Origin of the sequence: Streptomyces vulcanius (assembly GCF_042653945.1) — a bacterium.
GTDB lineage: Bacteria > Actinomycetota > Actinomycetes > Streptomycetales > Streptomycetaceae > Streptomyces > Streptomyces mangrovi.
This window is the reverse complement of sequence record NZ_JBHSFK010000003.1, coordinates 395,416-478,861: the sequence shown is the minus strand read 5'-3', so window position 1 is coordinate 478,861 and position 83,446 is coordinate 395,416. Positions and strand designations below refer to the sequence as shown.

75 protein-coding genes and 2 pseudogenes (1 of these 77 cut by a window edge) are annotated in these 83,446 nt (G+C 70.7%); 45 read left to right on the top strand and 32 right to left on the bottom strand.

Annotation, left to right across the window (positions count from 1 at the left end; all coding sequences use genetic code 11):
- From ACFPIH_RS06930 to uvrC, 12 genes and pseudogenes are all read right to left on the bottom strand, one after another.
- A pseudogene (locus ACFPIH_RS06930) lies at positions 1 to 365 on the bottom strand (glucose-6-phosphate isomerase); the annotation flags it as partial.
- A gap of 73 nt (positions 366 to 438) precedes the next feature.
- On the bottom strand, positions 439 to 1,707 hold the full coding sequence (locus ACFPIH_RS06925) for an MFS transporter (RefSeq protein WP_381182294.1): 1,269 nt from the start codon (positions 1,705 to 1,707) through the stop codon (positions 439 to 441).
- A 143-nt stretch (positions 1,708 to 1,850) separates the two neighbouring features.
- A complete protein-coding gene (locus ACFPIH_RS06920) occupies positions 1,851 to 2,186 on the bottom strand; it encodes an RNA polymerase-binding protein RbpA (protein WP_010352468.1) in 336 nt (111 codons plus the stop codon).
- A gap of 249 nt (positions 2,187 to 2,435) precedes the next feature.
- Positions 2,436 to 2,672 (bottom strand): preprotein translocase subunit SecG, encoded by a 237-nt coding sequence (gene secG, locus ACFPIH_RS06915; RefSeq protein ID WP_381182292.1) that lies wholly within the window; start codon positions 2,670 to 2,672, stop codon positions 2,436 to 2,438.
- Positions 2,673 to 2,827: 155 nt separating this feature from the next.
- Complete coding sequence (gene tpiA / locus ACFPIH_RS06910) at positions 2,828 to 3,604, bottom strand: triose-phosphate isomerase (RefSeq protein ID WP_381182290.1); 777 nt, start codon at positions 3,602 to 3,604, stop codon at positions 2,828 to 2,830.
- A gap of 5 nt (positions 3,605 to 3,609) precedes the next feature.
- Complete coding sequence (locus tag ACFPIH_RS06905) at positions 3,610 to 4,821, bottom strand: phosphoglycerate kinase (RefSeq protein ID WP_381182289.1); 1,212 nt, start codon at positions 4,819 to 4,821, stop codon at positions 3,610 to 3,612.
- A 133-nt stretch (positions 4,822 to 4,954) separates the two neighbouring features.
- Positions 4,955 to 5,965: a type I glyceraldehyde-3-phosphate dehydrogenase gene (gene gap, locus ACFPIH_RS06900; RefSeq protein ID WP_381182287.1), complete on the bottom strand. Its 1,011-nt coding sequence runs from the start codon at positions 5,963 to 5,965 to the stop codon at positions 4,955 to 4,957.
- Between the two features lie 229 nt (positions 5,966 to 6,194).
- Positions 6,195 to 9,149 carry a M14 family metallopeptidase gene (locus ACFPIH_RS06895; protein WP_381182285.1) on the bottom strand — a complete coding sequence of 985 codons (2,955 nt, stop codon included), beginning with the start codon at positions 9,147 to 9,149 and terminating at the stop codon, positions 6,195 to 6,197.
- 162 nt (positions 9,150 to 9,311) lie between these two features.
- Positions 9,312 to 10,301 (bottom strand): DNA-binding protein WhiA, encoded by a 990-nt coding sequence (whiA, locus tag ACFPIH_RS06890; protein ID WP_381182283.1) that lies wholly within the window; start codon positions 10,299 to 10,301, stop codon positions 9,312 to 9,314.
- Entirely contained in the window at positions 10,292 to 11,359 is a 1,068-nt protein-coding gene (locus tag ACFPIH_RS06885) for a gluconeogenesis factor YvcK family protein (protein ID WP_381182281.1), read from the bottom strand. The genes whiA and ACFPIH_RS06885 overlap by 10 nt, the downstream gene beginning before the upstream one ends.
- Positions 11,356 to 12,411 (bottom strand): RNase adapter RapZ, encoded by a 1,056-nt coding sequence (gene rapZ, locus ACFPIH_RS06880; RefSeq protein ID WP_381182279.1) that lies wholly within the window; start codon positions 12,409 to 12,411, stop codon positions 11,356 to 11,358. The genes ACFPIH_RS06885 and rapZ overlap by 4 nt, the downstream gene beginning before the upstream one ends.
- Positions 12,408 to 14,447: an excinuclease ABC subunit UvrC gene (gene uvrC / locus ACFPIH_RS06875; protein ID WP_381182277.1), complete on the bottom strand. Its 2,040-nt coding sequence runs from the start codon at positions 14,445 to 14,447 to the stop codon at positions 12,408 to 12,410. Before uvrC ends, rapZ begins: the two co-directional genes overlap by 4 nt.
- 284 nt (positions 14,448 to 14,731) lie before the next feature.
- Here uvrC and ACFPIH_RS06870 point away from each other — a divergent pair, with 284 nt between their 5' ends.
- Positions 14,732 to 15,700 carry a hypothetical protein gene (locus ACFPIH_RS06870; protein ID WP_381182275.1) on the top strand — a complete coding sequence of 323 codons (969 nt, stop codon included), beginning with the start codon at positions 14,732 to 14,734 and terminating at the stop codon, positions 15,698 to 15,700.
- 108 nt (positions 15,701 to 15,808) lie between these two features.
- Positions 15,809 to 16,720, top strand: a complete 912-nt coding sequence (locus ACFPIH_RS06865) for a carbohydrate kinase family protein (protein ID WP_381182273.1) — start codon at positions 15,809 to 15,811, stop codon at positions 16,718 to 16,720.
- 112 nt (positions 16,721 to 16,832) lie between these two features.
- Here ACFPIH_RS06865 and uvrA read toward each other — a convergent pair whose 3' ends face one another.
- Complete coding sequence (gene uvrA, locus ACFPIH_RS06860; protein WP_381182270.1) at positions 16,833 to 19,865, bottom strand: excinuclease ABC subunit UvrA; 3,033 nt, start codon at positions 19,863 to 19,865, stop codon at positions 16,833 to 16,835.
- Between the two features lie 236 nt (positions 19,866 to 20,101).
- Here uvrA and ACFPIH_RS06855 point away from each other — a divergent pair, with 236 nt between their 5' ends.
- The 5 genes from ACFPIH_RS06855 to ACFPIH_RS06835 all read left to right on the top strand — a co-directional run bounded on the left by ACFPIH_RS06855 (position 20,102) and on the right by ACFPIH_RS06835 (position 24,320).
- Positions 20,102 to 20,791: a maleylpyruvate isomerase family mycothiol-dependent enzyme gene (locus ACFPIH_RS06855; RefSeq protein ID WP_381182268.1), complete on the top strand. Its 690-nt coding sequence runs from the start codon at positions 20,102 to 20,104 to the stop codon at positions 20,789 to 20,791.
- A 10-nt stretch (positions 20,792 to 20,801) separates the two neighbouring features.
- On the top strand, positions 20,802 to 21,458 hold the full coding sequence (locus ACFPIH_RS06850) for an MBL fold metallo-hydrolase (RefSeq protein WP_381182266.1): 657 nt from the start codon (positions 20,802 to 20,804) through the stop codon (positions 21,456 to 21,458).
- A 326-nt stretch (positions 21,459 to 21,784) separates the two neighbouring features.
- Positions 21,785 to 22,669, top strand: a complete 885-nt coding sequence (locus tag ACFPIH_RS06845) for an ABC transporter substrate-binding protein (protein WP_381182264.1) — start codon at positions 21,785 to 21,787, stop codon at positions 22,667 to 22,669.
- Positions 22,666 to 23,571, top strand: coding sequence for an amino acid ABC transporter permease (locus tag ACFPIH_RS06840; protein ID WP_381182262.1), 906 nt, complete (start codon positions 22,666 to 22,668; stop codon positions 23,569 to 23,571). The genes ACFPIH_RS06845 and ACFPIH_RS06840 overlap by 4 nt, the downstream gene beginning before the upstream one ends.
- Positions 23,568 to 24,320, top strand: a complete 753-nt coding sequence (locus ACFPIH_RS06835) for an amino acid ABC transporter ATP-binding protein (RefSeq protein WP_381182259.1) — start codon at positions 23,568 to 23,570, stop codon at positions 24,318 to 24,320. The genes ACFPIH_RS06840 and ACFPIH_RS06835 overlap by 4 nt, the downstream gene beginning before the upstream one ends.
- A 68-nt stretch (positions 24,321 to 24,388) precedes the next feature.
- On the opposite strand, the gene aroQ is transcribed toward ACFPIH_RS06835, so the two are convergent.
- The gene (gene aroQ / locus ACFPIH_RS06830) at positions 24,389 to 24,862 is read right to left on the bottom strand and encodes a type II 3-dehydroquinate dehydratase (RefSeq protein WP_381182257.1); all 474 of its coding nucleotides are present in this window, start codon (positions 24,860 to 24,862) and stop codon (positions 24,389 to 24,391) included.
- A gap of 147 nt (positions 24,863 to 25,009) precedes the next feature.
- On the opposite strand from aroQ, the gene ACFPIH_RS06825 reads away from it, so the two are divergent.
- Positions 25,010 to 26,335, top strand: coding sequence for an MFS transporter (locus tag ACFPIH_RS06825; RefSeq protein ID WP_381182255.1), 1,326 nt, complete (start codon positions 25,010 to 25,012; stop codon positions 26,333 to 26,335).
- 256 nt (positions 26,336 to 26,591) lie between these two features.
- Here the strand turns inward: ACFPIH_RS06825 and ACFPIH_RS06820 are convergent, their stop codons facing one another.
- From ACFPIH_RS06820 to ACFPIH_RS06800, 5 genes are all read right to left on the bottom strand, one after another.
- Entirely contained in the window at positions 26,592 to 27,593 is a 1,002-nt protein-coding gene (locus ACFPIH_RS06820; RefSeq protein WP_381182253.1) for a TerC/Alx family metal homeostasis membrane protein, read from the bottom strand.
- Between the two features lie 237 nt (positions 27,594 to 27,830).
- The gene (locus tag ACFPIH_RS06815; RefSeq protein WP_381182252.1) at positions 27,831 to 29,993 is read right to left on the bottom strand and encodes a TerD family protein; all 2,163 of its coding nucleotides are present in this window, start codon (positions 29,991 to 29,993) and stop codon (positions 27,831 to 27,833) included.
- A 62-nt stretch (positions 29,994 to 30,055) separates the two neighbouring features.
- On the bottom strand, positions 30,056 to 30,634 hold the full coding sequence (locus ACFPIH_RS06810) for a TerD family protein (RefSeq protein ID WP_381182250.1): 579 nt from the start codon (positions 30,632 to 30,634) through the stop codon (positions 30,056 to 30,058).
- Between the two features lie 170 nt (positions 30,635 to 30,804).
- Complete coding sequence (uvrB, locus tag ACFPIH_RS06805; protein ID WP_381182248.1) at positions 30,805 to 32,949, bottom strand: excinuclease ABC subunit UvrB; 2,145 nt, start codon at positions 32,947 to 32,949, stop codon at positions 30,805 to 30,807.
- 81 nt (positions 32,950 to 33,030) lie between these two features.
- Positions 33,031 to 33,894, bottom strand: a complete 864-nt coding sequence (locus ACFPIH_RS06800; RefSeq protein ID WP_381182246.1) for an MHYT domain-containing protein — start codon at positions 33,892 to 33,894, stop codon at positions 33,031 to 33,033.
- Between the two features lie 268 nt (positions 33,895 to 34,162).
- On the opposite strand from ACFPIH_RS06800, the pseudogene ACFPIH_RS06795 reads away from it, so the two are divergent.
- Positions 34,163 to 34,783, top strand: a pseudogene (locus ACFPIH_RS06795) (glycerophosphodiester phosphodiesterase); the annotation flags it as partial.
- Between the two features lie 66 nt (positions 34,784 to 34,849).
- Positions 34,850 to 35,404 (top strand): methylated-DNA--[protein]-cysteine S-methyltransferase, encoded by a 555-nt coding sequence (locus tag ACFPIH_RS06790; protein WP_381182311.1) that lies wholly within the window; start codon positions 34,850 to 34,852, stop codon positions 35,402 to 35,404.
- Positions 35,405 to 35,851: 447 nt separating this feature from the next.
- Here ACFPIH_RS06790 and ACFPIH_RS06785 read toward each other — a convergent pair whose 3' ends face one another.
- The gene (locus tag ACFPIH_RS06785; RefSeq protein ID WP_381182245.1) at positions 35,852 to 36,646 is read right to left on the bottom strand and encodes a methyltransferase domain-containing protein; all 795 of its coding nucleotides are present in this window, start codon (positions 36,644 to 36,646) and stop codon (positions 35,852 to 35,854) included.
- A 262-nt stretch (positions 36,647 to 36,908) separates the two neighbouring features.
- Between ACFPIH_RS06785 and ACFPIH_RS06780 the strand changes: the two genes are divergently transcribed.
- The gene (locus ACFPIH_RS06780) at positions 36,909 to 38,036 is read left to right on the top strand and encodes a magnesium and cobalt transport protein CorA (RefSeq protein WP_381182244.1); all 1,128 of its coding nucleotides are present in this window, start codon (positions 36,909 to 36,911) and stop codon (positions 38,034 to 38,036) included.
- Positions 38,037 to 38,051: 15 nt separating this feature from the next.
- Here ACFPIH_RS06780 and ACFPIH_RS06775 read toward each other — a convergent pair whose 3' ends face one another.
- The 3 genes from ACFPIH_RS06775 to ACFPIH_RS06765 form a co-directional block, all read right to left on the bottom strand.
- Entirely contained in the window at positions 38,052 to 38,486 is a 435-nt protein-coding gene (locus ACFPIH_RS06775) for a CBS domain-containing protein (RefSeq protein ID WP_381182241.1), read from the bottom strand.
- Positions 38,487 to 38,627: 141 nt separating this feature from the next.
- On the bottom strand, positions 38,628 to 39,269 hold the full coding sequence (locus ACFPIH_RS06770) for a nucleoside/nucleotide kinase family protein (RefSeq protein ID WP_381182239.1): 642 nt from the start codon (positions 39,267 to 39,269) through the stop codon (positions 38,628 to 38,630).
- Positions 39,269 to 39,691, bottom strand: coding sequence for a winged helix-turn-helix transcriptional regulator (locus ACFPIH_RS06765; RefSeq protein WP_381182237.1), 423 nt, complete (start codon positions 39,689 to 39,691; stop codon positions 39,269 to 39,271). The genes ACFPIH_RS06770 and ACFPIH_RS06765 overlap by 1 nt, the downstream gene beginning before the upstream one ends.
- Before the next feature lie 99 nt (positions 39,692 to 39,790).
- On the opposite strand from ACFPIH_RS06765, the gene ACFPIH_RS06760 reads away from it, so the two are divergent.
- The 7 genes from ACFPIH_RS06760 to ACFPIH_RS06730 all read left to right on the top strand — a co-directional run bounded on the left by ACFPIH_RS06760 (position 39,791) and on the right by ACFPIH_RS06730 (position 48,429).
- Positions 39,791 to 40,543: an NAD(P)-dependent oxidoreductase gene (locus tag ACFPIH_RS06760; protein WP_381182235.1), complete on the top strand. Its 753-nt coding sequence runs from the start codon at positions 39,791 to 39,793 to the stop codon at positions 40,541 to 40,543.
- Between the two features lie 39 nt (positions 40,544 to 40,582).
- Complete coding sequence (locus tag ACFPIH_RS06755) at positions 40,583 to 41,353, top strand: DUF2293 domain-containing protein (protein ID WP_385876369.1); 771 nt, start codon at positions 40,583 to 40,585, stop codon at positions 41,351 to 41,353.
- Positions 41,354 to 41,644: 291 nt separating this feature from the next.
- Positions 41,645 to 42,124, top strand: coding sequence for an anthrone oxygenase family protein (locus ACFPIH_RS06750; protein ID WP_381182231.1), 480 nt, complete (start codon positions 41,645 to 41,647; stop codon positions 42,122 to 42,124).
- 93 nt (positions 42,125 to 42,217) lie between these two features.
- On the top strand, positions 42,218 to 43,708 hold the full coding sequence (locus ACFPIH_RS06745) for a glutamate synthase subunit beta (RefSeq protein WP_381182229.1): 1,491 nt from the start codon (positions 42,218 to 42,220) through the stop codon (positions 43,706 to 43,708).
- A gap of 410 nt (positions 43,709 to 44,118) precedes the next feature.
- On the top strand, positions 44,119 to 46,578 hold the full coding sequence (locus ACFPIH_RS06740) for a PEP/pyruvate-binding domain-containing protein (protein WP_381182227.1): 2,460 nt from the start codon (positions 44,119 to 44,121) through the stop codon (positions 46,576 to 46,578).
- A gap of 21 nt (positions 46,579 to 46,599) precedes the next feature.
- Positions 46,600 to 47,589: a hypothetical protein gene (locus ACFPIH_RS06735; protein WP_381182224.1), complete on the top strand. Its 990-nt coding sequence runs from the start codon at positions 46,600 to 46,602 to the stop codon at positions 47,587 to 47,589.
- 129 nt (positions 47,590 to 47,718) lie between these two features.
- The gene (locus tag ACFPIH_RS06730) at positions 47,719 to 48,429 is read left to right on the top strand and encodes a fused DSP-PTPase phosphatase/NAD kinase-like protein (RefSeq protein ID WP_381182222.1); all 711 of its coding nucleotides are present in this window, start codon (positions 47,719 to 47,721) and stop codon (positions 48,427 to 48,429) included.
- A gap of 61 nt (positions 48,430 to 48,490) precedes the next feature.
- On the opposite strand, the gene ACFPIH_RS06725 is transcribed toward ACFPIH_RS06730, so the two are convergent.
- From ACFPIH_RS06725 to ACFPIH_RS06715, 3 genes are all read right to left on the bottom strand, one after another.
- Positions 48,491 to 49,300 carry an SAM-dependent methyltransferase gene (locus tag ACFPIH_RS06725; RefSeq protein WP_381182220.1) on the bottom strand — a complete coding sequence of 270 codons (810 nt, stop codon included), beginning with the start codon at positions 49,298 to 49,300 and terminating at the stop codon, positions 48,491 to 48,493.
- 133 nt (positions 49,301 to 49,433) lie between these two features.
- Complete coding sequence (locus ACFPIH_RS06720) at positions 49,434 to 49,688, bottom strand: DUF397 domain-containing protein (protein WP_381182218.1); 255 nt, start codon at positions 49,686 to 49,688, stop codon at positions 49,434 to 49,436.
- A complete protein-coding gene (locus tag ACFPIH_RS06715) occupies positions 49,689 to 50,549 on the bottom strand; it encodes a helix-turn-helix domain-containing protein (RefSeq protein WP_381182216.1) in 861 nt (286 codons plus the stop codon).
- 278 nt (positions 50,550 to 50,827) lie between these two features.
- Here ACFPIH_RS06715 and ACFPIH_RS06710 point away from each other — a divergent pair, with 278 nt between their 5' ends.
- Positions 50,828 to 52,624: an ATP-binding protein gene (locus ACFPIH_RS06710; RefSeq protein WP_381182214.1), complete on the top strand. Its 1,797-nt coding sequence runs from the start codon at positions 50,828 to 50,830 to the stop codon at positions 52,622 to 52,624.
- Positions 52,621 to 53,061: a hypothetical protein gene (locus ACFPIH_RS06705; RefSeq protein ID WP_381182212.1), complete on the top strand. Its 441-nt coding sequence runs from the start codon at positions 52,621 to 52,623 to the stop codon at positions 53,059 to 53,061. The genes ACFPIH_RS06710 and ACFPIH_RS06705 overlap by 4 nt, the downstream gene beginning before the upstream one ends.
- 43 nt (positions 53,062 to 53,104) lie before the next feature.
- Here ACFPIH_RS06705 and ACFPIH_RS06700 read toward each other — a convergent pair whose 3' ends face one another.
- A complete protein-coding gene (locus ACFPIH_RS06700; protein WP_381182210.1) occupies positions 53,105 to 53,857 on the bottom strand; it encodes a thioesterase II family protein in 753 nt (250 codons plus the stop codon).
- 177 nt (positions 53,858 to 54,034) lie between these two features.
- On the opposite strand from ACFPIH_RS06700, the gene ACFPIH_RS06695 reads away from it, so the two are divergent.
- From ACFPIH_RS06695 to ACFPIH_RS06675, 5 genes are all read left to right on the top strand, one after another.
- A complete protein-coding gene (locus ACFPIH_RS06695; protein WP_381182208.1) occupies positions 54,035 to 54,454 on the top strand; it encodes a hypothetical protein in 420 nt (139 codons plus the stop codon).
- Positions 54,451 to 56,052 (top strand): multicopper oxidase family protein, encoded by a 1,602-nt coding sequence (locus tag ACFPIH_RS06690; RefSeq protein ID WP_381182206.1) that lies wholly within the window; start codon positions 54,451 to 54,453, stop codon positions 56,050 to 56,052. The genes ACFPIH_RS06695 and ACFPIH_RS06690 overlap by 4 nt, the downstream gene beginning before the upstream one ends.
- Before the next feature lie 215 nt (positions 56,053 to 56,267).
- The gene (locus ACFPIH_RS06685) at positions 56,268 to 57,446 is read left to right on the top strand and encodes an acyltransferase family protein (RefSeq protein WP_381182204.1); all 1,179 of its coding nucleotides are present in this window, start codon (positions 56,268 to 56,270) and stop codon (positions 57,444 to 57,446) included.
- 123 nt (positions 57,447 to 57,569) lie between these two features.
- A complete protein-coding gene (locus ACFPIH_RS06680) occupies positions 57,570 to 58,799 on the top strand; it encodes a cytochrome P450 (RefSeq protein ID WP_381182202.1) in 1,230 nt (409 codons plus the stop codon).
- Positions 58,799 to 59,041, top strand: coding sequence for a ferredoxin (locus ACFPIH_RS06675; protein ID WP_381182200.1), 243 nt, complete (start codon positions 58,799 to 58,801; stop codon positions 59,039 to 59,041). The genes ACFPIH_RS06680 and ACFPIH_RS06675 overlap by 1 nt, the downstream gene beginning before the upstream one ends.
- Before the next feature lie 939 nt (positions 59,042 to 59,980).
- On the opposite strand, the gene ACFPIH_RS06670 is transcribed toward ACFPIH_RS06675, so the two are convergent.
- A complete protein-coding gene (locus ACFPIH_RS06670; protein ID WP_381182198.1) occupies positions 59,981 to 60,475 on the bottom strand; it encodes a MarR family winged helix-turn-helix transcriptional regulator in 495 nt (164 codons plus the stop codon).
- 140 nt (positions 60,476 to 60,615) lie between these two features.
- Here ACFPIH_RS06670 and ACFPIH_RS06665 point away from each other — a divergent pair, with 140 nt between their 5' ends.
- The 8 genes from ACFPIH_RS06665 to ACFPIH_RS06630 all read left to right on the top strand — a co-directional run bounded on the left by ACFPIH_RS06665 (position 60,616) and on the right by ACFPIH_RS06630 (position 68,788).
- Complete coding sequence (locus ACFPIH_RS06665; RefSeq protein WP_381182196.1) at positions 60,616 to 62,322, top strand: MFS transporter; 1,707 nt, start codon at positions 60,616 to 60,618, stop codon at positions 62,320 to 62,322.
- A 42-nt stretch (positions 62,323 to 62,364) separates the two neighbouring features.
- On the top strand, positions 62,365 to 63,147 hold the full coding sequence (locus ACFPIH_RS06660) for an SDR family NAD(P)-dependent oxidoreductase (RefSeq protein ID WP_381182193.1): 783 nt from the start codon (positions 62,365 to 62,367) through the stop codon (positions 63,145 to 63,147).
- 266 nt (positions 63,148 to 63,413) lie between these two features.
- Positions 63,414 to 63,935, top strand: a complete 522-nt coding sequence (locus ACFPIH_RS06655; protein WP_381182191.1) for a flavin reductase family protein — start codon at positions 63,414 to 63,416, stop codon at positions 63,933 to 63,935.
- A gap of 20 nt (positions 63,936 to 63,955) precedes the next feature.
- Positions 63,956 to 64,747 carry an AfsR/SARP family transcriptional regulator gene (locus ACFPIH_RS06650; protein WP_381182189.1) on the top strand — a complete coding sequence of 264 codons (792 nt, stop codon included), beginning with the start codon at positions 63,956 to 63,958 and terminating at the stop codon, positions 64,745 to 64,747.
- Positions 64,748 to 64,770: 23 nt separating this feature from the next.
- Positions 64,771 to 65,823, top strand: a complete 1,053-nt coding sequence (locus ACFPIH_RS06645; RefSeq protein WP_381182187.1) for a methyltransferase — start codon at positions 64,771 to 64,773, stop codon at positions 65,821 to 65,823.
- A gap of 159 nt (positions 65,824 to 65,982) precedes the next feature.
- A complete protein-coding gene (locus tag ACFPIH_RS06640; RefSeq protein ID WP_381182185.1) occupies positions 65,983 to 66,621 on the top strand; it encodes a hemerythrin domain-containing protein in 639 nt (212 codons plus the stop codon).
- A gap of 216 nt (positions 66,622 to 66,837) precedes the next feature.
- Positions 66,838 to 67,947 (top strand): LLM class flavin-dependent oxidoreductase, encoded by a 1,110-nt coding sequence (locus tag ACFPIH_RS06635; protein ID WP_381182183.1) that lies wholly within the window; start codon positions 66,838 to 66,840, stop codon positions 67,945 to 67,947.
- Positions 67,948 to 68,095: 148 nt separating this feature from the next.
- Positions 68,096 to 68,788, top strand: a complete 693-nt coding sequence (locus ACFPIH_RS06630; RefSeq protein ID WP_381182181.1) for a LuxR C-terminal-related transcriptional regulator — start codon at positions 68,096 to 68,098, stop codon at positions 68,786 to 68,788.
- A 21-nt stretch (positions 68,789 to 68,809) separates the two neighbouring features.
- On the opposite strand, the gene ACFPIH_RS06625 is transcribed toward ACFPIH_RS06630, so the two are convergent.
- From ACFPIH_RS06625 to ACFPIH_RS06615, 3 genes are read right to left on the bottom strand one after another with little or no spacing between them, the layout of a single operon-like run.
- The gene (locus ACFPIH_RS06625; protein ID WP_381182179.1) at positions 68,810 to 69,595 is read right to left on the bottom strand and encodes an SDR family NAD(P)-dependent oxidoreductase; all 786 of its coding nucleotides are present in this window, start codon (positions 69,593 to 69,595) and stop codon (positions 68,810 to 68,812) included.
- Positions 69,592 to 70,887, bottom strand: a complete 1,296-nt coding sequence (locus tag ACFPIH_RS06620) for a cation:proton antiporter domain-containing protein (RefSeq protein WP_381182177.1) — start codon at positions 70,885 to 70,887, stop codon at positions 69,592 to 69,594. The genes ACFPIH_RS06625 and ACFPIH_RS06620 overlap by 4 nt, the downstream gene beginning before the upstream one ends.
- A 3-nt stretch (positions 70,888 to 70,890) precedes the next feature.
- On the bottom strand, positions 70,891 to 71,445 hold the full coding sequence (locus ACFPIH_RS06615; RefSeq protein ID WP_381182175.1) for a cupin domain-containing protein: 555 nt from the start codon (positions 71,443 to 71,445) through the stop codon (positions 70,891 to 70,893).
- A 236-nt stretch (positions 71,446 to 71,681) separates the two neighbouring features.
- On the opposite strand from ACFPIH_RS06615, the gene ACFPIH_RS06610 reads away from it, so the two are divergent.
- The 5 genes from ACFPIH_RS06610 (at position 71,682) to ACFPIH_RS06590 (ending at position 76,995) form a co-directional block, all read left to right on the top strand.
- Positions 71,682 to 73,271, top strand: coding sequence for an acyl-CoA carboxylase subunit beta (locus ACFPIH_RS06610; protein WP_381182308.1), 1,590 nt, complete (start codon positions 71,682 to 71,684; stop codon positions 73,269 to 73,271).
- A 31-nt stretch (positions 73,272 to 73,302) separates the two neighbouring features.
- Positions 73,303 to 73,722, top strand: a complete 420-nt coding sequence (locus ACFPIH_RS06605) for a cupin domain-containing protein (protein ID WP_381182173.1) — start codon at positions 73,303 to 73,305, stop codon at positions 73,720 to 73,722.
- Entirely contained in the window at positions 73,719 to 75,002 is a 1,284-nt protein-coding gene (locus ACFPIH_RS06600) for a beta-ketoacyl-[acyl-carrier-protein] synthase family protein (protein WP_381182171.1), read from the top strand. Before ACFPIH_RS06605 ends, ACFPIH_RS06600 begins: the two co-directional genes overlap by 4 nt.
- A 4-nt stretch (positions 75,003 to 75,006) precedes the next feature.
- Positions 75,007 to 76,227 (top strand): ketosynthase chain-length factor, encoded by a 1,221-nt coding sequence (locus ACFPIH_RS06595; RefSeq protein ID WP_381182169.1) that lies wholly within the window; start codon positions 75,007 to 75,009, stop codon positions 76,225 to 76,227.
- Positions 76,228 to 76,530: 303 nt separating this feature from the next.
- Positions 76,531 to 76,995, top strand: a complete 465-nt coding sequence (locus tag ACFPIH_RS06590) for an SRPBCC family protein (RefSeq protein ID WP_381182306.1) — start codon at positions 76,531 to 76,533, stop codon at positions 76,993 to 76,995.
- A 67-nt stretch (positions 76,996 to 77,062) separates the two neighbouring features.
- Here the strand turns inward: ACFPIH_RS06590 and ACFPIH_RS06585 are convergent, their stop codons facing one another.
- Positions 77,063 to 78,580 carry an FAD-binding oxidoreductase gene (locus ACFPIH_RS06585; protein ID WP_381182167.1) on the bottom strand — a complete coding sequence of 506 codons (1,518 nt, stop codon included), beginning with the start codon at positions 78,578 to 78,580 and terminating at the stop codon, positions 77,063 to 77,065.
- A gap of 267 nt (positions 78,581 to 78,847) precedes the next feature.
- On the opposite strand from ACFPIH_RS06585, the gene ACFPIH_RS06580 reads away from it, so the two are divergent.
- The 7 genes in view from ACFPIH_RS06580 to ACFPIH_RS06550 are tightly spaced (at most 58 nt apart) and all read left to right on the top strand, a layout consistent with a single transcriptional unit that may run on beyond the window.
- Positions 78,848 to 79,168, top strand: a complete 321-nt coding sequence (locus tag ACFPIH_RS06580) for a TcmI family type II polyketide cyclase (RefSeq protein ID WP_381182164.1) — start codon at positions 78,848 to 78,850, stop codon at positions 79,166 to 79,168.
- Positions 79,156 to 79,356, top strand: coding sequence for an acyl-CoA carboxylase subunit epsilon (locus tag ACFPIH_RS06575; RefSeq protein WP_381182162.1), 201 nt, complete (start codon positions 79,156 to 79,158; stop codon positions 79,354 to 79,356). The genes ACFPIH_RS06580 and ACFPIH_RS06575 overlap by 13 nt, the downstream gene beginning before the upstream one ends.
- The gene (locus ACFPIH_RS06570) at positions 79,353 to 79,691 is read left to right on the top strand and encodes an antibiotic biosynthesis monooxygenase family protein (protein ID WP_381182160.1); all 339 of its coding nucleotides are present in this window, start codon (positions 79,353 to 79,355) and stop codon (positions 79,689 to 79,691) included. Before ACFPIH_RS06575 ends, ACFPIH_RS06570 begins: the two co-directional genes overlap by 4 nt.
- Positions 79,688 to 80,023: an antibiotic biosynthesis monooxygenase family protein gene (locus ACFPIH_RS06565; RefSeq protein ID WP_381182158.1), complete on the top strand. Its 336-nt coding sequence runs from the start codon at positions 79,688 to 79,690 to the stop codon at positions 80,021 to 80,023. The genes ACFPIH_RS06570 and ACFPIH_RS06565 overlap by 4 nt, the downstream gene beginning before the upstream one ends.
- 9 nt (positions 80,024 to 80,032) lie before the next feature.
- Positions 80,033 to 81,214 (top strand): FAD-dependent monooxygenase, encoded by a 1,182-nt coding sequence (locus ACFPIH_RS06560; RefSeq protein ID WP_381182156.1) that lies wholly within the window; start codon positions 80,033 to 80,035, stop codon positions 81,212 to 81,214.
- Between the two features lies 1 nt (position 81,215).
- Positions 81,216 to 81,671, top strand: a complete 456-nt coding sequence (locus ACFPIH_RS06555; RefSeq protein ID WP_381182154.1) for a DUF1772 domain-containing protein — start codon at positions 81,216 to 81,218, stop codon at positions 81,669 to 81,671.
- Between the two features lie 58 nt (positions 81,672 to 81,729).
- Positions 81,730 to 83,446: the 5' portion of an acetyl/propionyl/methylcrotonyl-CoA carboxylase subunit alpha gene (locus ACFPIH_RS06550; protein ID WP_381182152.1), read on the top strand. 83 nt of this gene lie beyond the right edge of the window; 1,717 of the gene's 1,800 nt are visible here — the first part of the coding sequence; the start codon lies at positions 81,730 to 81,732; the stop codon falls past the right edge of the window.

Genomic DNA, 83,446 nt, shown 5'->3' with positions numbered 1-83,446 from the left:
ACCGCGGGGACCACGTTGTGCCCGTCGACCTCGACCACCGCCTCCCGCGGCGCCCGCAGCGCGGTGTGCAGCACCGCCCGGTCCTCGGTCGTGTTGATCCGCTCACCACGGAACATCGCATCCCGCAACCCGAACACATCTGTCGCCGCCGCCAGTTCACGCAGCAAACGCAACGTCTCGTCCGTGACCAGATGCTTCGAGTAGTCGATGTGCAGGTCGCCGACCTGCACCGTGTAGCCGCTGCCGCGCTCCGGGTCGGCGGCGAACAGCTCCCGCAGCTGTACCTCCCCGAGTTCCTCGCGGTGCTTGTCCAGCGCCGTCCACTCGGGCGTCTGGTTGAGCCTCGTACGGCCGTCTGCGTTCATGTCGGACTTCAGCCCTTCCTCACCTGTCCGTGCTGCCGTGCACGCCTTGCCCCGTCCCGTCCAACCTAGTTGATCAGCTCGTGGCGTGAGCGGACGTCGAATCGTCCTGTGGCGCAACAAGAGGTACGTCCGAACGGCGCGCGGGTATCAGCGCGGCGACGGCCAGGACGAAGAAGGCGGCGGTGAGCAGCGGCGGGGTGTTGAGGCCGAAGGTGCCGGCGACGGCCCCGCCCAGCAGGGCGCCCAGGGGCACTCCGGCGTAGGACAGGGTCCGGAAGGCCGAGCTGACCCGGCCGAGGAGGTCGGCGGGGCTGCGCTGTTGCATCAGGGTCGTGGTGTTGATGTTCCACACCATGCCCATGACCCCGAAGACGGCAAGGGCGGAAACCAGGACGGCCAGGCTGCGTACGGTCCCCATGACGACCAGGGCCGCGGTCTGCACCGTGCCGGCGAGGAGCAGGGCGCGGATGGTGCCGAGGCGGTGCACGAGCCGGCCGTTGACCAGTCCCCCGGCCAGGCTGCCGAGGGTGACCGCGGTGCCCGCCGCCGCGTAGCCCGCGGGGCCCGCGTGCAGCCAGCCGGTCACCAGGACGACCAGCGTGGCGATCTGGGCGCCCATGCCGATGTTGCACAGGGCCGTGGCGGCGCACAGGCCCCGCAGCGGGCGGTCCCGCCGCAGATGGCGCAGCCCTTCCGCGATCTCGCGGCGCAGCGTGCTGCCCGCCGCTCTCGGCTCCCGCTCGGGCGCGGCGGTCCGCAGCGAGGTCACCAGTGCGGCGGCCACCAGGAAGGTCGCCGCGTCGACCGCGAACGGGACGGCCGCCCCGGCGACGATCAGCAGCGGCACGGCCGGCGCTCCCACCAGACCGCCGGCGATCCGCTGCCCGGTCATCAGACGGGCGTTGGCACTGCCCAGCGCCTCGCGGTCCACCAGGGCGGCCAGCAGGGCCGTGGAGGCGTTGTCGAACAGGGTCTGGAGTGTGGTCAGGGTGAAGGCCAGCACGATCAGCAGGGTGATCGAGGCGTGGCCGAGCGCGACGGCCACCGCGAATCCCGCGACGAGGATTCCTCGTACCGCGTCCACCGCGCCCATGGCGCGCCGCTGGTCGACACGGTCGGCGACGGCACCGCCGAGCAGCCCGAAGACGATCCACGGCAGATAGCCGCAGGCGGTGACCGAGGCGATGAGCAGCGGGTCGTCGGTCAGCGAGACGGCCAGCAGCGGCAGGGCCGCCGCACGCAGGGCATCGCCGAAGCTGGACAGCACCGCGGCGCCCCACAGCCGCCCGAACCCTCCACGCCACGCGGGCGCACGCACCTGCCCCGCCTCGACCCCCGTCACGGCTCCCCCTCCCGTTCCCGGTCCGTCGCAGACACGAGGACCGTTACGAAAACCGTAGAGGGCACCACTGACAATCGGCCGGGCGACAGCGCACGAAACAGCTCCGGCCAGGCGCCTCAAGGGCCCCCGGCCGGTCTCAACTCCTAGATCTCGCCCCGCAGTTTGGCGAGCGCCTCGGCGAGGATGGCCTCGCCGTCGGCGTCGCTGCGGCGCTCCCGCACGTAGGCGAGGTGCGTCTTGTAGGGCTCGGTGCGCGGCGGAGCGGGGGGGTTGTCCCGGTCCTGTCCGGCCGGGAAGCCGCAGCGCGGGCAGTCCCAGGTGTCGGGAACCTGCGCGTCGCTGGCGAAGCTGGGCTGCGTCTCGTGCCCGTTGGAGCACCAGAAGGAGATGCGCAGACGCGGCGCGGACTCGCCCCGCTCGGCCTCGCCCATCGGCCCCGCCCCGACCCGGCTTCCTCGGATCGCGTTGCCACTTGCCACGGTCGTAACTCCCTGCGTAATGGTGCCGCAAAGCGAGTCGGCGTTTCGCTTCGCTGCGAGCGCCTCAGTCTACGTAAGGCCCAACGCGCGTCCAGTGATTGGAGTTACAGCTCCCGCACCTAGACGCAAGCCCCATGATAGGCCGCGCTCAGCTGCGCGTACCGAACATGGGGCCTTACGTACGGAATGTGCGTTCCTGTGCGACGCTGTTCAGTTGTCCGGATCGATGTGCGGATTAATTGATCCGGATCAGCTGTTCGACTTCATCAGCATGGCGAGGACGATGATGCAGGCGAACCAGAGCAGACCAACCACGATGGTGATGCGGTCGAGGTTGCGCTCGGCGACCGAGGAGCCGCCGACGGACGACTGCATTCCGCCACCGAACATGTCGGAGAGGCCGCCGCCCTTCCCCTTGTGCATCAGCACCAGCAGCATCATCAGCAGGCTGAAGACGATCAGGGCGATCGAGAACCCCAAAACCACGGCTGGACCAACTTCCTCGGATTCGGATAACGACGTCGAATAACGACGGGGGCACAGCACCAGGGCTGTGCCCCCGCAAGAGTACGACGGATCGGGCCTAAGGCCTACTCACAGGTCGACTCACTGATCACTCACTGATCGACTCACTGGTCGACTCACTGGTCGCGGAATCGCACGATCTTGACGAACTCGTCGGTGTCCAGCGAGGCACCGCCGACCAGCGCGCCGTCGATGTCGGCCTGCGCCATGATCTCGGCGACATTGCCGGCCTTGACGGAGCCGCCGTACTGGATGCGGACCTGGTCGGCCAGCTCCTGCGAGTACAGCTCGGCGAGCTTGGCGCGGATCGCGGCGCACACCTCCTGCGCGTCCCCCGCGCCGCAGACCTCGCCGGTGCCGATGGCCCACACCGGCTCGTAGGCGATCACGACCGACTCGGCCTGCTCGGCCGGCAGTCCCTTCAGACCGCCCTCGACCTGGGCGAGCGTGTGGGAGACGTGGTTGCCGGCCTGGCGGACGTGCAGTTCCTCGCCGACACACAGGATCGGGGTGAGGTCGTGCTTGTAGGCGGCCTTGACCTTGGCGTTGACGATGTCGTCGGTCTCGGCGTGGTACTGCCGGCGCTCGGAGTGGCCGATCGCCACGTACGTGCACTTCAGCTTCGCCAGCATCGGCCCGGAGACCTCGCCGGTGTAGGCGCCGCCGTCGTGCGCGGAGATGTCCTGGGCGCCGTACTTGATCTTGAGCTTGTCGCCGTCGACCAGGGTCTGCACGGAGCGCAGGTCGGTGAAGGGGGGCAGGACCGCGACCTCGACGGCCTCGTAGTCCTTGTCCGCGAGGGCGAAGGCGAGCTTCTGGACGTGGGCGATGGCCTCGAGGTGGTTGAGGTTCATCTTCCAGTTGCCCGCCATCAGCGGCGTGCGAGTGGTCATACCGGTCAGTCCTCCAGTGCGGCGAGGCCGGGGAGCGTCTTGCCCTCGAGGTATTCGAGGGAGGCGCCGCCGCCGGTCGAGATGTGGCCGAATGCGTTCTCGTCGAAGCCCAGGAGGCGGACGGCGGCGGCGGAGTCGCCACCGCCGACGACCGTGAAGGCCGGGGAGTCGAGGAGTGCCTGGGCGACCGCCTTGGTGCCCTCGGCGTAGTCGGGGTGCTCGAAGACGCCCATGGGGCCGTTCCAGAAGACCGTGGCGGCGTCGGTGAGCTTCGAGGCGTACAGCTTGCGGGACTCCGGACCGATGTCCAGGCCCATCCGGTCGGCCGGGATCGCGTCCGCGGCGACGGCGGTGGGGTTGGCCGGGGCCTTGGTCTTCAGGTCCGGGAAGGCGGCACCGACCAGCGCGTCGACGGGCAGCACCAGTTCGACGCCGGTCTTCTCCGCGCGCTCGATGTACTCGACGACCACCGGGACCTGGTCCTCCTGGAGGAGGGACGAGCCGATCTCGTAGCCCTTGGCCTTGAGGAAGGTGTACGCCATGCCGCCCCCGATGAGGATGCGGTCGGCCTTCTTGAGCAGTTCGTCGATGACGGCGAGCTTGTCGGAGACCTTGGCACCGCCGAGGGCGACCACGTAGGGCCGCTGCACGTCGTCGGTGAGCTTCTTCAGGACGCCGACCTCGGTGGCGATGAGGAAGCCGACGTAGTGCGGCAGGCGGGCCGGGAGGTCGAACACGGACGCGTGCTTGCGGTGCACCGCGCCGAAGCCGTCGCCGACGTAGACGTCCGCGAGTTCGGCGAGCCGGTCCGCGAAGGCGCCCCGCTCGACGTCGTCCTTGGAGGTCTCGCCCGCGTTGAAGCGGAGGTTCTCGACGACGGCGACCCCGCCGTCGGCCAGGCCGTCGACGGTCGCCAGGGCGGAGTCGCCGACGGTGTCGGTCGCGAAGGCCACCTCGGTGCCGAGGAGCTCGCCGAGCCGCGCCGCTGCGGGGGCGAGGGAGAACGCGGGGTCCGGGGCGCCCTTGGGACGGCCCAGGTGGGAGGCGACGACCACCTTGGCGCCCGCGTCCGCGAGGGCCTTGACGGTGGGCAGGACGGCGCGGATCCGGCCGTCGTCGGTGATGCGCGTGCCGTCGAGCGGCACGTTGAGATCGGCGCGGACGAAGACCCGCGTACCGGTCACGCCTGCGGCGAGGAGTTCGTCGATCGTCTTCATGAAAGGGGCTCCCGAGGGCTGGTGGTGCTCCGTGATCGTAGACAAGGCCGTTCCGTACGTGACTCAGGGCCCGGGCGGCGCGTCGCTGCGCCGCACGGGCCCTGCTGTCACATCGAGGTGCCTGATCCGACGATCAGAGCTGGCCGCCGACGAAGACCGTCAGGTCGACGAGGCGGTTGGAGTAGCCCCACTCGTTGTCGTACCAGCCGAGGATCTTCACCGTGTTGCCCTCCTGGACCATGGTCAGGGAGGAGTCGAAGGTGCAGGAGGCCGGGTCGCCGACGATGTCCGAGGAGACGATCTGGTCCTCGGTGTACGACAGGTAGCCCTTGAGGTCGCCGTCGTCGGAGGCCTTCTTGAACGCGGCGTTGACCTCGTCCTTGGTGACCTCGCGCTGCAGCGTCACGACCAGGTCGGTGGCCGAGCCGGTGGGAACCGGGACGCGCATCGCGATGCCGTCGAGCTTGCCCTTGAGCTGCGGCAGGACCAGGGCGGTGGCCTTCGCGGCGCCCGTCGTGGTCGGGATGATGTTCTCGGCGGCGGCGCGGGCGCGGCGCAGGTCCGAGTGCGGGAAGTCCAGGATGCGCTGGTCGTTCGTGTACGCGTGGACCGTCGTCATCAGACCCTTGACGATGCCGAAGTTCTCGTCGAGGACCTTGGCCATCGGCGCCACACAGTTGGTGGTGCAGGAGGCGTTGGAGATGACGTGGTGGTGCGCCGGGTCGTACTTGTCCTGGTTGACGCCCATCACGATGGTGATGTCCTCGTCCTTGGCCGGAGCCGAGATGAGGACCTTCTTGGCGCCGCCGGCGATGTGCTTCTCGGCGTCGGCCTTCTTGGTGAAGATGCCGGTCGACTCGATGACGATGTCGACGCCGAGCTCGCCCCACGGGATGTCGGCGGGGTTGCGCTCGGAGAGCACCTTGATGGTGCGGCCGTCGACGGTGATCGTGTCGGCGGTGTTCGACACCTCCGCCTTCAGGCGGCCCAGGATGGTGTCGTACTTCAGCAGGTGCGCGGTGGTCGCGGTGTCGCCCAGGTCGTTGACAGCCACGATCTCGATGTCAGCACCCTGCTCCAGCAGCGCGCGGAAGTAGTTACGACCGATGCGGCCAAAGCCGTTGATGCCTACGCGGATCGTCACGAACCGATCTCCTCGTTGGTACGCCGGCCATGCGGTGCCGGCGAGCTGTGTTTGGGATGTCCCCGACCACCCCCGACCCTACCTCTCCGAGGGCCCCGTGGTGACATCGAGTCGCCCCATACACGGCAGGACGGCCCGTACCCGCCAGTAGGGGTACGGACCGCCCGGGCCGAAAAGCCCTGTCACTCGGTTCGGTTACGAGTCACCACTCGCCCTTGACCGCGCCCGATCAGCTCTCAAGTGAGTCGAGCGCCTTTCCGATGAGCGTCTTGCGGTCGGCCGCCGAGGTGACGTGCTCCAGGCCGAAGCCCAGCAGCACGGTGTCGTCGGTGGTGACCGCGCCGTAGGTCTGGAAGAGCGTTCCGCTGCGCGCCCAGTCCTTCAGGACGGCCGGGCTGCCGGCGGGCGGTCCGGCGACCTTCCAGGCGCCCAGCGAGGTCTCGAAGCCCTCGGTCCCGGTGGCGGTGCCGCCGACGACCAGCGAGGCCTCGTCGGCGAGGACACCGCGGCCGCCTGCGCTCGGGTCGGTGACATAGGAGAGCGAGACCTCGATCTGCTTGCCCGCGTAGGCGCTGAGGTCGAAGTTCACCTGCTGCCAGCCGCTGGAGGCGCCGGTGAGGGCGTTCCAGGAGCCGCTGGTGCCGGTCGCCGTGCAGTCGTTCGATCCGATGGTCAGGTAGTGCTTCAGCCACGGGTGCTCGCCGATGTAGAAGCCCGCCCCGCAGTCGTCCGGCACGGTGGCGCTGGTGGCGCCGCCCGCCTCGGGGAGCGTGGTCCAGTCGTCGGCGCCGACCGTGTGGACCTCGACGATCGCGTTGTCGTAGCCGGGCTCGGTGTCCCACAGCAGCTGGGTACGGAGGGCCGGCTTGCTCGCCGCGCCGACACCGGTGAGGTCGATGGTGCGGGTGAGGCGCTTGTAGGCGTCGTCGGTGTGTACCGCGGCGGCCATGTACGAGCCCGCGTAGGGGCCGTACGGATTGACCGTCCCGGCGAACTGGCCGGCGCCCGCGCTCTTGAACTGCGGATAGGTGGCGACCGGGAGCTCTTCCGAGGTGACGCGGTAGGTGCCGGCGCGGTCCAGCGGGTTGCCGGTGGCGGCGCCGAGGGGCCCGCCGAAGCCGGCGAGCGCTCCGGAACCGGTGAAGCCGGTGGCGCCGGGGGTCGACGTACGGGAGTAGGCGCCCAGGTAGTACTGGCTGAAGTCGTTCGACGGGGTGCCGTCGGCCAGGCTGACGCTGCCGCCGGCCTGTTCGCCCGCCTCGATCAGCTTGCCGCCCTCGTTGAGGTAGGCGCGCAGTTCGAGCTGGGTCGGGTTGCCGGGGACGCTCGCGCCCGTGTAGTGGACGACGGTGTCGAAGTGGCTCAGCACGCCGAGCGCGTCGGGCGCGCCCTGGGTGGCGACGTCCCAGACGATCGCCTTGCGGCCGTTGGCCTTCAGCGCGTCGACGTAGGTCTGCGCCTGCGTGGCCGCCGTGCCCTCCTCGGCGACGACGAGGGTGTCGGCCTTGGGCCGCGCGGCGATCGTGTAGGTGAAGTGCTCGCTGGAGACCTTCTTGCCGGCCTTGGTCCTACCGGTGAACCACACCTCGACCTTGTCGCCCGGCTCGCCGTCCCGCACCTTGGCCCGGTACTCGTCGTAGTACAGGTTGTCCTCGCCGCCGTAGGTCTCGCCGCCCTTCCAGGCCTTCAGTGCCTGGTCGTGCGTACGGCCGCCGTTGACGCGGTACTTGAGCTCCTTGTCCCGGACCGCCTTCCGTGCGACGACCGAGACCCGCTGGTCCGCGCCGCGCGAGTACGACGTGGCGAACGGCGCCGGGGTGAAGTCGGCGGCGGTCCGGCCGACCGAGGACTTCGGCTGGTCCGGCGTCGCGGCGGACTCGGCGACGGAGAGCGCGAACGGGACGTTCTTGGCGAACTCGTCCTGGATCAGCTTCTCGTCGTCCGGGAAGTTGAAGACCGACTGGCAGTCGGAGGCGTTCCACTGGTCGTTCGGGTCGATGTTCGACGCGGTCTGGCAGGTCGACATCTCGGGGGTGAACATCGCGACGCCGTTGACGTTCGCCGCGTGGCCGTCCGCCTCGCCGTTGGTGGTGTACAGCTCGGAGGAGACCTGCGGGTGGTAGCCCGGGATCGCGGAGTTGTCGGGGGTGCCGGCGAGCGCCTCGTACACGACGTCGTCGGGGCTGTCGGTGGCGACCTGCCACCCGACGCCGTAGAGCAGCAGTTCGGCGGCGGAGTGGTAGTTGATGCCGTACGTGAAGTCGATGCGCTTCTCGAAGGCGTCGATCGCCTTGGTCTCCGGCTCGGAGACGGGGCCCGCGCCGCGGTAGGTCTCACTGGTGGGGTTGGGGGACGAACCCTCGTCGTCGTAGCCCCACTTGTAGGCGAAGTTGCGGTTGAGGTCGACGCCGTCGCCGGTGGAGATCGCGCCGTCGCCGTTGACGTCCCGCAGGTTCTTGCGCCACAGGCGGGTGTCGGAGTCCTGGAAGGTGTAGTCGTAGCCGTCGGGGTTGGCCGAGAGGACGAACCACAGTTCGGTGGAGTCGACGATCTTCTTGACGCGCTTGTCGGTCTTGTAGTTGTCCAGGTAGTAGTGCATCAGCCGGCGGGTCATTTCCGGCGTGATCCACTCGCGCGCGTGCTGGTTGGACATGTAGAGCACGGACGGCTTCGAGCCGTCCTTGGCCTTCTTCGCGCCCTTGGTCAGTTTGAGCGCGAGGATGTCCTGGCCGTTGACGGTCTTTCCGATCGAGACGACCTTGGTGAGGCCCGGGTTCTGCTGGCCGGCGCGGAGAATCTCCTCCTTGAGGCCGCCGCTCCCGCTGTACGGGCGGAAGACGCCCTCGGCCGCGGCGTCGAGACGCTTCTCCGCTTTGGCCGAAAGTGTGTGCTCGGTGAGCTCGACGCCCTGCTTCTCCAGCTTCTTCGCCTGGTCGCCGGTGAGGTAGACCTCGACGCTGGCGGTGCCCTGCTCGGGCGCCTGTTCGCTCAGCTCGTGGCTGTCCTGCCCGGCGGCGAGCAGCAGGGGAACCTGCTGCTTGGTGATCTCGGCGCGGTAGACGTTGACCTCGTCCGGGTCTGGCTTGGGCGAACTCCCCGTCTGCGCCTGGGCGACGGGTGCGAGTGCCGCGCCACCGAGCAGCAGTGCGCCGACAGCCAGGATCGATCCCGCTCTTCGTCTCATGAACCCCCCTAGAGTGGGTTCGCCACTTCAGCGAACTCTGCCAGGCTCATGACAGTTCATGATCCAGTCAAGGGCGCCCCAAAGACAGGAAAACGCCGGTGGTATCACCCGATCGGCCGATACCACCGGCGTTCTGACGATTCGTCAGCAGAAGACGGACGCTCAGCCGACCAGGTTGTCGGCGAGTTCCTCGGAGAGGTTGGCCTCCGTCCCCGGGATGCCGAGGTCGGCCGCGCGCTTGTCGGCCATCGCGAGGAGCCGGCGGATCCGGCCGGCCACCGCGTCCTTGGTCAGCGGCGGGTCGGCGAGCGCGCCCAGCTCCTCCAGGGAGGCCTGCTTGTGGTCCATCCGCAGCCGGCCGGCCGCCGCGAGATGCTCGGGCACCTCGTCGGCGAGGATCTCCAGGGCGCGCTGCACCCGGGCGCCGGCGGCGACGGCCGCACGCGCGGAGCGGCGCAGGTTGGCGTCGTCGAAGTTGGCGAGCCGGTTGGCCGTGGCCCGCACCTCGCGGCGCATCCGGCGCTCCTCCCAGGCCAGCACCGACTCATGGGCGCCGAGCCGGGTGAGCAGGGCGCCGATGGCGTCGCCGTCGCGTACGACGACCCGGTCGACCCCCCGCACCTCGCGGGCCTTGGCGGCGATCGACAGCCGGCGGGCGGCGCCGACCAGCGCGAGCGCGGCCTCCGGGCCCGGGCAGGTCACCTCGAGGGACGAGGAGCGGCCGGGCTCGGTCAGCGAGCCGTGCGCCAGGAAGGCCCCGCGCCAGGCCGCCTCGGCGTCGCAGGTCGCCCCGGACACCACCTGTGGGGGCAGACCCCGGATGGGCCGTCCGCGGCCGTCCACGAGCCCCGTCTGCCGGGCCAGCTGGTCACCGCCGGCGACGACCCGCACCACGTAGCGCGAGCCGCGCCGGATGCCGCCGGGGGCCATCACGATCAGCTCCGAGCTGTGGCCGAAGATCTCCAGGATGTCCCGCTTGAGCCGGCGGGCCGCCATCGCCGTGTCCAGCTCCGCCTCGATCACGATGCGCCCGCTCACCAGGTGAAGGCCGCCGGCGAACCGCAGCATGGCGGAGACCTCCGCCTTTCTGCAGCAGGTCCGGGTGACGGGGAGCCGGGAGATCTCGTCCTTCACCGCTGCCGTCATCGCCATGGGCCGATCCTTCCATGCATCCGAAAAATACGGTCGTACGCGGCGGCGAGGAGCTCCGGGTCGTGCCGGGGAGTTCCGTCGGTCCGGGCCACCGTCGCCAGCTCGACCGTGGCCCCGAACCGTTTGGCGGCGTCGCTCAGGGAGTCCCGGTCGGGCACGGCGGCCTCGTCGGCCAGCACCACGTCCAGGGCGAGTTTAGGGGCGTGTCGTCCCAAAACCTCCAAATGACGCTGCGGGGAGAAGCCGTCGGTTTCTCCCGGCTGCGGTGCGAGGTTCAGCGAGAGTACCCGGCGCGCCTTGGTCTCCATGAGGGCGTCGAGCAGTTCCGGCACGAGCAGGTGCGGGATCACCGAGGAGAACCAGGACCCGGGGCCCAGGACCACCCAGTCCGCGTCCAGGACGGCCGCCACCGCCTCGGGGACGGCGGGCGGGTCGACCGGCACGAGGTGCACCGACTGGACCTCGCCGGGGGTGAGGGCCACGGTCGCCTGGCCGCACACGGTGTCGACGTCCTCGGGCCGCTCCGGGTCGTGCCCCTTGACCAGGGCCTGGAGCTCCAGCGGTACGGCGGACATGGGCAGCACGCGCCCGTGCGCGCCCAGCAGCTTGCCGACCAGGTCCAGGGCCAGGACGTGGTCGCCGAGCTGCTCCCACAGGGCGACGATCAGCAGGTTGCCGACCGCGTGGCCGTTGATCTCGCCCTGTGACTGGAAGCGGTGCTGGATGACCCGGGCCCAGGTCTGTCCCCAGTCGTCGTCGCCGCACAGCGCGGCCAGTGCCTTGCGCAGGTCACCGGGCGGCAGCACGCCCAGTTCGTCGCGCAGCCGGCCGCTGGAGCCGCCGTCGTCGGCCACCGTGACGACGGCCGTGAGGTCGCCGGTGATCCGGCGCAGCGCGGCGAGCGAGGCGGACAGGCCCATGCCGCCGCCGAGCGCGACGACCTTGGGCTGTGCGCCGCGGCGGCGCGGTCTGGCGCCCCGGGCCTGGACCGGCCGGCTCACGCGCCCCTCCGGCTCGACCCTGCGCAGCCGGCCGAGCCGCGGAGTACGTCCCGTCATTCCCGTCCCATGTCCCGGTGTACGACCACCGTCTCCACGCCCTCGGCCGCGAGGCGCGCGGCGAGCTTCTCCGACGTCGCGACCGAACGGTGCTTGCCGCCCGTACAGCCGACCGCGATGGTCACATAGCGCTTGCCCTCACGGCGGTAGCCCGCGGCAACCAGCTGGAGGAGCTCCGCGTACCGGTCGAGGAACTCCTTCGCGCCGGGCTGGTTGAAGATGTACGCCGAGACCTCCTCGTTGAGGCCGGTGTAGGGGCGCAGCTCCGGGATCCAGTGCGGATTGGGCAGGAAGCGCATGTCCACGACCAGGTCGGCGTCGACCGGGAGGCCGTACTTGAAGCCGAAGGACATCACGGTGGCCCGCAGCTCGGGCTCCTCCTCGCCGGCGAACTGGGCGTCCATCTTGGCGCGCAGCTCGTGCACGTTGAGGCTGGAGGTGTCGATCACCAGGTCGGCGTCGCCGCGCAGCTCGCGCAGCAGCTCACGCTCGGCCTCGATGCCGTCGACGATACGGCCGTCGCCCTGGAGGGGGTGCGGGCGGCGCACCGACTCGAAGCGGCGCACGAGGGCGTCGTCGGAGGACTCCAGGAACACGATCCGCCGGGTGACGCTCTTCGACTCCAGGTCGGAGAGGGACTGGCGGAGGTTGTCGAAGAAGCGCCGGCCGCGGACGTCCACGACGACCGCGATCCGGGCCACGTTGCCCTGGGAGCGGGCGCCCAGCTCCACCATGGTGGGGATCAGGGCGGGCGGCAGGTTGTCGACGACGAACCAGCCGAGGTCCTCCAGACACTTGGCGGCCGTCGACCGGCCCGCCCCGGACATGCCGGAGATGATCACCAGCTCGGGGATGGCCGCCTCGGGGATCCCGGGCGGCGTGCTGTCCGTACTCACCTGTGCTCCGTCTTCGTGGCGCGCGTCGTGCTCGGCGCTGTCGGGGACTGTGGGGGGCTGGGAGCGATTGTCGCCCGTTTCCCTGGGCGCCGGGCCTGCCTCGGCCCCGGTCGCCTGATCTCGCTGGTCCGTGGGGTGTGCGTCGTGCTCGGTCATGTCTCCTGCCCCCGTCGTTCTTCCGGGGCGCCCGCCGTCACGGGGTCTCCGGGGGAATCCGCCGTCGTGTCGGGTTCCTCGTCTTCAATGATCTCTCCGGTCGCCGTATTCACGGAGGGGGCGGGCCGGGCGGCCCGTGCGAGCGTCGCGGCGATGGTCTCGGCGGTCTTGCGGCCTATGCCCGGAACCTCGCAGATCTGGTCGACCGTCGCGGCCCGCAGCTTCTTCACCGAGCCGAAGTGCTTGATCAGCGCCTGTTTACGGGTCTCGCCGAGGCCGGGTACGTCGTCCAGCGGGCCGGCCCGGAACCGCTTGGCCCGCTTGGTGCGCTGGTAGGTGATCGCGAAGCGGTGGGCCTCGTCGCGGACCCGCTGGAGGAGGTAGAGGCCCTCGCTGGTGCGGGGCAGGACCACGGGATCGTCCTCGTGCGGCAGCCAGACCTCCTCCAGGCGCTTGGCGAGACCGCAGACGGCGATGTCGTCGATACCGAGCTCGTCGAGGGCCCGGCGCGCGGCGGCGACCTGGGGCTGCCCGCCGTCCACGACGACCAGCTGGGGCGGGTAGGCGAAGCGCTTGGGGCGGCCGTCGTCGTCCTTGAGTTCCCCGGATTCCTCGTCGGCCCACTCCCCCGTCCGCTCCTTCTCGGCGAGGTAGCGCCGGAAGCGGCGGGTGATCACCTCGTGCATGGAGCGGACGTCGTCCTGGCCCTCGAAGCTCTTGATCTGGAAGCGGCGGTACTCGCTCTTGCGGACCAGGCCGTCCTCGAACACGACCATCGAGGCCACCACGTCGTCGCCCTGGAGGTGCGAGATGTCGTAGCACTCGATCCGCAGCGGGGCACTGTCCAGGGCGAGCGCGTCGGCGATCTCCTCCAGGGCTCGCGAGCGCGTGGCCAGGTCGGAGGCGCGCCTGGTCTTGTGCAGGACGAGTGCCTGCTGGGCGTTGCGCTCCACGGTCTCCATCAGGGCCCGCTTGTCGCCGCGCTGCGGGATCCGCAGCGAGACGCCGGCGCCGCGGCGCCCGGTCAGCCACTCCTGGACGGGCTCCACCGGGTCGGGCAGGGCGGGGACCAGGACCTCCTTGGGGACGGCATCCCCGGTCTCCTCGCCGTACAGCTGTTGCAGGGCGTGCTCGACGAGGGCACCGGTGGTGATCTCCTCGACCTTGTCGGTGACCCAGCCGCGCTGGCCGCGCACGCGTCCGCCGCGTACGTGGAAGATCTGGACGGCCGCCTCCAGCTCGTCCTCGGCGACTGCGATCAGGTCGGCGTCGGTGGCGTCGGCGAGCACCACCGCGTTCTTCTCCATGGCCTTCTTCAGGGCCTCGATGTCGTCACGCAGACGGGCGGCCCGCTCGTACTCCAGTTCCTCGGCCGCCTCCCCCATCTGCTTCTCCAGGCGGCGCAGGTAGGTGCCGGTGCGGCCGGTCATGAAGTCGCAGAACTCGTCCGCCAGTTCGTAGTGGTCCTCGGGGCTGATCCGGCCGACGCAGGGGGCGGAGCACTTGCCGATGTATCCGAGCAGACAGGGCCGGCCGGTTCGGGAGGCGTTCTTGAAGACACCGGCGGAGCAGGTGCGGACCGGGAAGACACGCAGCAGGAGGTCGACGGTGTCGCGGATCGCCCACGCGTGCGCGTACGGCCCGAAGTACCGGACGCCCTTCTTCTTGTGGCCGCGCATCACCTGTACGCGCGGGAACTCCTCGTTCATCGTCACCGCGAGGTACGGGTAGCTCTTGTCGTCGCGGTACTTCACGTTGAACCGCGGGTCGTACTCCTTGATCCAGGAGTACTCCAGCTGGAGCGCCTCGACCTCCGTGGACACCACCGTCCACTCCACCGACGCGGCCGTGGTGACCATCGTGCGGGTGCGCGGATGCATTCCAGCCAGATCCTGGAAGTAGTTCGCCAGGCGCTGGCGCAGGCTTTTCGCCTTTCCGACGTAGATCACCCGGCGGTGCTCGTCGCGGAACCTGTACACCCCGGGAGAGTCGGGGATCTGTCCCGGCTTGGGGCGGTAGCTGGAGGGGTCGGCCATGTCTCACACCCTACTGGCGGGGAGTGACACTCCGGCGGGGCTGTGGACAACGGCGCCGGGTGTCCCGCACCGCATGTCCGGGGCTCGCGCACCCGCCAGACGCATGTGCCACTCGGGCATCAGGTGTTGTCGGGACTTGGTCAACACGCTTCAATGCGGAGGAACTCGGGGCCCCGAAGGACGTTTTACGGATGTGAAGGAGTGCCCGGTGTCCTCGGAGCGGCCCCGACCCCTCACGCGGCGGTCCGACCAGCCGTCGCGCGCTTTCACAGAAAGGCCCCTGCATGCCGCACGCCACACAGCACGCGGACGCCGCCGAGGACGTCGCCACCGCGGAACTGGACACGGTCCTGCGGGGCGGCCCGTTCCATGTCGCGCTGCGTGCCGCGATCGCCGCCCGTGGACTGCCCCTGCAGCGTGTTCAGCACCATCTGTCTCGTCACGGGGTCAAAGTCGGTGTCACGAGCCTCAGTTACTGGCAGCAGGGCGCCCGGCGCCCGCAGCGCCCGGAGTCCCTGCGTGCCGTCCGCGCGCTGGAGGAGATCCTGCAACTGCCGGAGGAGTCCCTGATCCGGCTTCTGGAGAACACCGGCGCGGGGGAGACCGCCGTCGTCCCCGGACAGCCCACAGGCCGCTCCTACCGGGCGTTCCTGGAGGCCAGCGATGTGCTCGAACGGCTGCACGCCGAACTGGAGTGCCCACTCGACGGCGGGCTGCACACCCTCAGCCACCACGAACGCGTCCGTATCGGCAGCCGCCGTGAGCTCCTCGGCCATGAGTCCCAGCACATCGTGCGTGCCCATCGCGACGGCGTCGACCGCTTCGTCGCCGTCCACCACGGGGACCCCGGGTGCGCGCCGGACCGGATGACCGTGCAGGCCCTGGAGAACTGCCGGGCGGGCCGCGTCCGCCGCCATCACGACACCGGCGTCCTGGTGGCCGAGTTCCTCTTCGACACCCGGCTGAGGGCAGGAGAAACCTTCCTCTTCCGCTACGCCGTCGAGGACGGCACCGCCGACGTCTCCAGCGAGTACCTGCGCGGCTTCGGCGCGGCGGGCGGCCAGTACGCCCTCCAGGTCCGTTTCGACGGGCAGGTGCTGCCCGTGCGCTGCCACCGGTTCAGCCAGCACTCGGCGGCGGCCCCGCGCGGCGGCCGGCAGGAGCTGCCGCTGAGCCGCCGGTACCGCTCGGTCCATCTCGTCGAACCGCGGGTACGGTCGGGGATGCTGGGCATCGGGTGGGACTGGGAGTAGCGGCCCGGGTTCCGGGTGATCGGGCCCCGCGGCGCCGGGTGGAGCAGGCAGACTCGGGTCTGCGGGCCGCAGCCGGGGCCCGATCGCCCCCCAGAAAGGAATCGCTCCGTGATCGTCGTCGCCGGTGAGGCCCTCATCGACCTGGTACCGCGGGGCACGGGTGCCCTGGCGGAGCTGCAGCCGGCACTCGGCGGCGGGCCCTACAACACGGCCGTCGCGCTGGGCCGCCTCGGCTCCCCCACCGCCTTCTGCTCGCGTGTCTCCCACGACGCCTTCGGCGAGGCCCTGCTCGACCGGCTCCGGGAGTCGGGCGTGGACGTGTCCGCCGTGCAGCGCGGTCCCGAGCCGACCACCCTCGCGGTCGCCACCGTCGACCGGGACGGCTCCGCCGCCTACTCCTTCTACGTCGAGGGCACCGCCGACCGGCTGTTCACGGCCCCGGACGCGCTCCCCGCCGGGACGCGCGCGGTGTCCTTCGGCACCTGTTCGCTGGTTCTGGAGCCGGGCGCGACCGCGTACGAGGAGCTGCTGCGGGCCGCGTCGGCGCAGGGCGTGTTCACCACGCTCGATCCGAACATCCGGCCCGGGCTGATCCCCGACGCCGACGCCTACCGGGCCCGCTTCAAGAGCTGGCTGCCCTCGGTGTCCCTGCTCAAGCTGTCCGAGGAGGACGCCGAGTGGCTGGGCGGTACCCCGCAGGAGTGGCTGTCCTCGGGCCCCTCGGCGGTGGTGATCACACACGGCGGCGCCGGGCTGAGCGTGTTCACCCGCAACGGCGCGGTGTACCCCGTGCCGCGTGAGGAGGTCGACGTCGTGGACACCATCGGCGCCGGCGACACGGTGAACGCGGCGCTGCTGCACGGCCTCGCGGCGCGCGACGCGCTCTCCCCGACGGCCGTCAAGTTCCTGGGCGCCGACGACTGGACACGATTGCTGCGCTTCGCGGCCCGCGCGGCGGCGATCACCTGCTCCCGAGCAGGCGCGGAACCGCCGTACGCCGACGAACTGGGCGAGTTCTAGCGGCGGCTCGGCGGCTCGGCGGCTCGGCGGCTGTGGGGTGGACGAACGGCGCCCCGCGGGGATTCCCGTGGGGCGCCGTACTTCTCCGGGGCGCTCGGCCCGGTGGGCGGAGTCAGGCCTTGCGGGCCCTCGTCGCCTTCTTGGCCGGTACGGCCTTCGTCGCCGCGGCGGCATTCTCCGTCGCCGTGTTGTTGGCGGCCGTGGTCCTGGCGGTCGCCGTCTTCTTCGCGGCCGTCGTCTTGGCCACGGTCTTCTTCGCGGTCGTCTTGCGCGGCGCCTTCACCTGGGTCGCGTCGCTGATCCGGTCGGCGTCGAGAACCTCCCGCAGGAACTTGCCGGTGTGGCTGGCCGGGACCCCGGCGACCTCCTCGGGGGTGCCCTCGGCGATGACGAGGCCGCCGCCCGCGCCGCCCTCGGGGCCCATGTCGACGACCCAGTCGGCCGTCTTGATCACGTCGAGGTTGTGCTCGATGACGATGACCGTGTTGCCCTTCTCCACCAGGCCGGAGAGAACCCTCAGCAGCTTGCTGATGTCCTCGAAGTGCAGGCCGGTGGTGGGCTCGTCCAGAACGTAGACCGTACGGCCCGTGGAGCGGCGCTGGAGTTCGCTGGCGAGCTTGACCCGCTGGGCCTCACCGCCGGAGAGGGTGGTCGCGGACTGCCCGAGCCGGACATAGCCGAGGCCGACGTCCTTGAGGGTGTTGAGGTGGCGGGCGATCGCGGGGACGGCCTCGAAGAACTCCGTGGCCTCCTCGATCGGCATGCTCAGCACCTCGGCGATGGACTTGCCCTTGTAGTGGACCTCCAGGGTCTCCCGGTTGTACCGGGCGCCGTGGCAGACCTCGCACGGGACGTAGACGTCCGGCAGGAAGTTCATCTCGATCTTGATGGTGCCGTCGCCCGCGCAGTTCTCGCAGCGGCCGCCCTTGACGTTGAAGGAGAAGCGGCCGGGCAGATAGCCGCGGACCTTCGCCTCGGTGGTCTCGGCGAACAGCTTGCGGACGTGGTCGAAGACACCGGTGTACGTGGCCGGGTTGGAGCGCGGGGTACGGCCGATGGGCGACTGGTCGACGTGTACGACCTTGTCGACGAGGTCGTCGCCGTCCACACGCGTGTGCCGTCCGGGGACGTTGCGGGCGCCGTTCAGCTCGCGCGCCAGGTGGGTGTACAGGATGTCGTTGACCAGAGTCGACTTGCCCGATCCCGAGACACCCGTGACGGCCGTGAACACACCCAGTGGGAAGGACACGTCGATGTCCTGGAGGTTGTTCTCGCGGGCGCCGTGCACCGTGAGCCGGCGGGACGGGTCGAGCGGGCGCCGGATGTCGGGCAGCGGGATGGACTTCTTGCCGGAGAGGTACTGCCCGGTCTGCGACTCGGCGTTGGTGAGCAGTTCCTTCAGGGAGCCGCTGTGCACGACCTTGCCGCCGTGCTCGCCCGCGCCGGGGCCGATGTCGACGATCCAGTCGGCGACCTTGATGGTGTCCTCGTCGTGCTCGACGACGATGAGCGTGTTGCCCATGTCGCGCAGCCTGACGAGGGTCTCGATCAGCCGGTGGTTGTCGCGCTGGTGCAGGCCGATGGACGGCTCGTCGAGGACGTACAGGACGCCGACGAGGCCGGAGCCGATCTGGGTGGCCAGCCGGATGCGCTGGGCCTCGCCGCCGGAGAGCGTGCCGGCCGCGCGGTTGAGCGAGAGGTAGTCGAGGCCGACGTCGACCAGGAACCGCAGCCGTTCGTTGACCTCCTTCAGCACCCGCTCGGCGATCTTCTTGTCACGGGCGTCGAGCTTCAGCTCGCCCAGGAAGTCCGCGCAGTCGCTGATGGACATCCCGGAGACCGCGGCGATGGACTTCCCCATGACCGTGACCGCGAGGACGATCGGCTTCAGGCGTGTGCCCTCACAGGTGGGGCAGGGCACCTCGCGCATGTAGCCCTCGAAGCGCTCGCGGCTGGCGTCGCTCTCCGCCTCGCTGTGCCGGCGCTTGACGAAGGGCACGGCACCCTCGAAGGCCGTGGTGTACACGCGCTCGCGGCCGTACCGGTTGCGGTAGCGGACCTCGATCTGTGTCTTGTGGCCGTACAGGAGGGCCTTCCTGGCGCGCTGCGGCAGGCCCGCGAAGGGGATGTCCGTCCGGAATCCCAGCGCGTCCGCGAGGGCGCCGATCAGACGGCCGAAGTAGTCCTTGGTGTGGCCGTGGGACCAGGGGTGGATGGCGCCCTCGTCCAGGGACTTGTCCTCGTCCGGGACGATCAGCTCGGGGTCGACCTCCATGCGCGTGCCGATGCCGGTGCAGTCGGGGCAGGCGCCGAAGGGCGAGTTGAAGGAGAAGGAGCGGGGCTCCAGCTCCTCGAAGGACAGGTCGTCGTACGGGCAGTACAGGTGCTCCGAGAACATGCGCTCGCGCTCGGGGTCGTCCTCGGGGAGGTCGACGAAGTCGAGCACGACCATGCCGCCGGAGAGGCCGAGGGCGGTCTCCACGGAGTCGGTGAGCCGGCGCTTGGCGGAGTCCTTCACGGTGAGGCGGTCGACGACCACCTCGATGGTGTGCTTCTCCTGCTTCTTCAGCGTGGGCGGGTCGGAGAGCTGGATCGTCTCGCCGTCCACGCGCGCGCGGGAGTAGCCCTTGGTCTGGAGGTCGGAGAAGAGGTCGACGAACTCTCCCTTGCGCTCGCGCACCAGCGGCGAGAGCACCTGGAAGCGGCTGCCCTCCGGGAGCTCCAGGACCCTGTCGACGATGGCCTGCGGCGACTGGCGGGAGATCGGCCGGCCGCACTCGGGGCAGTGCGGCTTGCCGATGCGCGCGAAGAGCAGACGCAGGTAGTCGTAGACCTCGGTGATGGTGCCGACCGTGGAGCGCGGGTTGCGCGAGGTCGACTTCTGGTCGATCGAGACGGCCGGGGAGAGGCCCTCGATGAAGTCGACGTCGGGCTTGTCCATCTGGCCGAGGAACTGGCGGGCGTACGAGGAGAGCGACTCCACGTAGCGGCGCTGGCCCTCGGCGAAGATGGTGTCGAAGGCCAGCGAGGACTTGCCCGACCCCGACAGGCCCGTGAAGACGATGAGCGAGTCGCGCGGCAGGTCGAGCGAGACATTCTTGAGGTTGTGCTCGCGCGCGCCACGGACGATGAGACGGTCGGCCACGCCGGTCCGCACCTTTCTTGAGAGAAGTGACAGGGGCGAGGCCCCCGTCCTTCTTCAGACTAGGGGGAGCCACTGACAACGCCGGTCCCGATGCCCAGGACGGCAGCTTTGACGACAACAATCCCGGGCCATCCAGCATGCCCGACGCCGCCACCGACCATATAGCACGTGCATTCGATTTTGGGCCGCGGTCCGCCACCTTCACCCGAAGGAGTGGCGGGGCTAGGGTCAGCAGCATGATTGATCACGCGCATGACCTGGCGTCTGTACGTGACGCGACGGAGCGGCTGCTCACCGCAGTCGGAAAACTGGACGACGCCTCGGTGTCGGAGCCGTCACGTCTGCCCGGCTGGAGCCGCGGCCATGTCCTCGCCCACATCGCCCGCAACGCGGACGCCCTCATGAACGTCCTGGAGGGCCGCCCCATGTACGCCGACGCCCGGGTCCGGGACGCCGACATCGAGCGGGACGCCCCGCGCCCGCTTGACGTCCAGCTCGCCGATCTCCGTGACAGCGGGGCCCGTTTCCAGGCCGCGGGAGCCGTGCCCGCCGACTGGTCGCGCACGGTGGAGCTGCGCAACGGAGTCACCGACGCGGCGGCCCGGGTGCCCTTCCGCCGGTGGGTGGAGGTGGAACTGCACCATGTGGACCTCGGCATCGGCTACGACCTGGAGGACCTGCCGGCGGACTTCGTCGCGCGGGAGATCGACTTCCTGGCGGAGCGGTTCGGCAGCCACCAGGACGTGCCGTCGTTGGGGCTGGCGAGCGACGACGGCGCGATCTGGACCACCGGGGGCGGGGCCCCGGGCGGACCCCTCGGCGTCCGGGGCCCGGCCCCGGATCTCCTCGGCTGGCTCGCCGGGCGCCGCTCCGGAACCGCTCTGACCGTCACCAACGGTCCACTCCCGGCCCTGCCCCCGCTATAGGCTGACCGTCATGACGTACAGCGGAGAGGTGACCGTCGGCGGCCCTGCGGACGTGCACGAGCTCAAGGACCTGATGATCACCAAGATCGCGGTCGGCCCGATGAACAACAACGCCTATCTGCTGCGCTGCCGTGCCACGGACGAGCAGTTGCTGATCGACGCGGCCAACGACGCCGGGGCGCTGCTCGGGACGATCGGTGACGACGGCATCGCGTCCGTCGTCACCACCCATCAGCACGGCGACCACTGGCAGGCGCTCGCCGAGGTGGTGGCGGCCACGGGCGCGCGTACCCACGCGGGCCGGGAGGACGCCGGGGGCATCCCCGTGCCGACCGACGTCCTGGTCGACGACGGCGACGTCGTCCGGGTGGGGAACGTGGAACTCACCGCGCGGCACCTGGTCGGCCACACGCCGGGCTCGATCGCTCTGGTCTACGACGACCCGCACGGCCACCCGCACGTCTTCACCGGCGACTGTCTCTTCCCCGGCGGGGTGGGCAACACCCGCAAGGACCCGGTGGCGTTCGCCAGTCTGATCCACGATGTCGAGACCAAGATCTTCGACGCCCTCCCGGACGAGACCTGGGTCTACCCGGGGCACGGCAACGACACCACACTGGGCGCCGAGCGGCCGCACCTGCCGGAGTGGCACGCGCGCGGGTGGTGAGCCGGCGGGCGTGAGCCGGCGGGCGTGAGCCAACTGCGCTGGGGGCGCGCGAATTCGTGCGCGCGCCCCGTGTGAATCGCGTGCACGCGCCGGACCTCCGTGCGCGCTCCCCCCATACGTCGTTGCGCGGTCAACTGGTGGCAGCCCCGCGCGGGATGACGGCTCCGGCGCGGTATGGGCCGCCGGTCTTCGATCCCCGCCCTCGGCCGGCGGCCCAGGCAAGGCCCCGTGAGCGTGTTCACGAGATCGCAACACCGCTTCCCAATATGCGGACAAGTAATGGCGTGACCTGGACAAACCAGGGATTTCGCTGTCACTCTCCCGCCATGCATCTCGCCCCTCGTGTTCTGCGCCGCGCCGTGGCCGGCGCCACCGTAGCCCTCCTCGCGACCGCTGTCGGCTGCGCTCCGCAGCCCGAGGAGGACGCGGCCGCCAAGCCGTCCGGTTCGACCGCGAACACCTGCGCCCAGGGCAAGTTGGCCACCGAGACCTCCGGCAAGCTGACGGTCGCCACCGACGAACCGGCGTACGAGCCGTGGTTCAAGGACGACAAGCCCGCCAACGGCGAGGGTTTCGAGTCGGCGGTGGCCTACGCCGTCGCGAAGCGGCTCGGGTACGACAAGAGCGCCGTCGTCTGGCAGAGCGTGCCGTTCAACAAGGCGTTCGCGCCGGGTGAGAAGACCTTCGACTTCGACATCAACCAGGTGTCCATCAGCGACGAGCGCAAGAATGCCGTGGACTTCTCCTCCGGCTACTACGACGTCCGTCAGGCGGTCATCGCGCTCAAGGACTCCAAGGCCGCGAAGGCGACGAGCATCGCGGACCTCAAGGGCCTCAAGCTCGGCGCCCAGGTGGGCACGACGAGCCTCGACTACATCGACGACGTGGTGAAGCCGAGTCAGGACGCGGCCGTCTACGCCAAGAACGACCAGGCCAAGTCCGCGCTGAAGAACGGTCAGGTCGACGCCGTCGTGGTCGACCTGCCGACCGCCTTCTACATCACCTCCGCCGAGGTGACCGACGCGAAGATCGTCGGCCAGTTCGAGAACCAGGGCGGTACGCCCGAGCAGTTCGGGCTCGTGCTCGACAAGGGCAGCGCGCTCACCCCGTGCGTGACGGCCGCCGTGGACGCCCTCCGCAAGGACGGCACCCTGGCGAAGATCGAGCAGCAGTGGCTGTCCGACGCCGTCGACGCCCCGGTCCTCAAGTGACGGTCACGAAGGAGGAGTCCGGCCGGGACGACACCTCCGGGGAGGACACCGGCGACGCCTACGTCCCGTCGCGGCGGCGGCTGGAGCGTGAGCGCCACAAGCGCGCGCGTGCCCGCCGCGCGACGGCGATTGCGGCGCTCTCCACCCTCGTCACGGGTGTCGTCCTCTACCTGGTCGTCGTCAGCGCGCCCGGCTGGCCGCGCACCAAGGAGACCTTCTTCAACGGCCAGTACGCGCGCGAGGCGTTCCCCAAGGTCCTGGAGGGGCTCTGGCTGAACGTCCGGCTGCTGTTCGTGTGCGGCGTCGCCGTGCTGGTCCTCGGCATGCTCGTGGCCATCGCCCGCACCCTGCGCGGACCGGTGTTCTTCCCGCTGCGGGCGCTGGCGGCGGCGTACACGGACTTCTTCCGCGGGCTGCCGCTGATCATCAACCTGATGATCGTGGTCCTTGGCGTCCCGGCGCTGCGTCTGCAGGGCGTGACCGTCGACCCCGTGCTGCTGGGCGGTACCGCGCTGACGCTGACGTACTCGGCGTACGTCGCCGAGGTGTTCCGCGCCGGCATCGAGTCCGTGCACCCCTCGCAGCGCGCCGCGGCCCGCTCCCTGGGGCTGTCCAACCGGCAGGCGCTGCGGTACGTGGTGCTCCCCCAGGCCGTGCGCCGCCAGGTGCCGCCGCTGCTGAACGACCTGGTGTCCCTGCAGAAGGACACCGGTCTGGTGTCGATCGGCGGCGCGATCGACGCGGTGCGCGCGGCGGACATCATCGTGGGCCGCAGCCTCAACTACACGCCGTACATCGTGGCGGGGCTGGTCTTCGTCGCGCTGACGATTCCGATGACCCGCTTCACGGACTGGGTGACGGCCCGGATGGACCGCCGCCGGGCACAGGGAGGAACGACATGAGTGACGCCCCGGTGCTGCGGATGGAGTCCGTCCGCAAGACCTTCGGCGACTCGGTCGTCCTGCGGGACGTCGACCTGGAGGTCGCCCCGCACACGGTGACCGCGCTGATCGGCGCCTCCGGCTCGGGCAAGTCCACGCTGCTGCGCTGCGCCAACCTCCTGGAGGAGATCGACGACGGCGCGATCTGGCTGGACGGCGAGGAGATCACCGACCCGCGCGCCGACCAGGACGCGGTACGGCGCCGGATCGGCGTGGTCTTCCAGGCGTACAACCTGTTCCCGCACATGACGGTGCTGGAGAACATCACGCTCGCCCCGCGCCGGGTGCACGGCGTCGCCCGCGCGGAGGCCGACGAACGCGCCAGGGAGCTGCTGGAGCGGCTCGGGCTCGCCGGGAAGGCCGACGAGTACCCGGACCGGCTCAGCGGCGGCCAGCAGCAGCGTGTGGCGATCGTGCGCGCCCTCGCCGTACGGCCCCGGCTGCTGCTGCTCGACGAGATCACCGCGGCGCTCGACCCGGAGCTGGTGGGCGAGGTCCTGAACGTCGTCCGCGATCTGAAGGGCGACGGGATGACCATGGTGCTGGCCACGCACGAGATGGGCTTCGCCCGCGAGGTCGCCGACCAGGTCTGTTTTCTGGACGGAGGGGTCGTGCTGGAGCGCGGCACCGCCGAGCAGCTCTTCGGGGATCCGCAGCAGGAGCGCACTCGACGCTTCCTGCGGCGGATCGTGGAGGCCGGCCGTCTGTAACCAGAGGTATGCAGGCGTACGGACTGTGACCGGGCGTATGTAAGGGGCGTGCTCCAGGCGGCCGGTGCTTACGCGTCGGCCTTGCCCGTCCCCGCCATTGCGGCCACCCGCTCCACGCCGAACACGTATCCCTGCACGCCGCAGCCCGCGATGACGCCGTCGGCGCGCAGGGAGACGTACGAGTGGTGCCGGAAGGACTCGCGCCGGTGGATGTTGGAGATGTGGACCTCCAGCACCGGCAGGCCGTCGCAGGTGTTGAGCGCGTCCAGGATCGCGACCGAGGTGTGGGAGTAGGCGCCGGGGTTGATCACGATGCCGCAGTGGTCGAGGCGGGCCTCGTGGATCCAGTCGACCAACTGACCCTCGTGGTTGGACTGCCGGAAGTCCACGGTGCCGCCGAGCGCGGCCGACGCCTTCACACACATCGCCTCGACGTCGGCGAGCGTGTCGGACCCGTAGATCTCCGGCTGCCGCTGCCCCAGGAGGTTCAGGTTGGGGCCGTTCAGGATCATGATCGGGGCGTCGGCGAGAGTGCGGGGCACGGTTCCTCCGGTCCGTTCGGGGGGCGGTCCGGGAAGACCGCCGCTGTGACCCGGTCTATCACCTGGCGCACCACCGTCGCCCACTGCCCCGGCCGGTCGCTCCGCGCGCCCCCGTAACCCGCCGTCACGCTGGGTGGTTGACGCGGCATGCACGACGTACGCACCGTGAAGGCACCCTCGATGCCACGGCTCGCCGCCGCCTCGCTCGCCGGGACGGCCATCGAGTTCTACGACTTCTTCGTCTACGGGACCGCCGCCGCGCTGCTCCTGGGACCGCTGTTCTTCCCGACGTTCTCGCCGCTGGCGGGCACCCTGGCCGCGTTCGCGACGTTCGGCGTGGGCTTCGTGGCGCGCCCCCTGGGGTCGGTGCTCTTCGGGCACATCGGGGACCGGCGTGGACGGCGGCCGGTCCTTGTCGGCTCCCTGCTGCTGACCGGGGCGTCGACGGTCGCGGTCGGGTGTGTGCCCACCTACGACACGATCGGCGCCGCGGCGCCCCTGCTGCTGATCGGCCTGCGTTTCCTGCAGGGGCTGGGGCTCGGCGGGGAGTGGGGCGGCGCGGTGCTGCTCACGGCGGAGCACGCGCCTCCCGAGCGGCGCGGGTTGTGGGCGAGTTTCCCGCAGATCGGGCCCTCGGTGGGGTTCGTGCTCGCCAACGGGCTGATGCTGGCGCTGTCGGTGACCCTGACGGAGGCCCAGTTCGCGCAGTGGGGGTGGCGGGTGCCGTTCTGGGCGGCCGGGGTGCTGGCCGTGCTCGGGATGTGGCTGAGGTCGTCGCTCCCGGAGACTCCCCGGTTCCTGGAGATCGGCGACCACGCGCGTGTGCCGCTCGTGGAGGTCGTGCGCGACCACTGGCGGCTGGTCCTGCTGACCGCCGGCGCACTCTCCGTCGGCTACGCGGTGTTCTACGCGGTGACGACGTGGTCCCTGGCGTACGGCACCGAACGGCTCGGGGTGAGCCGTACCGTCATGCTGGTCTGTGTCATGGCCGCGGTGGTGGTCAAGGGCGCGCTGACTCCGGTGGCGGCGCTGTTGGGCGACCGTTTCGGACGGCGGCCGATGTGTCTGGCGGGCTGTACGGCGGCGGCGTTCTGGATGCTGCCGATGGTGACGCTGCTGGCGACCGGCGAGCCCCTGCTCATGTTCGTGGGCTTCCTGGGCGCGCTGGTCGCGTTCGTGATGATGCTGGCCGTGACGGCGGCCTATCTGCCGGAACTGTACGAGCCGCGGGTGCGCTGTACCGGTGCGACGGTCGGCTACAACCTCGGCGGTGTCCTCGGGGGCGCGCTCACGCCGATCGCGGCGACGGCGCTCGCGGAGCACTCGGGTCGGGTTCCGTGGGGTGTGGGGGTGTATCTCACGGGGATCGCGCTGTTCAGTCTGGTCTGTTTCGCGCTGCTGCCGGAGACCCTGCCTGCGCGGGTGGCCGCGGTGCGTCCGGTCAGGGAACCTTCGCCGGCCGCTACGGATTGATCGCCACCTCCAGGTAGGCCGCGAACAGCACCAGGTGTACGCCGCCCTGCGGGGGCGTGGCGCGCCCCGGGACCACCGAGCACCGAGCACCGAGCACCGAGCACCGAGCACGAGGGTCGTCCACCGCGTGGTGGACGACCCGGGCCGAGCGAGCATGCGGTGATCGTCGCAGAGCCCTCATGGCTTCGCACTCCGGCTCGGGCAAGGGGCGGGAGCGGTACCCGGCAGTCGCCGCGCACCGCTCCCGGAGTGATCGTCAGGCCTCGACGCTGTCCTTCGGGGCGCCGTCGCCCTCGGTCCGCGCCGCCTCGGCCTCCGCCTGCTTCTTCGAGGCACGCAGGCTGGTGATCGTGGTGACGATCAGCACGCCGCAGATGACGCCGAGCGAGACCGGGATGCTGATCTCGGGGACGTGGACGCCCGACTCGTGCAGCGCGTGCAGCACCAGCTTGACGCCGATGAAGCCCAGGATGACCGACAGGCCGTAGCTGAGGTGGACCAGCTTCCGCAGCAGGCCGCCGATGAGGAAGTACAGCTGCCTGAGGCCCATCAGCGCGAACGCATTGGCCGTGAAGACGATGTACGGGTCCTGGGTGAGGCCGAAGATCGCGGGGATGGAGTCGAGGGCGAAGAGCACGTCGGTGGTGCCGATCGCGAGCATCACGACCAGCATCGGGGTCATGACCCGCTTGCCGTTCTGCTGGATCCACAGCTTGGTGCCGTGGTAGCGGTCGGCGACACCGAACCTGCGCTCGGCGGCCTTGAGCAGCTTGTTCTCCTCGAACTCCTCGTCCTCCTCGTCGGCCCGGGCCTCCTGGATGAGCTTCCAGGCGGTCCAGATCAGGAAGGCGCCGAAGAGGTAGAAGACCCAGGAGAAGCTGGCGAGGATGGCGGCGCCCGCGGCGATGAAGATCGCCCTCAGGACCAGGGCTATGAGGACACCGACGAGCAGAACCCGTTGCTGGTACTGCGACGGGACCGCGAACTTCGCCATGATCAGGACGAAGACGAAGAGGTTGTCGACGCTCAGCGACTTCTCGGTGATGAAGCCCGCGAAGAACTCGCCGGACGGCTCACCGCCGGAGAAGAGGAGCAGACCGAGGCCGAAGAGCCCGGCGAGGGCGATCCAGACGATGGTCCAGATGCCGGCTTCCTTGATGGACACGTCGTGCGGTTTGCGGCCGATGAAGAAGTCGACCGCGATGAGGGCGGCTAGGCCCACGATGGTCAGAACCCAAAGGTTCAAGGAAACATCCACTGCGCCTCCGGCAGTACGTAACGGCAAATGTCAGCGTCGTCGCTGCCGGAGGTCTCTTCCACCCATGGATGGGCCGACGCCCCGGGATCCGGCCTGATCCGATCCGGCCTGGTCCGTATTGACGGGAACGCCGCAGTCAGGGAGTACTCCCCTCCGCACTGAAGACAATACCCCAATCACCAAGGAACAGTAAAGAGATTGGCAAAGTAATGTTCAAATTGCCTGTTCAGAAGCCCTTTACCTGTACTTGGTGCGGGCCGTGGCCACCTGGGTGAGGACCTGCTGGAGCACCTGGCTGCCGGCCGGCACGAGGGTCGGCTCGTAGGTCCAGGCGTGCCCGACCCAGGGGTCGGCGAGGTGGTCGTCGGGCACCGGCGTCAGCCGCAGCAGCCCCCGCCACAGCGGGTCCAGCAACGGGCCGTAACCGGCGGCGTCCTCCCGGTCGGCGACCATCATGAGGTGGACGCCGACCGAGGGGCCCTCGTCCGCGAGGTAGCGCAGCTGGTTCACGGCGCGGTCGTCGAAGCCGTGCGGGAAGTCGTTGACGACCAGGAGCTGCTGGGCGGTGTCGAAGTCCGGCGGGAGGGAGTCGGCCGCGCCGCCGCGCACCGCCATCTGCACCAGGTCGACCCGATCGGTGAGCCGTCCCAGGGCGTCCGCCACACCCGCGGCACCGGCGGCGGGCGGACCCGCGAGCACCCCGCTGCGCACCAGCGGCGCGAGCGCCCGGGCGCCGGAGCCTGCCGGGTCGACGACGTGCACGGTGAACTCGCCCGCCGGATGCACCGCGAGCAGCCGGGCCGCGTGTGCCACGGCCGACTCCATGGCGAGGTGGCGCAGTTCGTGGGAGTCGGCGAACGATCCGTCGGCCGCCTCCGCGTGTCCGCTGTCGATCCACAGACCGCGCTCGAGCGGGAGTCTGACCAGCAACGGGATGCGCAGCGGATCGCTCTCGGGAAGGTGCAGGTCGCCCACCCGCAGCGCCATGGGCATCTCCATGGGGACGCGGTAGGCGTGCCAGACGGGGTTGTCCCAGCGGGCGTAGGCCGCGGGCAGCGCCGGCTCAACGACATCGGCCTCGGCAGTGAGCTGGGCGAGGTCGCGCTCCAGCGCCTCCCGGGCCTGGTCGACGAGCTGGACGTGCTTGGCCTGGGCCGCCTCGCGGGCGGCGTCGCCCTGGCCGCCGATCCGGCCGCGCGGGTCGGACAGGACCTGGTCGAGTTCCTTCTCCATGCGGGTGTCGGCGAAGTCGACGGCACTGCGGTAGGCGGCCGTGGCGCGGGCCAGGTCCTCGAACATGCCCCAGACCTGGTTGTAGAGCCGCTCCTCCATGGACCAGCCGGTCGCATCGCCCGCGACGGGCGTGGCCGGCCGCCCCGGCTCCCCGGGCGGTGCGGTGGGCGGGGGCGGTGGTGGAGCGGCGTTCCGCCGCGGGTGGCTGTAGTCGACCCGGCCGCCGGTGGCCGGGTCCGAGGACGGCGGCTGGGAGGCGGCGGGGTCCGTCGGCGCCGCACCCGAACCCGTCGGCCGACCGGTCCCGGTGGCGCCCTGCGGGCCCTGACCGCTGCCGTACGGCCCACCGCTCGGCGGCCCGCTCGGCGGCCCGCTCGGCGCGCCGCCGTACGGGGAACCGCTCTGGTCCGGGCCGAGCGCGGAGGCGGTGTCTGGACCGCGCGCGGGGGTGGTGTCAGAACCACGCGCGGAGGCGGCGTCGGGACCGAGTGAGGAGGCGGTCTCCGGGCCGAGCGCGGAAGAGCCCTCGGGGCCGAGTGCGGAGGCGGCCGTCTGCCGGGAGCGGTCGGCGCCGTCGGCCGAACGCGGTGGGGGCGCCGGCACCGAGCGGGCCAGCCCCTGGGCCACCGCCTCGTTGATCCCCGCCGCGAGTTGCTGTGCCTGCGCCAGTCCCTGGTCGGTGAAGAGTTCGGCGAGGCCGCCGGCGTACCCCTGGCCGACGGCGCGCACCTTCCAGGCGCCCTGGCGCCGGTAGAGCTCCAGGGCGACGACAGCCGACTCGGCACTCAGTCCGGTGATCGTGTACGTGGCGACCTCGGTGCCGTCGAGGCCGGTCACCGCGACGAAGGGCGTCGGCACCGAGCCGAAGCCGACGGGCCCTCGGGCGTCGCCCTGGGGCAGGGAGAGCAGGACGCTGAGGCGGTGCACGCTCGCCGGCATGGCGTCCAGGTCCACCGCGAGGCGGTGGTCGGCGGCCGCCTGCCGGGAGACCTCGATACCGGGCAGCGTGGGTGTACCCGGGTGGGCCACCCACTCGACGCCCCGCGCCCTGCCCTGCTCGTCGGAGAGCGTCGCCACGGCCACGACGGGCGTGCCGGCCGAGACCCTGATCTCGAGTCGGACCTGGGAGAGCGGATGGTTCTGCCCCCGCACCAGCTCGGCCGTCATCGCCCGTCCCCCTGTCCCCCTGTGTCGCGTGGTGTCGTCGTACGCCGTGGGCCCGGCCCGTCCTACAGGAGCGGTACGAGGGCGGGCATCAGGTCCTGGAAGGTGCGGCCGTTGGCCGGGGAACCGAGGGCCGTCAGCGTCCAGCCCTGGCCGGCGCGGTGGACCTTGGCCATGATCTGTGCGGTGTAGGAGCCACCGCCCGCGAGCGTGTAGCGCGCGAGTTCCTGGCCGTTGGTCTCGTCGACCAGCCGGCAGAAGGCGTTCTGCACTTCCTGGAACGTCTGGCCGGTGAAGGAGTTCACGGTGAAGACGATCTGGTCGATGTGTACCGGGACCCGCGCCAGGTCGACGAGGATCGCCTCGTCGTCGCCGCCCTGGCCGACACCGCCGACCAGGTTGTCACCGGTGTGCCGGACGGAGCCGTCGTCGCTCACCAGGTGGCGGAAGAAGACGACGTCCACCGGCTGCTTGTCCGCGAAGAGGACGGCGGAGGCGTCCAGGTCGATCTCCCGGGTGCGGGAGCCGAACAGGCCGCGCCGGGGGGCCGCCTGCCAGCCGAGACCCATGCGCACCGCAGTCAGGCTGCCCCCGTCGTTCTTCTGCAGACTGACGGACTGACCCTTGGTCATGTTGACGGTCACGCGCTGATTCCCCTCTCGAACTGTCCCCTGTTGCCGCTCTTGCCGCAAAGTCCGCGGTTGCCCAGAACCCTACGCACGGGCACTGATACTGCCGTACCCAGGCCCGCACTTTGTGTCGGTCTTGCAACACAGCATGTACGGGGCCCGGGCGCAGGAATCGCACCGGTCCGTCAGGCCAGTCCCGCCTCCTTCATCTGGCGCAGTTCCTTCTTCATCTCGGACACCTCGTCGCGCAGCCGGGCGGCGATCTCGAACTGGAGGTCCGCGGCGGCGGCCCGCATGCGCTCGGTCATCTGCTCGATCTGCTCGGCGAGGTCGGCCGCGGGGCGGTCGGTGGGCACCTTCTCCCCGGCCTTCCCCTTGGCGGCCTTGGACTTGGCGCCCTTGGCCGCCTTCTCGCCGAGCGAGGGCACCGGGGCCTTGGTGCCCCGGCCGTCCTTCTTCGCGCGGTAGCCGGAGCCGAGCAGTTGTTCGGTGTCGACCTCCTCGCGGGCGATCTGCGCGACGATGTCGTTGATCTTCTTGCGGAGCGGCTGCGGGTCGATGCCGTTCGCCGTGTTGTAGGCGACCTGCTTCTCGCGGCGGCGGTTGGTCTCGTCGATGGCCCGCTCCATCGCCGGGGTGATCTTGTCGGCGTACATATGGACCTGTCCGGAGACATTGCGCGCCGCGCGGCCGATGGTCTGGATCAGCGAGGTGCCGGAGCGCAGGAAGCCCTCCTTGTCGGCGTCGAGGATGGCCACCAGGGACACCTCCGGCAGGTCGAGGCCCTCACGCAGCAGGTTGATGCCGACCAGGACGTCGAACTCGCCGGAGCGCAGCTCGCGCAGCAGCTCGACGCGGCGCAGGGTGTCGACGTCGCTGTGCAGATAGCGCACCTGGATGCCGAGTTCCAGGAAGTAGTCCGTCAGGTCCTCGGCCATCTTCTTGGTGAGCGTGGTGACCAGGACGCGCTCGTCCTTCTCGGTGCGCTTGCGGATCTCGTGCACCAGGTCGTCGATCTGGCCCTCGGTGGGCTTGACGACGACCTCCGGGTCGATGAGACCGGTGGGCCGGATGATCTGCTCGACGACACCGTCCCCGCGGGAGAGTTCGTACTTGCCGGGGGTCGCCGACAGATAGACGGTCTGCCCGATGCGCTCCTGGAACTCCTCCCACTTCAGTGGGCGGTTGTCGAGGGCGGAGGGCAGCCGGAAGCCGTGGTCGACGAGGGTGCGCTTGCGGGAGGCGTCGCCCTCGTACATGGCGCCGATCTGCGGGACGGTGTTGTGGGACTCGTCGATGACGAGCAGGAAGTCGTCCGGGAAGTAGTCGATCAGGGTGTTCGGCGGGGAGCCGGGCAGACGGCCGTCGAAGTGCATCGAGTAGTTCTCCACGCCGGAGCAGGAGCCGATCTGGCGGAGCATCTCCAGGTCGTACGTGGTACGCATGCGCAGGCGCTGGGCCTCCAGGAGCTTGCCCTGCTTCTCCAGGTCGGCCAGGCGCTCGCCCAGTTCCTTCTCGATGTCGTTGGCCGCCCGCTCCAGGCGCTCGGGGCCGGCGACGTAGTGGGAGGCCGGGAAGACGTACAGCTGCTGGTCGTCGCTGATGATCTCGCCGGTGAGCGGGTGCAGGGTGGAGAGGGCCTCGATCTCGTCGCCGAACATCTCGATGCGGACGGCGAGTTCCTCGTAGACGGGGAAGATCTCGACGGTGTCGCCGCGCACCCGGAAGGTGCCGCGGCTGAAGGCCAGGTCGTTGCGCGTGTACTGGATGTCCACGAAGCGGCGCAGCAACTGGTCGCGGTCGAGCTCGTCGCCGACCCGCAGAGGGACCATCCGGTCCACGTACTCCTGCGGGGTGCCGAGGCCGTAGATGCAGGAGACCGAGGCGACCACGACGACGTCACGCCGGGTGAGCAGCGAGTTGGTCGCGGAGTGGCGCAGGCGCTCGACCTCCTCGTTGACCGAGGAGTCCTTCTCGATGTAGGTGTCCGACTGCGGAACGTACGCCTCGGGCTGGTAGTAGTCGTAGTACGAGACGAAGTATTCGACGGCGTTGTTCGGCAGCAGTTCCCGGAACTCGTTCGCCAACTGGGCGGCCAGGGTCTTGTTGGGTGCCATCACCAGGGTGGGCCGCTGGAGCTGCTCGATCATCCACGCGGTGGTGGCGGACTTTCCGGTGCCGGTCGCGCCGAGGAGGACGACGTCCTTCTCGCCGCCTTCGATGCGCTTGGCCAGCTCGGCGATCGCCGCCGGCTGGTCGCCGCTGGGCTGGTAGGAGCTGACGACCTCGAAAGGCGCCGCCGTGCGTTCGATGTGGGAAACGGGCCGCATGCCATCCACCGTACGACCCCCCACTGACAACGGGGCCCGATCTGCGGTTTCACCGGCCGGGGTCCGGAGCGGGGGCGGGGCTCAGCGGTTCTGCGGGGTGCGGGACTCGCGGTGGGGCATCTTGCGGCGGGGGCGCAGCCGGGGGTGGCGGGAGGTGTGCGCGGCGGGAGCGTGCGCCGGGACGCCGGGCTTGTGCTCGACGGGGGGCCAGGCGGGCTTGCTGACCATCAGCGGGTCGAAGAGGACGACGACGCCCGCCAGGCAGAGGAAGGCGAGCGGGCCGACCAGCATCGGGGCGAGCAGGGCGGCGGGCGAGTCTCCCGGGGTGGGGGTCCCGCCCGAGTGCAGGTGGACCTTCATCGCGGCCATGCCCGTGTAGTGCATGCCGGTGACGGCGAGTCCCATGACGAGGCTGGCGCCCACGCTCCACAGGAAGCCCCTGACCTGCCCGGCGGACCACAGCGCGGCGGACGCGGCGGCCATGGCTATGGCGACCGAGGCGGCCACGGTGAGCGTGTTGTACTCCATCTTGCCGTTGAAGCGCATCCCGGCCATGCCGAGGTAGTGCATCGAGGCGATGCCCAGCCCGGTGACGGTGCCTCCGGTGAACAGTGCGGTTCCCGTTGCGCCCTTGTAGCCGACGATGAAGATCCCGACGCCCACCATGAGGATGGCGACGCCGAGGCTGGCGTAGGTCGTCGGTTTGTCGTAGTGGATCGGCGCCCCCGCGACGGTGAAGCCCATCATCGCGATGAAGTGCATGGTCCAGATGCCGGAGCCGATCGCCGCAGAGCCGAGGGCGAGCCATCCGGGACGCCAGGAGTGGGCGACCAGCAGGGCTCTGGTGGTGCAGCGCAGGCCGAGGGCACCGCCGAGGCAGGCCATCAGATAGGCCACCAGCGGTGTGACGATTCCGTAGCTGAATCCGTCGACCGTGCCGTGCATGCGCGGCTGCCCTTCCCCCCTGTTGCGGTTGTCCGTGCGCGCCCCTCCCAGGGCTGCCCGAGCCCTCAGGGCTGAGAGAGAGTATGACTGCCACCGGATTGGTCGAACGATTTTCCGGCAAAGAAACACGCCCCTGCCCCACATGTGCGGCAGTGGTGAGCAGAACCGGGCCGCCCTTTTCATTCCGTGGTCTTCCCGCACCCCCTCCTCGGTTGACTCTGTGCTGTCAAGGTTGAGCTGTACGTGATCTCCGACACGAGGAATACGCATGCATGCGCGTGCCGTTGCCGCCACGACCACCGCGCCCCTGAGCACCGCCGCCCTTCTGCTCCGCGTCCACGACGCCCGGGCCGCCAGTGCGGCCCGGCCCCAGGTCATCGCCCATCGCGGCGCCTCGGCGCGGGCCCCGGAGAACACCCTGGAGGCGGTCGACGAGGCCGCCGCCCTGGGCGTCCGGTGGGTGGAGAACGACGTCCAGCGCACCAAGGACGGTGAGCTCGTGGTGATCCACGACGACAGTCTCCGCCGTACCACCGACGTCGAGGAGATCTTTCCCGATCGTGCTCCGTGGAAGGTGAAGGACTTCACATCGGGCGAGATCGCCCGGCTGGACGCGGGCGGCTGGTTCAGTGGCGCGTACGCAGGCGCGCGTGCCGACGCTGAAGCAGTACCTGGACCGGGTGGAGCGCAACCATCAGAAGCTGCTCCTGGAGATCAAGAATCCCGTCTTCGTACCGTCCACGATCTGAAGCCGGCTGTGCGGACCGGCCTGCTCGGCGCGCCCGCCCCGGGAGACCTGTCCGGGTACGCGGGCTACGCCGACCTGATCAACCCGTCGTACGCCGCCCTGTCCCGGGACTACGTCGACGCGGTGCACGCGCTGACCGGCCGTCGGTCGGCGGGCTCGGGGGGTTTGGCGGGGGCGTTGTCAGTGGCGGGCCGTACGGTGGATCGCATGAACAGCCATGGGCAGTACGAGCAGCAGGTCGTGTGGGCCGTCGTGGCCACCGACATCGGTCCGCTGCTGCTGGCCGCGACCCGTGAGGGTCTGGTCAACGTCGTGTTCCACGCCTCCGAAGCCGTGCGCGACCAGACGCTCGCCAGGCTCACGGACCGGCTGGGCGCCGAGCCCGTCGAGGCGCCCGGCTCCCCGCTGCTGGCCGAGGCGATACGCCAGTTCGACGCCTACTTCGCGGGAGCGCGGCACGACTTCGAGCTGCCCCTGGACTGGTCGCTGATCTCGGGCTTCAACCGCCAGGTGCTGCGCGAGCTCGCGTCCGGCGTCCCGTACGGCGCGGTGGTCGGCTACGGAGACCTGGCCAGGCGCGTGGGCCAGCCGGGTGCGGCGCAGGCGGTGGGCACGGCGATGGGCGCCAATCCGCTGCCGGTCGTCGTGCCCTGCCACCGGGTCGTGGAGAGCGACGGCGGCATCGGCGGGTTCGGAGGCGGCCTGGAGACCAAGCGGAAGCTGCTGGCACTGGAGGGGGTCCTGCCCGAACCGCTGTTCTGAGCGCGATCCCGAACGGCACGTCGTGCGTCCACTCCGGGCGCTGGTCCACATCGCGCGTAATACGCCCCGTTCCGCGCCGCTGCCCCCGGCCGAGAGTCGGGCGCCGACGGCCGACTTGCGGCAGCCCCGGGCGGGACGGAGCGGCGCGTGGGGAGAGCGCGGCAGGCGCCGGTGGGCGATCGAGCCGATCGGGTGGGGCGCTGCGGGCCCGCGACGGCTCCGTCCGCGCCATGTCCCCGCCGTGCGGGCGACTCCACGCGACAGCAACGGTGCGGGCGATGCCTTCACCGGAGCGTGTCCGGCCACACTGCGGACGGTTCTGAGGGCGACGACTGTGGCGGGCGAGGACAGGCGAGCGGGCGCACGGACGTTGGAACGCGTCGGCGCACGACCGCCCGCACCCGGCCGCGATACGACGACGGAGAAGGGCGAGGCAGGGCTTGGGCCCTATCCCTTCCGGCCCCATGCCGAGATCATCGGAGCCGTGGCCAGGTCCATGGTGCCGGAGGCGACGTTGGCCAGGTGGCGGTCGATGTCCTCGTCGGTGGCGATGCCGGCGGAGACGAGCTGCTCGCGGATCTGGCGGACCGTCGCGGACTCCAGGGCCGCGCAGGCGGGTGAGGTGACCGGGAAGTAGGCGTCGGCCTCGACACGCCGCAGTCCGGCCTCGCGGAGCAGACGCGGGAGTTTGCGGCCGTAGGAGAGGTCGGCGCCCCGGTCGGTGAGGAGTGTGCGGAAGCCGTGCCGCAGCCGGTTGGCCAGCTGCTGTTCGGGGCCGTGCTCGTCGGGGCAGAGCAGGGGCTGCAGGGCGGGGTCGGCGTCCTCGACCAGGAGGCGTCCGCCGGGCCGCAGTGCCTTGACCATGGACCGCAACGCCCGTTCCCGGTCGGGTACATGGACCAGGACGAGCCGGGCGTGCACCAGGTCGAAGCTCTCTCCGGGTGCCTCATCGGCGCCGACGTCGTGGACGCGCACCTCGACCGGCGGGCGGCCGGCCGGGGTGAGCCTGGAGGTGTCGATGTCGGTGGCGACGACCTTGCCGGTGGGGCCGACCCTCTTCGCCAGCCAGGAGACCACGGACGTGCCGCCGGCACCGACCTCCCAGCAGCGCCAGCCGGGGCCGACGCCGAACCCTTCGAGGTGGCGGAACGTCGTGGGGTCGAAAAGCGTGGCGAACGCGTCGAAGCGCTCCCCCGCCTCGGTCTGCCGGTTGTCGAGAAGGTACCCGTCGGATCGCGTCATGCGGCGATCATCCCAGTTGTCCGGCTCGTCACAGGCGGGCGACGCGGCGGGATGTGCGTACCGAAGCCCGTCGCGGCGGAGCGGCACGGGTCCGGACGGCCCGGACCCCCGTCGGCCGGGGCCCGAAGTCCGATTGTCCACAGGCGGGAACAAAGCGGAACCATCCCTTTCCACAGGCTTACCCGCTGTTTGCGCGGTGCTGGCAAACTGGCGTGACAGGGCGCGGGAAGCGGCGCGAGGAGATCCACACAAGGAGACCCAGATGACCATGGCAGGGAATCTGCGGAAGGTCACCGGCCTCGGAAGGGGCGGTGGTCTACGCAGGGTGGCGCGGCTGGCCCGGCGGCATACGCGGGTCGATCTGAGTCACCACGCTCGGTCCCCGCTGGGTTCGTCGGTGGTGAACTGCGTGACGTACCGGGACGGGGTCCGGGCCCCGGTCGGCGGCGATCTGGTCGACACCGTCGAGCAGATGCGCAAGAGCGGTCACGGTTTCGTCTGGCTCGGTCTGCACGAGCCGACGAACGCGGAGTTCGCTGGCATCGCCGAGTTGTTCGACCTGCATCCACTCGCGGTGGAGGACGCCGTCGAGGCGCATCAGCGCCCGAAGGTGGAGCGGTACGGCGAGACGCTGTTCGCGGTGTTCAAGACGGTCTGCTACGTCGAGCACGAGCAGCTGACGGCGACCAGCGAGGTCGTCAACACCGGCGAGATCATGGTGTTCGTCGGCCAGGACTTCGTGATCACGGTGCGGCACGGGCGGCACGGTTCGCTGGGTCCGCTGCGTGAGGAACTGGAGTCCGATCCCCGCCAGCTCGACAAGGGCCCCTCCTCGGTGCTGCACGCGGTCGCGGACCATGTGGTCGACGACTATCTCCACGTCATCGACGCCGTGCAGGCGGACATCGACCAGGTCGAGGCGGACGTCTTCGCGGAGAACGGCGCGCGGGCCGACCCGGGACGCATCTACCAGCTCAAGCGGGAACTCCTGGAGCTGAAGCGGGCGGTGGTCCCGCTGAAGCGCCCGCTCGCGGACCTCGCCGACCGGCCGATGCGGGTGGTCGAACCGGAGATACAGGCGTACTTCCGGGACGTCTCCGACCACCTGCTGCGGGCCACCGAACAGATCGCCGCGTTCGACGAACTGCTCAACTCGATCCTGCAGGCGCATCTTGCGCAGGTCACGGTCTCGCAGAACGAGGACATGCGGAAGATCACGGCCTGGGCCGCGGTGATCGCCGTACCCACGATGGTCTGCGGGGTGTACGGCATGAACTTCGAGCACATGCCGGAGCTGCACTGGAAGTTCGGCTACCCGCTGATCCTGGGCGTGATATCCGCGGCCTGTCTGCTGCTGTACCGGGGCTTCCGGCGCAACGGCTGGCTGTGAGGACGTACAGCGCCCTCAGTGGTGGGCGGGGCCGCTCCTGGCGTAGACGCTCTCGGCCCAGGAGGCGATCTGTCCCTCGTTCACGTGCTGGGCGAGGTCGGCTTCGCTGATCATGCCGACCAGGCGCTTGTTCTCGATGACGGGCAGCCTGCGGATCTGGTGGTCCTGCATCTCGCGGAGCACGTCGCCGACATCGGCGCCGGCGTCGATCCAGCGCGGGGTGCCACGGGCCATCTCTCCGGCGGTGATCTTCGACGGGTCGTGGCCCATGGCCACACAGCCGACGACGATGTCGCGGTCGGTGAGGATGCCGCAGAGCCGCTCGTTCTCATCGCTGATGGGCAGGGCTCCCACGTTGAGTTCGCGCATCAGTTGTGCGGCGCGGTCGAGGGTTTCGCGGGCGGGGATCCACTGGGCGCCCCGGTGCATGATGTCTCCGGCGGTGGTCATGCGGTACCTCCCGGTGCCGGACGGCCGGCGCGGCGCGGGGGCACCACTGTCCCGGCGCCCTCCATTGTTGCCGCGCCACCGGGCGCCCGCGACTTCTCTACCTGGCCCCGGCGCTCCGACTTCGCCACCGGGCCCCGGCTCTCATGCCCGCCACGCCGGATGGCGCGGGTCGTCCGCACGGACCAGGACATCGGCGGTGGCCGCCGGATCGGTCTCCCGCGCGTAGGTGTCGAAGGCGGGCAGCCTCCAGTGGTCGGTCTCCGGGGTGCGGCGGCGCAGGGCGGCCGGGGAGAGCTGGACATGGACGGTCAGATCGAAGGGGAACCAGTGACGCAACAGGAGGGGGCCGTGCAGCAGCAGGAAGCCGCCGGGCGGGAGTTGGACGTAGTCGCTGCGGGTGGCCCGATCCGTGGCCGGGTCCCGGAAGTCGGGCAGGATCCGCCCGTCGCCGCCGGGTTCGAGCGGGCCGAAGACCTCGCGCCACAAGGCGCCGGTGTCGAACCAGCCGTTGTAGTAGGCCTCGACGTCGTGGTGGCCGTATTCGAGACGGAGGGAGGCGGGCCGCAGGAAGCCGTGCGTGTCCACGACACGGGAAGCCCGGCCGTGTATGCGCAGTGCCTCGGCGACGCGCCCCGCGAGTTCTCCGGGGCGGGCCGCCGGGGCTCCGTCGAAGGCGATACGGGGCCAGGGGCTGCCGTCGTCGGGCTTCAGGTCGAGCAGCCGCTCGGCGAGGAGTTCGCCGAGCCGTTCCCAGGTGATCGCTTCGAGTCGCACACCGCCCATCATGCGACAGGCGCGGCCCCGGACGCGTGCCGCTCGTGGACCCGGCGGGCGGCGAGCAGGTGGGGAAGGTGGATCTCGCTCCAGGCGCGGGCGGCGTCCAGGAGGGGGATCAGGGTGCGGCCGAGAGGGGTGAGAGCGTATTCGACACGCGGCGGATTCTCGTCGTACGGGGTGCGCGTCAGCAGTCCGTCGCGCTCCATCGCGCGCAGTGTCTCGCTGAGGACCTTGGGTGTGACGCCCCGGAGCGGGACACGCAACTCCGTGAAGCGCCGCGGGCCGCCCTCGAGACAGCGGACGACCATGCCGGTCCACTTGTCCCCCACCCGGAAGGGCATCTCGGAGGACGGACAGAGGGGGTCGAACATGTCGGGGTCGAGCGGTGCGAGCCGTGAGCGGTCCGTACGGTCCGTCGCATCGGTCATCCGTCGAGGTTAGCGCCGATACCGTTGCGGTAACCGGCCCCCTGGCTCCTAACGTCCGGTTCGGGCACCGAAATCCGGTGTCCGGCAAGGGGGTTGGGCATGACCGGGATCGTCGTCCTCGGAGCCGGTGGACGAGCGGGACGGGCGGTGACTGCGGAGGCGCGCCGGCGCGATCTGACGGTGACGGCCGTGGTGCGGGACCCGGAGCGGTACGCCTCGCTCGGGGCGCCGGGCGTCACCGTGGTACGCGGAGACGTCACCGACAGCGCCTCGGTCGAGGAGGTCGCGGGAGGCCGCGTCCGTCACCTGGCCGCGGTGCACGCGGTGTCCCCGTTCAGCGGGCCGGAGCAGGGCTTCGACGCTCTCGACCCGGAGTTCTTCGTGAAGGCCGCGGACGCGCTGCTCGGCGGGCTGGCCGCGGCGGGAGTGCGGCGGCTCGTCGCCGTGGGGCTGGCGGCGAACCTGATCGGGGCGGACGGGCGGCCGGTGATGGACGATCCGGCGGCCTTCCCGGCGGAGATCCGGCCCTTCGCGCTGGCGCACACCGCGGGCCTGGACCGACTGCGGGAGGCCGGCGACGGCGCCCATCCGGTGGACTGGGTGATGCTGACGCCGGGAGGCGGGCTGGACCCGGACGGCCCGCGCACCGGGCACCACCGGTTCGGGGGCGAGCGAGTGCCCAACGGCGCGCCGGGGCTGTCGTACGCGGACCTGGCCGTGGCCGTGCTGGACGAGATCGGGAGGCCGACACTGCACCGTACGCGGGTGTCGGTGTACACACCGGCGGACGCGAGGGTGGAACCCGCAGAGGACTCGGTAGGCGGCGAAAGGAGGGACAACACGAGTCGATGAACCGGCAATACCGCGCCCACCAGCGGGAATGAAGTCCTCATGGCAGGCCTTGCGACTCCCGTGACCCGTACCGGTCCTCTCGTCGTCCAGCCGCTTCGGCGGAAGTACTGCGGCGGGTGCCGGCGGGGACCGCAGCGGATGCTGGTGCTGGAGGAGGGCGGGGCGCGCTGTCCGGACTGCGCCGACCTCGGGCACCTGGTGTTCCTGCCCCGCGGCGACACGGCCCTGACCCGCAGGGCGCGGGAGGAGAGCACGTTGTCGGCGGTGGTGGTGCGGTTCAACCGTCGCAAGGGGCGTTACGAACGGCAGGGCGTCCTGGTGGAGGAGGCGGGGCTGGCCAGGGCCGAGGAGCGGTGCCTCGCGGACGCCGAGGCCCGGCGGCGGCGCCGGCTGCGGGACGCGCGGCGGCGGGCGCAGGAGGACGTGCGGTTCGCGGAGGCGTTCTCGGCGGAGATCCTGCGTCTGCTCCCCGGCTGCCCGCCGGACCGGGCCCGTGAGATCGCCGCGCACGCCTCGGCGCGGGGCAGCGGGCGGGTGGGGCGCAGCGCCGCCGGGCGGGCGCTGTCCGAGGAGGCGGTGATCTCCGCGGTCGTGGCCTCCGTACGGCATCTGGACACGCCGTACGACGGGCTGCTGATGAGCGGCGTGCCCCGGAACGAGGCACGACGGCGGATCGCGGCGGCGGCGGAGGGGCGGGTGCGGGAGGGGCGGGAGGGGCGGGACGGGGCGGTGGGGAGGGAGGGGGAGGGGGAGGGGGGAGGGGCCCCACCCCCGGCCGGGTGTGACGCCTCACCGGCGGACCGGGGGTGACGCGTCACCGGCAGATCGGATGGGACGCGTCACCGCCCCGATCGGATGGGACGCGTCACCGTCAGATCGGGTGTGACGCGTCACCGGCAGATCGGGTGTGGCGCGTCACCGTCAGACCGAAGGTGACGCCTCTTCCCCCTGGCGCGGACCGAGCGGAGAGGTCCTCGCCGAGACGTCCTCGCATGTCGGCGCGCGTTTCACTGATGGTCGGCGATCACTTCCCGGGTTTCACTTGTGGTGACGGAACGTACTGGGCAGGATCCGCGTACGACACGGGGAGTTGACGTTGTGATGATCGATGGGCCGTACTCGCTGCTCACCCTGCTGGGTGCCCTGGCGACGGGGCTGATGGCCGGGGTCTTCTGCGTCTTCTCGGTGATGGTGATGCGGGCGCTCGCCGCGCTGCCGCCCGCGCAGGGGGTCGCGGCGATGAACGCGATCAACTCCGCGGCGATGGCACCGGCGTTCATGGTGCTGTTCCTCGGGACAGCGGTGGTGTGCGCGGTGATCGCGGTGGTGACGTTCGTGCTGTGGCCGGAGGACGGGACGGTTCATCTGCTGCTGGGCAGTGCGCTGTATCTGTTCGGTGTGTTCGGGGTGACCATGGTGGCGAACGTGCCGCGCAACGACGCCCTGATGCGGCTGGAGCCGGGTGCGCCGGAGGCGGTGGCGTACTGGCCGACGTACGTGCGTGAGTGGACGCTCTGGAACCATGTGCGGGCGGCCGCGGCAGCCGCCGCCTCGATCGTGTACATGTTGGCCCTGATCTGACCCGGGCGCGGGCGCGCCGTGGGACGTATCGTGGCCGGAAGAGTGCCGCCCGATGACGCTCGGCCGTTCCACGCGTACGCAAGGAAGACGCCCATGGCCGATCCCAAGGGATTCATGACCACACCCCGCGAGGACTGGCCCCGGCGGCCGGTCGAGGAGCGGGTCCGGGACTGGAACGAGGTGTACGTCCCGGGGGCCCTGTTGCCCATCGTCAGCCGGCAGGCCGACCGCTGTATGGACTGCGGCGTCCCGTTCTGTCACGACGCCTGTCCGCTGGGCAATCTGATCCCGGAGTGGAACGACCTCGTGTCGCGGGAGGACTGGCGGGCGGCGAGCGACCGGCTGCACGCGACGAACAACTTCCCGGAGTTCACCGGGCGGTTGTGTCCGGCGCCGTGCGAGGCCGGGTGTGTGCTCGCCATCAACCAGCCCGCCGTGACCATCAAGAACGTCGAGGTGGCGATCGCCGACCGGGCCTGGGTGGAGGGGTTCGCACCGCCGCGACCGCCGGACCGGCTGTCGGGGAAGACGGTGGCGGTGGTCGGCTCCGGCCCCACCGGGCTGGCGGCGGCGCAGCAGCTGACCCGGGCCGGGCACACGGTCGCCGTGTACGAGAAGGACGACCGGATCGGCGGCCTGATGCGGTACGGCATCCCCGGGTTCAAGATGGAGAAGCGCCATCTGGAGCGGCGGATCGAGCAGATGAGTGCCGAGGGGACCCGGTTCCGTACGGGGACGGCGGTGGGCCGGGACGTCGGTGCGGTGGAGCTGCGATCGCGCTACGACGCCGTGGTGATCGCCACCGGGGCCACGGCGTGGCGGGAACTTCATGTGCCGGGCCGGGAGTTGGCCGGAATACACCAGGCGATGGAGTACCTGCCATTGGCGAACCGGGTGTGCGAGGGGGACCTGGAGGTCTCGCCGCTGTCCGCCGCGGGCCGGCACGTGGTGATCGTGGGTGGGGGTGACACCGGTGCGGACTGTCTGGGGACGGCGGTGCGGGAGGGCGCGGCGTCCGTGACCCAACTGGACATCTACGGCCAGCCGGGTGTGGACCGCGACGAGGACAGTGAGCCGTGGCCGACGTATCCGAAGATCTACCGGCTGTCGGCGGCGCACGAGGAGGCGCGCGACCTGGAGACCGCGCCGGCGGCGGACGCGGACGCTCGTCTGTTCGCGGCGTCCACGCTCCGCTTCACCGGTGACGAGGGGGGACATGTGCGGTCGCTGCACCTCGTCGAGGTGGACGCGCGGCGGCGGCCGGTGACGGGCAGCGGGCGTTCGCTGCCCGCGGACCTGGTGCTGCTGGCGCTCGGTTTCTCCGGACCGGACCAGGAGGACGGGCTGGTGGAACAGCTGGGGCTGACGCTGGAGCCGCGCGGCACGATCGCGCGGGACGGCGACTTCGCGACGAACGTGTCCGGTGTGTTCGCCGCGGGGGACGCGGCGCGCGGGCAGTCGTTGATCGTCTGGGCGATAGCGGAGGGACGGGCGGTGGCGGCGGCCGTCGACCGGTGGCTGTCCGGGGGCTGCTCCCGGCTGCCGGCGCCGATATCGCCGTACGACAGGCCTATGAGCGTGTAGCGCGCCCGGGGCGGCCGCGGTGCCGCGGTGCCGCGGTTGTGGACGATGTGGTGCCGCGGTTGTGGACGGTGCGGTGAACACGGCGCTCCTTCCTCCGGATGAGCCGGTTCGGGGTGCGTCCTGCGCGGGGACGACCTGCGGTGTGCTCCGGGCGGACGACGTGCGGTGCCGCGCTGCGACCAACTGCGTAAATCCTTCTCCAGGAGTCCGAAAAGTGGCTTACGGGCTATATGGATCGGAACAGCGGTGGGACCATCGAAGGCAGGAGGTGTGCTGTCGTCACGCCCGGCTCCAGATGTCGAGTCCGGTTCCGGAGGTGACGGTGGCCTGCCCCATCCTTCGTTCCGTCGTCAGGCGCAGGGCCGATCCCGCGCGTCCCCCCTGTTGGCGGTCGGTCCTGGAGGGTGTTGATGACGACGCTCGACGAACGTCACGGAGAAGGTGCCCCGCGGGGCGAGGCGGCCCTCGGCCTGGCGGAGGCCCAGCGAGCCCGGGTCCAGGAGGCCCGGGAGGCTCAGGCCCGTGCCGCTGTCCCGTTGGAGGATCCCGGCGCCGCGCTCCCCCGGTCGGCCGGGTCCAAGGCCGCGAATCTGGCGCGCGCCGCGCGCGCCGGGCTGCCGGTGCTGCCCGGTTTCGTGATTCCGCACCTGGGAGGCACCGACACCATCGCCCTGCGGCGGGCCTGGGACGAACTCTCGGAAGGCGGCAGCCGCCCGCTGGTGGTGCGGTCCTCGTCGCCGCAGGAGGACACGGACGCCTCGTCGCTGGCGGGCCGGTTCGCCTCCGTGCTGGACGTACGCGGCTGGCCGGCCTTCCGTGCGGCGGTACGGGCCGTGCTCGATTCGGCGCACCGGCCGGACGGGTCCACGGCGCCCATGGCGGTGCTGGTGCAGCCGATGCTCGCGGCGCGGGTCGGCGGGGTGATGTTCGGTGCCGACCCGGTGGCGGGGCGGACGGACCGGATGCTGGTGAGCGCGGTGCGCGGTGGTCCGGACAGCCTGGTCAGCGGTGCGGAGGCCGGAACGAACCACTGGCTGAGCGCGCGCGGCCGGCTGTTGCGGACGGAGCCGAACGAGGCCGGGGCGCGGCTCACGCGTGCCGAGCTGTTCCGTCTGGCGCGGCTCGCGCGGCGGGCGCGGCGGGTGTTCGGCGGGCCGCAGGACATCGAGTTCGGCTTCGACGGGGACGGGCGGCTGTGGCTGTTCCAGAGCCGTCCCATCACGGCGATGGCGGCCCGGCCGGTGCGTGGGGCGCGGCTGCTGGGGCCGGGTCCGGTCGCGGAGACGCTGCCGGGGCAGTTGGCGCCGCTGGAGGAGGACCTGTGGGTGACTCCGATGGACCGTGGGCTGGCCGCCGCGCTGGACATCGGGGGTTCCGCATCGCGCCGGCTGCTGCGGACCGTGCCGGTGGTGACGACGGTCGGGGGGCGCGCGACAGCCGATCTGCGCCTGCTGGGTGCGGCCGCGCCCGCGCATCGGTGGCTCGCGCTGCTCAATCCGGCGCCGGGGGCGCGTCGGCTCGCCGCGGCCTGGCGGGTGGGGCGGCTGGGTACGGCGCTGCCGGGTCTGGCGACGGATCTCGTCGCGGACGTCGACCGTCGGCTGGGCCGGATCCCGTCGGCGGCCGGTCTGCCGGGTCCCGTGCTCGCGGCCGAGCTGCGCTGGACGCGCCAGGTGCTGGTGTCGCTGCACGCGCAGGAGGCGCTCGCGGGCGCCCTGCTGCGGGAGCCGCCGCGCGCCCGCACGGCGGCCGGTACGGCCCTGGCCGCGCTGGCGGACGCCCGCGCCCAGGGTGTGCCGGACGACCGGATGTTCGCCGCGGCCCCGGTGGTCCTGGCACTGACCGCCCCGAGCCTGCGAACCCCGGCACGCCTGCCGCAGACGCTGGTGCCGGGCCAGGGAGCCACGGGCCAGGTAGGCACCGCCCGTGACAGTTCGGGCGAGGGAAGCACCGGCAAGGACAGCTCGGGCCAAGGAAGCACCGGCCGGGGAGTCGCGAGCCAGGCAGGCACCGGCCAGGGCAGTCCGGGTGAGGAAACCACCGGCCAGGGCACCACCGGCCAGGAAAACCCGGGCCAGGGGAATCCCGGCCAGGAAAACCCAGGCCAAGCGACCTCGTCGGCTCCCCCGACCGGGGAAGGAAGCCAGACCAGCACAGGTGCCCACACCGGCCCAGCGAACCAGACCGGCACAGGCAACCGGACCGGCACAGGCAGCCAGACCAGCGCGGGCAACCCTCCCACCGCGGGGAGCCCGCCCGGCACAGCGAACCCGGCACCCCCCAGCGCCCCCTCCCCCTCCCCCGCCCTTCCGCCCCGCGAGGCGCTGCGGCTGCGGGTTCGCTGGGTGCAGGAGCTTCAGGTGCGGCTGGTGCGGGAGGCGGCGCGGCGGCTGGGGCTCGGCGCGGAGCGCGTGGAGCTGCTGCGCTGGCCGGAGCTCGCGGCCGTCCTCGACGGCGGGGCCGCGCTGCCCGCCGACGTCCACGCACGCGTGGCGCGCACCGCGTCGCCGCCGCTGCCGGACGCCTTCCGGCTGGCGGAGGGCGAGGTCGTGGTCGCAGAGCGCGACGGCGGTTTCGGCGAGGGCGGTCATGGCGACGGCGCGGGCGGACGAGGCGTGTCCGGCGGGCGCGCGGTCGGAACCGTCTGGGACGGGGCGGCTCCCCGCCCGCAGGACCCCGTGCTCGTCGTGCGCACCCTCGACCCCGCGTTCGCCCCGCTGCTGCCCGGGCTGACCGGGCTGGTAGCGCAGACCGGCAGCCCGCTGTCCCACCTGGCGGTCCTGGCCCGGGAGTTCGGGCTGCCCGCGGTCGTCGGTGCCGCGGACGCCGTACGGCGTTTCCCGGCCGGGCCTCGACGGAACCACGGGTGACATACGACTCGGAGAAGCGCCTTGAGGAGAGTCGCGTATGTCTTCGGAGCGCTGGCCGCCGCCGGGGCAGGCACTTATCTGATCATCTATCTGTACCGGTGGCAGTGGCAGCGGGCGGTGATCTGCGGTGTGCTGCTGCTGGTGGTGGAGGTGCTGCTGTTCGGCATCGTGCTGCTGGGGCGGCTGAGCCGGATCGAGGAGCGGCTGCGCGAGAGCGACCGGCGGCAGCGGGAGAGGGACGCCCGCCAGGAGGACGTCGTGGCCCGGCTGCGGCAGGCGCCCAGGGAACGCGCGGAGGTCCGTTTCCGCTGGCTGGAGGATCCGGCGGACCGTACATACGTCTTCGTGCCGGTTCTCATGGTCACCGGTGTGCTGCTGTCCGGGCTGGCCTGGGTGGTGCAGAAGATCGCGTCGGCCACGGCGAAGCCGGCGGAACGGCGGCTGGCCGGCCGGCTCGCGGTGCTCTCGGCACCGCCCGATCCGTCCTGGTCGTACGACCCCGTCACCAATCCGTACGGTCCCGCCCACCTCGACGACGGCCCGGCCCTGGTGGACGACCTGCCCCAGACCGTCTCCCGGGCCTCCCGGGCCTCCCGGACCTCCCGGCGCCGCACCGCGCGCGTGGCCGTCGTCGGCGTCGTGGGGGCCGCACTGACCGCCGCGCTGGTCGCGGGGCTCGCCGATCTCACGCAGACCCGTGGGGAGGAGCGGAACTTCAACGAGGCGACGTCCCTGGTCGTCCAGGTCGACATGCGGGGCCCGGACGCGACGGACGCGCGGCGCTCGCTGGCCGCGGAGCAGATCTGGGAGCGCTGCCGGGACTCCACGTCCGTGCCGCTGCGCCACACGACCCTGGGCGCGCTGGGGGACGGCGTCTTCGCCGGGGTCGTACGGCCCGCCCTCACCGCGCACGACCGGATGCGGCTGCGCGGCTGCCTGGAGGACGCCACCCTGGACCGCACCCATCTCACCGTGGTCGGGATCGGGGACGCGGACTCGGACGACGACTGACGCGGACGACGGCTGAGGGACCGGGGAGGCATAAGGGGTGCATACGCATGCGTACACGGACAAGACCATCAGGGGTCACCGGGGCTAGCATGCAATCACACCCCCGTCCCCAGTCCCCCCGGATTGTCCATGGCTGTTCTCACCGCTTCCCTGCCCGCCCCCACCCCCGTGCTGCGCAGGCTCTCCCTGTCACGGCGTGCGCTGCGCTGGCTCGTCGCCCTCGTCGTCGGTTACGCCGTCCTCTGGGCGGCCGGTGCCGGCAGCATCCTGGCGCTGTCGTACTGGGCGAGGGAGGAGACCCCGGCGCCGGCGGGAACGCGGAGCATGCAGGGTGTCCACCACTTCCAGCGGGTGGACGCCGAGGGCAGGCTGTGGCGCGGTGCCGCCCCTTCCCCGGCCGGGTACGCCGCGCTGGCGGGTCTGGGGTTCTCCACCGTCGTCGACCTGCGCGCCGAGGACCTGAGCGCGGCCCAGCTTGCCGGGCCGGGCAAGGCCGGGCTGGACGTCGTACGGCTGCCGATCCGGGACGGGCAGACTCCGCAGCCGGACCAGGTGCAACGGTTCCTCGCGGCGGTCGCGGGGGCGCCCGGAAAGGTGTTCGTGCACTGCGGGGCCGGAGTCGGCCGTACGGGCACGATGGCGGCGGCGTATCTGGTGACGAGCGGGGAGGAGTCGTCGTCGGTGGCGGTCCGGCGCAATCTCGCGGTCGGACCGCCGTCGATCGAACAGATCTACTACGGGTTGAACCTGAGCCGGGGCGAGACCGAGCAGCCGCCGCTCGCGGTCGTCGCCGTGAGCCGTCTGGTGGACGCCCCACGGCGCATGCTGACCTGGTTCTGACCAGCTCTGACCGGCTCCGACCAGCCCTGACCGGCTCTGACCGGCTCTTCTCGTCGAGGGCCTACGCCTTGCGTCCCACCGCCCCGTAGCCCGGGATGACGCCGTCTTCCTGGCCCGGGATCGGCTCGCCGAGTTCGGGGTGCCAGTCGGGGACGATCGCCACGCCCGGTTCGACCAGTTCGAGTCCGTCGAAGAAGCGGGCGAACTCCGCGCGGGAGCGCAGGGCCAGGGTGACGCCCGCCGCCCTGAGCTTCTCCGTCGCCGCCGCCGACTCCTCCGGGGTGAAGTCGGCGCTGGCATGGGTCATCACCAGGTAGCTGCCCGAGGGGAGTTCGCCGAGCAGCCTTTCGACGAGTTCGTGGGCGCCGTCCTCGTCGGAGACGAAGTGCAGCAGCGCGATCAGCGACAGGGCCACCGGCCGGTCGAAGTCCAGGATCTTCCTGGCCTTCTCGACGATGGCGGCCGGGTCGCGGACGTCGGCCTGCAGATACTCGGTGACGCCCTCGGGTGTGCTGCGCAGCAGGGCGGCCGCGTGGGCCAGCACGATGGGGTCGTTGTCGCAGTAGACCACCCGGGCGTCCGGCGCGATCTCCTGGGCGACCTGGTGCAGGTTGGGCTCGGTGGGGATGCCCGTGCCGATGTCCAGGAACTGGCGTACGCCGTTGTGGGCCAGCCAGCGCGTGGCGCGGTGCATGAAGGCACGGTTGACTCGTGCCATGACGGGGACGCGCGGGTCGAGTTCGAGCATCTGGCGGCCCATCGCCTCGTCGACGGGGTAGTTGTCCTTGCCGCCCAGATACCAGTCGTACATCCGTGCGGGATGGGGCTTGCTGGTGTCCATCTCGGCGGTGGTCGGGTCCTGCCCGGTCATGAGGCACTCCGTAAGACGCAATGGTTAATCAAGTCAGCACCAAAATAGGGAAGTTGAATGAAAGAACGACAATCGAAAACTGAGAGAGGATGAGAGAGGAGGGGAGTCGAAGGGCAACCGGAGGGCAGGGGGGTCAGGACAGCAGGAAGTCCGCCTCCCCCGCCTTGGCGCCCTCGATGAACGCCTTCATCTCGTCGGTGGTGTAGATCAGGGCCGGGCCTTCCGGGTCGGTCGACTGGCGGAGGGCGATCCGGCCGTCGGCGAGCTTCATCGCCTCCAGGCAGTTGCCTCCGTTGCCTCCGCTCCAAGGCTTGTGCCAGCCTTCGCTGCCCAAGTCCGGCGCGGGCATGCCGTTGTAGACCCGTTTGCGCGGCTTGATGCGGTCCATTCACAGCTCCTTGCGGAGATCCCGGAGGATCTCCTTCGTGCGATGTGCAGTAGCGGCCTGCGCCGCCATGCGGTCCATGACCTCGAGGTGGGTTGCCACCTCGGCGCGCGCGTCGAGATAGACGGCGCCGGTCAGGTACTCGCTGTAGACCATGTCCGGGAGTTCCGGCATGGCGAATCGGAACAGCACGAAGGGCCCGTAGGTGCCGGGGTGCGGCCCGTTCACGAACGGGGCCACCTGCAGGGTCACGTTGGGCAGCTTCGTCGCCTCGAGCAGTTTGTCGATCTGCTCCCGCATCACCTCCGGACCGCCCACCGGGCGGCGCAGCACCGTCTCGTCCATGACGACCCACAGCCGGGGCGCGTCCTGACGGGTGAGCAGTTCCTGGCGTTGCATGCGCAGATCGACGAGTCGCTCGATGTCCTCCGGCCGGGTCTGGCCGATGGCTCCGGACTTCAGCACGCCGCGGGCGTACCCCGTGGTCTGGAGCAGTCCCGGGACGAAGTGCGGCTCGTACTGACGGATCAGGCCGGCGGCGCCCTCCAGGCTGACGTGCATCGAGAACCAGCCGGGCAGGACGTCGTGGAAGCGCTGCCACCAGCCGGGCTGGTTGGCCTCCTCGGCCAGTTGCACGAACCCTTCGGCCTCGTCGTCGGTGACCCCGTAGGCCTTCAGCAGCAGTTGGAGGTACGGGATCTTGAGGGAGACCTCGGCCATTTCCATCCGGCGGACGGTGGCGGGCGCCACGCGGAGGATGCGCGCGGCTTCCTCGCGCTTGAGCCCGGCGCGTTCCCGCAGGTCCAGCAGGCGACGACCGAGGACGACCTGTCCTACGGTCGGCGCGGACCGCGGTTCGCTCACGCTCCACCTCCACGAAGAGCCCCGGCCGGCCGGTCGCCTTGTGCCTGCTGGGCTCCGACCTGCTGGTGACGAAATGAATGCCGACAGCCTTACGGCGCCATTCGAAGACCCATTCGAAGATCTGTACGAATCCGTACGGATCTTCGGTGATCCCAACTGGCGCCGCTCAACGTGCTGTTGCGAGCAGTGTGCCACGGCGGTCCACCGCGTCACACAGCACTCTGCATTTTTCAGAGTGACACTTGCCAAGTGTTCACGGCGGGGCGATAGTGGCAAGCGTGATTCCGTCCGCGCCCTTAGGAACAGACGCCGCCGCAGGCCACCCCCAGGGTCTCGGTGCCGCCGCGGCAGCAGGCCCCGAGCAGGCCGCTGCCGAGCGCCGGTTCCGATTCGAACTGGCCGCACACCCGGGTTCCCCCGCCCAGGCCAGACGCCTGGTGAGGGCTCGGCTGAGCGGCTGGTCGGTGTGCGAGGACACCTGCGACACCGCGGCTCTCGTCATATCCGAGCTGGTCACCAACGCGATCGTGCACACGGCGAGCGCCGTCGTCGTGTGCGAGCTGCACGACGGCGACGAGCAGGTACGCCTGTCCGTGCGCGACGAGGGCTGCGCGCCCGGCGAGACGCATCCCTCTCCGCAGCGTTCCGAGGAGGAGCACGGGAGGGGATTGCTCCTCGTCGAAGCCCTCTGTCACTCCTGGGGTGCACAGGAGCACGGTCTCGGCCTGCTGGTCTGGGCCAACCTGCCGCGCAACGCCGAGGCGGTCGGCGAGCCCGCCGAGGACGTCACCGACCATGCCGTCGACCTCGTACAGCCGCCCGCGACCGCGGCCGCCCCGGACCACTCCGAGCCCCGCGACGACCTCGGCTGGGGCTCCCGTCCCGAGCCGGACGCCCCGTCCGACGAGACGGGCGACGAGGACGAACCGGCGGAACAGACCTGCCGCATCCCGCGCGTCGAGGCCACCGCGGCCGTCCTGTCAGGCACGAGCGACACGACGGCCCGTACGGACCGGGCGGACGGCACGGACCGTACGGACGGCACGGACCGTACGGACGGCACGGACCGTACGGACGGCACGGACCGGGCGATACGGACGGCACCGGGCCACGCCGGCGACGTACGGGACACCGACGACGGGCACGACCAAGCGATACGACCCACCCCGCGCCGCACCCCCGAAGCCGAGGCCCACCGCACGGAGCGGCCGCCGCTGCACGCCGCGCCGGAGACCGACGGCCTCACGCCGTCCCCGTATGTGACACCGCAGCGGCGCCACGACGTTCCCGAGCAGAAGCAGCAGCAGCGGTACGCGACGGAACGGCCCGACTCGCAGGCGCGCGGCACGGAGCCGCAGGGCTCGGCACAGCAGGCCACGGAGCAGGGAAACACCGCCCGACAGGCCACGGCCCCGGATGGCGCCGCGCAGGTCCCGGCCCGTGGAAACACCGCCCAGAAGACCGGGGGCCGGGGAAGCACCGCCCAGCAGGCCCCTGGTCAGCACGTCCCGGGTCAGCAGGTCCCGGGCCGGGACGGCGCCGCGCAGCGTGCGTCGGTCCTGTGCGCACCGGACCAGCGCACTGCCGCCCCGCTCGCGTCCGAGCACCGCAGTCCGGTGGCCCACGGCGGTGAGCGCCACAGCGCGGACCACCACAGCACCGACCACCACAGCCCGGACCAGTTCAACCCCGGCCTGCACGGACCCGATCACTGCGCCCTGGGCCACCACCTTCCCGGGCACCACGGCCCCGAGCACCCCGCACCCGAACACCGCGCCTCGGCGGCCCCCCAGGCCGCCGCCCCGGGGCACCCCGCGCCCGAGCAGCACCACATCGCTCAGCACCGCGCCCCGGATCCCCACCCCGCCGCCGGTCACACCAGCCCCGCCCACGATGCTCGCAACCTCGACAGCCGGGACCTCCAAGGCGTCACCGCCCTGGGGCACCGCACTGCGTCGGCCCACTCCCCCGGTTCGCCCGTCGTGAAGGCTCCCGCCGCTCCCCAGCCCCGTCTCACCACGGGCGCCGGAGCACTCGGCGCCCTCGAAGGTGTGCGCGAGCGAGGAAGGGCATGAGCGCCGGGCTCGGCAGGAGTCCGGTACTCACACTCGACACGCTCGTCCGGCTCAGGCGCAGCCTGGGCGACCCGCCCGCGCCGCCGCGCCGCCTCGCCGTGCCGGACGGCATGACCGCCCCGCTGGGCTGTGACGCCGTGGCGGTACCGGCCGGGATCGGCCCGCTGCTGCTGCCCCGGCTGCCCCGCGTGGGCTGTGTGTACGCCGACGACACGCACTGGTGGTGGCTCGTCCCGTCGGACTCCGACTACGCCCTGGACTGGCCCGCCCCGGCGCGTTACGCCCCCGGTGCGCTCCTCCCGGACTCCGTGCACACCCCGGGCCTGCTCCACAAGCCGGAAGGCACGCTTCCGTACACCCCGCCGATCCCCCTCTACCTGACCCTGTGCCGGCTGACGGGAACGACACCCAGCTGGTCACGGCCCATCACCGCGTAGGCGACCGCGGCCGGCGTCGCCGTCGCCGTCAAGGACGAACGCCTCACAGGGCGGCCAGTACTGCCGCTGCCACCTGCTGGACCTTGCTGTCGAGGTAGAAGTGTCCGCCCTCGAACACGTGGCTGTCGATGCCGCCGTTGGTGTGACGCTCCCAGGCGGCGGTGTCCGTGACGCGGACCAACGGGTCGCTGTCGCCGACGAGGACCGTGATGGGGCAGGCGAGCCGGGCTCCCTCGGCCGGGGTGTACGTCTCCACCGCCCGGTAGTCGGCGCGCATCGCGGAGAGGAAGAGGGCGCGGACGCCGGGGGCGGTGAGGGTCTGGCCGGTTCCGCCGAGCTTGCGCACCTCCCTCATCAGACCGTCGTCGTCGAACCGGTGAACCTGGCGCTGCCGTACGACGCAGGGGGCGCTCTTGGCGGAGGCGAACAGGCGCATCGGCCGCCGTCCGGCCGGCGGCGCCGACTGCTCGGCCCGCAGGGCCACTTCGTAGGCCACGACAGCGCCCAGACTGTGTCCGAAGAAGGCGTACGGGCGGTCCAGGCAGCCGCCCAGAGCCTCGAAACAGGCGTCCGCCATCTCGGCGATGCTCTCCAGGGGAGGTTCCCGCCGGCGGTCCTGGCGCCCCGGGTACTGCACGGCGAGGGTCTCGACGCGTGGGGCGAGTGCCATGGCCAGGTGGCGGTAGTAGCCGGCCGATCCGCCCGCGTGCGGAAAGCAGATGAGCCTCAGTTCGCTCTCCGGCACGGCGACGAGCCGCCGTATCCAGGGGTTGTCGAGTGCGCTGCGCTCAGGCATGCGGGGGAGCCTAGGGCGGGCGATCCGGTCGCGGAAGAGGCGGCGCCCCGGCTTGAACCGGAAGCACGGTCACGCTTTATCGGAGTTCAGACATAAAGTTACTTCGCTAACTACCTATATTGTAGGCTGGGAAGCCGCCCAGGCTCTGCCGCCGCTCGATGTTTCCGAGGTGAACTCATGTCCTTGCGCCCTGTCCTCGTGCTCTTACGGATCACCGTGATGCTCCAGTTGTCACTGCTGCTCGCACAGACCGCGCTCGCCGGCGGTTTCCTCGGCGGGCACTACGACCTGCTGAAGGTGCACGGCGTGGTGGCGCGGGCGATCGTCGGGGTCGCCGTGGTGCTGGTCGTCGTCGCGGTCCTGGTGCGCCGGGCGGGCGGACCGCCCCTGTTCATCGGCCCGTCGATCGCGGCCCTCCTCACGCTGGTCGGTCAGTTCGCGCTCGGTATGACACGCGTCGTGGCACCGCACGTCCTGCTCGGCGCGATCATGCTCGCGGTGATGTTCCACCTCTCCATCCGCACGTTCTCGACGCCCCTTCAGGCGCCGGCCTCCGCGTCTCGCGCACGGGACGAGCGCGTCGAGGTGGCTCCGTGAAGCGGCGCGCATTCCTCGGAGCGGGCGGTGCCGTACTCGGCGTCGGGGCGGCGGCGGCACTGGGCCGGCCCTGGCTGGTGGAGTACGTGCGGGAGGGCCGCCCAGGGAAGCTGCTGCGGAGCGCGGCCGAGCTGCCGAAGCCGTACCAAGTGCCGCTGCCCGTACCGCCGGTGCTGCGGCCGAAGGCCACCGGTGCCGGCGGTTCCGCCGCTTCCACCACGGACACCTACGAGATCACCCAGCGCGCAGCCGACCTGGAGATCCTGCCGGGGCTGAAGACCAGGGCCTGGACGTACGGCGGCAGCTTTCCGGGGCCGACGATCGTCTCGCAGTCCGGGCGGCGCACCGTGGTGAAGCACCGCAACGAACTCGACCAGCCCGTCGTGGTGCATCTGCACGGCGGGCACACACCCGCCGCGAGCGACGGCTATCCCACCTCGCTCATCCTTCCCGCGAGCGGTGCCTACGACCAGCAGCGGGCGATGAGCGACATGGCCGGCGGCGAACACGGCATGTCCATGGACCACGGAGCCATGGACCTGGCGGAGGGCTCACGGACATACACCTATCCGCTCGACCAGCGGGCCGCGACCCTCTGGTACCACGACCACCGCATGGGCTACACCGGCACCAGTGTGTGGATGGGGCTCGCCGGATTCCATCTGGTGCACGACGACGAGGAGGAGCGGCTGCCGCTGCCGCGCGCGGAACGCGACCTGCCGCTCATGATCGCGGACCGGTCCTTCGCGGCGGACGGCTCCTTCCAGTACCCGTCGCTGGACCGGGAACTGCACACGCCGGGAGTCACCGAGTCGTACATGAACGGCGTCCTGGGGGACGTCGTCCTGGTCAACGGAGCGCCCTGGCCGGTGCACGGGGTGGAGCGCCTGCGGTACCGGCTGAGGCTGCTCAACGCGTCCAACGCCCGCCTCTACAAACTGGAGTTGGACCCGCAGCCGGAGGGCGGCGACGCCTTCGTGCAGATCGGCAGCGACGGCGGACTCCTGGCGCGGCCGGTGCGGCACGACTCGCTGGAGATCGCCCCGGCGGAACGCTTCGACGTCGTCGTGGACTTCTCCCGGTACCGGCCGGGTACGAAGGTACGGCTGGTCAATCGCTTCGGTGACGGCTCGACGGCCGAGGTCATGCGCTTCGACGTGGGGTCGGGCTCCCCGAAGGACGGGACGACGGTGCCCGACCGGCTCGCCGACGTCGCCCGGCTCGATCCGCACCGGGCCGCCGTCACCCGCGACTTCCACTTCCGCGGCTCCAGCGACGGCTGGACGATCAACGGGGAGGAGTTCCGCCCGGGCAGGGCGCTGGCCAGGCCGCGGCTCGGGCAGACCGAGGTGTGGCGGTTCACCACGAACTTCCATCACCCCGTCCATCTCCACCTGGATCACTTCCAGGTGGTGTCGCGCAACAACCGCGCGCCCGGCGCCTTCGACCACGGCTGGAAGGACACCGTGGACCTGCGTCCGGCCGAGGCCGTGGAGGTGGTCACCCGGTTCACCGACTACCCGGGCACGTTCATGATCCATTGCCACAACCTCGAGCACGAGGACATGGCGATGATGGGCGACTTCGTCACCGAGTGAGGAGGCCGGGCAGCCGCCGGCCTCCCTTTTTCCCGCGCTTGAGGTCCGCTTCACGGGCTTTCGCTGGGATGAACCTGCAGATGATCCCGCAGAGTCGTTTCCCACACCGTGAGGCGAGGGGCGTAATGAAGGCAATGCCGGTATCCCGGTCCAGAGTTGACGGGCACTCAGCCGCCGTCAGCAGTGGCGGCGCCAGGCTGGAGTCGCTCACGGGCGTGCGCTGGTTCGCCACGTTCGGGGTTTTCCTCTCCCATGTCAACATCCTCCTCCCGCTGCCCCACACGCGCGGTCTGTTCTCGCTCGGGGAGTCGGGGGTGTCACTGTTCTTCATCCTGTCCGGCTTCGTCCTGGCCTGGAACTGGACGGCGGCCGACACCGCGAAGGCCTTCTACGGCAGGCGGTTCGCGCGTGTCTGGCCGCTGCTCTTCGTCGCGGTGGCCATCCCCACGCTGTTCGCCGCGACGTCCGAGGGCGGCCCGGCGGTCTCGCACCTGCTGCTGATCTCGTTCTCGGCCGTCGTGCTCATCCAGGCCTGGGTGCCCGGCTGGATCCTCCTCGGCGCCAGCCCGGTGACCTGGTCGCTGTCTTGCGAGGCGTTCTTCTACGGCGTCTTCCCTGGCGCGATGCGCCGGCTGCACGACGCGAAGGCGCGCAGTCTGGTGCTGCTGGTCTGTCTGTCGGTCGCGGTGCTGTGGGCCGTCCGGATCAGCCTGTGGTTCGCGTATCCGCCCACCCGGCACGTGACGAGCCTGGACGGATACGGCCCGGCCGTCTTCCTCATCTACTCGCCGATCTCCCGCATCCCCCAGTTCCTCATCGGGATGGCCGTGGCGATCGCCGTGCGGCGCGGCTGGCGTGCGGTGTCGGTACGGACGGCGTTCCTCGCCCTGCTCGTACCGCTGGTCACGCTCTGGCTGCTGCGTGGCCAGACGTTCCGCAGCGCCGTGCTCTTCGACGGCGTGGACACGGCCGTGACCCCGTTCTTCGCCCTGCTCATCGCCGCGCTCGCCCGGCGCGATCTGGAAGGCGGCCGCTCGTTCCTCAGGGCGCGCTCGATGGTGCGGCTCGGGCAGTGGTCGTACGCCTTCTATCTGTTCCAGTTCACGGTGCTGCTCCCGGTCGCCGTCGCGGCCAACCCGGGGAAGGACGTCGCGGACTTCTTCACCGATCCCGTCGCGCCCAGCACGGACTACATCGGGTACGCGCTGCTCGCCCTGGCGATCACGCTGGCGGTCTCGGCCTTCTTCTACCGGTTCCTGGAGCACCCGCTGGAGCGCCGGATCCGGCACCGGCTGAGCCCGTCGCCGGCCCGCGCGTCCGGGAACGGGGACGCCCCCGCCCAGCGTCCGCCGGTCTCCGGAAATACCGCGCGACAGCGCCGGTTCGACGCTTGATCGCCGCTTAACGGGGCGCCCATAGCCTCGCGATTGGATCGACTGCACATCGACTGCACATCGATCGGGACGACGATCGGACATCGGTCGGACACCGATCGGGACTTCATCCAAGGGGGTCGTATGAGCGAGACCATGGCCACGGAAACCGCGCGAGAGGCACCGCCCTTCCCGCAGGACCGGACCTGTCCCTACCAGCCGCCCGCCGGGTACGACGAGTTCCGCGGCAAGGGTGAGGTCCATCGGGCCACGCTCTACGACGGCACCGAGGCCTGGGTCGTCAGCGCCTACGCGGCGGCCCGGGAACTCCTCGCCGACGCGGGACGGTTGTCCGCCGACCGCCAGGACGACGGGTACCCGATCGTCTCCGAGCGAATGGAGGGCATCAAGTACCAGCCGCCGTCCTTCGTGGGGATGGACCCGCCGGAGCACAACCGGCACCGGCGCATGATGCTCGCGGAGTTCTCGGTGAAGAGCGTCGCCGCGCTGCGCCCCAGGATCCAGGCCCTCGTGGACGAGTACATCGACGAGATGCTGCAGCACGGCGGGCCGTTGGACCTGGTGCCCGCGTTCTCCCTGCCGGTGCCGTCCCGGGTGATCTGCGAGATCCTGGGCGTGCCGTACGCGGACCACACCTTCTTCCAGGAGGCCAGCCAGAACCTGGTCCAGGCGGACAGCCCGGAGCAGGCGCTGCAGTCGGTGGGCGAGCTGAGTGTCTACTTCGACGACATGATCTCGAAGTACCTCCAGGAGCCGGGGCCGGGCATGATCGGCAGGCTCGCCGGGGACAAGGTCGCCGGCGGGGAGCTGTACAAGCACGAGCTCATCATGAACGCGCTGATGCTGCTGATCGCCGGGCACGAGACCACCGCGTCCATGATCACGCTCAGTGTCATCACGCTGCTGCAACACCCGGACCAGCTGGCCCTGTTGCGCAAGGACGAGGCTCTGATCGGCCCGGCCGTCGAGGAGCTACTGCGCTATCTGTCCATCGCCGACATCGCCGGGGCGCGGGTCGCGGCCAGGGACTTCGAGGCCGGTGGGCACCTCATCCGCGAGGGCGAGGGCGTCATCGTCGCGAACTCGCTGGCCAACCGCGACCCGAGTGTCTTCCCTGACCCGGATCGCTTCGACATCGGCCGGGGCAACAGGCACCACGTCGCCTTCGGATACGGCGTGCACCAGTGCCTCGGCCAGAACCTCGCCAGGGCGGAACTGGAGATCGCCCTCCCGGCGCTGTTCAACCGTATCCCCGGTCTGCGGCTGGCCGTCGACGTGGACGACCTCAAGCTCCGTGACGGGGGCACCGTGCAAGGCGTCAACGAACTGCTGATCACTTGGGGAGACAGGTAATGGCGACACAACAGGACGAGGGCCTGCGTATCGAACTGCTCGCCGACGCGTGTGTGGGGGCGGGCCAGTGCGTGCTGGCCGCACCGGCCGTGTTCGACCAGGACGACGACGGTGTCGCCATCGTGCTCGACGACGCGCCGGGCCACGACGAGCACGACGCCGTCCGCGAGGCGGCCGACCTCTGCCCCTCCAGCGCCCTGCGCCTGATCAGGCAGTCGACCCCCGCGAACGGCACCACCTGATCACCAACCACCACCAGCGACTCGTGGCCGGGGCCCCACTCCCCCCGCCACGAGCCGCCACGTGTGCGCCTGCGGCGACAGGGCAGGGGGTGACAAGAGAGGCGGCGACAGGGCAGAGGGCCGCAGGGCAGGCACGGCGCCCACCGGGTGACCACCGCAGTGGGCAACCGCCAGGGGGTAGCCGCCAGGGGGCAACCGCCCAGCGCGCAGCCGCTAGCAGGTGACCGCCCACAGGGAAGCCGCGAGCGGGCGACCACTAGCAGGTGACCGCCCAGGCGGAAGCCGCCAGAGGAAAGCCACCCAGCGCGCAGCCGCTAGCAGGTGACCGCCCACAGGGAAGCCGCGAGCGGGCGACCACTAGCAGGTGACCGCCCAGGCGGAAGCCGCCAGAGGAAAGCCGCCAGAGGAAAGCCGCCCAGCGCGCAGCCGCTAGCGGGTGACCGCCCACGGGGAAGCCACCGGACGGAAGCCGCCAGGGGAAAGCCGCCAGGGGCGGATGTCCACTCCGTGCTGTCCCACCACCGCCCGCGCCCCCAGCCCCGCACCACCCGACGCGGCCCGCAGAGATCCACGTCCGCGACATCCAGCCCCACCCGTCTCCCACGCCCGACCCGCAGTCCTGACCGCACAGCGCGCCGGACGTCCGCTCGTGTTCCGGGGCGGCGCACAGGCCGGACCACGCTCGCGGGGCCCGGGAGACCCGGACGTCACCGCGGCGACCGGGAGTCGTACGTCTCCGGGTGGAGTCACCACACACACCGGAACAAGGCCGGCACAGCCCTGCGCTCGCGCCCCGCCGCCCACACCGCGACAGACCTGCCCGCCCCCGCACACGCCGAGGCCCGGGCGAGCCCGTCGGGCCGGTTGCCCGGGCCTTGCCGTGACCGGTCGAGCCCGGGCTGCCGGGGCGGCCGGCGTAGAGGGCAGCGGTGGTGTTCGTTACTCCGTGACGTTGTGCAGGATTCGCTCCAGGAGCCGGCTGAGCTGCTCGATGTCGTTGTCGTCCAGACCGTCCAGCATCCGCTGCTGGCTCTTGAGCGCGACCTTCTCTATGACCTGGTACATGCTCTCGCCCTCCGGCGTGAGCGCCACGGTCGCGGCCCGCCGGTCGGTGCCGCTGCGGGTCCGGGTGACGAGCACGCGGCGTTCCATGGTCTCGAGATGCCGGGAGAGGGTCGGCCCCTCGATGCTGAGGTACTGAGCCAGGCTGCGCTGGATCATCGGACCCTCCAGCTTCAGCGTGGCGAGGATCGTCCAGGTCGCGAAGGTGGCGCCGGACTTGCTGAGTTCCTCCTCGAAGAACGCCCGGCTCCCCTTCGCGGCCAGCCGAAGTTTCGGGGCGATGCTGTGGCGCAGCCAGACGGGTGATCCCCCCGTCTCCTCCTCCGCCTCCGCCGTCGCCTTCGCCTCAGCGGGTTGCTTCTGCCTCGGCACCAATACCTCCGCTCATTGCCTGTCAACCAAGAAGGGTATCGCCGGTGCGTTGACCGGTCAGCCGCGAGCGGTTGACCATGGGCGAATTAATTCGTTAGGATACTAAGTAATTGGCGATCCGGCAACCAGTGGAGCCCCTCGTGAGCGATGTCAGTACCGGCGCACCCGCACCCGACTCGTTAGCCGAGCCGCCGGCGCCGACCAGGCGCGCGTGGCTGGGACTGGCGGTCATCCTGCTGGCCGCCTTCATGGAACTGCTCGACGTCACCGTCGTGACGGTCGCCTCTCCGGAGATCCAGACCTCGCTCGACGCGAGCTACGCCCAGATCCAGTGGATCCTGGCGGGCTACCAACTGACCTTCGCCACCGGACTCGTGGCGGGCGGCCGGCTCGGCGACATCTACGGATGCCGCCGCATCTTCGTCTACGGCGTGCTGTCGTTCGCCGTCACCTCGCTGCTGTGCGGCGTGGCGACCAGCGGCACGATGATCGTGGTCTTCCGGCTCCTGCAGGGCCTGGCCGCCGCACTGATGTTCCCCCAGGTAGTGTCGATCATCCATGTCACCTTCCTCGGCAAACACCGGGCGGCGGCGTTCGGCGCGCTGGGCGGGGTCACCGGGCTCGCGGGCATCGCGGGTCCCCTGGTCGGCGGTGCGCTGATCGAGCTCGACCTGTTCGGGACGGACTGGCGGGCGATCTTCCTGATCAACATTCCGATCGGCCTGCTCGCCGCGGTCGGCGCGCACATGCTGGTCACGGAGTGGAAGTCGGAGCAGCGGCCCGGGCTGGACCTGCGGGGCGCCGCGCTCGGCACGGCCGCGGTGACGCTGGTGATCTTCCCGCTGATCCAGGGCCGGGACGCCGGTTGGGCCTGGTGGATCTGGGCCCTGCTCGCCCTCTCGGTGCCCACCCTCTTTGTGTTCGTGAGGCACCAGCGGGCGCTGGAGCGCGGCGGCGGCTCGCCCGTGATCGACCTGGCCCTGTTCCGGGGCGGTTCCTTCGGTGTCGGCCTCATCGTGCAGTTCATGTGCTTCGCGGGCGTCTCGGCGTTCTTCCTGGTGCTCGCGGTCGAGTTGCAGGCGGGATACGGCTGGTCCGCCCTGCGCACCGGTCTCGCCTTCCTGCCCATCGCGTTCGGCACCGGCATGGCCTCCGGCATCGCCATCCCGCTGCTGCCCAAGCTGGGCAAGATCGTGCTTCAGATCGGCGCCGTGGTCATGGGGCTCGGCATGGCCGCGCTGATGTTCACGCTGCACCAGTACCCGAACGACCTGACCTTCTGGAAGCTCACCCCGGCCGGGATCGTGGTGGGTATCGGCCTCGGCATGATCGTGACCACGGTCAACGACGTGGTGCTCGCCGAAGCCGTCGGGCCGAGCGCGGGCTCCGCGGCCGGTGTGCAGGCCACCGTCGGCCAGGCGGGCAACGCGGTCGGCGTCGCCGTCCTCGGCGCCATCTTCTTCGGACTCCTGAGCGGCAACGCCACCTCGGCCGCCCAGGACGACATGCCGCACTTCCGCGACGGGTTGCGGCAGCTGGCGGTCTCCACCCAGACCGCCGAGAGTCTCGAACGCGGCATGGTCACCTGCTTCGCCGACCAGGCCTCGGCCAGCGACCCGGGCAAGCTCCAGCAGAGCTGCACAGCCCTGCAGACCGAGGCCGGGCAGAGCGGGAGCCCCGCGGTGGTGAAGCTGGTCAACGCGACGCTGAACGAGACCAAGCAGCAGCACTTCTCGGACTCCATGCGAACCAGCCTCTTCTACGAGGTGGCGGTCTACGTGCTGGTGTTCCTGCTGGTCTTCCTGCTTCCGCTGCGACGTGGTCTGCAGGCGGGAACGGCACATTAGGGGATCCACAACACACGAGACACAACACACGAGGAGTGTCAGATGGACGCAGGCGAGCGTGGGGAATTCGCCGGGAAGGCCGCGCTGGTCACCGGGGCGAGCAGCGGGATCGGTGCCGAGACGGCGCGGCTTCTCGCCGAGCGGGGGGCGGCCGTCGTCGTCAACTACCGGGCCAACAAGGACGGCGCGCTGGAGGTGGTCGCCGGCATCACGCGGGCCGGCGGCCGGGCAGTGGCCCTCCAGGCGGACGTCACCGACCACGAGGAAGTGCTCCGGATGGCCGCGCAGGCCAAGGAGGAGGTCGGCGGGATCGACATCCTCGTCGCCAACGCGGCGGGCGTCGACGGCCGTACGGCACGGCCCGGGCCGCTGCTGAAGACGCCTCCGGAGACGGCTCTGCACGTGGTGGACGCGCAGCTGCGCGCCTTCCTCAACCCGGTGCACGCACTGGTGCCGGCCATGATCGAGCGGGGCGGTGGCGGCGCGGTGGTGGCCGTCGGGGCCTCGTTGTCCAAGCGTTCGCCGGAAGGGTTCGCCTCCCTGTCGATGTCGAAGTCGGCGCTGGAGGCCGCGGTGAAGACCCTGGCGAGGGAAGCGGGGCCGGCGGGTGTACGGGTGAACATGGTGGCGCCGGGCCTGATACTGAGCGCCCTGGCCGAAAACATGCCGGAAAAGGTCAAGGCCGCGAATGCCGAACGGACCGCTGTGAAGCGCAACGGGCTGCCGCGGGATGTGGCGGAGTCGGTCGTTTTCCTGGCCTCCGAGCGGTCGTCGTACCTGGCGGGCGCCTATCTTCTGGTGGACGGCGGGACCGCGATGATCTGACGCGGCAATAGGCGGGTACGACGGAGGCCCAAGGCAACTGCCTTGGGCCTCCGTCGTACCCGAATGCGCCATTCCGATTCCTGCCGCGAAGCATTGGCGTCTTCACCAACCGCCGGTCATGAATCTTCATCCCGCGGGTTGATACGCCCGCCGCGGCAGCATGGTAGGTTTCCGTTTCAGTAGAAAAGGGCGAGGTACTGGACGGCAATTCACCCGCCGTCCGAGAGAAAGCACTGATGCATCCTTCGCACTCCTTGGAGAAAGTGATGGGGAAGCAATCCGCCCAAATCGCCGACGGCGAAAAAACTGTGATCGACCAGCGTGAACTGCGCCAGATATTCGGTCGGTTCGCCACGGGAGTGGCGGTCATTACCGCCAAATATTCAGGGGAACTGTTCGGGGTTACCGTCAACTCGTTCACCTCACTCTCGCTCGATCCGCCGCTCATTCTCTTCTGCCTCCACAGCAGGTCGTCCTTCCGTGCCGCGCTCGGCGTGGGGGCGTCCTTCACGGTCAACATCCTGTCGGAGGAACAGAGGGAGATCTCGACCCTGTTCGCCTCCGGGGCAGACCGCTTCCTCAAGGTGAACTCACTGCCCGGTCTGGGCGGCAGCCCGGTGCTCACCAACTCGCTGGCCTATGTCACATGCAGGGTGGCGCAGGAGGTTCCCGGGGGTGATCACGTCATCGTGATCGGAAAGGTGGTCGACATCGGCCTGCTCCGCCGCACGGGCGCACCGCTGGGCTTCTACGCCGGCGCCATGCACAAGCTGGCGCCGTATGGATAAGCGCGCAGACGGGGGTAAACGTGACGATCCGCTTCAAGTTACTGGGCCAGCTCCAAGTGTACGAAGAGGACCGTATTCTGACCCCGCAGGCGCATAAACTGCGTGTCCTGCTAGCCGCCCTGCTGGTCCATCACCACACGGTTCTTTCCATTGGTTCCCTGATAGACGAACTCTGGCCCCAAGGGCCGCCCCGCACCGCACTGCAGGCGCTTCGCGTGTACATCTCCCAATTACGGAAGATGCTGCACAGCAGTAGTTCGTCAGGCCGTCTTGCACTGATCGGCGAGCCTCCCGGATACTATCTGGCGATCGACGAGGGAATGCTTGACATCGTCGAATTCGATCAGCATCGGGAACTCGCCCGGACGGCCCGTGACCGCAATGATCTGGAAACCGCCCTCCATCATTACCGGGCCGCCGCGAAACAGTGGCGCAGTGCGCCGCTCGCCGGCCTCCGGGAGGGAATGCTGCTACGCAGCGCCGCCTCCAGGATCGAGGAGTCCTGGATGGCGGTCGAGGAAGGGCGCATCTCGCTCGAGATACGGATGGCCCGGTTCCGCGGCGAAGCCATCGCGCAACTGCGCGAGCTGGTGGCCAAGTATCCGTTCAACGAGCGCCTGCACGCGCTTCTGATGATCGCCCTCTTTCTGTCGGGGCGCAGCGGCGAGGCCCTCCAGGTCTATCGCAGCACTCGCAAGTGCCTCATCGACGAACTCGGCATAGAGCCGGGTGATGATCTCCGCCAGGTCCACCAGATCGTTCTGGACTCCGACCGGGCGGCGCTGGAGAACGTCGGAATGTGGACGGCCTGAACCGTAACCGAAAGGACAACGTGATGACTGCGGCAGACAACTCCGTGCCTACGGCGAGCACGGCGGGACCGATCGACGATCCGTTCGACATCATGCTCGTCGGATGGTCCTTCATGCGCAGCAAACTCCTCATGACGGCCCTGGAGCTCGGCCTGTTCGAGGAGCTGAGCAAGGAGCCCGGGACGGTCGGGAACATCGCCTCCCGGCTGGGACTGCACGAGCGCGGCTCCACCGACTTCCTCGACGCCCTGGCGGCTCTCGGCGTCCTCGAGCGCGGCGAGGGCGGCGTCTACCGCAACAGCCCCGCGGCCAACCGCAACCTGATACCCGGTCAGCAGGGTTATGTGGGCGGCTTCCTGACCATGACCACGGAGTTCATGGGAGCGGGCTGGGAGAGCCTCGCCACCATGCTGCGCACCGGGGACGCCCATGGGCAGGACGCGGACAAGGTGCCCTTCGCCCAGATCTTCCGCGACCCCCAGCGGCTGCGGCAGTTCCTGTCGGCGATGGACAGCCTCAACGGCGCGATCGGCCCCGAGCTGGCCCGGCGCTACGACTGGTCGCGCCACCAGTCCTTCGTCGACATCGGGGGTGCGCGCGGCAACCTCGCCGGCACTCTGCTGCGCGCCCACCCGCATCTGCGGGGAGGCGTCTTCGACCGCCCGGTGATGAAGCCGTTCCTGGAGGAGCTGGCCGACGAACGGGGCGTGCTGGACCGGATCGCCTTCCACGGGGGCGACTTCTACGTCAACGAGATCCCGGGCGCCGACGTGGTGATCTTCGGGAACGTGCTGCACGACACCCCGGTCGCGACGCGACAGAACCTGATCGCCCAGGCGTACGCGCGGATTCCCGTCGGCGGTGCGGTGATCGTGTACGACCCGATGATCGACGACGAGCGCAGGGTCGCCGACAACCTGCTGCTCAGCCTCACGATGATGCTCCAGTCGCCGGCCGGCAACGAGTACACGCCGTCCGAGTGCCGCGGGTGGATGGAGGAGGCCGGCCTCGAGATCGAGGACGTGTTCTCGCTGCCCGCCCATGTCACCGCCGTCGTGGGCCGCAAGACCGCCTGACCTCCGATGGTTCGGCAGGCGGCCGGCTCCCGCACCCGCCGCCTGCCTCGACTGCCGATTGACAGCGCAGTCCGCCTTGGAGACACTTAGTGAGGTTGCTAACGAATTCGACGGTCGATCCCGCCGATCGTCGGTCGGCCGCCGAGAGGGGAAACGGTTATGGCCAAGGACTATGTCGATCTGACGATCATGCTGGTCAGTCACGACGCCTTCCGGCGTGACATCCGCCGTCTGCAGAAGGCCGCGGCGAGCCGGTCGCTGGACAATCCGCTGGAGCGCAAGCGGGTGCAGACCGGATGGGAGATCTTCAAGACCCAGCTGCTCATCCACCACGAGGGCGAGGACCGCGATCTGTGGCCGCGGATGGCCAAGGGACTCGCGAGCAGCGCCGAACACCTCTCCACGCTGCGTGAGCTGGAGGCCGAGCACGAGCAGATCGACCCGCTGCTCGCCGAGGCCGAGGCCGCGATGGCCGACCCCGACACGCAGTCCGACCGGCTCGCCCGCGCCGTGGCGGCGCTCGCCGACTCGCTCGAGTCCCACCTGGAGCACGAGGAGAAGGAGGGGCTGCCGTACGTCCAGGAGGCGCTGTCGGAGAAGGAGTGGAAGTCCTTCATCGCCGACCAGCGCTCGAACCTGGGCTTCAAGGGGGCGGCGGAATTCTTCCCGTGGGTGCTCGACGAGGCGACGCCCGAGAACGTCGACAAGGTGAACTCCATCATGCCCGCGCCGCTGCGGCTGGTCATGAAGACCATGTGGACACCGGCGTACCAGACCAAGGGGTCCTGGACGAACTGAGGGGCGAACGACCACGAGCGTGGTGGCACACCGCTCTTGAGCCTGGCTTTATCCCACTGTGCGACGGTGTTCGAGTCCTCGGTGGTTCAAGGTCGAAACTCACGGGGCGGGTGTGCGGGACCGGCGACGGATCACTCCGTCGGCCCCGCGCACCCGCCCTGTGGCACGACCGGGCCCCGTGGGTAAACCGGACCCGACGCACGCGGAGGAAGCGGCATGGACAGCGGAATACGCGCGGACAACGGATTCAAGCTGGGACTCTTCGCGGCCAATGCCTCATCAGGACTGGCCATCACCACCATCCCCGAGCGCTGGTCGGGGAGTTGGCCCGACAACGTACGGCTCGCCGTGCTCGCCGACCGGCTCGGCATCGACTTCCTGCTCCCGGTGGGCCGCTGGATCGGCTGGCCCGGCACCACCTTCCACGACAGCGTGCTGGAGACGATCACCTGGGCCGGCGGGCTGCTGGCCGTGACCCGTCGTATCTCGGTCTTCGCCACCGTCCACAGCGCGCTGGTTCCCCCCGTCGTCGCCGCCAAGCAACTGGCGACGCTCGACCAGATCGGCGGCGGCCGGGCCGGGCTCAACATCGTGGCCGGCTGGTACCAGGCGGAGTACGAGGCCTTCGGCCTCGACCTGCCCGGCAGCCCGGACCAGCGCTACGCCCACGCCCAGGAGTGGTGGGACGTGGTCCGCACGCTGTGGAGCAGTGCGGAGCCCTTCGACCACGACGGCGAGTACTTCCCCGGGATGCGCGGGCTGCACACCAGCCCGCGGCCCGCGGCCGGCGGGCTGCCCGTCATCAACGCCGCCGTGTCCGGGCCCGGACGTGAGTTCGCCGCCCGCAACGCGGACTTCCTGCTGACGGCGACCTTCGATCCCCGGCGCGGCTCGACCCTCGTCGAGGACGCGAAGCGCGCGGCCCGGGCGCACGGCGGCCGCGGCGTCGAAGTGCTGTCGAACGCCTTCGTGGTGTGCCGGCCGACGCGGCGCGAGGCCGACGAGTTCCTGCGCCACTACGCGCACGACAACGCCGACTGGCCGGGCGTGGACACCGTGATGAGCGGTCAGGGCATCAACACCCAGTCGTTCACCGAGGAGCAGATCGCCATGTTCCGGCCCCGGTTCGCCGCAGGCCACGGGGGCTTCCCGCTGGTGGGGACGCCGGACGAGGTCGCCGAAGCCATCGGGACGTTCGCCCGCGCCGGAGCGGGCGGCCTCGCGCTGTCCTTCGTGGACTACCTGGGCGAGCTGGAGTACTTCGCCTCGGAGGTCATCCCCCGGCTGGAGAAGGCCGGCATCCGCCGGCCGGCGGGCATGGGCTGACGTTCCGCCTTTTCGTCCCGCACGATCGATCGTTTGTGCCAAAGTTCGAACGGTACAGCTCGACATCCGGGTCCGGCATCCGCCTCGGCTGCACACCCGCGGCCGCATGCCGGTGAGAGGGGGACACCCGTTGTTGGCCGTGGTCGTCATGGGAGCGAACGAGGACAAACGAAGAGCCGTGGAGGACCGATTAGCCGGGATCGACGGCTTCACCCTGATGCCTCACGGCGGCGGGCTCGTGGGAGCCGACGTCGTCGTGGTGGTGACCGACCGGGAAGGGTTCGGCGTGACCCGCCGGATCGCCGCCCGTGCCGTGGTGGCCCAGCCGCCGATGATGCTGGTGGTGGACGAGCCGTTCGAGGAGCTCGTCAGCGTGATGTGGTTCGGCGCCCGCGGAATCATCCTGAGCTCCGCGTCGGACCGTGAGATGGCCGACTGCGCCATGCTGGTGGCCCAGCGGTGCACCGTGGTGTCCGAGCGGGTACTCGAGGACGAACGGCTCGGCAGCGGCGGGCTCGCCTTCGAGTGGACGCTCAGCCATGACTCCAAGGGCGCCCTGGACGCGCTGTCCCGGCGCGAGATGGAAGTCCTCAGCCTGGTCGGAACGGGCCGCACCAACACCGAGATCGCCGAGAAGCTGTGGCTCAGCAGCAACACGGTGCGGTCCCATGTGCAGCGCCTGATGCGGAAGCTGGGCGTGCGCAACCGGCTCTGCCTGATCATCTTCGCCCATGAACTCGGGCTGGTGAACCTGGACGACGTCGTCCTCAGCGGCGACGACACCATGCCGAACGAGCCCTGCTCGTTGGAGACAGGGCTCGTACGGGAGACCGGAAGCTGAGGCAGGCCCGGGGCCACCGGGTCAGACGCGGTACATGCGCCGGACCATGGCCTGGAGCACCGGACGCGGCAGCGCCCCCAGGAAGAACGGCTGCGAGCGGTTCATGGCGCCGGGCGTGACGAACGCCCGGCCCTTGGCGACGGCCCGCAGCGAGGGAGCGACGACCTGCGCGGGCTCCAGCCAGGCCATCTTGGGCAGACCGGCCGTGTCCAGGCCGGCCGCCTCGTGGAACTCGGTGCGGACCAGGCCGGTCCGTACCGTGGTCACATGCACCCCGGCGGCGCGGGCCTCCATGAAGACGCTTTCGCCGAATGCCGTGAGGAAGGCCTTGGAGGCGCCGTAGACGGCCGACTTGGGCATCGGCAGCCCCGACACGATGGAGGAGACGTTGAGGATCCCGCCGTGCCGGCGCTCCCGCATCTGCCCCAGCGCGGCATGGGCGAGCGTGACCGGGGCCAGGACGTTGACCCGGAGCTGATGGGCCTCGCGGTCCAGCGACAACTCGTCGAAGAACCCCGAGGACCCGTAGCCGGCGCAGTTGACGAGCAGGTCGACCGGCCGGTTCCGGTCGCCCGTCCGCTGCGCCGCGACCTGTAGGTCCGCCTCGTTGCCCAGGTCCAGGGCGAGCACGTCGACCGTGACGTCGTAACTCTCACCGAGCCGGGCCGCGAGCTGCTTCAGCCGGGTCTCCCGGCGCGCCACGAGCGTCAGGGCGACGCCCGAGCGGGCCAGTTGCTCGGCGAACTCGGCCCCGAGGCCGCTCGACGCACCGGTGATGAGGGCACTGTTGTACGGATAGGGAGTCACTTGGCTCTGGCCTCCTCGAAGACCGCGTCGTCGATCCGCAGTTCGTCGTCCGCCCGCGCGTAGGCCCGGCGGGGCACGAGGGGGCCGGCCATGGCGGTGGTGATGAGCGCCATCAGCACCATCATGGTGAACATGCGGTTGTCGAGGACGCCCATGCTGACCCCGGCATTGAGGATGATCAGTTCGGTGAGGCCCCGGGTGTTCATCAGCAGGCCGATGACAGAGGACTCGCGCCAGCTCATCCCCGACAGCCGGGCCGCACCGGTCGCCCCCGCCATCTTTCCGAAGCAGGCGATGCCCACGATGGCCAACAGCTCGAGGAGACCGGTGCCACCGAGCGCGGTGACGTCGACCGAGAGCCCGGTGGTGATGAAGAAGATGGGCATGAGCAGCGTGGTGATGTGCTCGAACGGCACGTTCACCTGGGACCTGAGGACCTTCATCGAGCCGCGCGGCATGATCAGCCCGAAGACGAACGCGCCGAAGATCGCGTCGAGGCCGAGCTCGTGCGTGGCGTAGCCGGAGACGAACACCCCGGCCGCGATCACCGGCAGCAGCCGTGGCGAGACGACGTCGTTGCGGGTCAGGCGCTCGACCAGCATCCGCAGCAGGGGGCGTACGACGACGAAGAGCGCCGCCAGGTACAGCAGTGAGCCGCCCACCACGCTCAGCAGATGGCCGGCGTCGGAGGAGACCGCCACCATCGAGACGACCGCGAGCATGCACCAGGCCACGACGTCGTCCATCGCCGCGCTCGCCAGCGCGAGGATGCCCACCCGGGTGTGCTGGAGGCGGTGCTCCTGGATGATCCGGGCGAGCACTGGGAACGCCGTGATGGCCATCGCGGTGCCGACGAACAGGACGAAGGCGGTGCGCCCGACCTCGTGGTCGCCCACCGTGGCGTGGTCGTTGTAGAGCCAGTACGCCAGGGCGACGCCCGTGCCGAAGGGCAGGGCCATGGCCGACAGGGAGATGCTGAAAACGGTGGTGCGCCGGGCCTTTATCTGTCCCAGATCAGCCTCCCAGCCGATCAGGAACATGAAGAGCAGGATGCCCACCTGGGCGATGGAGGAGAGTCCGAGGCGTGTTTCCTGGGGAAACAGATGCGTCGGCAGGTCTCCGGGCAGCAGTCCCAGCAGGCTGGGCCCCAGCATGATCCCCGCCACGATCTCCGCGATCACCGGCGGCTGTCTCAGCCGTCGCAGCACCGGGACGAGCAGGGAGCCCGCGACCAGGATGACCGACACACCGGCCACCGTCTCCGCGAGGACGGTGGCCGTGCTCTGCGCCATGACCTAGGCCCCCGCGCCCGGTCGTCCGCCGGGACCGCCGGGGGCGCCGGGCGGGCCGCCGTGGCCGGGGCGTCCGCCGGGCGGGCCGCCGAGGGGGCCGCCCTTGGGACGGAACCCGACGATGCGGTGGCGGGTGGCGAGGGCCTGCATCCGGTCCCAGTCGGGCGGTCCCTGACCGTCGATGAGCGCGCCGAGTTCCTCGAACCAGGACTCGACACCGCCCGGAGTGGCGATGCACAGCATCTTGCTCGGCTTGTCCCACGTGTTCACGAAGGCGTGGCCGACTCCGCGCGGCCCGTACACCAGGGTCCCGGGAGGAGCCTTGTGCTTCTCGCCGTCGAGCTCGATCTCGTATTCGCCCTCGATGACGTAGAAGGACTCGTCGACGTCCTCGTGAATGTGCAGCGGCGGTCCGCCGCCGGGCGGGGAAGTCACCTCGAAAAAGGAGTACAGGCCGCCGGTCTCCTCGCCACGGAGCAGCCAACGCCCCGTCTCACCGGCCCACTTGATGGGTTTGACGCCGTCGAGTTCAACGACGCGTCCGCGCGTCACCGTCATTTCCAACCCCTTCGATTCGGCTGCGACCGAGTATCGGAGGACCCGATAAAGCGCAGAGAAAGCACGGGTATGGAGCTTCGGCTTTGCGCTGGACTAATCGGAGCTTTTTCCGTTCCTCGCAGACTCCGACGAGCACGGCCGGGCCAACGGCCGGGTGCGAGGAGTTCCGTCAGGCGGAGGGGAGCGTGAGGGGCGTGTCGCAGGCAGACCGGCACGTGCACACCGCTGTAGAGGAGGTGGGTGCGCGAGAGAACGGCACGACGTCCGGGCTGCCGGCCGAGGGGCCGCGCGACCGGACGGCGGAACTGGCCGTCATCAGACAGCGGGCGGTCGACGGCCTCAACGCGGAGGCCGAGGCCCGGCAGCACCGGCTGGGCAAGCTCACGGCCCGCGAGCGCATCGACCGGCTGCTGGACCCGGGAACCTTCCGGGAGCTGGAGATGCTGCGCCGGCATCGCGCGACCGACTTCGGCATCGGCGACCGGCGGCCCTACACCGACGGCGTCATCACCGGCTGGGGCGCCATCGACGGCCGCAAGGTCTTCGTCTACGCCCATGACTTCGGCATCTTCGGCGGCTCCCTCGGCGAGGCCCACGCCGCCAAGATCCACAAGGTGATGGACCTGGCCGAGAGTTCCGGAGTTCCGCTGATCGGCCTCAACGACGGGGCCGGCGCCCGGATCCAGGAAGGCGTCCTGGCCCTCGCGGGCTACGGCGGCATCTTCCGCCGCAACGTCCAGGCGTCCGGCGTGATCCCGCAGATCAGCGTGATGCTGGGACCGTGCGCCGGCGGTGCGGCCTACTCGCCGGCGCTGACCGACTTCGTGCTGATGGTGCGCGAGACGGCGAGCATGTACGTCACAGGACCCGACGTCATCAAGGCGGTGACGGGTGAGGAGATCGACTTCGAGGGCCTGGGCGGCGCCGACGTCCACGCGCGCTCCGGTCAGGCGACGTTCGTCCACGACGACGAGGACGACGCGCTGGGGACGCTGCGCTATCTGCTGTCGTTCCTGCCTGCCAACAACCGGGAGTTCCCGCCGGAGGGGCCCGTCGACGACCCCGTCGACCGGCCGTGCGACGCCCTCCTCGACATCGTCCCGCACTCTCCGAACCAGCCCTACGACGTACGGCAGGTGATCGAGGAGATCGTCGACCACGGCGAGTTCCTCGAACTCCAGCAGGCCTGGGCCGGGAACATCGTCATCGGACTGGCGCGGATCGGCGGGCACGTCGTCGGGCTGGTCGCCAACCAGCCCATGGTGCTGGCCGGTGTGCTGGACATCGAGGCGTCGCAGAAGGCGGCCCGTTTCATCAGGTTCTGCGACTGCTTCAACATCCCGCTGGTGACCCTGGTGGACGTGCCCGGCTTCCTGCCCGGTGTCGACCAGGAGCACCACGCGATCATCCGCAACGGCGCCAAGCTGCTGTACGCGTACTGCGAGGCGACGGTGCCGCGGATCCAGGTGCTCATGCGCAAGGCGTACGGCGGCGCGTACATCGTGATGGACTCCCGGTCCATCGGCACCGACCTGTCCTTCGCCTGGCCCTCCAACGAGGTCGCCGTGATGGGCGCCGAGGCGGCGACCAACGTCATCCACCGCCGCACCATCCTGGCCGCCGAGAACCCGCAGGACACCCGCCGGGTGCTCATCGAGGAGTACCAGCGCACCCTGATGCATCCCTACTACGGGGCCGAGCGCGGCCTGGTGGACGACGTGATCGACCCGCGGGACACCAGGTCGGCCATCCACGCCGGCCTGGAGATGCTCCGCTCCAAGCGCGTCTCCCTTCCCCAGCGCAAGCACGGCAATTCGCCGCTGTGACCCGACCGGACAACACGAGGAGCCACGTTTCATGAACGAGAAGTTCCGCAAGGTCGCCGTCGACGAGGTACCCGTCAACCGGCACCGGGGCGGCACGCTCCGTACGCTGCTGGGGCCCGCCAACGTGGGGGCGACGAGCGGATTCATGGGCCTCGCCCGGCTCGAACCGGGCGAGTTCATCAGTGAGCACTACCACCCCTACTCGGAGGAGTTCGTGCTCCTGCTGTCCGGGCGCATCACCATGCTGCTCGACGGCGAGCCCATCGAACTCGCCTCCCGCGAGGGCCTGTTGGTCCCCATCAACGTCCGGCACCGGCTGGAGAACACCGGTGACGAGGCGGCCGAACTGGTCTACCACCTCGGCCCGCTGGCACCGCGCCCGGACCTCGGGCACGTCGACACCGAGGCCGTGCCCCGCCCGGACCTGGCGCCGGCCGGGGAGCCCCGATGAGCGACTGGGGAGCCCTGGTGACCGGGGTGGGCGTGGTCGCCCCGGGCGGAGTGGGCCGCGAGGCGTACTGGGACCTGCTCACCGCCGGCCGGACCGCGACCCGCGCCATCACCCTCTTCGACGCCACCGGCTTCCAGTCCCGGATAGCGGCCGAGGTCGACTTCGACCCGGCCGCGGCGGGACTGACCGCCGAGGAGGTCGAACGCATGGACCGCTGCGCCCAGTTCGCCGTCGTGGCCGCACGCGAGGCGATGGCCGACGCGGGGCTCGAACCCGGCCGGGTGGCCCCGGAGCGGGTCGGCGTCAGCATCGGCAGCGCGGTCGGCTGCACCACCCGGCTCGAGGACGAGTACGTGGTGGCCAGCGACTCGGGTGCCAACTGGGAGGTCGATCCGAAGCTCACCACCGAGCACCTCTACCGCGCGCTCGTCCCGAGCACCATCGCGGTGGAGGTGGCCTGGACGGCGGCGGCCGAGGGCCCGGCGACCGTGGTGTCCACCGGCTGCACCTCGGGGCTCGACGCGGTGGCCCACGGCGTCCAGCTCATCTCCGAGGGCGCCGCCGACGTGGTGATCGCCGGCGCGACCGACGCGCCGATCTCCCCGATCACGGTGGCCTGCTTCGACGCCATCGGCGCCACCTCGCGCAACAACGGCGACGCGGAGCGGGCGTCCCGGCCGTTCGACAAGGACCGGGACGGCTTCGTGCTCGGCGAGGGCTCCGCCGTACTGGTCCTGGAGAGCAGGGAGCACGCGGCCCGCCGCGGCGCCCACGCCTACGCCGACATCGTCGGGTTCGCCCAGCGCAGCAACGCCTACCACATGACGGGGCTGAAGCCGGACGGGCTGGACATGGCCGAGGCGATCCGGGTCGCCATGGAGCGCGCCGGGATCACGCCCGACATGATCAGTTACATCAACGCCCATGGCTCGGGCACGGCGCAGAACGACCGTCACGAGACGGCGGCCATCAAGAAGTCCCTCGGCGCCGCCGCCCACGGCGTGCCCGTCAGCTCCATCAAGTCGATGATCGGGCACTCGCTCGGGGCGATCGGTGCCCTGGAGGTCGCCGCGTGCGCGCTGGCGATCGAGAACGACATGGTTCCGCCCACCGCCAATCTGCACCATCAGGATCCCGCGCTGGACCTCGACTACGTGCCCTTGACGGCGCGGAGGAACGTCAACGACATCGTGCTGAGTGTGGGCAGCGGGTTCGGCGGCTTCCAGTCCGCGATGCTGCTGGCCCGTCCCGGCCTCGCGACCCTCGCGACCAGGAGGTGAGGCAATGACAGACGACCGTCGCACCGTGTTCAGCGGTGTGTCCGCGATCGCCCCCAACGGCTCCACGACCAAGCAGTTCTGGGACTCGACCCTCAACGGCGTCAGCGGTATCCGCCCGGTGGACACCTTCGACATCAGTGGATACCCGGTGAGTCTGGCCGGGCAGGTCCCCGACTTCACCGCCGGCGACCTGGTCGAGGGGCGCCTGATGGTGCAGACCGACCGGTGGACCCAGCTGGGCCTGGTGGCCGCCGACCGGGCGCTGGAGGACGCGGGCGTCGACCCCGCCGCCCTCGACGAGTACGACATGTCCGTGGTCACGGCGTCGTCGTCGGGCGGCAACGAGTTCGGCCAGCGCGAGATCCAGAAGCTCTGGGGCAAGGGCCCGCGGTTCGTCGGCCCGTACCAGTCCATCGCCTGGTTCTACGCCGCGACCACCGGCCAGATCTCCATCCGGCACGGCATGAAGGGTGCCTGCGGTGTGCTCGTCGGTGAACAGGCCGGCGGCCTGGACGCGCTCGCCCAGGCCCGCCGGTCGCTCAGGGACGACGCCGCGATGGCGGTCACCGGCGGCACCGACGCGCCGCTCGGCCCCTACGCGCTGGCCTGTCACGCGTCCGCGGAGCTGCTGACGACGCGCCGGGATCCGGTGCGTGCCTACCAGCCCTTCGGCGCCGAGGCGGACGGCTATGTCGCCGGCGAGGGCGGGGCCGTGTTCATCGTCGAGCGCGAGGATCTGTGGCGCGCCCGCGACGGCGAACGCGGCTACGGAGAGCTCGCCGGCTACGCGGCCACCTTCGATCCGCGCCCCGGAACGGGACGGGAACCCGGACTGCGCCGGGCGATCACCCTCGCGCTGGCCGACGCCCGGGTGAGCCCGTTCGACGTCGACGTGGTCTTCGCCGACGCTCTCGGGGTGCCGGAGGCCGACCGGGCCGAGGCCGAGGCGATCAGCGCCGTGTTCGGCGCCTACGGGGTGCCGGTCACCGCCCCGAAGTGCCTGGTGGGCCGGCTGCACGCGGGCGGTGCGCCGCTGGACGTGGCGATGGCGCTGCTGTCCATCCGGGACTCGGTCGTGCCCGGCACGCCCGGTCTCGGTGAACTCGCCCCCGGCTGCACCCTCGACATCGTGCGGGAGACCCGCGAGACACCCGTGCGCACGGCGCTCGTACTGGCCCGCGGCTTCGAGGGATTCAACGCCGCCACCGTCATCCGGTCCGTGTAGGACCACCGACCGCCCAGGACAACCGAACCCACTGGAGGCACCGCTGTGAGTGGCACCGCGATCACCCTTGACGAGTACATCGAGCTGATCAACCGCGCCTCGGGCGCGGGGATCACCGCGGATCAGCTCTTCGACCCCTCGGTGACCTTCGGCTCGCTGGCCGTCGACTCCCTCGGCGTCCTCGGTGTCGTGTCCGAGCTGGAGCTGAAGCTCGGTCTCGACCCGGACAGCGGGTCGGAGTCCAGCGCGACCCCCGGCGAACTGCTGTTCGCCACGTACGCGCGCCTCGTCCAGGCCGGCCGGCTGACGGCCGGCCGTACCGAGCAGGCCATCGTCATCGACGCCCCGCTCGACGAGGTGTGGGACCAGACGAACGACGTCGCCGCCTGGCCGGACCTGTTCAGCGAGTACGCGAAGGCCGAGGTGCTCGCCGCCACCGGTGACACGGTGACCTTCCGGCTCACCATGCACCCCGACGCGGGCGGCAAGGTGTGGAGCTGGGTCTCGGAACGGACCCTGGACCGGGCGGCCGGGGTCGTGCGCGCGCACCGGGTCGAGACCGGCCCCTTCGAGTTCATGAACATCGTCTGGACGTACCGCGAGGTGGCGGGCGGCGTCGAGCTGCGCTGGCAGCAGGAGTTCTCGATGAAGCCCGCGGCGCCCGTGGACACGGCCTGGATGACGGCGAACATCAGCACCAACTCCACGATGCAGCTCGCCCTGATCCGCAGCCGCGTCGAGGAGCGCGCCCGGATCAAGGCGGCCTGAACCGCACGGCGAAGCGGCCTCCCCACGGTTCGGGGAGGCCGCTTCGTCGTGGTGTGTGCGGAGCCGCTCAGCCGATGCTCTGGGCGAAGCTGAACACGCGGTGCGGGTCGTACTTCTTCTTGACGGCGACGAGGCGGGGGTAGTTCTCCGCGTAGTAGGCGGAGCGCCAGTCCGTCAGCCGGGGGTCGATGAAGTTCTGGTACGTCTCGCCGTTGGAGTGCGGATCCAGGACGGCGAACCCGCTGTCCGTCCACTGCCGGGCGGCGGCCCGCGCGGCGGAGTCCGCGGTGCCGGCGGCGATGATGCCGAGGAAGCTGGTGCTGAACAGGGCGTCCCGGTGCACATACGCGGTGTCGGTGCGGCCCGGGTCGTTGGCCGCCCCGCCCAGCGCCCCCACCTGGATCATGTGCTGCTGGCCGGCCACCCGGACCTGGTCGAGCAGGGCGACCGCGCCGTCCCACATCGTGCGCGAGGGCGGCCCGGAGAAGAGCCGGCTGCGCTCCACGGCGAACGCGGCGCGGGGCAGCACTCCGGCCGGGTTGGGGCCGTCCACCCGGTGGCACTCGTCCTGCGAGGAGTCGCCGCAGCCGTACAGGCTCATCATCACGGCCAGGTACGGCGCGGTGAAGCTGTTCTGCGCGGTGGGCGTCCTCCCGACCAGGGAGACGAGGCGGGCGGTCTCGGCGGCCAGTTCCTCCGTCGTCCCCACCGAGCTCAACAGGACGGACACGGCGGGGGTGTTGCCGGGCGCCGCGTCCGGCAGGGTCACCACGGCGGCGCCGCCCAGCGTCCGGGGCGCGTCGACGAGCCAGCGGGCCCAGCCGTCCAGTACGTCGACGGCGTCGTCGTAACTCCACGCGAGGGTGCCCAGGGTGAGCTCGGTGATGTGCGTCGGCGTGATGTCGTACGAGGTGACGATGCCGAAGTTGCCGCCGCCACCGCCGCGGATCGCCCAGTACAGGTCGGGGTGCTCGTCCGCCGAGGCGCGGACGGTGCGGCCGTCGGCCAGGACCACCTGGGCGCCCGTCACCGTGTCGCTGGAGATGCCGGCATGGCGGGTGAGCAGTCCGATGCCGCCGCCCTGGAGGAAGCCGCCCAGCGCGACCGTGGGGCAGAAGCCGCCGGAGACGGCGAGGCCGTGCGGAGCGAGTCCGTTGGTCACGTCGACCAGTTGGGTGCCGGCTCCCACGGTCACGCCGTCGGCGCCGACGGACACCGCGTTGAGCCGCGAGACGTCGATGACCAGGCCCGTTGTCGTGGAGTAGCCGGCGGCGCTGTGCCCCCCGCTGCGCGGTGCGACGGGAATGCCGTGGTGCTGGGCGAAGGCCAGGCACAGGGCGACGTCGGCGGGCCCTGCGCAGTAGGCGACGGCCTGCGGGTCGATGTCGTCGAACTCGGCCGTGCTGAGCTGTTTCGCGGTCGTGTACGCGCTGTCGGAGGGAAGGACGAGACTTCCCCGAAGCCGGCTGCCGAGGCGGGACCACTGGGTGCCGGAGGCGGCCTGGGACGGAGTCGCGTACGAGGTCAGGGGCAGCGCCAGGGCGCCTGCGCCCACCCCTCCGAGGAGCGACCTGCGGGAGATCATGCGAATGCCTTTCCTGTGTCATGGGCGTCACTCGTGCCGACGCTTGGTCAGGTGCGCGCACAGGGGTGGGCTACCTCCGGCGGGGGATGACGGCGGTAGCCCGGGAGACCACCGTACCCCAAAACTAGATAGTCAGCATGCTAATCAAATTGACGGGCGGCAGAGGTCGCCAGGCCATTTGCGTGGCCCTCATGGCGGCTTTATCCCCCGTGTCCACGATGTTGGGGCGGCGGTCGTGGACCGTCCGGCAGCACGGAAGGAGTGCTTATGCAGTACACGCTCATCGTCGCCCGCATGGCCCCCGAGGACAGCGAGCGCGTCGCCGGTGTCTGGGCCGAGTCGGACGCCACCGAACTCCCGCACCTGGTGGGCGTCAAGCACCGGCGGCTGTTCCAGTTCCACGGGCTCTACTTCCAGTTGATCGGCACCGAGGAGCCGATCGCCGGCCGCATCGAGGACGTACGCGGCCACCCGCTCTTCCAGGACGTCAACGAGAAGCTCAAGCCGCACATCGGTGCCTACGACCCGCTGACCTGGCGAGGCCCGAGCGACGCCATGGCGAAGGAGTTCTACACATGGAACGCCTGACCGACACCCCCGACGTGATCCGCGTCGTGCGCGGCGCGCCCGACCCGCACGAGACGGCGGCGCTGATGACCGCGCTCGTCGCCGCGCTGGGCAGCTCCGCGAACGGCACGGAGCGGGCGCTCCCGCCGACCCGCCCGACCTGGCGGCCGTTCGCCGGGCACAGCAGCGGCGGCTGGGGGCGGCCGTGATCCGGACCGTTCTGGAGATGGTGGTCCGCGACGGCTGCCAACAGGACTTCGAACGCGTCTGGCAGTCCGCCGCCACGGTAGCGAGCCGCTACCCCGGCGCCGGCCTCCAGACGATGCTGCGCGACCCCGAGGCCCCGCTGCGCTACACCATCACGGCGGACTGGGACACCCGCGAACACCTGGCGGTCTACCAGCAGAGCCCGGACCGGCAGGCGCTCTCGGCCGTGCTGGACCATCTCCGCGAGTCGGCGACCAAGAGCCTGCACGAGGTCGTCGCCCATGTGCCCGCCCCGGCCAAGGAAGCACCGACCAAGGAAGGCACGGCCTACGTATGAGCATCCGCGTCGTCATCACCGCGACCATCAGGCCCGAGGACCGGGACGCCTTCGAGAAGGCGTACCTGGAGGTCACCGAGAACGTCCGCGGCACCCCGGGCCACATCCGTGACGCCCTGCTGCGCGACACCTCCGACACCACCCGGTACTCGCTGATCGCCGAGTGGGAGTCCGAGGAGGTCTTCCGCGCCTGGGCCGACGATCCCGAGCACATGCGGCAGTCGGCCGCGATGTACCCGTACTGGGCCGACAGCTTCCGACGCGGCATCTACGAGGTGCGCGCCACGCTGGAGTCCTATGACACCGACCGCGCCGTCACCGCGGCCGAGTAGGAGACCTAGATGCCCGTCCAGAAGGCAGTGGTGGTCGGCGCCGGCATCGGCGGGCTGACCACGGCGATCGGTCTGCGCAACGCCGGCGTCGACGTCAAGGTGTTCGAGCGCCGGACGGAGCCGAGCAGGCTCCTGACCGGGGGCGGCTTCATGCTGTGGCACAACGCCTTCGTCGCCCTGCGCAGGCTCTCCCTCGACGACCGTGTCGCCAAGGTGAGTTCGGAGATCCTCTTCCACGAGTTCCGCTCGGACCGCGGGCGCACCCTGGCCCGCTGGGCCATCGCCCCCGAGGCCGAGCGCATCGGCGCCCCGGCCGTGGCGCTGCGCCGCTCCGACCTGAACGCCCTGCTGCTCGAAGAGGCCGGTGACACGGTGGTGATGGGCGCCCAGTGCGTCGGCTTCGAACAGGACGCCGACGGCGTGACCGTGCGGTTCGCCGACGGCTCCGAGGAGCGGGCCGACGTGCTGATCGGTGCCGACGGCATGCGGTCCGCCGTGCGCAGCGCCCTGCGCGACGGCCACGACATGGCGCCCCGCTACGCCGGGTACACCGCGTGGCAGGCCATCGCCGAGCTCCCCGGGGAGGACATCGTGCCGAGCGGCACGTTCTTCAACCTGTGGGGGCGCGGCGGCCTGCGGTTCCTGTACTGCCGGCTCAACGAGCGCGAGGTGTACTGGGACGCGATCACCTCCGACGAGGCCAGTGGCGCCTTCGACATGTTCCGCAAGGACAAGCGCCAGGTGATGTGCGAGACCTACGCCGCCTGGCCCGACCCCATTCCGCGGATCCTCGCCGCGACCCGGAACGACGCCATCCTGCCCATCGACATCGCCGACCGTCCGCCGGCCCGGGAGCGGGCCTGGGGACACGGCCGCGTCGTACTGATCGGCGACGCCGCGCACCCCATGACGCTCAACCTCAGCCAGGGGGCCGGGCAGGCCATCGAGGACGGCGTGGTGCTGTCCGGGCTGCTGGCCCGCGAGGCGGACGTCCCGACGGCCGCCGCCGCGTTCGAGAAGGTCCGCCGCGAGCGGGTCGACGCGATGGTGCGCGGCGCCTACCGCATCGGCGAACTCGGCAAGTGGAACGGCTCGTTGGCCTGCGGCGCACGTGACCTGTTCATGCGGGCGTTCTTCGGCACCTTCGCCAAGAAGGGCACCTACCGCCTGATGATGAACTTCGAGTACTGACATGGCCGTCGATGTGCTGGCGGGCCTGCTGCTGCTGCTCACCGGAGCGCTGGCGGGAGTTCTCGTGGCAGTGGAGATAGCGGTGGTGCCGATGCTGGCCGACCTGCCGGGCGAACGGTACGTCCAGGTCCACCGGTTGCTCGATCCCCGGTTCGATCCGCTCATGCCCACGGTCGACAAGATCGGCCTGGGTGTCGGTCTGCTGCTGATCTGGCTGGCACCCGGCGCCCAGGCGAAGGCCGCCTTCGGTGTCGCCGAGGCCGGCCTGATCGGGGTCGCGCTCGTCTCGGAACTGTCGAACGTGCGGATCAACCGCTTCATCGACACCTGGCAGGTGGACCGGTTGCCGCACACCTGGGCCGAGACGAGGGCGCGCTGGGCGCGCTCCAACCGCGGTCGCACCTGGATCGCCCTCGCGGGCTTCGCGGCGGCGATCGTCGGCACGCACCTCGTGTGAGGTGACCACGACGGGGACCCGACGGGAACAGACGGGGAGCAGACGGGGAGTGACGCTCATGGAGAAGGTTCTGATCGCCAACCGGGGCGAGATCGCGGTCCGGGTGGTGCGGGCCTGCCGGGACGCGGGGCTGCGCAGCGTCGCCGTCTACGCGGACCAGGACCGGGAGGCCCCGCACGCCCGGCTGGCGGACGAGGCGTACGCCCTCGGCGCCGACACGGCGGCGGCCTCCTATCTGGACGCCGCCAAACTCCTGGAGGTGGCCGCCAGGTCCGGGGCGGACGCGGTCCACCCGGGGTACGGCTTCCTCTCCGAGGACGCCGGCTTCGCCCGCGCCGTGCTGGACGCGGGCCTGGTCTGGATCGGTCCGCCCCCGGAGGCGATCGAGCGGCTGGGCGACAAGGTGGCCGCCCGGGAGATCGCCCGCCGGGTGTCCGCGCCGCTGGCGCCGGGCACGGAGCACCCGGTGTCCGACGCCGGCGAGGTCGTGGACTTCGCCCGGCGGCACGGGCTGCCGCTGGCGATCAAGGCGGCGAACGGCGGCGGCGGGCGCGGGCTGAAGGTCGCGCGCACCCTCGAGGAGATTCCCGAGCTGCTGGAGTCGGCCCGGCGTGAGGCCCTGGCCGCCTTCGGGCGGGGGGACTGTTTCGTCGAGAAGTACCTCGACCGGGCACGGCACGTCGAGACGCAGTGCCTGGCCGACACGCACGGCAATGTCGTGGTGGTCTCCACCCGGGACTGCACGGTCCAGCGGCGCCACCAGAAGCTGGTGGAGGAGGCACCCGCCCCCTTCCTGACGGCCGCTCAGGAGGAGACGCTCGTGGCGGCGTCGAAGGCCGTCCTCGCCGAGGCGGGCTACACGGGCGCCGGCACCTGCGAGTTCCTGCTCGGCGAGGACGGCACGATCTCGTTCCTGGAGGTCAACACCCGTCTCCAGGTGGAGCACCCGGTCACCGAGGAGGTCACGGGGATCGACCTGGTGCTGGAGCAGTTCCGGATCGCGGCGGGCGAACCGCTGCGGTTCACCGGCCCGGTGGCGGTCCTCGGCCACGCCATGGAGTTCCGCGTCAACGGGGAGGACGTGGGCCGCGGTTTCGTGCCCACGCCGGGAACGGTGACCCGGTGGCGGACCCCGGGCGGACCGGGCGTACGGGTGGACGCCGGGATCGAGGAGGGCGGTGTCGTGGACGGCGCCTTCGACTCGATGCTGGCCAAGCTGGTCGTCAGCGGTGCCGACCGGCAGCAGGTGCTCGCGCGGGCGAGGCGCGCGCTCGCGGAGTTCGAGGTCGAGGGCGTGCCCACGACGCTGGAGCTGTGCCGGGCGCTGCTGGAGGCGCCGGAGTTCACCGCCGTGGACCCGGCCGCCGGCCTCGGGGTGCACACGCGGTGGCTGGAGTCCGGCACGCCGCTGCGGCTGGAGCCGTGGGAACCGCCGGCGGAGGATCCCCTCGCCCCGGCGCCGGCGCTCAGGGCCTACACGATCGAGGTGGGCGGCCGGCGCCTCGAGGTGGCGCTGCCCGAATCGCTCGCGGCGCCGGCGGTACGCGGCCCCGGTGGTCCGGCGCGCCCCGGCGGTGTGCCTGCGCCGCGGCGCCGGGTGAAGGGTGCGGCGGCGCGCGGAGCGGTCGACAGCAGCGTGCTCTCCAGCCCGATGGTCGGCACGGTCGTCAAGGTCGCCGCCGTGGAGGGGCGTGAGGTCGCCGAGGGGGACGTCCTGTTCGTCGTCGAGGCGATGAAGATGGAACAGCCGGTCAAGGCCCATCGCCCCGGTGTGG

What these genes read in the sequence shown, in the direction of transcription:
- rapZ (WP_381182279.1), bottom strand. Translation starts at nt 12,411, where the DNA reads ATGACCGAGCACGACGCACACCCCACGGACCAGCGAGATCAGGCGACC.
- ACFPIH_RS06745 (WP_381182229.1), top strand. Translation starts at nt 42,218, where the DNA reads ATGGCCGATCCCAAGGGATTCATGACCACACCCCGCGAGGACTGGCCC.
- ACFPIH_RS06640 (WP_381182185.1), top strand. Translation starts at nt 65,983, where the DNA reads ATGGCCAAGGACTATGTCGATCTGACGATCATGCTGGTCAGTCACGAC.
- ACFPIH_RS06730 (WP_381182222.1), top strand. Translation starts at nt 47,719, where the DNA reads ATGGCTGTTCTCACCGCTTCCCTGCCCGCCCCCACCCCCGTGCTGCGC.
- ACFPIH_RS06605 (WP_381182173.1), top strand. Translation starts at nt 73,303, where the DNA reads ATGAACGAGAAGTTCCGCAAGGTCGCCGTCGACGAGGTACCCGTCAAC.
- ACFPIH_RS06660 (WP_381182193.1), top strand. Translation starts at nt 62,365, where the DNA reads ATGGACGCAGGCGAGCGTGGGGAATTCGCCGGGAAGGCCGCGCTGGTC.
- ACFPIH_RS06800 (WP_381182246.1), bottom strand. Translation starts at nt 33,894, where the DNA reads ATGCACGGCACGGTCGACGGATTCAGCTACGGAATCGTCACACCGCTG.
- ACFPIH_RS06680 (WP_381182202.1), top strand. Translation starts at nt 57,570, where the DNA reads ATGAGCGAGACCATGGCCACGGAAACCGCGCGAGAGGCACCGCCCTTC.
- ACFPIH_RS06780 (WP_381182244.1), top strand. Translation starts at nt 36,909, where the DNA reads ATGACCATGGCAGGGAATCTGCGGAAGGTCACCGGCCTCGGAAGGGGC.
- ACFPIH_RS06835 (WP_381182259.1), top strand. Translation starts at nt 23,568, where the DNA reads ATGAGTGACGCCCCGGTGCTGCGGATGGAGTCCGTCCGCAAGACCTTC.
- ACFPIH_RS06905 (WP_381182289.1), bottom strand. Translation starts at nt 4,821, where the DNA reads ATGAAGACGATCGACGAACTCCTCGCCGCAGGCGTGACCGGTACGCGG.
- ACFPIH_RS06560 (WP_381182156.1), top strand. Translation starts at nt 80,033, where the DNA reads ATGCCCGTCCAGAAGGCAGTGGTGGTCGGCGCCGGCATCGGCGGGCTG.
- ACFPIH_RS06705 (WP_381182212.1), top strand. Translation starts at nt 52,621, where the DNA reads ATGAGCGCCGGGCTCGGCAGGAGTCCGGTACTCACACTCGACACGCTC.
- ACFPIH_RS06760 (WP_381182235.1), top strand. Translation starts at nt 39,791, where the DNA reads ATGACCGGGATCGTCGTCCTCGGAGCCGGTGGACGAGCGGGACGGGCG.
- ACFPIH_RS06755 (WP_385876369.1), top strand. Translation starts at nt 40,583, where the DNA reads ATGGCAGGCCTTGCGACTCCCGTGACCCGTACCGGTCCTCTCGTCGTC.
- ACFPIH_RS06850 (WP_381182266.1), top strand. Translation starts at nt 20,802, where the DNA reads ATGACGTACAGCGGAGAGGTGACCGTCGGCGGCCCTGCGGACGTGCAC.
- ACFPIH_RS06655 (WP_381182191.1), top strand. Translation starts at nt 63,414, where the DNA reads ATGGGGAAGCAATCCGCCCAAATCGCCGACGGCGAAAAAACTGTGATC.
- ACFPIH_RS06615 (WP_381182175.1), bottom strand. Translation starts at nt 71,445, where the DNA reads ATGACGGTGACGCGCGGACGCGTCGTTGAACTCGACGGCGTCAAACCC.
- ACFPIH_RS06825 (WP_381182255.1), top strand. Translation starts at nt 25,010, where the DNA reads ATGCACGACGTACGCACCGTGAAGGCACCCTCGATGCCACGGCTCGCC.
- ACFPIH_RS06635 (WP_381182183.1), top strand. Translation starts at nt 66,838, where the DNA reads ATGGACAGCGGAATACGCGCGGACAACGGATTCAAGCTGGGACTCTTC.
- ACFPIH_RS06630 (WP_381182181.1), top strand. Translation starts at nt 68,096, where the DNA reads ATGGGAGCGAACGAGGACAAACGAAGAGCCGTGGAGGACCGATTAGCC.
- ACFPIH_RS06725 (WP_381182220.1), bottom strand. Translation starts at nt 49,300, where the DNA reads ATGACCGGGCAGGACCCGACCACCGCCGAGATGGACACCAGCAAGCCC.
- uvrC (WP_381182277.1), bottom strand. Translation starts at nt 14,447, where the DNA reads ATGGCCGACCCCTCCAGCTACCGCCCCAAGCCGGGACAGATCCCCGAC.
- ACFPIH_RS06815 (WP_381182252.1), bottom strand. Translation starts at nt 29,993, where the DNA reads ATGACGGCCGAGCTGGTGCGGGGGCAGAACCATCCGCTCTCCCAGGTC.
- ACFPIH_RS06585 (WP_381182167.1), bottom strand. Translation starts at nt 78,580, where the DNA reads ATGATCTCCCGCAGGTCGCTCCTCGGAGGGGTGGGCGCAGGCGCCCTG.
- ACFPIH_RS06740 (WP_381182227.1), top strand. Translation starts at nt 44,119, where the DNA reads ATGACGACGCTCGACGAACGTCACGGAGAAGGTGCCCCGCGGGGCGAG.
- uvrB (WP_381182248.1), bottom strand. Translation starts at nt 32,949, where the DNA reads ATGCGGCCCGTTTCCCACATCGAACGCACGGCGGCGCCTTTCGAGGTC.
- ACFPIH_RS06600 (WP_381182171.1), top strand. Translation starts at nt 73,719, where the DNA reads ATGAGCGACTGGGGAGCCCTGGTGACCGGGGTGGGCGTGGTCGCCCCG.
- ACFPIH_RS06720 (WP_381182218.1), bottom strand. Translation starts at nt 49,688, where the DNA reads ATGGACCGCATCAAGCCGCGCAAACGGGTCTACAACGGCATGCCCGCG.
- ACFPIH_RS06885 (WP_381182281.1), bottom strand. Translation starts at nt 11,359, where the DNA reads ATGACGGGACGTACTCCGCGGCTCGGCCGGCTGCGCAGGGTCGAGCCG.
- tpiA (WP_381182290.1), bottom strand. Translation starts at nt 3,604, where the DNA reads ATGACCACTCGCACGCCGCTGATGGCGGGCAACTGGAAGATGAACCTC.
- ACFPIH_RS06675 (WP_381182200.1), top strand. Translation starts at nt 58,799, where the DNA reads ATGGCGACACAACAGGACGAGGGCCTGCGTATCGAACTGCTCGCCGAC.
- ACFPIH_RS06565 (WP_381182158.1), top strand. Translation starts at nt 79,688, where the DNA reads ATGAGCATCCGCGTCGTCATCACCGCGACCATCAGGCCCGAGGACCGG.
- ACFPIH_RS06870 (WP_381182275.1), top strand. Translation starts at nt 14,732, where the DNA reads ATGCCGCACGCCACACAGCACGCGGACGCCGCCGAGGACGTCGCCACC.
- ACFPIH_RS06620 (WP_381182177.1), bottom strand. Translation starts at nt 70,887, where the DNA reads ATGGCGCAGAGCACGGCCACCGTCCTCGCGGAGACGGTGGCCGGTGTG.
- ACFPIH_RS06770 (WP_381182239.1), bottom strand. Translation starts at nt 39,269, where the DNA reads ATGGGCGGTGTGCGACTCGAAGCGATCACCTGGGAACGGCTCGGCGAA.
- ACFPIH_RS06765 (WP_381182237.1), bottom strand. Translation starts at nt 39,691, where the DNA reads ATGACCGATGCGACGGACCGTACGGACCGCTCACGGCTCGCACCGCTC.
- ACFPIH_RS06580 (WP_381182164.1), top strand. Translation starts at nt 78,848, where the DNA reads ATGCAGTACACGCTCATCGTCGCCCGCATGGCCCCCGAGGACAGCGAG.
- ACFPIH_RS06855 (WP_381182268.1), top strand. Translation starts at nt 20,102, where the DNA reads ATGATTGATCACGCGCATGACCTGGCGTCTGTACGTGACGCGACGGAG.
- whiA (WP_381182283.1), bottom strand. Translation starts at nt 10,301, where the DNA reads ATGGCGATGACGGCAGCGGTGAAGGACGAGATCTCCCGGCTCCCCGTC.
- ACFPIH_RS06790 (WP_381182311.1), top strand. Translation starts at nt 34,850, where the DNA reads ATGAACAGCCATGGGCAGTACGAGCAGCAGGTCGTGTGGGCCGTCGTG.
- ACFPIH_RS06750 (WP_381182231.1), top strand. Translation starts at nt 41,645, where the DNA reads ATGATCGATGGGCCGTACTCGCTGCTCACCCTGCTGGGTGCCCTGGCG.
- ACFPIH_RS06845 (WP_381182264.1), top strand. Translation starts at nt 21,785, where the DNA reads ATGCATCTCGCCCCTCGTGTTCTGCGCCGCGCCGTGGCCGGCGCCACC.
- ACFPIH_RS06645 (WP_381182187.1), top strand. Translation starts at nt 64,771, where the DNA reads ATGACTGCGGCAGACAACTCCGTGCCTACGGCGAGCACGGCGGGACCG.
- ACFPIH_RS06895 (WP_381182285.1), bottom strand. Translation starts at nt 9,149, where the DNA reads ATGAGACGAAGAGCGGGATCGATCCTGGCTGTCGGCGCACTGCTGCTC.
- ACFPIH_RS06700 (WP_381182210.1), bottom strand. Translation starts at nt 53,857, where the DNA reads ATGCCTGAGCGCAGCGCACTCGACAACCCCTGGATACGGCGGCTCGTC.
- ACFPIH_RS06695 (WP_381182208.1), top strand. Translation starts at nt 54,035, where the DNA reads ATGTCCTTGCGCCCTGTCCTCGTGCTCTTACGGATCACCGTGATGCTC.
- ACFPIH_RS06785 (WP_381182245.1), bottom strand. Translation starts at nt 36,646, where the DNA reads ATGACGCGATCCGACGGGTACCTTCTCGACAACCGGCAGACCGAGGCG.
- ACFPIH_RS06575 (WP_381182162.1), top strand. Translation starts at nt 79,156, where the DNA reads ATGGAACGCCTGACCGACACCCCCGACGTGATCCGCGTCGTGCGCGGC.
- ACFPIH_RS06555 (WP_381182154.1), top strand. Translation starts at nt 81,216, where the DNA reads ATGGCCGTCGATGTGCTGGCGGGCCTGCTGCTGCTGCTCACCGGAGCG.
- ACFPIH_RS06595 (WP_381182169.1), top strand. Translation starts at nt 75,007, where the DNA reads ATGACAGACGACCGTCGCACCGTGTTCAGCGGTGTGTCCGCGATCGCC.
- ACFPIH_RS06775 (WP_381182241.1), bottom strand. Translation starts at nt 38,486, where the DNA reads ATGACCACCGCCGGAGACATCATGCACCGGGGCGCCCAGTGGATCCCC.